General features: G+C 65.7%; 95 protein-coding genes, 1 tRNA gene and 1 pseudogene (1 of these 97 only partly in view). 53 read left to right on the top strand and 44 right to left on the bottom strand.

Annotated elements, in window-relative coordinates; all coding sequences use genetic code 11:
• Positions 1 to 263: the end of an electron transfer flavoprotein subunit beta gene (etfB, locus tag AC5W54_RS05315; RefSeq protein ID WP_495961035.1), read on the top strand. 532 nt of this gene lie to the left of the window's left edge; 263 of the gene's 795 nt are visible here — the last part of the coding sequence; its start codon lies off the left edge, out of view; the stop codon is at positions 261 to 263.
• A gap of 75 nt (positions 264 to 338) precedes the next feature.
• Here etfB and AC5W54_RS05310 read toward each other — a convergent pair whose 3' ends face one another.
• Together AC5W54_RS05310 and AC5W54_RS05305 are read right to left on the bottom strand one after the other, a co-directional pair.
• Positions 339 to 866, bottom strand: a complete 528-nt coding sequence (locus tag AC5W54_RS05310) for an invasion associated locus B family protein (RefSeq protein WP_495961034.1) — start codon at positions 864 to 866, stop codon at positions 339 to 341.
• 262 nt (positions 867 to 1,128) lie between these two features.
• On the bottom strand, positions 1,129 to 2,706 hold the full coding sequence (locus AC5W54_RS05305) for a BCCT family transporter (protein ID WP_495961033.1): 1,578 nt from the start codon (positions 2,704 to 2,706) through the stop codon (positions 1,129 to 1,131).
• 265 nt (positions 2,707 to 2,971) lie between these two features.
• Between AC5W54_RS05305 and fdhA the strand changes: the two genes are divergently transcribed.
• From fdhA to AC5W54_RS05285, 4 genes are all read left to right on the top strand, one after another.
• On the top strand, positions 2,972 to 4,165 hold the full coding sequence (gene fdhA, locus AC5W54_RS05300; RefSeq protein ID WP_495961032.1) for a formaldehyde dehydrogenase, glutathione-independent: 1,194 nt from the start codon (positions 2,972 to 2,974) through the stop codon (positions 4,163 to 4,165).
• 190 nt (positions 4,166 to 4,355) lie between these two features.
• Positions 4,356 to 6,074: an NADH-ubiquinone oxidoreductase-F iron-sulfur binding region domain-containing protein gene (locus tag AC5W54_RS05295; RefSeq protein ID WP_495961031.1), complete on the top strand. Its 1,719-nt coding sequence runs from the start codon at positions 4,356 to 4,358 to the stop codon at positions 6,072 to 6,074.
• 10 nt (positions 6,075 to 6,084) lie between these two features.
• The gene (fdhF, locus tag AC5W54_RS05290) at positions 6,085 to 8,916 is read left to right on the top strand and encodes a formate dehydrogenase subunit alpha (RefSeq protein ID WP_495961030.1); all 2,832 of its coding nucleotides are present in this window, start codon (positions 6,085 to 6,087) and stop codon (positions 8,914 to 8,916) included.
• Positions 8,917 to 8,972: 56 nt separating this feature from the next.
• Positions 8,973 to 9,212, top strand: a complete 240-nt coding sequence (locus AC5W54_RS05285) for a hypothetical protein (RefSeq protein WP_495961029.1) — start codon at positions 8,973 to 8,975, stop codon at positions 9,210 to 9,212.
• A gap of 141 nt (positions 9,213 to 9,353) precedes the next feature.
• On the opposite strand, the gene gbca is transcribed toward AC5W54_RS05285, so the two are convergent.
• Positions 9,354 to 10,640: a glycine betaine monooxygenase oxygenase subunit gene (gene gbca / locus AC5W54_RS05280; RefSeq protein ID WP_495961028.1), complete on the bottom strand. Its 1,287-nt coding sequence runs from the start codon at positions 10,638 to 10,640 to the stop codon at positions 9,354 to 9,356.
• 333 nt (positions 10,641 to 10,973) lie between these two features.
• Between gbca and gbcB the strand changes: the two genes are divergently transcribed.
• The 6 genes from gbcB (at position 10,974) to AC5W54_RS05250 (ending at position 19,007) form a co-directional block, all read left to right on the top strand.
• Positions 10,974 to 12,080 carry a glycine betaine monooxygenase reductase subunit gene (gene gbcB / locus AC5W54_RS05275; protein ID WP_495961027.1) on the top strand — a complete coding sequence of 369 codons (1,107 nt, stop codon included), beginning with the start codon at positions 10,974 to 10,976 and terminating at the stop codon, positions 12,078 to 12,080.
• 241 nt (positions 12,081 to 12,321) lie between these two features.
• Positions 12,322 to 13,650, top strand: a complete 1,329-nt coding sequence (gene glyA / locus AC5W54_RS05270; protein WP_495961026.1) for a serine hydroxymethyltransferase — start codon at positions 12,322 to 12,324, stop codon at positions 13,648 to 13,650.
• Positions 13,651 to 13,709: 59 nt separating this feature from the next.
• Positions 13,710 to 14,960 carry a sarcosine oxidase subunit beta family protein gene (locus AC5W54_RS05265; RefSeq protein WP_495961025.1) on the top strand — a complete coding sequence of 417 codons (1,251 nt, stop codon included), beginning with the start codon at positions 13,710 to 13,712 and terminating at the stop codon, positions 14,958 to 14,960.
• Positions 14,961 to 14,972: 12 nt separating this feature from the next.
• On the top strand, positions 14,973 to 15,341 hold the full coding sequence (locus tag AC5W54_RS05260; RefSeq protein ID WP_495961024.1) for a sarcosine oxidase subunit delta: 369 nt from the start codon (positions 14,973 to 14,975) through the stop codon (positions 15,339 to 15,341).
• The gene (locus AC5W54_RS05255; protein WP_495961023.1) at positions 15,338 to 18,376 is read left to right on the top strand and encodes a sarcosine oxidase subunit alpha family protein; all 3,039 of its coding nucleotides are present in this window, start codon (positions 15,338 to 15,340) and stop codon (positions 18,374 to 18,376) included. Before AC5W54_RS05260 ends, AC5W54_RS05255 begins: the two co-directional genes overlap by 4 nt.
• Positions 18,369 to 19,007: a sarcosine oxidase subunit gamma gene (locus AC5W54_RS05250; RefSeq protein WP_495961022.1), complete on the top strand. Its 639-nt coding sequence runs from the start codon at positions 18,369 to 18,371 to the stop codon at positions 19,005 to 19,007. Before AC5W54_RS05255 ends, AC5W54_RS05250 begins: the two co-directional genes overlap by 8 nt.
• 133 nt (positions 19,008 to 19,140) lie before the next feature.
• Here AC5W54_RS05250 and AC5W54_RS05245 read toward each other — a convergent pair whose 3' ends face one another.
• On the bottom strand, positions 19,141 to 20,070 hold the full coding sequence (locus AC5W54_RS05245) for a DMT family transporter (protein ID WP_495961021.1): 930 nt from the start codon (positions 20,068 to 20,070) through the stop codon (positions 19,141 to 19,143).
• Between the two features lie 330 nt (positions 20,071 to 20,400).
• Here AC5W54_RS05245 and AC5W54_RS05240 point away from each other — a divergent pair, with 330 nt between their 5' ends.
• The 3 genes from AC5W54_RS05240 to AC5W54_RS05230 all read left to right on the top strand — a co-directional run bounded on the left by AC5W54_RS05240 (position 20,401) and on the right by AC5W54_RS05230 (position 23,586).
• Positions 20,401 to 20,784, top strand: coding sequence for a DUF4168 domain-containing protein (locus tag AC5W54_RS05240; protein WP_495961020.1), 384 nt, complete (start codon positions 20,401 to 20,403; stop codon positions 20,782 to 20,784).
• 148 nt (positions 20,785 to 20,932) lie between these two features.
• The gene (locus AC5W54_RS05235; protein ID WP_495961019.1) at positions 20,933 to 22,858 is read left to right on the top strand and encodes a DUF294 nucleotidyltransferase-like domain-containing protein; all 1,926 of its coding nucleotides are present in this window, start codon (positions 20,933 to 20,935) and stop codon (positions 22,856 to 22,858) included.
• Positions 22,859 to 22,860: 2 nt separating this feature from the next.
• On the top strand, positions 22,861 to 23,586 hold the full coding sequence (locus AC5W54_RS05230; protein WP_495961018.1) for a 3'-5' exonuclease: 726 nt from the start codon (positions 22,861 to 22,863) through the stop codon (positions 23,584 to 23,586).
• A 68-nt stretch (positions 23,587 to 23,654) separates the two neighbouring features.
• Here AC5W54_RS05230 and AC5W54_RS05225 read toward each other — a convergent pair whose 3' ends face one another.
• A complete protein-coding gene (locus AC5W54_RS05225; protein WP_495961017.1) occupies positions 23,655 to 25,325 on the bottom strand; it encodes a BCCT family transporter in 1,671 nt (556 codons plus the stop codon).
• A 64-nt stretch (positions 25,326 to 25,389) separates the two neighbouring features.
• Entirely contained in the window at positions 25,390 to 25,815 is a 426-nt protein-coding gene (locus AC5W54_RS05220; RefSeq protein WP_495961016.1) for a universal stress protein, read from the bottom strand.
• 472 nt (positions 25,816 to 26,287) lie between these two features.
• Here AC5W54_RS05220 and AC5W54_RS05215 point away from each other — a divergent pair, with 472 nt between their 5' ends.
• The 6 genes from AC5W54_RS05215 to AC5W54_RS05190 all read left to right on the top strand — a co-directional run bounded on the left by AC5W54_RS05215 (position 26,288) and on the right by AC5W54_RS05190 (position 32,051).
• Positions 26,288 to 27,430, top strand: coding sequence for an ABC transporter ATP-binding protein (locus tag AC5W54_RS05215; RefSeq protein WP_495961015.1), 1,143 nt, complete (start codon positions 26,288 to 26,290; stop codon positions 27,428 to 27,430).
• Between the two features lie 149 nt (positions 27,431 to 27,579).
• Positions 27,580 to 28,698, top strand: a complete 1,119-nt coding sequence (locus tag AC5W54_RS05210) for an extracellular solute-binding protein (protein WP_495961014.1) — start codon at positions 27,580 to 27,582, stop codon at positions 28,696 to 28,698.
• Between the two features lie 82 nt (positions 28,699 to 28,780).
• The gene (locus AC5W54_RS05205; RefSeq protein WP_495961013.1) at positions 28,781 to 30,034 is read left to right on the top strand and encodes an ABC transporter permease; all 1,254 of its coding nucleotides are present in this window, start codon (positions 28,781 to 28,783) and stop codon (positions 30,032 to 30,034) included.
• Between the two features lie 4 nt (positions 30,035 to 30,038).
• The gene (locus tag AC5W54_RS05200) at positions 30,039 to 30,890 is read left to right on the top strand and encodes an ABC transporter permease (protein ID WP_495961012.1); all 852 of its coding nucleotides are present in this window, start codon (positions 30,039 to 30,041) and stop codon (positions 30,888 to 30,890) included.
• 289 nt (positions 30,891 to 31,179) lie between these two features.
• Positions 31,180 to 31,506 carry a hypothetical protein gene (locus AC5W54_RS05195; protein ID WP_495961011.1) on the top strand — a complete coding sequence of 109 codons (327 nt, stop codon included), beginning with the start codon at positions 31,180 to 31,182 and terminating at the stop codon, positions 31,504 to 31,506.
• Between the two features lie 95 nt (positions 31,507 to 31,601).
• The gene (locus tag AC5W54_RS05190; RefSeq protein ID WP_495961010.1) at positions 31,602 to 32,051 is read left to right on the top strand and encodes a hypothetical protein; all 450 of its coding nucleotides are present in this window, start codon (positions 31,602 to 31,604) and stop codon (positions 32,049 to 32,051) included.
• 232 nt (positions 32,052 to 32,283) lie between these two features.
• Here the strand turns inward: AC5W54_RS05190 and AC5W54_RS05185 are convergent, their stop codons facing one another.
• The 4 genes from AC5W54_RS05185 to AC5W54_RS05170 all read right to left on the bottom strand — a co-directional run bounded on the left by AC5W54_RS05185 (position 32,284) and on the right by AC5W54_RS05170 (position 37,311).
• The gene (locus tag AC5W54_RS05185) at positions 32,284 to 33,678 is read right to left on the bottom strand and encodes a sigma-54-dependent transcriptional regulator (RefSeq protein ID WP_495961009.1); all 1,395 of its coding nucleotides are present in this window, start codon (positions 33,676 to 33,678) and stop codon (positions 32,284 to 32,286) included.
• Complete coding sequence (locus AC5W54_RS05180; protein WP_495961008.1) at positions 33,675 to 35,147, bottom strand: sensor histidine kinase; 1,473 nt, start codon at positions 35,145 to 35,147, stop codon at positions 33,675 to 33,677. The genes AC5W54_RS05185 and AC5W54_RS05180 overlap by 4 nt, the downstream gene beginning before the upstream one ends.
• Positions 35,148 to 35,173: 26 nt before the next feature.
• Positions 35,174 to 36,319 (bottom strand): PQQ-dependent sugar dehydrogenase, encoded by a 1,146-nt coding sequence (locus AC5W54_RS05175; protein ID WP_495961007.1) that lies wholly within the window; start codon positions 36,317 to 36,319, stop codon positions 35,174 to 35,176.
• 116 nt (positions 36,320 to 36,435) lie between these two features.
• Positions 36,436 to 37,311: an AEC family transporter gene (locus tag AC5W54_RS05170; protein ID WP_495961006.1), complete on the bottom strand. Its 876-nt coding sequence runs from the start codon at positions 37,309 to 37,311 to the stop codon at positions 36,436 to 36,438.
• Positions 37,312 to 37,495: 184 nt separating this feature from the next.
• On the opposite strand from AC5W54_RS05170, the gene AC5W54_RS05165 reads away from it, so the two are divergent.
• Complete coding sequence (locus tag AC5W54_RS05165; protein WP_495961005.1) at positions 37,496 to 39,301, top strand: ABC transporter ATP-binding protein; 1,806 nt, start codon at positions 37,496 to 37,498, stop codon at positions 39,299 to 39,301.
• Positions 39,302 to 39,389: 88 nt separating this feature from the next.
• Here AC5W54_RS05165 and AC5W54_RS05160 read toward each other — a convergent pair whose 3' ends face one another.
• The gene (locus AC5W54_RS05160) at positions 39,390 to 39,983 is read right to left on the bottom strand and encodes a hypothetical protein (protein ID WP_495961004.1); all 594 of its coding nucleotides are present in this window, start codon (positions 39,981 to 39,983) and stop codon (positions 39,390 to 39,392) included.
• Positions 39,984 to 40,142: 159 nt separating this feature from the next.
• Between AC5W54_RS05160 and AC5W54_RS05155 the strand changes: the two genes are divergently transcribed.
• From AC5W54_RS05155 to AC5W54_RS05145, 3 genes are all read left to right on the top strand, one after another.
• Positions 40,143 to 40,219: transfer RNA gene (locus AC5W54_RS05155), tRNA-Ile, on the top strand.
• Positions 40,220 to 40,478: 259 nt separating this feature from the next.
• On the top strand, positions 40,479 to 41,306 hold the full coding sequence (locus AC5W54_RS05150; RefSeq protein ID WP_495961003.1) for a type IV toxin-antitoxin system AbiEi family antitoxin domain-containing protein: 828 nt from the start codon (positions 40,479 to 40,481) through the stop codon (positions 41,304 to 41,306).
• On the top strand, positions 41,296 to 42,216 hold the full coding sequence (locus AC5W54_RS05145) for a nucleotidyl transferase AbiEii/AbiGii toxin family protein (RefSeq protein WP_495961002.1): 921 nt from the start codon (positions 41,296 to 41,298) through the stop codon (positions 42,214 to 42,216). Before AC5W54_RS05150 ends, AC5W54_RS05145 begins: the two co-directional genes overlap by 11 nt.
• 360 nt (positions 42,217 to 42,576) lie before the next feature.
• Here the strand turns inward: AC5W54_RS05145 and AC5W54_RS05140 are convergent, their stop codons facing one another.
• The 11 genes from AC5W54_RS05140 to AC5W54_RS05090 form a co-directional block, all read right to left on the bottom strand.
• Positions 42,577 to 42,963, bottom strand: a complete 387-nt coding sequence (locus AC5W54_RS05140; protein WP_495961001.1) for a type II toxin-antitoxin system VapC family toxin — start codon at positions 42,961 to 42,963, stop codon at positions 42,577 to 42,579.
• Positions 42,960 to 43,211 (bottom strand): type II toxin-antitoxin system Phd/YefM family antitoxin, encoded by a 252-nt coding sequence (locus AC5W54_RS05135; protein ID WP_495961000.1) that lies wholly within the window; start codon positions 43,209 to 43,211, stop codon positions 42,960 to 42,962. Before AC5W54_RS05135 ends, AC5W54_RS05140 begins: the two co-directional genes overlap by 4 nt.
• A gap of 111 nt (positions 43,212 to 43,322) precedes the next feature.
• Positions 43,323 to 43,673 (bottom strand): AzlD domain-containing protein, encoded by a 351-nt coding sequence (locus AC5W54_RS05130; protein WP_495960999.1) that lies wholly within the window; start codon positions 43,671 to 43,673, stop codon positions 43,323 to 43,325.
• Positions 43,666 to 44,397 (bottom strand): AzlC family ABC transporter permease, encoded by a 732-nt coding sequence (locus AC5W54_RS05125; protein WP_495960998.1) that lies wholly within the window; start codon positions 44,395 to 44,397, stop codon positions 43,666 to 43,668. The genes AC5W54_RS05130 and AC5W54_RS05125 overlap by 8 nt, the downstream gene beginning before the upstream one ends.
• Positions 44,394 to 44,924: a helix-turn-helix domain-containing protein gene (locus AC5W54_RS05120; protein ID WP_495960997.1), complete on the bottom strand. Its 531-nt coding sequence runs from the start codon at positions 44,922 to 44,924 to the stop codon at positions 44,394 to 44,396. Before AC5W54_RS05120 ends, AC5W54_RS05125 begins: the two co-directional genes overlap by 4 nt.
• Before the next feature lie 209 nt (positions 44,925 to 45,133).
• Entirely contained in the window at positions 45,134 to 46,357 is a 1,224-nt protein-coding gene (gene sstT, locus AC5W54_RS05115) for a serine/threonine transporter SstT (RefSeq protein WP_495960996.1), read from the bottom strand.
• A 302-nt stretch (positions 46,358 to 46,659) separates the two neighbouring features.
• The gene (locus AC5W54_RS05110) at positions 46,660 to 48,417 is read right to left on the bottom strand and encodes an isocitrate/isopropylmalate family dehydrogenase (RefSeq protein ID WP_495960995.1); all 1,758 of its coding nucleotides are present in this window, start codon (positions 48,415 to 48,417) and stop codon (positions 46,660 to 46,662) included.
• Between the two features lie 132 nt (positions 48,418 to 48,549).
• Positions 48,550 to 49,077, bottom strand: a complete 528-nt coding sequence (locus AC5W54_RS05105; RefSeq protein WP_495960994.1) for an HPP family protein — start codon at positions 49,075 to 49,077, stop codon at positions 48,550 to 48,552.
• 241 nt (positions 49,078 to 49,318) lie between these two features.
• On the bottom strand, positions 49,319 to 49,543 hold the full coding sequence (locus tag AC5W54_RS05100; RefSeq protein ID WP_495960993.1) for a hypothetical protein: 225 nt from the start codon (positions 49,541 to 49,543) through the stop codon (positions 49,319 to 49,321).
• 109 nt (positions 49,544 to 49,652) lie between these two features.
• Complete coding sequence (locus tag AC5W54_RS05095; RefSeq protein WP_495960992.1) at positions 49,653 to 50,435, bottom strand: TSUP family transporter; 783 nt, start codon at positions 50,433 to 50,435, stop codon at positions 49,653 to 49,655.
• Positions 50,436 to 50,546: 111 nt separating this feature from the next.
• Entirely contained in the window at positions 50,547 to 51,137 is a 591-nt protein-coding gene (locus AC5W54_RS05090) for a gamma-glutamylcyclotransferase (RefSeq protein WP_495960991.1), read from the bottom strand.
• Positions 51,138 to 51,283: 146 nt separating this feature from the next.
• On the opposite strand from AC5W54_RS05090, the pseudogene AC5W54_RS05085 reads away from it, so the two are divergent.
• Positions 51,284 to 51,679, top strand: a pseudogene (locus tag AC5W54_RS05085) (DUF533 domain-containing protein); the annotation flags it as partial.
• A gap of 344 nt (positions 51,680 to 52,023) precedes the next feature.
• On the top strand, positions 52,024 to 53,334 hold the full coding sequence (locus tag AC5W54_RS05080; protein WP_495960990.1) for a hypothetical protein: 1,311 nt from the start codon (positions 52,024 to 52,026) through the stop codon (positions 53,332 to 53,334).
• A gap of 77 nt (positions 53,335 to 53,411) precedes the next feature.
• Here AC5W54_RS05080 and AC5W54_RS05075 read toward each other — a convergent pair whose 3' ends face one another.
• The 3 genes from AC5W54_RS05075 to AC5W54_RS05065 all read right to left on the bottom strand — a co-directional run bounded on the left by AC5W54_RS05075 (position 53,412) and on the right by AC5W54_RS05065 (position 56,983).
• A complete protein-coding gene (locus AC5W54_RS05075; RefSeq protein WP_495960989.1) occupies positions 53,412 to 54,806 on the bottom strand; it encodes an amidase in 1,395 nt (464 codons plus the stop codon).
• A gap of 50 nt (positions 54,807 to 54,856) precedes the next feature.
• Entirely contained in the window at positions 54,857 to 56,182 is a 1,326-nt protein-coding gene (locus AC5W54_RS05070; RefSeq protein WP_495960988.1) for a short-chain fatty acid transporter, read from the bottom strand.
• Between the two features lie 81 nt (positions 56,183 to 56,263).
• Positions 56,264 to 56,983 (bottom strand): sulfite exporter TauE/SafE family protein, encoded by a 720-nt coding sequence (locus AC5W54_RS05065; RefSeq protein ID WP_495960987.1) that lies wholly within the window; start codon positions 56,981 to 56,983, stop codon positions 56,264 to 56,266.
• 655 nt (positions 56,984 to 57,638) lie between these two features.
• Here AC5W54_RS05065 and AC5W54_RS05060 point away from each other — a divergent pair.
• Positions 57,639 to 58,205 (top strand): NnrU family protein, encoded by a 567-nt coding sequence (locus AC5W54_RS05060; protein WP_495960986.1) that lies wholly within the window; start codon positions 57,639 to 57,641, stop codon positions 58,203 to 58,205.
• Between the two features lie 70 nt (positions 58,206 to 58,275).
• Here the strand turns inward: AC5W54_RS05060 and AC5W54_RS05055 are convergent, their stop codons facing one another.
• The gene (locus tag AC5W54_RS05055) at positions 58,276 to 58,719 is read right to left on the bottom strand and encodes a YybH family protein (protein WP_495960985.1); all 444 of its coding nucleotides are present in this window, start codon (positions 58,717 to 58,719) and stop codon (positions 58,276 to 58,278) included.
• Positions 58,720 to 58,992: 273 nt separating this feature from the next.
• On the opposite strand from AC5W54_RS05055, the gene AC5W54_RS05050 reads away from it, so the two are divergent.
• The 5 genes from AC5W54_RS05050 (at position 58,993) to AC5W54_RS05030 (ending at position 64,275) form a co-directional block, all read left to right on the top strand.
• Positions 58,993 to 60,072 carry an NAD(P)-dependent alcohol dehydrogenase gene (locus AC5W54_RS05050; RefSeq protein WP_495960984.1) on the top strand — a complete coding sequence of 360 codons (1,080 nt, stop codon included), beginning with the start codon at positions 58,993 to 58,995 and terminating at the stop codon, positions 60,070 to 60,072.
• Between the two features lie 180 nt (positions 60,073 to 60,252).
• A complete protein-coding gene (locus tag AC5W54_RS05045; protein ID WP_495960983.1) occupies positions 60,253 to 61,368 on the top strand; it encodes an extracellular solute-binding protein in 1,116 nt (371 codons plus the stop codon).
• A gap of 25 nt (positions 61,369 to 61,393) precedes the next feature.
• Positions 61,394 to 62,584 carry an ABC transporter ATP-binding protein gene (locus tag AC5W54_RS05040; RefSeq protein ID WP_495960982.1) on the top strand — a complete coding sequence of 397 codons (1,191 nt, stop codon included), beginning with the start codon at positions 61,394 to 61,396 and terminating at the stop codon, positions 62,582 to 62,584.
• A complete protein-coding gene (locus AC5W54_RS05035; protein ID WP_495960981.1) occupies positions 62,568 to 63,455 on the top strand; it encodes an ABC transporter permease in 888 nt (295 codons plus the stop codon). Before AC5W54_RS05040 ends, AC5W54_RS05035 begins: the two co-directional genes overlap by 17 nt.
• 13 nt (positions 63,456 to 63,468) lie before the next feature.
• Positions 63,469 to 64,275, top strand: a complete 807-nt coding sequence (locus tag AC5W54_RS05030) for an ABC transporter permease (RefSeq protein WP_495960980.1) — start codon at positions 63,469 to 63,471, stop codon at positions 64,273 to 64,275.
• Between the two features lie 5 nt (positions 64,276 to 64,280).
• Here AC5W54_RS05030 and AC5W54_RS05025 read toward each other — a convergent pair whose 3' ends face one another.
• Positions 64,281 to 65,183: a LysR family transcriptional regulator gene (locus tag AC5W54_RS05025; protein ID WP_495960979.1), complete on the bottom strand. Its 903-nt coding sequence runs from the start codon at positions 65,181 to 65,183 to the stop codon at positions 64,281 to 64,283.
• Positions 65,184 to 65,364: 181 nt separating this feature from the next.
• On the opposite strand from AC5W54_RS05025, the gene AC5W54_RS05020 reads away from it, so the two are divergent.
• Entirely contained in the window at positions 65,365 to 66,876 is a 1,512-nt protein-coding gene (locus tag AC5W54_RS05020; RefSeq protein WP_495960978.1) for a CoA-acylating methylmalonate-semialdehyde dehydrogenase, read from the top strand.
• A 254-nt stretch (positions 66,877 to 67,130) separates the two neighbouring features.
• The gene (locus AC5W54_RS05015; protein WP_495960977.1) at positions 67,131 to 68,783 is read left to right on the top strand and encodes a GMC family oxidoreductase; all 1,653 of its coding nucleotides are present in this window, start codon (positions 67,131 to 67,133) and stop codon (positions 68,781 to 68,783) included.
• Between the two features lie 78 nt (positions 68,784 to 68,861).
• On the opposite strand, the gene AC5W54_RS05010 is transcribed toward AC5W54_RS05015, so the two are convergent.
• Together AC5W54_RS05010 and AC5W54_RS05005 are read right to left on the bottom strand one after the other, a co-directional pair.
• A complete protein-coding gene (locus tag AC5W54_RS05010; protein WP_495960976.1) occupies positions 68,862 to 68,993 on the bottom strand; it encodes a putative transporter small subunit in 132 nt (43 codons plus the stop codon).
• A gap of 63 nt (positions 68,994 to 69,056) precedes the next feature.
• Positions 69,057 to 70,751, bottom strand: coding sequence for a sodium:solute symporter family protein (locus tag AC5W54_RS05005; RefSeq protein WP_495960975.1), 1,695 nt, complete (start codon positions 70,749 to 70,751; stop codon positions 69,057 to 69,059).
• A gap of 679 nt (positions 70,752 to 71,430) precedes the next feature.
• Between AC5W54_RS05005 and AC5W54_RS05000 the strand changes: the two genes are divergently transcribed.
• The 8 genes from AC5W54_RS05000 to AC5W54_RS04965 all read left to right on the top strand — a co-directional run bounded on the left by AC5W54_RS05000 (position 71,431) and on the right by AC5W54_RS04965 (position 80,038).
• Positions 71,431 to 71,637, top strand: a complete 207-nt coding sequence (locus tag AC5W54_RS05000; protein WP_040185674.1) for a cold-shock protein — start codon at positions 71,431 to 71,433, stop codon at positions 71,635 to 71,637.
• A 237-nt stretch (positions 71,638 to 71,874) separates the two neighbouring features.
• Positions 71,875 to 72,543 (top strand): alpha/beta hydrolase, encoded by a 669-nt coding sequence (locus AC5W54_RS04995; protein ID WP_495960974.1) that lies wholly within the window; start codon positions 71,875 to 71,877, stop codon positions 72,541 to 72,543.
• Between the two features lie 218 nt (positions 72,544 to 72,761).
• Entirely contained in the window at positions 72,762 to 74,228 is a 1,467-nt protein-coding gene (locus AC5W54_RS04990) for a sensor domain-containing diguanylate cyclase (protein WP_495960973.1), read from the top strand.
• 47 nt (positions 74,229 to 74,275) lie between these two features.
• Positions 74,276 to 74,554: a hypothetical protein gene (locus AC5W54_RS04985; protein ID WP_495960972.1), complete on the top strand. Its 279-nt coding sequence runs from the start codon at positions 74,276 to 74,278 to the stop codon at positions 74,552 to 74,554.
• Positions 74,555 to 74,563: 9 nt separating this feature from the next.
• Positions 74,564 to 75,244, top strand: a complete 681-nt coding sequence (locus tag AC5W54_RS04980; RefSeq protein WP_495960971.1) for a hypothetical protein — start codon at positions 74,564 to 74,566, stop codon at positions 75,242 to 75,244.
• Entirely contained in the window at positions 75,241 to 76,734 is a 1,494-nt protein-coding gene (locus tag AC5W54_RS04975) for a complex I subunit 5 family protein (RefSeq protein ID WP_495960970.1), read from the top strand. Before AC5W54_RS04980 ends, AC5W54_RS04975 begins: the two co-directional genes overlap by 4 nt.
• Positions 76,731 to 78,236 carry a complex I subunit 5 family protein gene (locus tag AC5W54_RS04970; RefSeq protein WP_495960969.1) on the top strand — a complete coding sequence of 502 codons (1,506 nt, stop codon included), beginning with the start codon at positions 76,731 to 76,733 and terminating at the stop codon, positions 78,234 to 78,236. Before AC5W54_RS04975 ends, AC5W54_RS04970 begins: the two co-directional genes overlap by 4 nt.
• Positions 78,233 to 80,038, top strand: coding sequence for a proton-conducting transporter transmembrane domain-containing protein (locus AC5W54_RS04965; protein WP_495960968.1), 1,806 nt, complete (start codon positions 78,233 to 78,235; stop codon positions 80,036 to 80,038). The genes AC5W54_RS04970 and AC5W54_RS04965 overlap by 4 nt, the downstream gene beginning before the upstream one ends.
• Before the next feature lie 51 nt (positions 80,039 to 80,089).
• Here AC5W54_RS04965 and AC5W54_RS04960 read toward each other — a convergent pair whose 3' ends face one another.
• Complete coding sequence (locus AC5W54_RS04960) at positions 80,090 to 81,502, bottom strand: PhoH family protein (RefSeq protein WP_495960967.1); 1,413 nt, start codon at positions 81,500 to 81,502, stop codon at positions 80,090 to 80,092.
• Positions 81,503 to 81,923: 421 nt separating this feature from the next.
• Here AC5W54_RS04960 and AC5W54_RS04955 point away from each other — a divergent pair, with 421 nt between their 5' ends.
• Positions 81,924 to 82,301 (top strand): CidA/LrgA family protein, encoded by a 378-nt coding sequence (locus tag AC5W54_RS04955; protein ID WP_495960966.1) that lies wholly within the window; start codon positions 81,924 to 81,926, stop codon positions 82,299 to 82,301.
• Positions 82,298 to 83,014: an LrgB family protein gene (locus tag AC5W54_RS04950; protein WP_495960965.1), complete on the top strand. Its 717-nt coding sequence runs from the start codon at positions 82,298 to 82,300 to the stop codon at positions 83,012 to 83,014. Before AC5W54_RS04955 ends, AC5W54_RS04950 begins: the two co-directional genes overlap by 4 nt.
• Positions 83,015 to 83,057: 43 nt before the next feature.
• Here the strand turns inward: AC5W54_RS04950 and nirD are convergent, their stop codons facing one another.
• From nirD to AC5W54_RS04925, 5 genes are all read right to left on the bottom strand, one after another.
• On the bottom strand, positions 83,058 to 83,483 hold the full coding sequence (gene nirD, locus AC5W54_RS04945) for a nitrite reductase small subunit NirD (protein WP_495960964.1): 426 nt from the start codon (positions 83,481 to 83,483) through the stop codon (positions 83,058 to 83,060).
• 115 nt (positions 83,484 to 83,598) lie between these two features.
• Positions 83,599 to 86,100, bottom strand: a complete 2,502-nt coding sequence (nirB, locus tag AC5W54_RS04940) for a nitrite reductase large subunit NirB (RefSeq protein ID WP_495960963.1) — start codon at positions 86,098 to 86,100, stop codon at positions 83,599 to 83,601.
• Positions 86,097 to 87,380, bottom strand: a complete 1,284-nt coding sequence (locus AC5W54_RS04935; RefSeq protein WP_495960962.1) for an NAD(P)/FAD-dependent oxidoreductase — start codon at positions 87,378 to 87,380, stop codon at positions 86,097 to 86,099. The genes nirB and AC5W54_RS04935 overlap by 4 nt, the downstream gene beginning before the upstream one ends.
• Positions 87,381 to 87,629: 249 nt before the next feature.
• Positions 87,630 to 88,667 (bottom strand): CmpA/NrtA family ABC transporter substrate-binding protein, encoded by a 1,038-nt coding sequence (locus AC5W54_RS04930; RefSeq protein WP_495960961.1) that lies wholly within the window; start codon positions 88,665 to 88,667, stop codon positions 87,630 to 87,632.
• Between the two features lie 11 nt (positions 88,668 to 88,678).
• Positions 88,679 to 89,320 (bottom strand): ANTAR domain-containing response regulator, encoded by a 642-nt coding sequence (locus AC5W54_RS04925; RefSeq protein ID WP_495960960.1) that lies wholly within the window; start codon positions 89,318 to 89,320, stop codon positions 88,679 to 88,681.
• Between the two features lie 405 nt (positions 89,321 to 89,725).
• On the opposite strand from AC5W54_RS04925, the gene AC5W54_RS04920 reads away from it, so the two are divergent.
• From AC5W54_RS04920 to AC5W54_RS04895, 6 genes are all read left to right on the top strand, one after another.
• On the top strand, positions 89,726 to 92,491 hold the full coding sequence (locus tag AC5W54_RS04920) for a nitrate reductase (protein WP_495960959.1): 2,766 nt from the start codon (positions 89,726 to 89,728) through the stop codon (positions 92,489 to 92,491).
• The gene (gene cobA, locus AC5W54_RS04915) at positions 92,448 to 93,377 is read left to right on the top strand and encodes a uroporphyrinogen-III C-methyltransferase (protein WP_495960958.1); all 930 of its coding nucleotides are present in this window, start codon (positions 92,448 to 92,450) and stop codon (positions 93,375 to 93,377) included. Before AC5W54_RS04920 ends, cobA begins: the two co-directional genes overlap by 44 nt.
• Positions 93,378 to 93,878: 501 nt before the next feature.
• The gene (locus AC5W54_RS04910) at positions 93,879 to 95,039 is read left to right on the top strand and encodes a hypothetical protein (RefSeq protein ID WP_495960957.1); all 1,161 of its coding nucleotides are present in this window, start codon (positions 93,879 to 93,881) and stop codon (positions 95,037 to 95,039) included.
• Between the two features lie 108 nt (positions 95,040 to 95,147).
• Positions 95,148 to 95,570 (top strand): hypothetical protein, encoded by a 423-nt coding sequence (locus tag AC5W54_RS04905; protein ID WP_495960956.1) that lies wholly within the window; start codon positions 95,148 to 95,150, stop codon positions 95,568 to 95,570.
• 90 nt (positions 95,571 to 95,660) lie between these two features.
• Positions 95,661 to 96,326, top strand: a complete 666-nt coding sequence (locus AC5W54_RS04900; protein WP_495960955.1) for a C39 family peptidase — start codon at positions 95,661 to 95,663, stop codon at positions 96,324 to 96,326.
• A 31-nt stretch (positions 96,327 to 96,357) separates the two neighbouring features.
• The gene (locus AC5W54_RS04895) at positions 96,358 to 96,999 is read left to right on the top strand and encodes a hypothetical protein (RefSeq protein WP_495960954.1); all 642 of its coding nucleotides are present in this window, start codon (positions 96,358 to 96,360) and stop codon (positions 96,997 to 96,999) included.
• A gap of 91 nt (positions 97,000 to 97,090) precedes the next feature.
• Here the strand turns inward: AC5W54_RS04895 and AC5W54_RS04890 are convergent, their stop codons facing one another.
• The 6 genes from AC5W54_RS04890 to AC5W54_RS04865 form a co-directional block, all read right to left on the bottom strand.
• The gene (locus tag AC5W54_RS04890; RefSeq protein WP_495960953.1) at positions 97,091 to 98,179 is read right to left on the bottom strand and encodes a transporter; all 1,089 of its coding nucleotides are present in this window, start codon (positions 98,177 to 98,179) and stop codon (positions 97,091 to 97,093) included.
• A gap of 56 nt (positions 98,180 to 98,235) precedes the next feature.
• Positions 98,236 to 99,654, bottom strand: a complete 1,419-nt coding sequence (locus AC5W54_RS04885) for a sigma-54 dependent transcriptional regulator (protein ID WP_495960952.1) — start codon at positions 99,652 to 99,654, stop codon at positions 98,236 to 98,238.
• Positions 99,655 to 100,321: 667 nt separating this feature from the next.
• Complete coding sequence (locus tag AC5W54_RS04880; RefSeq protein WP_495960951.1) at positions 100,322 to 100,747, bottom strand: GFA family protein; 426 nt, start codon at positions 100,745 to 100,747, stop codon at positions 100,322 to 100,324.
• A 110-nt stretch (positions 100,748 to 100,857) separates the two neighbouring features.
• Positions 100,858 to 102,141, bottom strand: a complete 1,284-nt coding sequence (locus AC5W54_RS04875) for a nitrate- and nitrite sensing domain-containing protein (RefSeq protein WP_495960950.1) — start codon at positions 102,139 to 102,141, stop codon at positions 100,858 to 100,860.
• A 138-nt stretch (positions 102,142 to 102,279) separates the two neighbouring features.
• The gene (locus AC5W54_RS04870; RefSeq protein ID WP_495960949.1) at positions 102,280 to 103,632 is read right to left on the bottom strand and encodes a NarK family nitrate/nitrite MFS transporter; all 1,353 of its coding nucleotides are present in this window, start codon (positions 103,630 to 103,632) and stop codon (positions 102,280 to 102,282) included.
• 282 nt (positions 103,633 to 103,914) lie between these two features.
• Complete coding sequence (locus tag AC5W54_RS04865) at positions 103,915 to 104,619, bottom strand: murein L,D-transpeptidase catalytic domain family protein (protein ID WP_495961168.1); 705 nt, start codon at positions 104,617 to 104,619, stop codon at positions 103,915 to 103,917.
• A 132-nt stretch (positions 104,620 to 104,751) separates the two neighbouring features.
• Here AC5W54_RS04865 and AC5W54_RS04860 point away from each other — a divergent pair, with 132 nt between their 5' ends.
• A complete protein-coding gene (locus AC5W54_RS04860) occupies positions 104,752 to 106,353 on the top strand; it encodes a L,D-transpeptidase family protein (protein WP_495960948.1) in 1,602 nt (533 codons plus the stop codon).
• 30 nt (positions 106,354 to 106,383) lie between these two features.
• On the opposite strand, the gene AC5W54_RS04855 is transcribed toward AC5W54_RS04860, so the two are convergent.
• From AC5W54_RS04855 to AC5W54_RS04845, 3 genes are all read right to left on the bottom strand, one after another.
• Positions 106,384 to 108,240 (bottom strand): ABC transporter ATP-binding protein, encoded by a 1,857-nt coding sequence (locus AC5W54_RS04855; RefSeq protein ID WP_495961167.1) that lies wholly within the window; start codon positions 108,238 to 108,240, stop codon positions 106,384 to 106,386.
• Between the two features lie 171 nt (positions 108,241 to 108,411).
• Positions 108,412 to 110,136 (bottom strand): peptidoglycan DD-metalloendopeptidase family protein, encoded by a 1,725-nt coding sequence (locus AC5W54_RS04850; protein WP_495960947.1) that lies wholly within the window; start codon positions 110,134 to 110,136, stop codon positions 108,412 to 108,414.
• 211 nt (positions 110,137 to 110,347) lie between these two features.
• On the bottom strand, positions 110,348 to 111,199 hold the full coding sequence (locus AC5W54_RS04845) for a pirin family protein (RefSeq protein ID WP_495960946.1): 852 nt from the start codon (positions 111,197 to 111,199) through the stop codon (positions 110,348 to 110,350).
• 98 nt (positions 111,200 to 111,297) lie between these two features.
• Here AC5W54_RS04845 and AC5W54_RS04840 point away from each other — a divergent pair, with 98 nt between their 5' ends.
• Together AC5W54_RS04840 and AC5W54_RS04835 are read left to right on the top strand one after the other, a co-directional pair.
• The gene (locus AC5W54_RS04840; RefSeq protein ID WP_495960945.1) at positions 111,298 to 112,212 is read left to right on the top strand and encodes a LysR family transcriptional regulator; all 915 of its coding nucleotides are present in this window, start codon (positions 111,298 to 111,300) and stop codon (positions 112,210 to 112,212) included.
• 83 nt (positions 112,213 to 112,295) lie between these two features.
• Complete coding sequence (locus AC5W54_RS04835) at positions 112,296 to 113,297, top strand: glutathione S-transferase family protein (protein ID WP_495960944.1); 1,002 nt, start codon at positions 112,296 to 112,298, stop codon at positions 113,295 to 113,297.
• The last annotated feature ends 265 nt before the right edge of the window (positions 113,298 to 113,562 follow it).

The following is a 113,562-nucleotide window of genomic DNA, read 5'->3' as shown; positions in this document are numbered from 1 at the left end:
TCGGCCCGGCACGCCGTGCGCGGCTGGAGCCCGGCGCCGAGGAGGCGGTGATGGACGAGGCCCTGGCCGAGTGGACGCTCTCGCCGGCACGCAAGCGCCCCAAGCGTCTCAAGATCGTCAAGGCCGCCTCGGCCCGCGAGCGCTTCAAGGCCGCCGCCGCCAAGGCCGAGGGCGGTTCCGGTCAGGTGCTCACCGAGGTGACGCCCGAGCAGGGCGCCGAGGCGATCCTCAAGCTGCTCGAGGAGGAGGGCGTGCTGCGGTAGCGGCCGGAGGCGTCACCCGCGACCCATGATGAGCCCCGGCCACAGTGCCGGGGCTTGCGCATGAGGGGCCCGCCTTCAGGGGGCGATCCGGCCATGGGCGTCGGTGAAGCCCATCAGCGAGATATCCAGGTCGATGCGGTTGCCACGGGGATCGATCAGGCTCAGGGTGGCCGTGCTGCCGGCGCGCAGTGCCTGGAGCAGGGACGACTCGACGGGCAGGTCGGCACGGCAACCCTGCTGCAGGCAGGCCTGGTAGGGGAACTGGGCCGGGGCTTCGTCACCCACGCTGAGCTGCAGGCCCGAGGCGAGATGCACGCCGAGCGGCAGCAGGAAGGTCATCGCCGGACCGTCGAGCTGCGGCGGATACGCCACGATCACCTGCATCAGGGGGTGGTCGCCCTCCGGGTGGTTGACCACCTGGTACATCGTGCAGTTGCCCCCGCCCGCGCTCGGACAGACGACCTCCCAGTCACGGAATTGCTCGGTGGTGACATCGGCCTCGGCGCCCCCCGGCGAGGTCTGCTGGGCGAAGGCAGGGGGGGCCAGGGCCAGCAGAGACAACAGGCCGGCCAGGCCCAGGCATCGGGTGAACGGGGTCGACATCGGTGCTACCTCCTCGACTTGGGTGACCATGAGCTCTCGTCGCGCCGTGCTCCCACGACGGGTAGGGGCGCACTCGCCGCCTCGACGAAGGGCCAGGGTGGAAAGCACTACCATGCCCGTTCGCTCCCCCGAGGTCGAGCCCTCTCGAGCGCCCCGATGCCGAGTCGTGGCGCGAGGTCCATAACGCAACGACCCCGGCGTTGCCGGGGTCGTTGCGTTTCAGGGGTCGCGCCCCGGCTCCGGAGGGCCGGGGCCGCACGGTTCAGCCGGTTGCCTTGGCCAGCACCAGCCTTCTCTGCTCTTCCCGCAGCCCCTTGACCAGGCTGTAAGCCATCACCAGCAGGATCAGGGTGAAGGGCAGGCCGGTGGCCACGGCCCCCGCCTGCAGGGCGCCGAGCGCGGTGCTGCCGCCGCCATAGAGCAGGATGCCGGCGATCACCCCTTCCAGGGTGGCCCAGAAGACCCGCTGGCCGCGGGGCGCATCGGTCTTGCCGCCGGCGGTGATGTTGTCGATCACCAGCGAACCGGAGTCCGAGGAGGTGATGAAGAAGATCAGCACCAGCAGGATCGCCAGGCTGGAGGTCAGGGTGGTCAGCGGCAGGTGCTCGAGCATCTGGAACATCGCCAGGGAGACGTCGCTGATACCATTGGCAAGTTCGCCGACGCCGGCCGCCGACTGGGTCAGGGCGGTGCCGCCGAAGGCGCTCATCCAGACGATGGTGACCAGGGTCGGTACCACCAGCACGGCGGTCAGGAACTCGCGCACCGTACGGCCGCGCGAGACCCGGGCGATGAACATGCCGACGAAGGGCGACCAGGAGATCCACCAGGCCCAGTAGAACACCGTCCAGCCGTGGTACCAGGTGGTGTCGTCGCGGCCGATCCAGTTGGAGAGCGGCACGATGTGGCTGACATAGGCGAGGGTGGTGTTCCACAGCCCGTTGAGGAACAGCAGGGTGGAACCGGTGATGACCACGAAGACGAGCAGCGCGAGGGCGATCACCATGTTGATATTGGAGAACAGCTTGACCCCACCGTCGATGCCCCGCCACACCGAGAACAGCGCGACCACCGTGACGCCGATGATGATGGCGAGCTGGGTGCCGATGGTGTTGGGGATATCGAACAGGTAGTTGAGGCCACCCGCCGCCTGGGAGGCGCCGAAGCCCAGCGAGGTGGCCAGGCCGAAGATGGTCGCCAGCACCGCGACGATGTCGATGACATGGCCGAACCAGCCGCGTACCCGGTCGCCGAGGATCGGCGTGAAGGCCGAGCGCAGGGTCAGCGGCAGGCCGCGGTTGTAGGCGAAGAAGGCCAGCGACAGCCCCACCACGCCGTAGATCGCCCAGGGGTGCAGGCCCCAGTGGAACATGGTGGCGCCCATGGCCGCGCTGGCCCCGGCCGGGGTATGGGCGGCGGCGTTGAGCGGGGTGCCGTACCAGTCGGTGTAGTAGGCCACCGGCTCGGCCACGCTCCAGAACATCAGGCCGATGCCCATGCCCGCCGCGAACAGCATGGCGAACCAGGAGGTGGTCGAGTACTCCGGCCGGGCCTCGTCGCCGCCGAGGCGGATCCGCCCCATCGGTAGCACGATCAGCACGATACACAGCAGCACGAAGAGGTTGCCGGCGATCATGAACAGCCAATCGAAGTGCTCGATGGACCAGCCACGGGCCGAGGTCAGGTGGGTATTGGCGGCATCGGGATAGATCAGCGCATAGAGAATGAAGGCCAGGATGGCCAGCGCCGAGAGAGGAAAGACGGGGTGGTGGAAATCCAGCCCCAAGATCTGGGTATTGTCCTGTCCGGGCGACAGGATCGGGTCGTCGTCGGTCTTCATCGGGGTTCCTTGGGTGTTGTTGTTGGTCCCCGGGGATGCTCCGGCATCTCGGGGCCCGTGCATTGTTGGGCCTGCCGGGCCAGGGGGGTGTCGTGAAAGCGACCTCCGGCTATCCACCCGCACACACGATCAATCAGGATGAAGGGCATGTCGCGATCACGCATGGCGATGACTCATTCGGGAACAATCCCGGTGAGCGGTACCGGTAAAGTCTCGGGGTGGCGCTTGCGCCGCTCCCTACAACAAGACATGAAGGAAGCCAGCCATGAGTGCAGCCAATCGCGGAGTCGTCTACAAGGGCCCGGGTAAGGTCGACGTCGAATCCATTCCCTATCCGGAACTCGCCCTCGGCAATCGCAAATGCGACCACGGCGTGATCCTGAAAGTCGTCACCACCAACATCTGTGGCAGCGATCAGCACATGGTGCGCGGCCGTACCACCGCGCCGTCCGGCCTGGTGCTGGGCCACGAGATCACCGGCCTCGTCGTCGAGTGCGGGCGCGATGTGGAATTCATCCAGCCGGGCGATCTGGTCTCGGTGCCGTTCAACATCGCCTGCGGCCGCTGCCGCAACTGCAAGGAGGGTCGGACCGGCATCTGCCTCAACGTCAACCCGGCGCGTCCCGGCGCGGCCTACGGCTACGTGGACATGGGTGGCTGGGTCGGCGGCCAGACCGAGTACGTCATGGTGCCCTACGCCGACTTCAACCTTCTGAAGTTCCCGGACGCCGACCAGGCCATGGAGAAGATCCGCGACCTGACCCTGCTCTCGGACATCTTCCCCACCGGCTTCCACGGCTGCGTCACCGCCGGCGTCGGGCCCGGCAGTACCGTCTATATCGCCGGTGCCGGCCCGGTGGGTCTGGCGGCGGCGGTCTCCGCCCAGCTGCTGGGGGCGGCCTGCGTGATCGTCGGCGACATGATCGAGGAGCGCCTGGCCCAGGCCCGCAGCTTCGGCTGCGAGACCATCGACCTGACCCAGGACGGCGACATCGCCGACAAGCTCGAGGTGATCCTCGGCGAGCGCGAGGTCGACTGCTTCGTCGACTGCGTCGGCTTCGAGGCCCATGCCTGTGGCTGCAACCACGGCAAGGAAGCGCCGGCCACCGTGCTGAACTCGGCCATGTCGCTGACCCGTGCCGGTGGCCAGATCGGCATCCCGGGCCTCTACGTGACCGAAGATCCCGGTGCGGCCGACGAAGCCGCCAAGCAGGGCGCGCTGAGCATGCGCTTCGGCCTCGGCTGGGCCAAGTCGCATAGCTTCCATACGGGGCAGTGTCCGGTGATGAAGTACCATCGCCCGCTGATGCAGGCGATCCTGTTCGGCAAGGTCAAGATCGCCGATGCGGTCAATGTCCAGATGATCACCCTGGACGAGGCCCCGCAGGGCTACGCCGACTTCGACGGCGGCGCCGCGAAGAAATTCGTCATCGACCCCCACGGCAGCGTCGCTGCCTGAGCCCGCACGGCCCGGGGACGGATCTCCCCGGGCCTGCCGACCACGATCCCCGGCGACACGCCGGGGTCTGCCCCGGAACGACTCCTGCATGTCTCAGGGCTATCCAGCGGCCTGTCGGGCATTGCCCCTGCCCGGAGCCGGTGCGAACATGCAAGTCAGGCAAGGCCCACCGATAACAACGAGTTCGCCCATGACCGTCGAGACCGTCAACCCCAAACGCCGTTTCCGCGGCAGGCCCCGTGGCCGCGATCTGCCCCCCGTGGCCCTGGCGGCGTTGCGTCAGCTGCTCGGCGACGAGCGAAAGGACGCCGAGCTGCGCCGCCGTGACCTGCTGATCGAGCACCTGCACGCCATCCAGGACGCCCATGGTTACCTGTCGCTGGTGAACCTCCGGGCACTGGCTGCGTACATGAACCTGCCCATGGCCGCGGTCTACGAGACCGCCACCTTCTATGCCCACTTCGACGTGGTGCACGACGACCAGACGCCGCCGCCGGAGACGACGATCCGCGTCTGCGACTCGCTCTCCTGCCAGCTCGCCGGTGCCGCCACCCTCGAGGCCGAGCTCAAGGCGGGCGTCAATCCGGCCCGGGTGCGGGTGGTGCGCGCGCCTTGCATGGGGCGCTGCGAGACCGCGCCGGTGGTCGAGGTGGGGCATCACCACGTGCTGTTCGCTACCCGCGAGGGCGTCGAGTCGGTGGTCGACACCGGCCACTTCCACCCCGAGGCGATCCTCTGGCAGCGCCTCGACGACTACCGTGAGCGGGGCGGCTACCGGCTGCTCGCCGACTGCCGCGCCGACAGGGTGACGGTGGAGGCCCTGATGCAGGCGCTGGAGACCGCCAATCTGCGCGGCCTGGGCGGTGCGGGCTTCCCCACCTTCAAGAAGTGGTACTTCGTGCGCCAGGAACCCGGGCCGCGTTACTGCGCGATCAACGCCGACGAGGGCGAGCCCGGCACCTTCAAGGATCGCTATTACCTGGAGCGCTCCCCGCACCGCTTCCTCGAGGGGGCGCTGGTCAGCGCCTGGGCGGTGGAGGCCGAGGCACTCTACATCTACCTGCGCGACGAATACCCCGGCCTGCACCGGGTGCTTCACGAAGCGATCGCCGAGCTCGAGGCCGCGGCCCTGGTGCCGCCGGGCTACATCGTGCTGCGCCGCGGCGCCGGCGCCTACATCTGCGGCGAGGAGTCGGCGATGATCGAGTCGCTGGAGGGCAAGCCCGGCAAGCCGCGCCACCGTCCACCCTTCGTCGCTCAGAAGGGGCTCTTCGACCGCCCGACCCTGGTCAACAACGTCGAAACCGTCTACTGGATCCCGCTGATCTGGGAGAAGGGGGCCGACTGGTTCGCCGGCCACGGCCGTCACGGCCGCTCGGGGCTCAGGAGCTTCTCGGTCTCCGGTCGGGTCAAGCGCCCCGGCGTTCATCTGGCCCCCGCCGGCATCACCCTCAACGAGCTGATCGAGGAGTACTGCGGCGGCATGGCCGACGGCCACCGGCTCGCCGGCTACCTGCCCGGCGGCGCCTCCGGGGGGATACTCCCGGCGAGCAAGGCCGATATCCCGCTGGATTTCGACACCCTGCAGGAAGCGGGCTGCTTCATCGGCTCGGCGGCGATCATCGTGCTGTCCGACCGGGACGACCTGCGGGCGGTGGCCACCAACCTGCTGGCCTTCTTCGCCGACGAGTCCTGCGGTCAGTGCACGCCGTGCCGGGTCGGCACCGAGAAGATGCTGACCCTGCTCGAGCGCGACGAGTGGCGGGTCGACGAGCTCGAGCGCTTGTCGCAGGTGATGATGGACGCCTCCATCTGCGGTCTGGGCCAGGCGGCCCCCAATCCGGTGCTGGGGCTGCTGCGGGATTTCCGCAGTGAACTCGCCAGCCAGAACGTGATCGTGAAGGGGTAGGAGGCAGACCATGGCACAAGAGACCTTTACCCTGACGCTGGATGGCGCCGAAGTGAGCGCTTACCGGGGCGAGACCCTGTGGCAGGTGGCCAAGCGCGCCGGCGAGACCATCCCCCATCTGTGCTTCAAGGAGGCCCCCGGCTACCGCGCCGATGGCAACTGCCGCGCCTGCATGGTGGAGATCGAGGGCGAGCGGGTGCTGGCGGCGAGCTGCCTGCGCGAGGCGGCCCCCGGCATGGTGGTCAAGAGCGCCACCTCCGAGCGCGCCCGCGTGTCCCGCGAAGGCGTGATGGAGCTGTTGATCGCCGACCAGCCCGAGCGCGACGCCAGCCCCGACCGCTCGAGCCACTTCTGGGATATGGCCGAGGCGCTCGCCATCGACGCCACCGCGGTGCGCGAACGGCTGCCATCCCACCGGGAGGGCAGCGTCCACCACGTGGCCCCCCGGGAGGGGTCACTCACCCGGGACACCACGCATTCGGCGATGAACGTCAATCTCGATGCCTGCATCGAGTGCAACCTCTGTGTGCGCGCCTGCCGCGAGGTGCAGGGCAACGACGTCATCGGCCTGGCCCATCGCGGGGCGGCCTCGAAGATCGTCTTCGATTTCGACGACCCCATGGGCGAGAGCACCTGCGTGGCCTGCGGCGAGTGTGTCCAGGCCTGCCCCACCGGGGCGCTGATGCCGGCCACCCTGATCGACGCCGCCGGGCGCGGCGACTCCAAGGCCGCCGATCGCACCGTCGACTCGGTCTGCCCCTACTGCGGGGTGGGCTGCCAGCTCACCTACCACATCAAGGACGAGAAGATCCTGTTCGTCGAGGGGCGTGACGGGCCGTCCAACGAGAACCGCCTGTGCGTCAAGGGGCGCTTCGGCTTCGACTACCCCAACCACCCCACGCGGCTCACCCGGCCGCTGATCCGTCGGGCCGGCATCCCCAAGGGACTCGATCCCGACTTCGACCCGGGGGATCCGCTGACCCACTTCCGCGAGGCGAGCTGGGAGGAGGCGCTGGATGTCGCCGCCGACGGCCTGAAGGCGATCAAGTCGGCCCACGGGCCCGACGGCCTGGCCGGCTTCGGCAGCGCCAAGTGCTCCAACGAGGAGGCCTGGCTGTTCCAGAAGCTGGTGCGCACCGGCTTCGGCAGCAACCACGTCGACCACTGCACCCGGCTGTGTCACGCCAGCTCGGTGGCGGCGCTGATGGAGTGCATCGGCTCGGGGGCGGTGACGGCGTCGTTCATGCAGGCGCTGCAGGCCGACGTGGTGATCCTCACCGGCTGCAACCCGGCGATCAACCACCCGGTGGCGGCCACCTACTTCAAGCAGGCGGCCAGAAACGGCACCAAGCTGATCATCCTCGACCCGCGGGGCCAGGCGCTGGACGCCTACGCCCACCTGAGCGTGCGCTTCACCCCCGGCGGCGACGTCTCGCTCTACAACGCCATGCTCAACGTGATCGTCAGCGAGGGGCTCTACGACCAGGCCTATATCGACGGCCACACCGAAGGCTTCGAGGCGCTCAAGGCCCATGTGCGCGACCTGACCCCCGAGGCCATGTCGCCCGCCTGCGGCGTCGCGCCGTCGCTGATCCGCGAGATGGCCCGGCTCTATGCGACCGCCGACAAGGCGATGATCTTCTGGGGCATGGGCATCTCCCAGCACGTGCACGGCACCGACAACGCGCGCTGCCTGATCTCGCTGGCGCTGGCCTGCGGCCAGACCGGGCGCCCCGGCACCGGCCTGCACCCGCTGCGTGGCCAGAACAACGTCCAGGGGGCCTCGGACGCCGGCCTGATCCCCATGGTGCTGCCCGACTACCAGCCGGTCACCGACGCCCAGGTGCGCAGCGCCTTCGAGGAGCTGTGGAACACCCCGCTTGACGAAACACCGGGGCTCACCGTGGTGGAGATCATGGATGCCATCGCGGCGGGGACCATCAAGGGGATGTACATCCAGGGCGAGAACCCGGCGATGTCCGATCCGGACCTCGACCATGCCCGCGCGGCGCTGGCCAAGCTCGAGCACCTGGTGGTGCAGGACCTGTTCGTCACCGAGACCGCCCAGTTCGCCGACGTGATCCTGCCGGCCTCGGCCTGGCCGGAGAAGGACGGCAGCGTTACCAACACCAATCGCCAGGTGCAGCTGGGGCGTACCGCCGTGCCGCTGCCCGGCGAGGCGAAGCCCGACTGGTGGATCATCCAGGAGATCGCCAACCGCTTCGGCCTGGGCTGGCACTACGCCCATCCCCGCGAGGTGTTCGCCGAGATGAAGCAGGGCATGCCGTCGCTCGACCATATCACCTGGGAGCGCCTGGAGCGCGAGAGCTCGGTGACCTATCCCTGTCCGGCCGACGACGCCCCCGGGGCGGACGTGGTGTTCTCCGACACCTTCCCCACCGAGAGCGGGCGGGCGAAGTTCGCCCCGACCCGGCCGCTGCCGCCGGACGAGCCCATCGATGGCGACTACCCCACGGTGCTGACCACCGGGCGCCAGCTGGAGCACTGGCACACCGGCTCCATGACCCGCCGCGCCCGGGTGCTCGACGACCTCGAGCCCGAGGCGGTGGCGAGCCTCGCGCCGGCGGAGCTGGTGCGCCTGCGCATGGCGCCGGGCGAGCCGATCACCATCACCACCCGGCGCGGGGCCATCACCCTGAAGACCCGGGTCGACCCGCTGATGCCGGAGGGCCTGGTGTTCGTGCCCTTCTGCTACGTGGAGGCGGCGGCCAATATCCTGACCAACCCGGCGCTCGACCCGTTCGGCAAGATCCCGGAGTTCAAGTATGCCGCCTGCCGCTTGAGCCGCGCGAAAGCGCCGGTGCCGGTAGAGAGCGAATGAGGCGGTCGTGCCATGTCACGCAGACGGCCACGACGGAGCCGTAGGAGGGTAGACCCATGATGATCGTCGACCTGATCGACGGCGATGATTTCCGTGATCGCCTGGTGGCGCTCGGCATCCGCATCCCCGAGGGAGCCAGCCCGGAGACCTGCGCCCGCATGGCACTGCTCAAGCACGGCGAGGTGGGCGTGCCCGGGCTCCAGGAGCTGGTGCAGGAGCTCGGCGGCCAGACCGATATCATGCTGCCCTCGGTGCGGGCCGCGCTGGAGCGTTTCCTGCTGCCCGCCTTGAGATGACGAGCTTCCGGCCCTTGCCGTGAGGCGCCCCCGGTTCGAGCGAACCGGGGGCGCTTTTTCCTGTGCGCCCCAGGGGGCGCGCACTGAAACGACGGGGCCCGCACGATGGCGGGCCCCGTCGGGTTGGTTATTGTGGCGGGATCAGCCCCGTACTACCTGCAGATGCGGTGCCGTGTGACCCAGGTTCTCCTGCATCTGCTCGCTGTACCAGTCGATGAAGTCGATCACGCCGAACTCGTAGGTCTCGGAGTAGGGGCCGGGCTCGTAGGCCTTGGAGTTGATGCCGCGCTGGTTCTCCTCGGCCAGCCGCTTGTCCTGGGCATTGGTGGCGTCCCATACCCGGCGCATCGTCTCGGGATGGTAGTCGACCCCCTCCTCGGCATCCTTGTGTACCAGCCACTTGGTGGTCACCAGGGTCTCCTGCGGGCCCAGCGGCAGCACGCGGAAGACGATGGCGTGGTCGCCCATGAAGTGGTTCCAGGAGTTGGGCAGGTGCAGGATGCGCAGCGAGCCCATGTCGGGGCTTTCGAGTCGGCCCATCAGCTTGTTGCACGCCGGCTGGCCATCCATGGTCATGGAGACGATGCCGTCGAGCAGCGGCGTGCGGGTCAGGCGGTTGCGCTTGCCGAAGCGCTTGAGCTGCCAGGGCACCTGCTGGTCGTCCCAGTCGCTCTGCTTCTTCGCCACCAGCGCCTTGTAGGCGGGCGTGGCGCGGGGGTCGTCGGTATCGTCGAACTCCTGCAGCGAGTTGAGCAGCTCCGGATGGGCGCCGTTGCAGTGGTAGCACTCGCGGTTGTTCTCGATGACCAGCTTCCAGTTGGCCTGCTCGACGATGGAGGACTCCACCGCGACCTTGACGTTGGCCATGTCGTAGGGCTCGAGGTAGTGCTCCAGCGTCACCAGGAAGTCGTCGATGGCCGGCGGCTGCTCGGCCAGGCTGACGAAGATGAAACCGCCTGCCGTGCGCACGTGCACCGGCTTCAGCCCGTACTGGCCGAGGTCGAAGTCCCTGCCCATGTCGCTGCCGGCGAACAGCAGCCGGCCGTCGAGCTCGTAGGTCCACTGGTGGTAGGGGCAGACCAGCTTGGCCACCTTGCCCTTGTCGCTGACGCACAGCCGCGAGCCGCGGTGACGGCAGACGTTGTGGAAGCCGTGTACCGCGCCGTCGTTGCCGCGCACCAGGATCACCGGGTTGTCGCCGATCTCCAGGGTGATGTAATTGCCCTTGGCGGGGATCTCGCAGGTCATGCCGGCGAACAGCCACTCCTTGCCGAAGATCTCCTGCATGTCCAGGGCGAACAACCGGGCGTCGTTGTAGAACGGCTGGGGCAGCGAGAAGTTTCGCGCGCGGCCGGCAAGCATGGCGCTGGCGGCCTCGCGTGCCGGGGCCAGGTCATCGTCCAGATGGAGGTGGGAAATCGGATCCATGGAAACACTTCCTCTTGCAGGCCGCGCGTGCGGCATCGGGCGGATTGTTGATGTTGTGGGAGGCATGCCGTCGCGCACACGGCAGGCGCGACGTCGGGTGAAGACAGGGCGAGTTTGAATCAGCCGCCGGATGTAGAATTGCCTGCCGGCGACAAGCTTCGATGCAGGTGCGACGCCCGGTTCGAGAAAAAGCGAGGAGGGTGGAAATCATGGATATGGCCGTGTCGCTGACAGACAAGTAGAGACGCCGTCGACTGGCGCAGAATTCCGCCCAACGACAGGCGCTGGCGCCGAGGTCGGAGCCTCCCATGGTGCATCCCAGGCGACACGAAAATGACAATGAACTTTCTCAACCCCGTCACGACCCAGACCTGGACCAACGGCCGCCACCTGGTGCGCTGCGTCAAGGTGATCCAGGAGACCTGGGACGTACGCACCTTCTGCTTCATGGCCGAGCAGCCGGTGCTGTTCTTCTTCAAGCCCGGTCAGTTCGTGACCCTGGAGCTGGAGATCGACGGCGAGCCGATCATGCGCTCCTACACCATCTCCAGCTCGCCCTCGGTGCCCTACAGCTTCTCGATCACCGTCAAGCGGGTGCCCGGGGGCAAGGTTTCCAACTGGCTCCACGACAATCTCAAGTCGGGTGACGAGCTGGCGGTGCATGGTCCGGTGGGCAACTTCAATGCCATCGACTACCCGGCGGAGAAGATCCTGATGCTCTCCGGCGGCGTGGGTATCACCCCCTTGATGTCCATGGCGCGCTGGTTCTTCGATACCAATTCTGCCGTGGATATCGAGTTCGTGCACAGCGCGCGCACCCCCAAGGACATCATTTACCACCGCGAGCTGGAGCACATCTTCTCGCGCATTCCCGAATTCAGGCTGCATATCGTCTGCGAGCACAGCGACGCGCTGGGCGAGGCCTGGGCCGGCTTCCGTGGCTACCTCAGCCAGCAGATGCTGGAGCTGATGGCGCCGGATTTCCTGGAGCGGGAGATCTTCTGCTGTGGCCCCACGCCCTACATGAACGCCGTCAAGAACCTGCTCAAGAACAACGGCTTCGACATGAGCCACTACCACGAGGAGTCCTTCGGTGCCACCCCGGCCGATGTGCAGGAGGAGGCGCTCGAGCATGCCGAGCTGGCCGAGGCGCAGGCCGAGGAGCTGGACGTCGCCGAGATGCTCAGCGTCGACTTCACCGCCACCGGCAAGAGCGTGCGTATCCAGCCGGGCGAGACGGTGCATGCCGCCGCCGCCAAGCTCGGGCTGCATATCCCCAAGGCCTGCGGCATGGGCATCTGCGGTACCTGCCGGGTCCCGCTCACCTCCGGCCAGGTCGAGATGGAGCATAACGGCGGCATCACCGACGAGGACGTCGCCGAGGGCTATATCCTCTCCTGCTGCAGCAAGCCGCTGGGTGACGTGGTGGTGGAGTATTGAGCGGGTCGGGCGTCCCGGTCCTGGACGCCGCTCGCCCGAACCCTTTCGGCGTGCCCCGGTGATAGCCGGGGCACGCTTTTTCCTGCGTTGACGCCGCATGTCGGAAAGACGACAGCGATGTCGCAAACGCATCGAGTCGTGACGCTTGCAAGCAGCATGGTATCTCGACCGCGGGGATACCATCGCGGCAGGTGAACGCACCCATTGAATCTCGCCAACGACAACAAGCCGGAGCCCCGAGATGACCGACCGTGAAGGATACCGCCCCCAGGCCTCCCTGGCCGCCTATGACCCTGCCCTGGCTGCTGCCATCGCCGATGAAGCGGTGCGTCAGGAGGCCCACATCGAACTGATCGCCTCCGAGAACTATGCCAGCCGGCACGTGATGGTGGCCCAGGGCTCCCAACTGACCAACAAGTATGCCGAGGGCTATCCCGGTAAGCGCTACTACGGCGGCTGTGAGTTCGTCGACAAGGTCGAGAAACTCGCCATCGAGCGCGCCTGCGACCTGTTCGGTGCCGACTACGCCAACGTCCAGCCCCACTCCGGGGCCCAGGCCAACGCCGCGGCCTTCATGGCCCTGGTCAGCCCGGGCGATACCGTGCTGGGCATGAGCCTGGCCCACGGCGGCCACCTGACCCACGGCGCCGCCCCCAACTTCTCCGGCAAGCACTACCACGCCGTGCAGTACGGCCTGAACCCGGCGACCGGCGAGATCGACTACGCCGAGGTCGAGCGCCTGGCCCGGGAGCACCGGCCCAAGCTGATCATCGCCGGCTTCTCCGCCTACTCGCGGGTGGTCGACTGGCGCCGTTTCCGCACCATCGCCGACGAGGTCGGGGCCTGGCTGCTGGTGGACATGGCCCATGTGGCCGGCCTGGTCGCCGCGGGTCTCTATCCGAGCCCGCTGCCCCACGCCCACGTGGTCACCACCACCACCCACAAGACCCTGCGTGGTCCGCGTGGTGGCCTGATCCTTTCGGCTCATGGCGACGAGGCGCTCTACAAGAAGCTCAACGGCGCGGTCTTCCCCGGCCAGCAGGGCGGCCCGCTGATGCACGTCATCGCCGCCAAGGCGGTGGCCTTCAAGGAGGCCATGAGCCAGGACTTCGTGCGCTATCAGCAGCGGGTGATCGACAACGCCCGGGCCATGGCCACCGTGTTCCTCGATCGCGGTTATGACGTCGTCTCCGGCGGTACCGACGATCACCTCTTCCTGGTGTCGCTGATCAAGCAGGGCGTGACCGGCAAGGACGCCGATGCGGCGCTCGGTCGGGCCCATATCACCGTCAACAAGAACGCGGTGCCGGACGATCCCCAGAGCCCCTTCGTCACATCCGGCCTGCGTATCGGCACCCCGGCGGTGACCACCCGCGGCTTCGATGTCGAGGACTGCACCGCCCTGGCCGGCTGGATCTGCGACCTGCTCGATGTGCTGGCCGAGCAGGGCAACAGCGAGGCCGTGGAAGCCGAGGTCCGCGAGAAGGTCGAGGCGCTCTGTGCCCGCTATCCGGTCTACGGTGACGCCGCCTCCCTGGCGGCCGATGCCCGCGAGACAACCATCGCCTGAACCCGTTCGTCGGGGTGGCCCCTGGCCAGCCGGTCGAGGGCCGATCGAGGAGAGAGAGCATGCAACGTTATTCAGGCTTCGGGCTGGTCAAGCACGCACTGAGCCACCACGAGAACTGGCAGCGTCAGTGGCGCAATCCCGCACCGAAGAAGCAGTACGACGTGATCATCGTCGGCGGCGGCGGCCATGGCCTGGCCACCGCCTACTACCTGGCCAAGGAGCACGGTGTGAAGAACATCGCCGTGCTCGAGAAGGGCTGGCTGGGCGGCGGCAACACCGCCCGCAACACCACCATCGTGCGCTCCAACTATCTATGGGATGAGGCCGCGGCGCTCTACGAGCACGCCATGAAGCTGTGGGAGGGGCTGTCGCAGGACATCAACTACAACGTGATGTTCTCCCAGCGCGGCGTACTCAACCTCGGCCATACCCTGCAGGACATGCGCGACATCCAGCGTCGGGTCAACGCCAACCGCCTCAACGGCATCGACGGCGAGGTGCTCGATGCCAAGGGGGTTCAGGAGATCGTGCCGATCCTCGACTGCTCCACGCGCGCCCGCTACCCGGTGCTCGGCGCCTCCTGGCAGCCCCGCGCCGGCGTGGCCCGCCACGACGCCGTGGCCTGGGGCTATGCCCGCGCCGCCGACGCCCTGGGCGTGGACCTGCTGCAGAACACCGAGGTCACCGGCTTCAAGATTCGCGACGGTCGGGTCTTCGGGGTACACACCAATCGCGGCGACATCGAGGCGAAGACCATCGGCTGCGTCGCCGCTGGCAACTCCGGCGTGCTGGCGAAGATGGCCGGCTTCCGGTTGCCGCTGGAGTCGCATCCGCTGCAGGCGCTGGTCTCCGAGCCGCTCAAGCCGATCCTCGACACCGTGGTGATGTCGAACCACGTCCACGGCTACATCAGCCAGTCGGACAAGGGCGACCTGGTGATCGGTGCCGGGATCGACGGCTACAACGGCTATGGCCAGCGCGGCAGCTATCCCACCGTGGAGCACACCCTGCAGGCGATCGTCGAGATGTTCCCGATCTTCTCCCGGGTGCGCATGAACCGCCAGTGGGGCGGCATCGTCGACACCTGTCCGGATGCCTGTCCGATCCTGTCGAAGACGCCGGTGAAGGGGCTCTTCTTCAACTGCGGGTGGGGTACCGGTGGCTTCAAGGCCACGCCGGGCTCGGGGCATGTGTTTGCCGCCAGCCTGGCCAAGGGCGAGATGCACCCGATTGCCGCCCCGTTTTCCATCGACCGCTTCCACAGCGGTGCCCTCATCGACGAACACGGCGCGGCAGGGGTCGCACACTAAGGAGGCCATCCCATGTTCCAGATCTACTGCCCCTACTGCGAGGAGCTCCGCGAGGAAGAGGAGTTCCACCCCAAGGGCCAGGCGCATATCGCTCGCCCGGTGGACCCCGAGGCCTGCTCCGACGAGGAGTGGGGCGATTACCTGTTCTTCCGCGACAACCCCCGGGGCGTGCACCACGAGCTGTGGGTGCATGCCGTCGGCTGTCGCAAGTTCTTCAATATCACCCGGCACACGGTGAGCTACGAGATCCTCGAGACCTACCGCATGGGCGAGCAGCCGACCGTTACCGCCGAGAGCGTTTCCCGTGCCGCCGAGCTCGAGCACGACGCCGCTCGTGCCGCCGGTGCAGAGACCACCCGCCAGGAAGGAGTCCGCGCATGAGCCAGCCGAATCGTCTCGTCCGGGGTGGGCGCATCGACCGCACCCGCACCCTGAGCTTCACCTTCAACGGACAGGCCTACCAGGGCCATGCCGGCGATACCCTGGCCTCGGCGTTGCTGGCCAACGGCGTGGATCTCGTCAACCGCAGCTTCAAGTACTCGCGGCCGCGCGGCATCGTCGCCGCCGGGGCCGAGGAGCCCAATGCGGTCGTCCAACTGGGGGCCACCGAGGCCGGCCAGGTGCCCAACGTGCGGGCTACCCAGCAGGCGCTGTTCGACGGCCTGGTCGCCCGCAGCACCAACGGTTGGCCCAACGTCCAGCGCGACCTGATGGGGCTGGTCGGCAAGCTGGGCGGCCAGTTCATGCCGCCGGGCTTCTACTACAAGACCTTCATGGCTCCGGCCTCGATGTGGATGACCTACGAGAAGTACATCCGCAAGAGCGCCGGCCTGGGCCGTAGTCCGGCGGAAGCCGATCCGGACATCTACGATCACCTGCACCGGCATTGCGACGTGCTGGTGATCGGTGCCGGGCCAGCGGGGCTGGCGGCGGCGCTGTCCGCCGCCCGCAGTGGCGCCCGGGTGATCCTGTGCGACGAGCAGGAGGAACTGGGCGGTTCGCTGCTCGACTCCCGCGAACTGCTCGACGACGAGCCGGCCGCCGAGTGGCGGGACACAGTGGTCGCCGAGCTCGCCGGGTACGACAACGTCACCCTGCTGCCGCGCACCACCGCCAACGGCTACCACGACCACAACTTCGTCACCCTGCACGAGCGACGCACCGAGCACCTGGCCGAGACCGCGCCGCTCGCCAAGGGGCATCGCCAGGCACGGTCTCGCCTGCACCGGGTGCGGGCCGGCCGGGTGATCCTGGCCACCGGTACCCACGAGCGGCCGCTGGTCTATGCGGGCAACGACGTGCCGGGCAATCTGCTGGCCGGCGCCGTCTCCACCTATATCCGCCGCTACGGGGTGGTGCCGGGCAATCGCCTGGTGCTCTCCACCAGCAACGACCACGCCTACCGTGCCGCCCTGGACTGGCAGGAGGCGGGACGCGAGGTGGTCGCCATCGTCGACGCGCGCGAGGCGCCAGACGGTGAGCTGGTCGAGCAGGCCCGCGCCCGGGGCATCCGGGTGGTCACCGGCAGCGCGGTGATCGAGGCCCGGGGCGAGAAGCGCGTCACCGCCGCCCGCGTCGCCCGGGTCGACCTCGACGCCTTCCGGGTCGCCGGCAAGGTGGAGGACCTCGGCTGCGATACCATCGCCAGCTCCGGCGGCTACAGCCCGGTGATTCACCTGGCCTCGCACACCGGTGCCCGGCCGACCTGGAACGAGGAGGTCCTCGGCTTCGTTCCCAGCCTGGTGAAGGGGGTCTCCGCCAGCGGCGGTGCCCGCGGCGTCTACACGCTTCCCGAGGTGCTGGCCGATGGCGTCGAGGTGGGCAGCCAGGCCGCCGCGGCTTGCGGCTATGCCGCCGCGAGTGTCGAATTGCCGCAGGTCGATGCCATCCGCGAAGGCCGGGCCTGCGCCCTCTACCAGGTGCCCCACGAGAAGCCGACCCTGCGTGCGCCCAAGCAGTTCGTCGACCTGCAGAACGACGTCACCGCGGCGGGCATCGAACTCGCCACCCGCGAGGGCTTCGAGTCCATCGAGCACGTCAAGCGCTATACCGCCATGGGCTTCGGCACCGACCAGGGCAAGCTCGGCAACATCAACGGCATGGCCATCGCCGCGCGCTGCCTGAGTCGCACGATCCCCGAGGTCGGCACCACGGTGTTCCGCCCCAACTACACCCCGGTGACCTTCGGGGCCATCGTCGGGCGCCACTGCGGCGAGCTGTTCGACCCCGAGCGCTACACCGCGCTGCACCAGTGGCACGTGGAGCACGGCGCCGAGTTCGAGGACGTCGGCCAGTGGAAACGCCCCTGGTACTATCCCCAGCGTGTCGCCGGCAAGCTCGAGACGATGCACGAGGCGGTGGCCAGGGAGTGCCGGGCGGTGCGCGAGGCCGTCGGCATCCTCGATGCCTCGACGCTCGGCAAGATCGACATCCAGGGCCCGGACGCCCGGGAGTTTCTCGGCCGCATCTACACCAACAAGTGGGAGAAGCTCGCCGTCGGCAAGTGCCGCTACGGCCTGATGTGCAAGGACGACGGCATGGTCACCGACGATGGCGTGACCAGCTGCCTGGCCGACAACCACTTCGTGATGACCACCACCACCGGCGGCGCCGCGGCGATCCTCGAGTGGCTGGAGCTGTGGCATCAGACCGAGTGGCCGGAGCTGGACGTGACGTTCACCTCGGTGACCGATCACTGGGCGACCATGACCATCACCGGACCCGAGTCGCGCAAGCTGCTCGCGGAGATCTCGGACATCGACCTGGACAAGGAGAGCTTCAAGTTCATGGACTGGCGCGAGGGCAAGGTCGCCGGCGTGCCGGCGCGGGTCTTCCGCATCTCCTTCACCGGCGAGCTGACCTTCGAGATCAACGTCCAGGCCCACTATGCCATGCACGTCTGGAAGACCCTGTTCGCCCACGGCGAGAAGTACGGCCTGACGCCTTACGGCACGGAGACGATGCATGTCTTGAGGGCGGAAAAGGGCTTTATCATCGTCGGTCAGGACACCGACGGCTCGGTGACCCCCGAGGACCTGGGAATGCAGTGGTGCGTGGGCTACGACAAGCCGTTCTCGTGGATCGGCAAGCGCGCCCTGAGCCGTAGCGACACGGCCCGGGAGAACCGCAAGCAGCTGGTGGGCCTGAAGCCGAAGGACCCCAAGGTCGTGCTGGAGGAGGGCGCCCAGATCGTCCTCGACCCCAAGCATCCGGTGCCCGTGCCGATGGTCGGCCACGTGACCTCGAGCTACTACAGCCCGACCCTGGACAGCGGCTTCGCCCTGGCGGTGGTCAAGGGCGGCCACCACAAGCTCGGTGAGACCGTCTACCTGCCGATGGCCGACGGCACCACCCACGAAGCCGAGATCGTCAGCCCGATCTTCGTTGATCCCAAGGGAGAGCGTCAGCATGTCTAACGTAAACCTGTACGATTCCCGAGCCGATGCGGTCATTCCGGCCGAATCGCCCCTGGCCTTCTCCTTCCAGCGCAGCGGGGCGCCGGCGGCCAGCGCGGCCAGCCGGGTGGTGATGCGCGAAAGGCCTTTCCTCGGGCACCTGATCCTGCGCGGTGGCGCCATCGTGCTCGACGAGGCGGTACGTGACGAGCTCGGCATGAACCTGCCCGGTCGCCCGCAGGGACTGGTGCTGGATGCCGCCGGGGAACGCTCGATCCAGTGGCTGTCGCCCGACGAGTGGTTGCTGATCGTGCCCGGTGGCGAGGAGTTCGCGCTCGAGGGACGCCTGCGCGAGCGCCTCGGAGACGCCAGCTTCGCCATCGTCAACGTCGGTGGCGGCCAGACCCTGCTCGAGCTGGAGGGAGACGCCGTGCCCGAGCTGCTGATGAAATCGGTGATCTACGACGTACACCCGGACCACTTCCCGGCAGGCAAGGGGGTGACCACGGTGTTCGCCAAGACCACCGCGATCCTGCGACGTCCCGACGAGACGCGCTGGGAGCTGGTGATCCGGCGCAGCTTCGCCGACTACTGCTATCGCTGGCTGCTGGATGCCGGTGAGGAGTACGACATCGGCGTCGTGCGGGAGTGACGCAAGAGGTACTCGCCTGATCGGGCCGGGGCAAATACCCCGGCCCGATGTGGTATCGGCAGGTACGGTCGGTGGGCCAGCATCTCGAGCGGCGGGGCCTCCTGCATGCCAACCGTACAGTCGTCTTCTCTCGCTAGTCTTTCCCCGGCGTCACGGGTGCCCGGCCCTTGACCACCAGCACTACCCCAGCGATGGCAATGGCCATGCCCGCCAGTGCCGGGAGCGGCAGCCGCTCGTCGAACAGCCACCATGCCTCCAGTGCCGTCACCGGCGGTACCAGGTAGAAGAGGCTGGCCACCCGCGAGGCCTCACCGCGCTTGATCAATGCCATCAGCAGCAGGATGGCGGCGATCGATAGCACCAGCACCAGCCAGCCCAGGGTCAGGGCGAAGGTCGGCGTCCAGTCGATGCGGCGCTCCTCGAACAGCAGGGCTCCCAGCCCCAGCACGACGCCTGCGCCCAGGTACTGCACCACGGTGCCCGAGAGCAGCGGCATCCCGACGCAGTGACGCTTCTGGTAGAGGGTGCCCAGCGAGATGCCGGCCAGCGCCACCAGTACGCTGGCGAGCGCCCCCATACCGAAGCCCTGGAAGAGGCCGTCACCCGGATCCAGCTTGCCGCCGAGTACCAGGGTGATGCCGGCGAGCCCCAGTATCAGGCCGAGCCATTGGCGTGGCGCCAGCCGCTCGTTCAGCAGCGGCCCGGCGAGCACAGCGGTCAGCAGCGGCTGCAGCCCCACCAGCAGCGAGGCGAGCCCCGCCGGCATGCCCTGGTAGATGCCGTAGAAGACCCCCCCCAGATAGGCACCGTGAACCAGCAGGCCGGAGACGGCGATATGGCCCCACAACCGGGCACCGCGCGGCCATTCGCCGGAGAGCCAGTGGGCCAGCGGCACCAGCAGCGCCAGGGTCAATACGAAGCGCACGAACAGGAAGGTGAAGGGCTCGGCGTAGGGCAGGCCGAACTTGGCGCCGATGAAGCCGGTGCTCCAGAGCGCCACGAAGAGAACGGGCATGGCGGCCAGCCAGGCCGAGGAGAGGGGAGAAGAGGGCGATGGGGTCATTTCGGGCAAGACATCCGAGTCAAGGGGGGGCCAGGTACACGAGAAGCGGGGGGTTCGAACATACTGCGTCATCGCCGTTCAGGAAAGTGTGATACCGACAGCATGAAGATTTTTACTGATAGTGCGTCGCATTTGTATTTAAAGGTGGCAGCAGAGGATGCGTTCATGCCGCTGGCCTGGGACGAGCGATGACTTACCCTGTCTCCATAAAGGAACGACTGTTAAGGTAGAAATACCTAATATTTCATTTTGTTACATCAAAATTCTGAACGGCCTTCACCCGCTGTCGTCTCAGAGGGGCATACACACCGCAACACCCTGGAGGTATTCATGAAAAGGATGACTGCACTGTTCTCGGCCGCCCTGCTTTCCGTGGGCCTGATGAGCGCCACGGCTCACGCCCAACAGGACCCGGCCACGGCACCCGAGCAGCCGCAGGCGGCACCGGCCCAGGACTTCTCCGACCAGCAGCTGCAGCAGTTCGCCGATGCTTCCCAGGAGATCGCCGTGATTTCCCAGGAATATACCGAGCGCCTCCAGGCTGCCGAGGATGAAGCCTCACAGCAGGAAGTGCGCATGGAAGCCAACGACAGGATGGTCGAGGTGGTCGAGGACAGTGGTCTCGATGTGGATACCTTCAACGCCATCGGTCAAGCCATTCAGCAGGACCCTGAGCTGATGCAGCGTGTGCAGCAGATGGCCGAACCCCTCTGAGGGCGTTTGTCGACATCGCGGCCACGGGCTGACGATCTGGAAGGCCACCCCGTCACGGGGTGGCCTTCGTCGTTGGGGGCAGCGGCTTTACAGGCGGTAAGCGAGATTCCAGACTGGCAGGATCGACATGGCGGCCGGAGACTGACGCATGGACGTTGAATTGCTGGACGTTCGCCAGCACATGGGGCGCTTCCCACCCTTCGACGCCATTTCCGACGAGCTGCTCGACGAGTTGGCCGGTCGCGTGGAGGTGGCCTACTTCAAGGCCGGTAGCGATATTCTGGTCCTCGATCAGGAACTCCATGAGCTCTGCTACATCCGCAGCGGCGCGGTGGAGGTCTACCGCCGCAAAGGCGAGCTCTACAACCGCCTGGGCGAGGGCGATATCTTCGGTCACTTCAGCCTGCTGCGGAACCGGCGGGTGCGCTTTCCCGCCAAGGCCATGGAAGACACCCTGATCTACTTCATCCCCGAGGCCTTCTTCCATCACCTGTGCGAGGCCGACGAGCACTTCGCCGACTTCGTCGAGCTCGAGCGCCCGCGAATGGAGACGGCGGTCGAGCAGCAGCGAAAGAACAATGACATGATGATCACCCGGGTGCGCAAGCTGGTGACGCGCTACCCGGTGATGGTGGAAGCCTCCACCACGGTGCAGCAGGCGGCCCGACAGCTCAGCGACTTCCAGGCCTCCGCCGTGCTGGTGCTCGGCGAGCCGGGTGACAAGCCGCGCTACACTTTCCGCGACAGCGAGGAGCGTGCCTGGCAGGTGCGCGGCATCCTCACCGACAGCGACTTCCGCAAGCGCGTGGTGGCCGAGGGCCTTCCGCCGGAGACACCGGTGGGGGAGGTGATCAGCGACAAGCTGATTGCCATCCAGTCCGACGAATCGGTACACGAGGCGATGTTGTGCATGTTGCGCAACAACATCCATCACCTGCCGGTGATGCATCGCCGCCACCCCGTGGGCATCGTCCACCTCTCCGATATCATTCGCTACGAGACGCACTCGAGCCTCTACCTGGTCAGCAATATCTTCAACCAGTCCAGTGCGGAGGGACTGGCGAAGCTGGCGCCGGACGTCCAGGCGGCCTTCGTGCGCATGGTGCACGATGGTGCCGACTCGCGCATGGTGGGCAGTGCCCTCTCGACCATCGGGCGCAGCTTCACCCGGCGCTTGCTGGAGCTGGCCGAAGAGGAACTGGGGCCGCCGCCGGTGCCGTACTGCTTCATGGCCCTGGGGTCCATGGCGCGCAATGAGCAGGCCATCGTCACCGATCAGGACAACGCCCTGGTACTCGACGACGACTTCGATCCCGAGCGGCACGACGGCTACTTCCTGGAATTGGCCAGGCGCGTCAGCGATGGCCTGGACGCCTGCGGCTACCCTTACTGCAAGGGCGACATCATGGCCACCAACCCGCGCTGGCGACAGCCTCTCGCGGTGTGGAAGGGCTACTTCCGCGACTGGATCCAGGATCCCACCCCGGAACGGCTGCTGCACAGCTCGATCTTCTTCGATCTGGACAGCGTCCACGGCGAAAATGCCCTCGTCGAGCAGCTTCAGGACCTGGTGGCCGAGCAGGCGGCGAAGAGCCCGCTGTTCCTGGCCGCCATGGCGCGCAATGCGCTGAACCGTACGCCGCCGCTGGGCTTCTTCCGCACTTTCGTGATGGAGAAGGATGGCAAGCACAACAACTCCATCAACCTCAAGCGACGTGGCACGGCGCCGATGGTCGACCTGATCCGGGTGCATGCCCTGGCTTGCGGCTCCCGGGCCCAGAACAGCTTTTCCCGTCTCGACGACATCGATCGCACCCAACTGCTGGCGCCCGGGGTGAGCGAGAAGCTGCGTTATGCCTTCGAGTTGCTCTCCATGGCGCGCATTCGCCACCAGGTGATCGACCTCGAGCATGAGCGCGCTCCCGACAACAACATCGAGCCGGAGAATGTCGCCGACCACGAGCGACACAACCTGAAGGATGCCTTCCAGGTGCTGAGCAATGCCCAGAAGTTTCTCAAGTTCCGCTATCCGCTGCCGGCCCGCCCCCGGTCGAGCCAGAGTCGGGCGAAATAGCCATGCGTGCCCTTCGACGCGCCTCCTCCGGTCGGACACCCGCCTGGGACGAGTACCTGGCCAATCGGGCGGCGCGGGCCCAGGATCCCGGGCTGGCGGCCTTCTTCGCGGCGAGTTGTCCGGATCCCGCGACCCCCATCGCCGAGGCTCCCCTGGTGGCGCTGGACATGGAGACCACTGGCCTGGACCCGCGCCGCCATGCCATTGTCAGCATCGGCCTGGTGCCCTTCACCCTGTCGCGCATTCGCCTCGCCGAACGGCACTACTGGGTCGTGCGTCCACCGCGTCCCCTGAGCCGCGAATCGGTGACCTATCATCACATCACCCATTCCGAGGTGGCCGAGGCGCCTGATCTGGAGGCGATACTTCCCGACCTGCTCGAGGCGCTGGCCGGACGCCTGGTGGTGGTCCACTACCGCCACATCGAGCGGCCCTTCCTGAACGAGGCCGTACGGGCACGGCTTGGCGAGGGACTGCGCTTCCCGGTGATCGACACCATGTCCCTGGAGGCGCGGATTCATCGCCAGCCTCTGTGGGCGCGTTTCCGTCGCTGGTTGGGTCGTCCACCGGTGTCGATCCGGCTGCAGAACAGTCGGGCCCGCTATGGCCTGCCCGCCTACCAGGGGCACCACGCCCTGACTGATGCCCTGGCCACCGCCGAGTTGCTGCAGGCGCAGGTCGCCGCGCACTATACGCCCGCGACGCCGGTAGGGCAGCTCTGGAGCTAGTTCGTCGCGCGGTGAAAACGGAGAGGGCGGCCCGTGGGCCGCCCTCGTCGTCGGCGTGGCGCCGTGTCTCAGGACGCCCTGGGTTCGCTCATCAGCCCCTTGACGATGGCGTAGCAGGCCGCCAGCAGCACCAGGGTGAAGGGCAGGCCGGTGGTGATCACCGCGGTCTGCAGGGCCGTGAGGCCGCCCCCCAGCAGCAGGGCGATGGCGATGGCACCCTCGATGATGGCCCAGAACACGCGCTGCGGCTTGGGGGCATCCACCTTGCCGCCGGCGGTGATGGAATCGATCACCAGTGACCCGGAGTCCGAGGAGGTGATGAAGAACACCATCACCAGCACGATGGCCACGAAGGAGGTGATGGCACTGAGCGGCAACTGGCCGAGCATCTCGAACAGCTGCAACTCGAGAGCGGCCTCCCGGACGCCTTCGAAGCCCTGGTTGATGGCCTGGTCGATGGCGGTGCCGCCGAAGGAGGTCATCCACAGCACCGAGACCACTGAGGGCACCAGCAGCACGGCGATCAGGAACTCGCGCACGGTGCGCCCGCGGCTGACCCGGGCGATGAACATGCCGACGAAGGGCGACCAGGCGATCCACCAGGCCCAGTAGAAGGCCGTCCAGCCCTGGGTGAAGTTGGCGTCCTCGCGGCCGAAGGGGTTGGAGAGTGCCGGCAGGTTCACGGCATAGGAGAGCAGGTTCTCGAAGAACCCGGTGACGATCATCAGGGTGGGCCCGACGAGGATCACGAACAGCAGCAGCAGGGCGGCGAGCACCATGTTGAGCTTCGACAGCCGCTGCACGCCCTTGTCGACGCCGAGCACCACCGAGACCAGCGCCACGGCGGTGATCCCCATGATCAGGAGCACCATGGTGGTGTTGGTGGCCGGCACGCCGAACAGGTAGCCGAGCCCGGCCGTGGCCTGGGTGGCGCCCAGGCCCAGGGAGGTGGCCAGCCCGAACAGGGTGGCGAAGACGGCGAGGATGTCGATGACATGCCCCGGCCAGCCCCAGACGCGCTCGCCCAGGATCGGGTAGAAGATCGAGCGCATGGTCAGCGGCAGCCCCTTGTTATAGGAGAACAGCGCCAGCGCCAGGGCCACCACGGCATAGATCCCCCAGGGGTGCAGGCCCCAGTGGAAGATGGTGGCGGCCATGCCCAGCGAAATCGCGCCTTCCTGATCGCCCAGGGCGGCACCCAGCGGGGCCCAGTCGGTGCGGGCACCATTCTCCGCGGCAACGCCGCCGAGGGCGGTGTCGAAGTGCGTGATCGGCTCGGAGACCCCGTAGAACATGAGCCCGATGCCCATGCCGGCGGCGAAGAGCATGGAGAACCAGCCCAGGTAGCTGAAGTCCGGCTTGGCATGCATGCCGCCGATCCGAACCTTGGCCAGGGGGGTGAAGATCAGCACGATGGAGAGGACCACGAAGATGTTGGCCGCCAGCAGGAAGAACCACGCCAGGTTCCCGGTCAGAAAACTGAACATGGCATTGAAGATGGGTTCGACCTGGTCCTGCAGGGCCAGCGTGATGATCACGAAGAACAGGATCACGAGGGAAGAAAAGGTGAAGACCTTGCCGTGCAGGTCGACGTTGATCCCCAGGGGGCTGGCGGTGATGTTGTCCTGACCGATCACGTAGTCGGTATCGATGAGGTTCGCCGGCCCTTCCGGGGCGGGTATGCCTTCCGAAGGCTGTTCCGCAGCCGCGGCGCCTTCGTCACGAGAATGCTTTTCCATGGAGGGTTCTCCCTTCAGTTCGTCAGGTTGTCGTGTCGGCGAGTGGCTTCCACCAGGGCGGTGCTCACCGCTTGGCGGGCCGGACCAGGAACACCGACACGTCGGTATGAGTGGCAACCTTGCCGCCATGGGACGGGATCAGCACGTCCAGGTGCTTCGGCGGGTGGGTGGGCATGACCACCAGGTCCGCGTCCACCGCGTCGATGGCCTCGATCAGCTGGTCATCGAGATCGGCGATCGGGTCGGGACTGGTAATGAGGTGAGTGCTGACGGGCTGGCCATGCACCTGGGCGCGTTCCTGGGCGAAGGCCTCCAACTTCTGCCGATACTCCTCGGGCGTTCGAGCCACGCTGCCCGGTGTCGTGGCCGTGACCCCGACGTAGCAGACCTCGGCGTCATAGTGGCGAGCGAGATCGGCCACCGTTGCCAGGGAGGGCTCGATCACATCGAGGTGTGCCAGGTCCACCGGCACCATGATCTTGTGGTACATGCTGATTCTCCTTGCTCCCCGGGGGGGCTCGTGCTGGGTGGTTGTCGATGTGGTCTCCGTGTTCTCGGGGTGGTGTACCCGGGAGGGAGCGCCATGTTCTCTGGTTCGTCTCTCCGGCTCTTCGTCATGTGGACCATGGCCATTGGCCGACATCCACTATGATGAGGGTATGCCATGATGCCGACCGTGCCGAATTTCAATGCATTCGGACGATCTCTCTTCCTCCCCGCACCTGGATGCCCGGGCGCTTCGCATGCGTAGCCGACTTTGCGGCTCGCGGTCGGGTTGGTATTCAACGCTGATTCTTCCCGGCGGGGATTGCCGTGCACACCATGCAGCCCTTATTGTCGTTGTTACACATTAGGTTACAAGAATAAGGTTACAAGAAAAAATCGCTCAGGTCTTGTGGTGCGGTCGTGGGCCGGGTCGCATCGCTCACCTTGCCGCAACGGGACGTTACCGGGGAGTTTGCATGAACGAGACCCTTGCAGAAGCCGGGGAGGAAACGGTTGCGACGACACAAGCGTCGTCGTGTTTTGCCCGCTTCGTCAATGTCCAGAAGAGTTATGACGGTGTCGAACTGGTCGTCAAGGGGTTCAACCTGGACATTCACCGGGGTGAATTCGTCACCCTGCTGGGCCCTTCGGGCTCGGGAAAGACCACCTGCCTGATGATGATGGCGGGTTTCGAAACCCCGACCCATGGCGAGATCCTGCTCAAGAACGAACCGATCAGCGGCCTGCCACCTCACAAGCGGGGCATTGGCATGGTCTTCCAGAACTACGCCCTCTTTCCGCATATGACCGTGGCCGAGAACCTCGCCTTCCCGCTGGAAGTGCGTCACCTATCGAAGGAGGAGATCAAGCACAAGGTGGCGCGCGCGCTGGCGATGGTGCGCCTCGAGGAGTTCGGTGACCGCCGCCCGGCCCAGCTCTCCGGAGGCCAGCAGCAGCGGGTCGCCCTGGCCCGGGCCCTGGTCTTCGAGCCCGAACTGGTGCTGATGGACGAGCCCCTGGGGGCGCTCGACAAGAACCTGCGCGAGGAGATGCAGTACGAGATCAAGCGGATTCACGCCAGCCTCGGTGTGACCATGATCTATGTCACCCACGACCAGACCGAGGCGCTGACCATGTCGGACCGCATCGCTGTCTTCAATGACGGCGTCGTGCAGCAGCTGGCTTCCCCCGAGACCCTTTACGAGGCACCGGAGAACGCCTTCGTTGCCTACTTCATCGGCGAGAACAATCGCCTGCTCGGCGAGGTGGTCGAGAACGACGGCGAGCGCTGCCGGGTGCGCCTCGACAACGGCGAGATGGTGCTGGCGAGGGCCGTCGCCTCGGGAGAACCGGGAACGCGGACGACCCTCTCGCTGCGCCCGGAGCGGGTCGAGATCCCCGGTGGTGGTGGCGAGGACGCGGACCATGACAACCGTTTCAGTGGCGAGGTGCTGGAGGTGATCTATCTCGGCGATCACCTGCGCACTCGGCTGCGAGTCTGCGGCAACGACGAGTTCATCATCAAGACGCCCAATGCCAAGGGACACCCGGCACTGATACCGGGGCAGACCATCGAAGTCGGCTGGTCCTGGGGCGACTGTCGTGCCCTGGATGCCTGACCTCGGGTGTCATGGCGAGATTGCGTAGCGAAACCGAGCAGGAAGAAGGCCGGGCCACGGCCCGATGCCGGCAGGTGTGCCGGTGGATCGATGTCAGACGTACGAACAACGATGTCACACAAACGAACAACAAGGCGTGGAGAAGCAGCATGAAAGAGCAAGGCATCAAGAGTCGCAAGGGACGCCTGGGCATCGCCATCGCGATGGCGGGCATGACCAGTCTTGGCCTGTCGGCCACGGTCCAGGCCCAGGAGACGCTCAACATCGTCTCCTGGGGTGGGGCCTACAGCATGAGCCAGCAGAAGGCCTATCACGAGCCCTGGATGGAGATGAACGGCCACGAGATCGTCAACATCGATCGCAGCGGCAACGCCCTGGCAGGGCTACGTGCCCAGTTCCAGGCCGGCAACATCACCTGGGACCTGGTCGACATGCTGCCGGCGGACGCCATGATCGCCTGTGCCGAAGGGCTGCTCGAGCCGCTGGACCATGATGCCCTGCTGGCCGATGCTCCCGATGGCACCCCGCCCAGCGAGGATTTCGTCGACGGCGCCCTGGGCGAGTGCTTCGTGGCCTCGATCGTCTACTCCAACGTCGTCGCCTTCAACACCGAGATGTTCCCCGAGGACAACCAGCCGAGCACCATCGCCGACGTCTTCGACCTGGAGAATTTCCCGGGCAAGCGGACCCTGCTGCGCAAGCCGATCAACAACCTGGAGTGGGCCCTGGTGGCCGACGGCGTGGCCCCCGAGGACGTCTACGACGTGCTCGAGTCCGAGGCGGGCATCCAGCGTGCCTTCGCCAAGCTCGACACCATCAAGGACGAGGTGATCTGGTGGGAGGAGGGCGCCCAGCCGCCACAACTGCTCGCCGACAAGGAAGTGGCCTTCGGCTCGGCCTATAACGGCCGCATCTTCAACGCCATGGTTACCGAGAATCAGCCTTTCGAGATTATCTGGGACGCCCAGGTATTCGAGCTCGACGGCTGGGTGGTGCCCGTCGGCAAGCTCGACAAGGTCAAGGACTACCTCTACTTCGCCACCGATACCCAGCGCCTCGCCGACCAGGCGAAGTACATCTCCTACGGCCCGGCGCGCAAGTCCTCGGCGGAGTTCGTCTCGACCCACGCCGAGACCGGCATCGACATGGAACCTCACATGCCGACCTACGGCCCCAACTTCGCCACCGCCATTCCCAAGAACGACGAGTTCTGGGCCGACTACAACGACGAGCTGACCCAGCGCTTCGACGCCTGGCTGGCCCAGTGAGACCGCGCCGCCGCCCGCTTGTCGGGTGGCGGCCCCCGCCGATGCATCCCGATCGCGTTCTTCGCCCGATGGAGAGGCCTGCGTGTCCGAATCACCTTCCGTTCCCCTGACCACCGCCGATGGTGTGCCGCTCAAGGTCAGCCTGCGCCGCGCCGTGCGCCGCTCGAAGGTCAAGGCCTTCCTGCTGGTGTCGCCGCTGTTGCTGTTCCTGGTGATCGCCTTCGTCATGCCGATCTTCGACATGCTGTGGCGTAGCGTCGACAACCCCGAAGTTTCCACCCACCTGTCGCGTACCGTCGAGGCCCTGGAGGCGTGGGACGGCCAGTCGCTACCCGGCGAGCCGGTCTTCGCCGCCCTGGTGGAGGATCTGCGCGAGGGCCAGGCGGCCCGCAACCTGGGGCTGCTGTCGAGTCGGCTGAACTACGAGAAGTCGGGCATGCGCTCGACGATCACCCGTACGGCACGATCGGTTCGCACCGTCGAGCCGCCCTATCGCGAGGCGCTGATCGAGCTCAACGATACCTGGGGAGAGCTCGATACCTGGAAGTTGATCCGGCGTGAAGCCACGCCCTACACGCCTGCCTACTACCTGGCGGCGGTGGACCGCCAGCTCACGCCGGACGGTGAGCTCGTCAAGGTGCCGCCTCATCTCGAGATCCATGTGTCACTGTTCTGGCGTACCTTCTGGATGAGTGCCGTGATCACCGGTTTGACGCTGTTGCTCGGCTACCCGGTGGCTTTCCTGCTCGCCAACCTGCCGCTGCGCCACTCCAACCTGTTGATGATCCTGGTGCTGCTGCCGTTCTGGACCTCGCTGCTGGTGCGCACCACCACCTGGATCGCCATCCTGCAGTCCCAGGGAGTCCTCAACGACATGATGGTGGCCATCGGGGTGATCGCCGACGAGGCGCGCTGGCAGATGATCCACAACAAGACCGGCACCATCATCGCCATGACGCATATCCTGCTGCCGTTCATGATCCTGCCGCTCTACTCGGTGATGAAGACCATTCCGCCGAGCTACATGCGTGCGGCTCGCTCGCTGGGCGGCAAGCCCTTCCTCAGCTTCCGCCGGGTCTACTTCCCGCTGACGATACCCGGCATCGCCGCCGGCGGCATCCTGGTGTTCATCCTGTCGATCGGCTACTACATCACTCCGGCGCTGGTGGGCGGTCAGTCCGGGCGCTTCATCACCAACTACATCGCCTACCACATGCAGACCTCGCTGAACTGGGGGCTCGCCGCGGCGATCGCCTCGATCCTGCTGTTCGTGGTGGTGGTCTTCTATCTGGTCTTCAATCGCCTGATCGGTGTCGACAAGGTCAAGCTGGGGTAATCCAATGGCCATTCCTTCCTACGCCACTCGTGGCGAACGCCTCTGGCACTATGTCTTTCTGGGACTGTGCAGCCTGGTCTTCCTGTTCCTGATCGGGCCGCTGCTGGTCATCATCCCGTTGTCGTTCAACGCCCAGCCCTACTTCACCTTCAGCCAGGAGATGCTCTCCTTCGACCCGGCGGGCTACTCGCTGCGCTGGTACGAGGACTTCTTCACGTCCCGGGCCTGGCTTCATGCCATCAAGAACAGCTTCATCATCGGTATCGCCTCGACGATACTCGCGACGGTACTCGGCACCATTGCGGCGCTGGGGCTCTCCAACCGCCACATGCCGGCGCGGGGGGCGATCATGGCGCTGCTCATCTCGCCGATGATCGTGCCGCTGATCATCTCCGCCGCGGCGATGTTCTTCTTCTTCTCCAAGGTCAACCTGGCCCAGACCTACCCGGGGGTGATCCTTGCTCACACCGCGCTCGGCATTCCCTTCGTGGTGATCACGGTCACGGCGACCCTGTCTAGCTTCGACACCACCCTGATCCGTGCCGCCCACAGCCTGGGCGCCAACCCCACGCGGACCTTCTTCAAGGTGGTGCTGCCGCTGGTGACGCCGGGGGTGGTCTCCGGCGCCCTGTTCGCCTTCATCACCTCCTTCGACGAGGTGGTGGTGGTGCTGTTCATCGCCGGCCCCGAACAGCGCACCATGCCGATCCAGATGTGGTCGGGCATTCGTGAGCAGATCAGCCCGACGATCCTGGCCGTGGCGACCCTGCTGGTGCTCCTCTCCATGCTGCTGCTCACCACCCTCGAGCTGCTGCGCCGCCGCGGCGAGCGGCTGCGGGGACTCTCGCCCGGCTGATCCGGCTTCGACCCGCAGTGCGACGGGGAGGCGTCCAGTGGATGCCTCCCCGTCGCATTTCTGGCATCCGCGATGGCGAGACAAGTCACTCACTGTCCCCCGAGATGAGGCACTCCTGACCCATGTGTCAGTTTGTACCATCACGTCAGCCCTCTACTGAGGGGTGGAAGGGCAGGAGGTCGGTTCTTCATGTGACTGATTTTAAAATATCTTTCCTGGATATGGTGTGTCTGGCATGCCCTGTGCTCCTTCCAGGGTGAACATGGAACGATAGAGGGAGACCTTCCGCATGACACATGACAAGCAGACTCGCTTCCCCGCCATCGGGCGACGCTTGGCGGCGGCCGCCTCCATCGTGGCCCTGTCGATTGGCACATTAGCCCTGGCCGGTTGTGGTAACGATGACGAGATGCCACCGATGGAGCAGGACGCTCCCATGGAGGAGCCGGCGCAGGATCCCGGCATGGGGCAGGATGACGCCATGGAGGGTGGCGTAAGCGAAGAGCCCATGGCGAGTGAAGAGCCGGTTCAGGAACCGGTAGAGGATGAACCCATGGGGAGCGACGAACCGACATTGGGTGATGACCAGGAAGACGAGGAGGAGCCAGGCTCCTGATCGAGGCTCACCCCACCAGCATCTGCCGGTCGTCGAGGCGGCCGGTAGCGATGCTCTTTTCTCCAGCGAATGGATGTGAATGGAGGCGTAATATCATGATGTCCAAGGAGTTTATCAAGAAGCTGGGTATTCTCGGCGTATCTTTCGGCCTGCTGGCCAGTCCGCTGGCCTTCGCCGATTTTCATGAGGAGGACCCGGGAGCGCCGGCCGATCCGACCATGGATCCGACCGCTCCGGCCGACCCTGCAACCCCGGCCGATCCGGGCGATCCGGGAGTACCGGCCGACCCGGCCACACCGGCCGACCCGGCCACACCGGCCGATCCGACCGATCCGACCGATCCGGGTATGGACCCGGCCGATCCGGCCGCACCGGGGGAGGCCGCTCCGTCCGATGAGTCCGGCTTCGGTGATGGCGGCGAGCCCATGCCGAGCCCGAGCGATGCCGAACAGAGCGACCCGATCAACGATCCCACGATCGAGGGAGAGAACGAGGAGGAAGAGTGGGAAAACCCCGTGGACGATGACGAGGACAGCAGCTGGTAACGCGTTTCAGGAGGATTGTCCCGGTGAGCGCCACCGGGGGCTCCAGGGATGGAGATTTCTTTAGTGAGTCTTTCTTGACCAACCTCTTGGCGTCGCATGGCGCGGTCGGCGGCCCCGCCGCAACCCCCTCAGCCAGCCGTCGACCGAGATGACGCCCCTGACGACCCTTGCTCCCCGCGAGGGTCTTTTTTTCGCAACTCGCCCGAGTCTGCAACTCTCGGGCGAGGCCGCCTCACTCTTCCTCTTCCAGGCGCCGGTAGAGGGTCCGCCGGGCGATGCCGAGAATATCGGCAGTGCGCCGCTTGTTGCCACCGGTGGCCTCGAGCACCTTGCGGATATAGCGTTTCTCGACGTCTTCCAGGCTCGGCCAGCCCTGCTGCGTGGCGGTCGGCTCCAGGCCGCCGGCCGGTGTTTCGCTGTAACTACGGCGCTGGTCGGTGCCGTGGTCGCGGATGCGTTCGGGCAGGTCGGCGTGGCTGAGCTGCCCCCCCTCGGCCAGGGTGACGGCGCGCATGATGGCGTTCTCCAGCTCCCGCACGTTGCCCGGGTAGGGGTAGGAGAGCAGCGCCTGGAGCGCGGCGGGTTCGACCTTGTGGATGGTCTTGTCCTGGGCCTCGGCGTGCTTGTCGATCAGTGCCGCGGCCAGGCGCTCGACGTCGCCGTTGCGCTCTCGCAGCGGCGGGATGCGCAGCGAGAAGGTTTCCAGGCGATAGAAGAGATCACTACGGAAGTTGCCGTCCACGATCTCCCGCTCGAGATCGCGGTGGGTGGCGGCGATGATGCGTACGTCCACCGGCTCTTCCCGTTCGGCCCCCACCGGGCGCACCGTCTTCTCCTGCAGGGCGCGCAGCAGCTTGGCCTGCAGGCCGGGCGACATCTCGCCGATCTCGTCGAGGAACAGGCTGCCGCCATGGGCGGCCTGGAACAGCCCCTGACGGGAGTCGCCGGCGCCGGTGAAGGCACCCTTCACGTGGCCGAAGAACTCGCTCTCCATCAGCTCCGAGGGGATGCTGGCACAGTTCACGCCGATGAAGGGGCCCTCGGCGCGGGGGCTCTCGGCATGGATGGCCCGGGCCAGCAGTTCCTTGCCGGTGCCGCTCTCGCCCAGCACCAGGATGGGGGCATCGCTTCTGGCCAGGCGGGCGGCGTCGTGAAACAGCGTCTGCATCGCTTCGCTGTCGCCGATGAGGCCATGGAAGTGGCCAGGCGGCTCGTCCTGACGAAAGCGAGCGGCCAGCCGATGGTGCTCGAGGACCCGATAGACCGCCTCGCGCACCCCCTCCAGGTCGAGCGGCTTGGTCAGGAAATCGTCGGCGCCGATCTTCAGCGCCTCCACTGCCTGGTCGATGGTGCCGAAGGCGGTGATCACGATAAAGCCGAGGGTGCTGCCCTCGCCGCGCAACTGCTCCAGCAGCTGCATGCCGCTCATGCCGGGCAGGCGCACGTCACTGATCACCAGCGCGACCTCGCTGTGGCTGAGGGTGGCGATGGCCTCTTCGGCACTGCCTGCGCCGAGGGTTGGATGGCCGGCATCCTGCAGTTCTTCCTCGAGGAGTTCGAGGATCGCCGGGTCGTCCTCGACGATCAGGATGGGAGCCGGGGTGGGGGAGGGATCCTTCCTCGTCACGTCACGCTTCCTCGTTCGCTGATGTCGCTATGCATGGTGTCATCCAATGGTAGGCCGATCTCGAAGCCGGCACCGCCCAGGTCGCTGTCGAAGACGCCGATGGTACCGCCATGGTCGTTGATGATGCGGTGGACCATGGAGAGCCCGAGCCCGCTGCCCTGGCCCACCGGTTTGGTGGTGAAGAAGGGATCGAACACCTTGGACTTGTCGACCTCGAGGATGCCGGGGCCATCGTCCTCCAGCCACAGGCGCAGCTCGTCGCCCTCCACCCGGACGCGCAGTCGCACCCGTTGCACCTCGCCGGCCTGGCTGGCGTTGCGCAGCAGGTTGGTCAGCACCTGGATCAGTTGCTGGCCGTTGACCAGCAACTCAGGGGCCGGGGTGGGCAGGTCCACCTCCAGGCGGATATCCCGTCGTTCCAGGTCCTCCTCGACCAGTTCCCGTGCCGATTCGACCAGGGCATCCAGCGGCAGGCGCTCCTTCTCGACGTTATGGCGACGCCCCAGTTCCATCAGCTGGCGCACGATCTCGACGATGCGGTCCACCTCGCTACGGATGCGTCCGAGCCGGGCTCGCTCGTCGTCGCCGATCGTCCCTTGCCGGGCCAGGCGCTGAGCCTGGCCGTTGATCACGGTGAGCGGCGCACCGATCTCGTGGGCCACGCCGGCGGCCAGCACCCCGAGTTCGGCGAGCTTGCGGGACTTGCGCAGCCGTTTCTCCAACTCGATCTCCTTGAGCCTGCGCGCCTCGATGTCGGCGTCCTTCTCGGCCATGGCATCGAGCATGCCATTGAGGGCCCCGGCCAGGCGGCGGTACTCCTGGGGCCCGCCGATCACCGCCCGTTGGCTGCGGTCCCCCTCCTCGACCCGCGCCATCACGGCCAGCAGACGGTTGAGCGGCTGTTCGATATGGCGACGGAACCCCCACCAGATGCTGAACACGATGCCGGCGGCGCCGATGGCGAAGACCAGCACCGCCAACAGGCTGATGAAGCCAGTGTAGTTCTCGATGCCGGTGTTGAGCCGATTGACCTGCAGCACTCCGCGGATCTCGCCATTGGGCGTGGTCAACGGCAGCAGGGCCGAGTAGTAGGTCCAGCCATCGTGCTGGCGGTAGTGGCCGGACAGCTCGCCCGCATCGACGACGGCACGGATGTCCTCGGCGTCGAACAGGGCCCTGCCCAGGCCCAGACCGTAGATCTCCTCGCCCTCGGTGTCGAAGACGTAGGCGCCGTAGATACGGTGGAAGGAGAAGGCCGAGTGCAGCGACTCCTGGAGCGATTCCGGGGTGTCGCGCTCCAGGGCATAGCCCAGTGAGGTGCCGATGGCGTGGGTGATGATCTGGACCTCGGTCTGCAGCTTGGAGCGCACGTTGTCTTCCAGGGACTTGATCGCAACCAGGCTGAAGACCACCAGGATGAAGAACAGTGGCACGATGACCGTGAGGATGATGATGTTGCGCAGGCGCATGGCGTATCCGGTCGGGGGGCGGAGGATCAGTCGGCCGGCATCAGCCGGTAGAGACCGCCCTGCGGGTCGTCGTCGAGCAGGTAGAGATAGCCGTCGCGACCCTGGCGCACGTCGCGGATGCGGCCGATATGACCGTCGAGGATTACCTCGCTGCCGACCGAGCCGTCCGCCGCCGGGGTCAGGCGCTTGAGCCGTTCGCTGCGCAGGCCCCCGGCCAGCAGGTCGCCCCGCCACTCCGGGAAGGCGTCGCCGGTCACTTCGGCCAGGCCGGAGGGAGCGAAACGCCCTTCGAAGACGTGCTCGGCGTCGCGCATGCCGGGCAGGGAGTCCTCGCCGATGGGGGCGCCGGTGCCGTAGTCGCGCCCCAGGCTGACCTCGGGCCAGCCGTAGTTCTCGCCGGGCTCGATCCGGTTGAGTTCGTCGCCACCCAGGGGGCCGTGCTCGGTCGCCCAGAGGCGGCCGTCGGCGGCCACGGTCATGCCCTGGATATTGCGGTTGCCGAGGCTGTAGATCTCATCGAGGGCGTCGCCATCGCCGACGAAGGGGTTGTCCTCGGGCACGCCGCCGGTCTCGGTCAGGCGCAGCACGCTGCCGGCATGGTCGCCCTTGTCCTGGGCCCGGCGCGGTTCCTGGCCCCGGTCGCCGATGCTCATCGCCAGGGTGCCGTCGGGTAGCCAGGCGAGCCGCGAGCCGTAGTGGCGCCCCGGGCCGGAATAGCGGTCCTGGACGAACAGCTCCTCGAACTCGACCAGCGCCTCGCCGTCGAGCCGCGCGCGGCCCAGGGCGGTGGCGGTGCCGCCGTCGCCGGGCCGGCTCCAGGTGAGGTAGATCCAGTCATGGTCGCCGTCCCCGTACTGTGGGTGCAACACCACATCGAGCAGGCCACCCTGGCCACGGGCATTGACCTCGGGCACCCCGTCCAGGTGGAGGGTGTCGCCGTCCTCGTCGATCAGTGCCAGGCGGCCGGGGCGCTCGCTGACCAGGTAGCGGCCGTCGGGCAGCATGGCCACGGCCCAGGGGTGCTCGAGGCCGGAGGCGATGCGCTCCAGGCGCAGGTCATGGTGCTCGGTGGCGATGCGCTCCTCGATCACCTCCACGGCCTGGGCCTGGGTGGCGGCCACGGCGCCGACCAGTAGCAGAGCGGTGGGTAGCAGCTTGAATGACAGGTGCATGCCGTTCTCCCCCTTGGTGATTGTCGGTCACGACTTGGCTTCCCTGTACCAGCATAGCGACTCTCATACGGACCCTCGCCCGGTCGCGGTGTTCCCGGTACCCGGAATGGCGAGGGCTACATCAGGATCGCCAGCAGGATCGGCAGGTAGAGCAGCGACAGCAGGGTCGAGCAGAACACCAGGCTGGCCGTGTAGGCGGGTTCCCGCCCGGCACGCTGGGCGAAGAGGTAGTTGAAGACCGCCACCGGCATGCTCATCTGCAGGATCAGGATGCTCTGGGCCAGGGGCGGCAGGGCGAGCAGGTGGCCGATGCCCCAGGCCACCAGTGCCGCCACCGGGATGCGCAGCAGACTGAAGCCGATACCCGAGCGGAGACTCCTGACCTGGATGCTGGCCAGCGAGACGCCGAGGGTGATCAGCATCAAGGGCACGGTGAAGCCCGAGATCAGATCGACGCTGTTGTGCAGCCACAACGGCAGCTCGGTGTCGGTGAGCAGCAACGCCAGCGAGATCAGGATGGCGTAGACGGTGGGGGTCTTGACCAGCGTCCTGAGCGGATTGCCGCGGCTGGCGAGCATGCTGCCGACGGTGAACTGGAACAGCGAGACGGTCACCATCACGGTGATGCCGAAGGCGAAGCCCGCGTTGCCGAAGGCGTAGAGCACCACCGGTAGCCCCATGTTGCCGGTGTTGGGGTACATGGTGGGCGCCAGCAGCACCCGCCAGTCGCGCCGCAGCAATCGGGCGAGCACGAAGGTCAGGCCCGCCATGCCGATCAGCACCAGGGCCGTGGCCAGCATGGTGCGGCCGAAGCTGCCGGCATCGATCTCGGCACCGGCGAGCGAGGCGAGGACCAGCGCCGGGGTGCCGATGTTGAAGACCAGTCGGGTGACGAACTCCACCGGGTAGGGGTGGCCGAGGCGGATCCAGGTGAAACCCAGGCCGGCGCCCGCCAGTACGGGCGCCATGACGGCGAAGAGTTCGGCAAGCATGGCACGTCCTTGGCAGGCGGTGGAAAGCCCATCATTGTCGTGCATCGTCGTGACGATGCAAATGCCGCCGCTCGGGAGATACTCGAGCGGGACGGCTGGGACTGAGTAACCCATTCGCGAGTTGGTGGGGGCCGGGCGTTCTCCGCTATGCTGGGCCTCCTTTGCCTGTCAGCCGGAAACCTTCATGCCCTCCACCGCTTCCGCCAACAGCTTCCAGGCGCTGGTGCGCCTGCTGCGCTACGCCCGCGGCTACCGGCGTCGCATCGTCGCGGCGACGACCTGTTCGATCATCAACAAGCTCTTCGACATCGCCCCCGAGATCCTCATCGGGGTGGCCATCGACGTGGTGGTCAACCAGGAGCGCAGCTTCGTCGCCCGGCTTGGCTTCGAGTCGGCGCAAGAGCAGATTCTCATTCTGGCGGTTCTGACCTTCTTCATCTGGGCCGGCGAATCGCTCTTCGAATACCTCTACAAGATCCTGTGGCGCAACCTGGCCCAGCGGCTGCAGGCCGACATGCGCCTGGACACCTACGAGCACGCCCAACGGCTCGACATGGCCTTCTTCGAGTCGCGTAGCTCGGGCCAGCTCGTCGCCACCATGAACGACGACGTCAACCAGCTCGAGCGCTTCCTCGACGGCGGCGCCAACTCGCTGATCCAGGTGGGGGTCACCGTGGTGGCGGTGGGCGCGGTGTTCTTCGTCATCTCGCCGCTGATCGCGCTGCTCGCCTTCACGCCGATCCCGCTGATCATCTGGGGCGCCTTCTTCTTCCAGCGCAAGGCGGGGCCGCTCTACGCCGACGTGCGCGAGAAGGTCGGCGACCTCGCCAGCCGGCTCTCCAACAACCTGGCCGGCATCGCCACCATCAAGAGCTTCACCAGCGAGACGCGCGAGGCCGAGCGGCTGCGCGCCACCAGCGAGGCCTACGTGGAGGCCAACCGCCGGGCGATCCGCGTCAGCTCGGCCTTTATCCCGGTGATCCGCATGGCGATCCTCGCCGGCTTCCTCGCCACCTTCACCGTGGGCGGCATGCTGGCGCTACGCGGCGACCTCAACGTCGGCGCCTACGGCGTGCTGGTGTTCCTCACCCAGCGCCTGCTCTGGCCGCTCACCGGCCTCGCCGAGGTGATCGACCTGTTCGAACGCGCCATGGCCAGCACCCGGCGCATCCTCGACCTGCTGGCGGTGCCGATCACCGTGCGCGACAACCACGGCCGGCCGCTGGCGGGGCCGGTGCGCGGCGAGGTGAGCTTCGAGGCGGTAAGCTTCCGCTATGCGGCAAGCGAGGTGGGGGTCGAGGAGGTCAGCCTGCGGGTACCCGCGGGCCATACCCTGGCGCTGGTGGGCGCCACCGGCTCCGGCAAGTCGACGCTGATCAAGCTGCTGCTGCGCTTCTACGACCCGAGCGCGGGGCGGGTCTGCATCGACGGCCAGCCGATCGATGGGGTGAGCCTGGCCTCGCTGCGCGGGGCCATCGGCCTGGTCAGCCAGGACGTCTACCTGTTCGAGGGCTCGATCCGCGACAATATCGCCTATGGCAAGCCGGATGCATCGGAGGCGGAAGTGATCGAGGCGGCCAGGACCGCCGAGGCGTGGGCGTTTATCCAGGTGTTGCCCCAGGGGCTCGACACCCCGGTGGGCGAGCGCGGCGTGCGCCTCTCCGGCGGCCAGCGCCAGCGGCTGTCGCTGGCCCGCGCGCTGCTCAAGGACCCGCCCATCCTGGTGCTCGACGAGGCCACCAGCGCCGTGGACAACGAGACCGAGGCGGCGATCCAGCGCTCGCTGGCCAAGATCGGCCACGGCCGCACCGTGATCATGATCGCCCACCGCCTCTCGACCATCGTCCACGCCGACGAGATCGTGGTGATCGACGGCGGGCGGGTGGTGGAGCAGGGCACTCACGCCGACCTGCTCGCCCGGCATGGCCGCTACGCCGCCCAGTGGCGGGTACAGACCGGTGCGCTGGAGGTGGGGGAGGCGGCCCTTTGAGGCCCTCAGGGGCGAGCCTCGGCGCCTTTTCCGGCTAACGTGCCGCCATCATCGAGATATTCGTGGTAAGGCCGCAGGCTCGAGGAAGCTACTGCCGAATCAGCATGGCATCCAGGCTGACCGGCACCTCGTCGCCGATCCGTTCGTAGCCGAGCAGCAGCAGTACCGAGCGCAGGGTAGGGTCGGCCATCAACTCCTGGCCGTCCAGCACCACCCGTTCGGCGTTGGTCACCCGGATCCGATCGGCAGACTCCCGGGTGAAGCGTACCGCCAGCGGTTCCGTGCGCGTGGCATGGCCCGACTGCACCGAGAGCGTCAGCGTTTCCACCAGCGACTCGCCGACGGCCAGTTGCTCGAGCCGCTCGGGTGGAAAGCGGGTGGTCAGGGTGGCCATGGGGCGTTCGGTGAGACCCGAGAGCCAGGGCGGCAGCGGCCCCAGCTTCTCGATCACGTCGCTCTGGTTCAGCCGCAGCGGCAGCTCCAGGGCGCCGCTGGCATCGGCGCTGCCGGCCAGCCGGCGCACCTCGTGATGGCGGGGGATCGGTCCGTCGGGGCCGATCTGTACCACCGTCGCCGCCACCCGCGACTGCGCCGGGTCCAGCTCCCACGCCGCCACGGCCGGCAGCGCCAGCAGCAATACCGCACCGAGCCCCATGCCGAGGCCAAGAAGTCGTTTCGTCACCGGGAAATCTCCACAGGGGGCCATGTCCTGGCATGAAGACACGCGAACGGGCCGGAAGTGCCCGACGGGGGCGAGAAGGGCGGGCCACGGGGCCCAGCCTCTGGCCTCGCGCATCGGCATTCGCTATCATACGGCAGCGCTGTTCGGCGCTTTCCGGAAGGGCCTATAGCTCAGTTGGTTAGAGCAGAGGACTCATAATCCTTTGGTCGCTGGTTCGAGTCCAGCTGGGCCCACCATCAATCAGTACATTACGCTTGCTTTCTGCCTTCCTCGCCCGGTTCTTGGGGCGAACTTGGCCACTTCATCCGTCGTCAGTGTGCCGGCCAGTCACCGGGCAGGTGGCTCGTGGGCCTTGTACCGGCGTGGTGTTGTTAAGGTGGCGGTTGCGCGCCACACTCTTGGTTTAATAATTATCCTTTTTGTTTAGCATAGCTATGCTTTTGGTTCCTAGTTTAAACTATCTCTTTTGTTTGAAAAGATTCTATTTTGTATAGCATGAGCGAACTGAAAGGTGGAAAGCTAAACCAGTTGGAGCGCCTGTTGCCGGAAGGGCTGCTGGTCGATGCGGCGTGGCTGGAGGCGCATGGCTATTCGCGGGCACTGCGGAGCCAGTATGTCTCCAGCGGCTGGTTGGAGAGTCCCGTACGTGGGGTGTACTGGCGGCCGCGCGGCGTACTGCGCTGGGAACAGGTCATCATCTCCTTGCAGGTATTGCTGGGCTACCCCGTCTCGGTGGGTGGGCGGACCGCCCTGGAGATGCAGGGCTACTCTCACTATCTCTATCGGGCGCAGCAGGCTGTCCACCTCTATACCGACCGCAAGCTGCCCTCCTGGCTCGCGAAGCTGCCGGCCATGCCGGAAATTACCATTCACAACCGGTCCCGCTTCCTGCCGGCGCTGCCCGGCTACAGCGATAAGCTCTCTCTGGACCCGGCCGGGGCGTCGCCCCGGCTGCCGGGTGCGCTGGCTATCGATGAGTGGGGGCCGTGGGGTTGGCCGCTGGTGCGCTCTGCCCCAGAACGGGCGATTCTCGAGCTGATGGACGAGCTTCCGAACAACACCTCGTTCGACATGGTGGACAAGTTCATGGAAGGGCTCGTGACGCTGCGTCCGCGCAAGCTGCAGGCCTTGCTCGAGGAGGCGCAGAGCGTCAAGGTGAAGCGGCTGTTCTTCTTTTTCGCCGATCGGTACCGGCATCAGTGGCTGGATATGATCGAGCGCGGCAACATCGATCTGGGCAAGGGAAAGCGGATGATCGCCCGGGGCGGCAGGCTGGACAAGACATATCAAATCACCGTCCCGGAGGACATGGATGCCCTTTGATCCGACATTCAGGCAGCAGGTGCAGCTTCTCGTTTCGGTGCTCCCCCTGGTCGCCAAAGAAAGCTGCTTTGCCCTGAAGGGCGGGACGGCGATCAATCTCTTTGTCCGTGATCTGCCGCGCCTCTCCGTGGATATCGACCTGACGTATCTGCCGGTGGCGGATCGCGCGGAATCACTGGAAGCGATCGACAGCGCCCTGAAGCGGATCGGTGATCGCATCACCGGCGCCTTTCCGGACATGACCGTGCAGGGCTCGGCCCCCGGCGGCAAGGGGGCGATCAACAAGCTCGTGGTTCGCACCAAGCATCGTCTGCAGATCAAGGTCGAAGTGACGCCGGTCTTGCGGGGTTGCGTCTACGAGCCGGTCGCGATGCCCGTATCGGAGACGACCGAGGATGAGTTCGGGTTTGCGAGGATACAGGTCCTGTCATTTGCCGATCTGTATGCCGGCAAGATCCTGGCGGCGCTGGACCGGCAGCATCCCCGCGACCTGTTCGACGTCCATCTGCTCCTGGAGGAAGATGGCTTCAGCGATGAGTTGCGAACGGCCCTCATCGTCTATCTGATCAGCCATGATCATTCGCCCCATTCCCTGTTAGCGCCGCCGGCCAAGGATATCCGCTCTATCTTCGAGACCGACTTTGCCGGCATGACGGAGCGGCCCGTATCGCTTGGAACGCTGCTGGAGGCCAGGGACCGTCTGGTCAGCACGGTCCTGTCCGGCATGCCGGAAGAGCACAAGGCGTTTCTGATCTCTTTCTATGAAGGGAACCCGGCCTGGGAGGCGCTGGGCATAGCAGGCCTCGACCGGCTGCCGGCGGTGCGGTGGCGTGAGCTCAATCTGGACAGGGCGGGTCCCGGCACGCGGGAGGCGATTATCAAGGCGCTGGAGCAAGTCTTGTCACGATGACGCCGCCAGGCCGACCACCAGCCCCCGGCGGCCAGGTGCCGAACTGATGCTGCGCTAGGCTGAGGAGGGAGTCCCCCTCGGCCTTGGCGGCTTCGCCGCTTCCCGCTCGCTGTGTATGATGGGCCGCATTCCTACTATCAGCACCAAGAACGCGGGGAAGCATCGTGAACACGGAGAGTCACTCTCAATTAGCGGCCTTCATCTGGTCCGTGGCGGACTTGCTGCGCGGCGATTTCCCCCAGTGTCAGGATGAGTGTCGTGCGAAGGTGGTGAGGCGACGTGCCTGGCCGTCTCACAGTGGGGCGTGCGGGGTAGCGTCAACGCATTGATGGTGAGTGACAGCGTGAGATTCGTGAACCGCTACACCCGCATGATCGGGCCGGGGTAGCGCGCCACTGTCGCGTCGGCGGTCAGCAGCAGCATGCCCTCGCTCTCGGCCTGGGCGACGAGCAGGCGGTCGAACGGATCGCGGTGGATGGGGGGCAAGTGGTGGACGGCGAGAGCGTGACCGCTGGTGATGGGCAGTTCCGTGTAGCCGTTATCGACCAGGCCGCGGCGCAGCAGGTAAGGGTCTACTCGGAAGTCGGGACGCCCCAGGCTGGCCTTGATGGTCACCTCCCAGAGGCTGGCGGCGCTGAACCAGGGCTCGTTGTTCTCATCCAGCAGCTTCTCTCGGGCCGCAGCCGAGAGGCGGTCCGGCTGCGAGGCGGCCCAGAGCAGCAGGTGCGTATCCAGCAGCAGCATCATGGCGATTCGCCGCCTTCGAACATCTCGGTAATCGCATCGCTGCCCATGGTGTCGAAATCGTCGGGGATCTCGAACACGCCCTCCAGGAATCCGAGGCGGCGCGTCTTGCCAGCCGGCGGGGCGTCGATGGGGGTGAGCTTGGCGATGGGCCGGCCCGCCTTGGCGATCACCACGGTCTCGCCCTTCGCCGCACGCGCCAGAAGCCGGGACAGATGCGTCTTGGCTTCGTGGATATTGACGATGTCCATGGTAAGCGTCTCGATCAAGTAGACTAGACTAGACTAGCCTAGTCTACTTGAATGCCATCGCCTTCGCCAGCTGGGCTCGCCCAACGGCCGGGCTACCCGCACGAACCCCGCCTACGCTGTCGCCAGCCCTGCCAGGATCACCACCACCCCATAGGCCGCCACCCCCGCGGCCACCGGCCAGCCCAGCGAGCGCAGCCGGTACCAGACGGCCAGGGTCGCGGCCACGCCGATCGCCGTGGCGAGCCAGGAGATGGCGTCGGTGGTCGTCGGGACCAGCGAGACGCCGAGCACCGCGGCGATCATCAAGGGGCCGAGGATGCCGAGCCACTGGGGCATGGCCTCGAGGCCGTCTTCACTGGCGGACTTCTGGAGACGGCGCTGCATCCACAGCAGCGGCAGCAGGCGCATCAGCAGGGTGCCCACGGCCGTGGCCAGCACGGCCAACCAAAGTGCGCTACTCATTGCCTTTTCCTCGCGTTGTGGCGTCGAACTTCACCAGGTAGAAGCACAGGGCCCCGCAGGCGGCGGCGAGGGGGATCGCGGCGTTGGTCAGCCCGTTCACGGTGAGCAGCGCCGCGATGGCGATGGCACTGCCCAGCGCCAGGGACCAGCGCCGGGAGGTGAAGCGCGGTGCCACCAGCACCAGAAACAAGGCCGGCAGGGCGAAGGGCATGACCTCGCCGAGCAGCGGCCAGCGTGTGGTCAGCTCGTCGCCGGCCACGGCGCCCAGCGCGGTGCCGCCGATCCAGCTGGCCCAGGCCAGCAGCGCGGCGCCGGTGAACCAGCCGAGGCGTTGTTTCTCCGGCAACTGCGGCAGGCGGCTGTGGGCCAGGGCGAAGACCTGATCGGTCAGGCCGTGCATCAGCCAGGGCCACCAGCGGCTGGTGGTCAGCCAGGGCGCCAGGTTGGGGGCGTAGACCACATGGCGTGCGTTGATCAGCAGCGTCATGACGACCACCAGCCACAGCGGCGCACCGGCGGCGACCATGCCGACGAACAGGAACTGCGAGGCCCCGGCGTAGACGAGCGTCGAGATGATCACCGCCTCCCAGGTGCTGAAGTCGGCCTGGGTGGCGATCAGCCCGAAGGAGATGGCGACCGGCACATAGCCGCCCAGCAGCGGAATGGCCTCGCGCAGGCCCACGAACCAGGGGCGGGAGAGGGCATGCGTGGCTTGCAGGCTCATGGGGTATCTCCTTGGCCGGTGTAGACGATGGTGAGGAGCAGCGTGGCCCAGGCGTCCAGGGTGCGATAGAGGTGCGGGCGGTCGGCGGCGAAGGTGAGGGTATCGCCGGCCGAGAGCATGGTGGTGGCGCCTTCCGGGCCGGCCTCCAGCCGCCCGCTGATGAGGGTGAGCGACTCGCGAGCCCCCGGCGTATGCGCCTCGGCATGGCGCGTGGTATGGGGCGCGCAGCGCATCCAGTAGGCGTCGACCTGGGGCGTGTCCTTTCCCTGGTCGAGCAGGCGCACCTCCACCCCCTCCTCGCCCAGCGGCACGCGGATCGGCGCCACCAGGGTGCCGAAGGGCACGTTGAGTTGCACCGCCAGTCGCCAGATGGTGTCCAGGGTGGGGTTGCCGTTGCCCTGCTCGAGACGCGACAGGTTCGACTTGGCGATGCCGGCGGCGGCGGCCAGCTGCGACAGCGACCACCCCTGGGCGAGCCGCAGGGTCTGCAGGTGCTGGCCGAGGGTGCCGAGCGAGAGCTTGTCCATGGGAAGCCTTTTTGTCGTTCCTTTTAACGAACGTTCTATTAAAGGAACATCCGGCTGTCAATCGTTTCCCGTCGGCTTTGCCCTGAGCGCGCGCCCGGTGCGAAAACGCCCCTCTCGCCGGGCGGCGGGAGGGGCGCTGGTAAGGCGGGGAGCGTCAGGCCTGGGGCCAAACGCGCCGGCCCCCTGGCTGCGGGGGCGGCGGCGTCACGTCACGCCTGCCGGTTCTCCTCGGCTTGGCAGGCGGCGGCGGTGAACAGCACGTCGGTGGAGGAGTTCAGTGCCGTTTCGGCGGAGTCCTGCACCACGCTGATCACGAAGCCGATCGCCACCACCTGCATGGCCACGTCGGTGGAGATGCCGAACAGGTTGCTGGCCATGGGGATCAGCAGCAGCGAACCACCGGCCACCCCGGAGACGCCGCAGGCGGCTAGAGCGGAGACGATGCACAGCAGCAGGGCGGTGGGGAAGTCGACGGCGATGCCCAGGGTATGGGCGGCGGCGAGGGTGATCACGCTGATGGTGATGGCGGCCCCACTCATGTTGATGGTCGCGCCCAGCGGGATGGAGATCGCGTAGGTGTCGGCGTGGAGTTTCAGGCGCTTGCACAGCTCCAGGTTGACCGGGATGTTGGCCGCCGAGCTGCGCGTGAAGAAGGCGGTGATGGCGCTGCCGCGCAGGCAGGTGAGTACCAGCGGGTAGGGGTTGCGGCGGGTCTGCCAGTAGACGATCAGCGGGTTGGTGACGAGTGCCACGAACAGCATGCAGCCGACGATCACCATCAGCAGGTGGCCATAGTCGAGCAGCGCCCCCATGCCGGATTCCGCCAGGGTGGCGGCGACCAGCCCGAAGATGCCCAGCGGGGCGAAGCGGATCACGATCCGGACGATGTTCGATATGGCGTCGGAGAGATCGGTCAGCATCGTCCGGGTGCTCTCCTCGGCCTGGCGCAGCATGATGCCGAGGCCAATGGCCCACACCAGGATCGCGATGAAGTTGCCCTCCATCAGGGCACTGACCGGATTGGCGACGGCGTTCAGCAGCAGGTTCCTGAGGATCTCGATGATGCCGCCCGGCGGGTTGCCGCTGACCTCGGGCACGTCCAGGGCCAGGGTGGTGGGAAACACGAAGCTCGCGACGACGGCCACCAGGGCGGCGGTCAGGGTGCCGATCACATAGAGGGCCAGGACCGAGCGGATATGGGTGGGTTGGCCCTGTCGGTGGCTGGCGATGGCCGCCGCGACGAGGACGAACACCAGGATCGGGGCGACCGCCTTCAGGGCGGAGATGAACAGTTGGCCGAGTAGCGATACCGACTGGGCCGCCTCCGGCGAGACGGAGGCGAGCAGGATGCCGCAGACGATGCCGATGGCGATCTGGGGGATCAGCCCCAGGCGTAGCAGCGGGCGGCTGAGATTCTGGACGGTGGCGATCATGAAGCGTCTCTCGAGAGTTGTAATGAGCGGGCAGGCGCCACGCTGCCGGGAGCTCGGGCGGTCGAGCCGCCAGCACGGGTAAGCGCATGGGCGAGCCGACCGAGCCGCTCCAGGCGGGTGGCCCAGAGCAGGGGCGCCTGCAAGACGCGCGGGATTCTAGCAGTATTCCCGAGATCGGTGGGTAGTATCTCTGCAGGTTAGACGAAAGATAGAGATTCTTTCTGCCATGATCGCATTGTTGGGTGTGATCGATGGGGAAGCGCTCGGCCTCCCCGTCAGTCAGTCGCTGAGGTGTTGTGCGATCACCCCTGGCCGTCGAGGCTGACCGTGAGGCGTGCCTCCACGGCATCGAGGAAGCCCTGCATGTCCACGACCTGCTCCGTGTCCGGGGTGGTGGTCTTGCCCCTGAGGTCGCCGGTGATGATGCCGTCGGCGACGGTGTCGATCAGCGCGGCCTTGAGACGCTGCGAGTAGTCGATCAGGGGGGCGTTGCGCTCGCGCTCGCCGAGGGTCTCGAGGGCGTTGGCCACGGCGTAGACGAGTGCCGAGGAGTTGAAGTGCGCCTCCTTGCCATCGCTCTCGAGGTACGTCAGGTAGAGGTCATGGGCGGTGCCGTGGGGGGCTTCGAAGAGCATGGTGCCGCTTTGGCTCTCGATGATCGAACTGGCGGTGGCCAGGCTGCCGCCGAGCGCCGCGGAGATGTCCGAGAAGATGTCGCCGTCGAGGTTCTGCGCCGGGTAGAGGGCATTGCGCGGCGGGTCGGTGATCATCTTGATGAGCTGGCTGGAGGGCCGCATGATCATGAAAGAGGGCGGCGGGGTGTCGGCCCGGGCCAGTTCGAGGCGTACCTCGGTGATGACCGTGCTGAAGACCTCGTCGTACTCCATGTACTCGCGCTTGAGGCCGAAGTAGACCTCCTTCTCCTTGCGCGAGGCATCGCGGAACACCTGGCCGACCCAGTCCTTGATCGCCTGGCGGTCGTTGGACATCAGCAGGATGGGATCGCCCTTCTTGACGCGCCGGGCGTGCTTCTCGTCGCCATCGACGACGACCTTGAGGATGCCGTCCTCTGCGGCGGGCATGTTGTAGCTGCCGTACTGGTCGCCACCGCCGGCGCTCATCCGTGACAGCGAGACATGGGCCTTGCGGCTGGGGATGCCGTGCCGCTTGAGCTGGTTGACGAGCTTGTAGAGCTTGCGGCCGGTGGTGTTGTCCGGCACGCCCCACAGCGCGCGTTCCGGCGGGTTGGCGACGAGGCGCGCGGCCTGGGCATCGATCAGTTCGTAGTGGTACTCGAGCCCCAGAGCCTCGAACTGCCGGCGGTAGTCGGCTTCGAAGATGCGCTCGATGGCGGCCCGCATCACCCCGTCGTAGCCGGCGATCACGGTATCCTTCAGGCCCAGGTAGGCGTCGCGCTGCTCGTCGAGGGCGCGCTGGAAGAAGTGGTGGGCCCAGGCCTTGACGTCATCCAGGTCGTTGGTGGCGAGCAGCCAGGGGTCACCCTTGTTTACCTCGCGGCGGTGCAGCTCCACCGGGTCGCCACTGGCGCCGACGAACATCAGCTTGATCACCCCGGTGGCGGTGGAGAGCGCGTTGAAACTGTCCTTGATGCCGCCCCGCTCCATGGTGACGACCTCTATGTTGCGTCCGACCCAGTCGGGCGTCTTGACCTGGAGGTTGCGGAACTGGATGTCCTCCCGGGTGATATTGCCGCCGATGCCCTTGCGGATGGCGCCGTTGGGCGACTTGGTGGCGAGCGGATGCAGGCGGGTGCCGTCGAGCTCCGGGTGCTTGGCGAGCAGCTCCCCCAACTGCGCGCGGTTGACTGTCATGCCGGCATTCTTCACGCCTACCCCGTGCCGCTTGAGGGCCTCGATGGCGTCGATCACCGCCTGCCCGTTGGTGAGCAGCCGGTGCTCCGCGGAGAGGTCGATCTCGACGAGCCCGATATCCAGGGGTGAGCTCACGAACTTCTCGAGGATCTTCTCGAAGGCCACCTGGGCCATCTCGTCGCCGTGCAGGATGACCAGTGGTGCGGTCACCTTGATCCTGTTGCTCATCGCATGCCTCTTCTTCACGAGGTGGTATCGGGGCTGCCGCTCATTCCGTTCAGAGTAAGTCCTCGATGTCCCCCCCGGCAAACGATCCCCCACACGTCCGGCCGGGTGCTGAGGCGGCGACCGCTTACACCACTACCAGAAACGCGGATAGCGGCGATGCCGCGCCAGGTTGTTCACCAGGATGGCGACCACCAGCATGACCGTGCAGCCGATGCCGATCGGCATCAGCGGGTACCACCAGCCCAGGGCGGTGATCTGGGGGCCGCCGATCACCGCGACCAGGGCTGCGGCGGCGCCCGGCGGGTGCACGGTGTGGGTGAGCTGCATGAACAGGACGGAAAGCGACACCGCGAGCGATACGGCCAGCGCTGTGGCGCCGAACAGCTGAAAGCAGGCCACGCCGGTCAGGGCCGAGATCACGCTGCCCACCAGCACGTTGCGCGGCTGGGCGAAGGGGCTCTCGGGGGCGGCATAGATCAGCACCGACGTGGCGCCGAAGGAGGCCACGATCAGCAGGTGCTGTGACAGCCAGTGGGTGCTGAGCCAGCAGATGGCGCCCATGCCGGCGAAGGCACCGAGCCATGACCAGAGGGCATCCTGCCAGTCGGCGCTGCCTGGCCGTGCGCGTTCGCCGCGCATCTTGTCCAGATATGTCTTCATTGTCAGGGGATTGCACAAAATGAGTGCACGAGTCTCGCAGACTGCACCATGAATGTGAAGACAGGATTCTGCATGTCGTCATGAAGGAAATTTGATCCACACGGCTTGAGGGCCGCGTTATCCGCGGGTCAAGCGCCGTTCCATGAACTGGGTCAATGCAGATCTTTTCCAGCCGTGCGGGTTGCGCGTGGCGGTCAGGCTGGCGGTGTGCGCGCTCTCACGAACTCTCCACACGGACTCTTCATACGAACTCTGGGTCGTCCGTCCTGACCGTCACGCCGACCTCGTCGCCCGGCACCGTGACCGAGAACTCGCCGCCGCCCAGGTAGGTCACGTCATGGCCCTCGCGGGTTCGGAAGGAGGGCAGCCCGCGATGGGTGGCGCCGGTGTGTTGCAGGTCGCTGATGTCGCGAACGCTGACGAAGACGTCGATGATGTATTCGCGGCCCTGGTCGTCGAAGGCCATGATGGTCCTTTCATGCTGAGGCACTGGGTTCACCCTCTGTTGGGGATGCCTGATTCACCCTTAGCAGCAGGGAGCCGGTTTGGCGAGCCCCGGATTCCATGGGGTGGCCTCACCCCGCCGGGTTGAGCAGCCCCATCACGCTGACCAGGATCAGCACCACGCCCAGCACCCGGAAGTAGAGGCTCGTCTTGCCGGCCAGCATGTAGCGGTGTGCGCGTTCGCCGAGCAGGTGCCCGACCAGGGCGCAGGGCAGAAGCCAGAGATGGTGGATGAGCTGCAGGTCGACGCCGGCGATCACGAACGACACCATCTTGATCACCACCAGGATGAACCAGAGCACGAACAGGGTGTCGCGCAGCTGATGCGCGGCCACATGCGAGGCGAATACCGCAACGATCAGCGGGGCGCCGATCAACGAGGTGCCGCTGACATAGCCGCCCATCGCCAGCATGGCGTAGTCCACGTAGCGGTGGTTGCTGCGAAACGGCCTGTCCAGCACATAGCCGACTGCATAGACCAGCACGATCAAGAAGATGATGCTGGTCATGATGTTGCCGGGCAGCGTCAGCAGCCCCACGACCCCTACCAGCTTGGGGACGATCATGATCTTCATCGCCTTGCGCAGGTAGGCCCAGTCGATGTTGCTGGAGGCTGGTCGGCCATTCTCGCTCTCGCGTACCAGTTGCCGATGGCCGCGCCAGGCGATCCAGCTCGAGAAGATCATCAGGTGCACGGCGATGATCGGCAGGAACACCAGCGGCTCGTTCAGCACCAGCAGCAGGAACGGCAGGGACAGGACCGCCCCGCCGAAGCCCAGGCTGGTCCTGACGAAGCCGCTCCAGACGAAGACCAGGCCGATGATGGCGAGCTGGTACCACTCCAGGCCCGCCATCAGCGCACGTCTCCCGTGTGGCGCTGGCTAAGGTGTAGCGAGGGGTGTTGCTGCGATGTGCTGTCCATGTGCGTTCCTTGCGCCTGTCTGGGGCCTCTCCGTGGTGGTGGTTCAGGGGCCGGGGGCATCCGATGGGTGCGGTAGCCGTCGTGCCAGGGCGAAGACGTGGGGGTCGTCCACGCCGAGTTCGTGAAGGGCGCTCGCCAGGTTCAGCAGGTAGTCGCGATTCGGTCCGCTCGGGCCGTGGGCCATGGCGATCTGCTCGGCGATGGCGTCGAGCGGGGCGTCGCCGAGGAAGGCGGCGTTGTCCTCGGTGGCGAGATAGACCAGCCCCTCGGCGCTCTCCCCCTCGCCCTTGCCGTCATCGAAATGGAGCCGGATGACCTCGCGCAGGTAGCCGTTCTTCTCGCGGACATCCAAGGGCGCGAGGACCTCGGGGGTGATGCGGTAGGCCATGCCGTGGCAGACGGCGCCCGGCTCGCGGACCAGGGTGACGACCCGTCCCGGTGCCTCGGGGGTCCCGCGGTGGTCGTGGGAGCCCTGCCAGAAGCGCCGCACCCAGCCGTGGATATGCGCCGGGCGCCGCTCCAGGAAGGGGAAGTCCGCCTTCCAGATCAGCGAGCCGTAGCCGAACAGCCAGACTTCGTCGTGGCCGTCGAAATGGGTCATGTGCCGGTTGAGCAGGGTGGTGTCGAGGGTCATGGATAGCATCGGCAGGTGTTGGCGTTACCCGCCATGATGCGATGGACGACGGTGAATGTCGAAACTCGCCAGACTGTGGCGGGTCAACGTGATGCTTGTCGAGGCATCCTCGACCTTTACCCGATCAAGACGCCAAGGAGAGCAGGATGAACGCCAGCAGGATCCTCGAGCAACTGATGCAGCAGGCCGGCGGCAAGCAGGCGGCCGGCGGGGTGGACGTGAAGGGCATGCTGGAGGGGCTTTCGCGCCAGTTCGGCGGCGGCCAGCAGGGAGGGCAGGCGAGTGGCGGTATCGACATGAAGAGTCTGCTCGGCGGTGGCGCCCTGGGGCTGCTGGTAGGCTCGAAGCGCGGCCGCAAGCTGGGCGGCAAGGCGCTCAAGTACGGCGCCATCGCCGGGGTGGGCATGTTGGCCTGGAAGGCCTGGCAGAACTCCCGCGGCGATGCGCCGGCGGAGGGCGAGCTGGTCGAGCAACTGGGTGGCCAGGCGCGTGAGCAGCGCAGCCTCGAGCTGCTGCAGGCGGTGATCCTGGCGGCGCGGGCGCGTCTCGCCCATCGGCTCGCGTAGCAGAGAAGCCCACGTCGAAGCTACGGGCATCGAGCTGGCGGACCTCGCGCGGCCGTCCCTGGTCGTCGAAATCGACCAGGCCGATGTCGCTGTACCGGACCTTGACCCATGAGCCTCCAGCCTGTCGGTGCTGGCAGGAAGTGGCCAGTTGAACGGCTGCCCCCGTCCAGTTTTCACTCTGTAATGCGATCGGGCTCATTGGCACTGTGGCGGGCGATGGAATGATTGCCGAGCATGTCCGATTTGTTTTATATATAACACTGACCAAACGAAGCATAGCCTATGTTCAGCACACAGGATCAAACGACGAGGTGTCGTGTATGAATAATGTTAAAATATTATGCCTCGTCACGCCAGATATCGTCAGTAGTGTAAGGCGAGTGGCAAGCTCTTTTGATAATGTTGTCGTGGAGATCAAGATATATCAAGCTCCGGGGGACGTAGTCGGGCTTGTTGCTTCGGGTGACTTCGATGTCATTTTGTTTGGAGGGCCGCTGGCATATAATATAATAAAAGAGAATGTCAGGAGGAGATGGCTCAACCTGGAGGTGCCAGTTCTTTATATTGACTATACGGAGGTGTCAATTTATAAGGCGCTTTTTAATAGCATTGACTTGGCCTCTATTGCGAAGGGGCTTCGGTTCAGTATCGACCACCCAGCAGAAGCAGATATAAAGGAATGCCTGGAGGAACTGGAAATTCGGTCGGAGCAAATATTTTCCTGGGAGTGTAGTTATACAGACACGCTCGATGATATTGCAAGGTTTCATTATGGTTTGTGGAAAAGAGGGCAAGTCGACTTTTCAATGACAAGTGTTTATCTTATTTATGAAAAGTTGAAGGGTATGGGGGCTCCAGTAGTAAGAATCGCACCTGCAAAGTCATCGATTAGAAGTGGTATGCAGCGAGCCATACTGATGTGCCAGGCCAAGGCTGCAAGCAAGGAAGAGATGGCCGTTTTGAAGGCGAGGGTTGTTGACTTTCCTTCAGGGGGAGAAAGAGAGGGAAGGAACACCGTTGAAGAGGATATGAAGCAACTAGTCCGGGAGTTTTCAGAAAAGGTCAAGGGGGAGGTGCGCTGGGAGAAGAATCAGAGTGGAGTCGAAATAATCTGTAGAAAGCAGGATGTTGACAGGGCGACCAATATTCTTGATGAGTTTGATGTCGGCTACAGGATTTATAATAAATGTGGGGTTGGGTCGTTTTGGGGCGTGGGGTATGGCGCCTCAGTCAGTCAGGCGGCCTGCCAAGCGAATGTGGCACTCAAGGCATCCATCAGGCATGGAAAGTATTCCTGTCATATCGCCGATGCCGAAGGGCATTTGCTTGGCCCCGTTGGCCAGTGGGAGAAAAATACTTTTGCATATAGGACGGATAATGATTATATTCTGGAGTTGTCCAGGAAGACAGGCTTGGGTGTGGGGAGTATCCACAAGATTATCTCGCTTTCTCCCCGGGGAAATGAGCTTAAAGTTACAGCAAATGATGTCGCCAAGAGGTTCAATATAAGCTCGCGCAGTGCGCGGCGGATAATAGCGTCATTGGAGAAAGCCGGCTATGCGACTGTGATCGGGGAAGAGCAGCTCATGGGGAAAGGTAGGCCGCGACGATTATATTTATTAAGAATGTAAATAAAAAGACGGCAGACAATCGGCGGTGATTGGCCATTCTGGCAACCATAGGGCCGCCAGAATAGCCAGTGCGAGGTTCAAGGTTGCCGCTGGTTTTCCAATTCGATCGATTCGGAAAACTGCAACAATCTGGTGTCGTCCAACCGCTTTCCTATGACTTGCATTCCGACAGGTAAGCCAGAGGGGCAAAAGCCTACAGGCAGGGAGATGGCTGGATTTCCGGTCAAGTTGAAAGGGTAGGTAAGGAACCAGCCAATCAGTGAGTTTATCTCGACCCCGTTGATTTTCCTGGGTGATTCTTTGTCGATATCAAAAGCAGGTACTGAGGTGGTTGGGCATACGAGAAAGTCATAATTGGAAAATAGACTGGAGACAATGTCCCAAACCCTTTCTCGGATCTTGATGGCTCGACCATATTCAATGGGGGTGATCTTGTTTCCTTCACTGATTAGCTGCTGTACGGTAGGTTCAAGTAGATGGAGTTCGTCTTTCTTGAGTCCGCCATATGTGCTTGAAAGTTTGAAGCGCCATAGTGTCATGAAGCACTCTTCGACATCCAGTCCCAAGCCAAGATCAACTTCTTCAACTTGACAGCCAAGATTAGAGAGTCTGGAAATGGTCGCGTCAAGACAATTCGCCACATCGGTTGATACTTGAAAGTAGTCCAGCTTTCTGCTGTAGGCGATTTTTAATCTATTGAGTGGAGGGAGCGGCGTGGCGGGCCGGCTGCTGTTCATTGGAATTGAAAAGGGATCCCGATGATCCTCTCCTGCCATAGTGCGGTAGAAAATGGAACTGTCGTGCACACTTCGAGAGATCGGACCATTGTGAAAGAAGGGTGTTGTGCTCGAAAAGGGGCCGGCGACATCTGGAATTCTACCGAAACTTGGTTTAAATCCTACAACGCCACACAGAGCGGCCGGAATCCTGATCGACCCAGCCCCATCACTACCCTCGGCAATCGGTACCATATGAGCTGCAACAGCCGCGGCGGATCCACCGCTGGACCCTCCTGCCACCTTGGTCAGGTTCCAGGGGTTTCTTGTTTTCCCAAATATCAGATTGTCCGTTACACCCTTGTGGCCGAACTCCGGTGTGTTTGTCTTCCCGACAATAATGGCACCTTTTTTACGCAGGCGTTCGACCAATATGGCGTCACGCTCTGGCATGTTAGTCTTGAAGAGTTTAGAGCCAAACGTCGTTGTGGACCCTGAGGTCGGGGTTAGATCCTTCAGGCCGATGGGGATTCCATGTAGTGGGCTACTATAGTGACCCCGGGAGATGGCGGCGTCGGCGAGCCTGGCATCACGTACGGCACTTTCATGAAAGATGTCGCAAAACGCATTGATCTGAGGGTTCAGGTCGTCGATACGCCGCAAAAAGCTATCAGTGACCTCAGTACAAGAAATGTTTTTGTTCTGGATCAGATTGCTGAGTTCAAGAACACTGAGGTCAGTAATGTTGTGTTCCATAGACGGTCTCCGCGAGGGGAGTCCTGAGGCGGACCCCCTTATGGATTAGATCAGATAAACAGTAGCCCGGCACCGATAATAAACCCACTAACGATTAGCACGACCGCGGTATAGCCCATGATGTCTCTAATACCAAGGCCAGCAATGGCAAGTAAGGGTAGGGTCCAGAAAGGCTGCAGCATGTTGGTCCAGGCATCCCCCCATGCGACTCCCATCGCCACGCGGGATAGATCGGCATTCAGATGAGAAGCTGCCTCTACCATAATGGGACCTTGAACAGCCCATTGGCCACCACCGGATGGTACAAACATGTTCACAATGCCCGCACTGATGAAGCCCCAGAACGGTAGCGTGTTTTCATTTGCGATGGCAACGAACATTGAGGCAATGTCGGCGGCCAGGCCGGTGTGTATCATGACACCCATGATGCCGGCATAGAAGGGGAACTGCATGATTATCCCATAAGCTGATTTTGCTCCACCGGTAAAATAGGTGATGTATTCTTTAGTGCTGTGAGTGAAGAGCAGGCCAAGTGCAAAGAAGGTCATGATGACGATATTGAGATTGACCGCTCCGCCGGTAATGAAATATTGAGCCAGCCAGATGATGCCAACAATACCCAAGAGGAGCGGTACGTACCTGGAGGCTTCAATTCTTTCGGCCGGCGTCAGGTTTTTTTTGTCAATGTAAGGAGACGGGGGATGTGTTTCGAAATCGATTTCACTTTCGGGAATGCTTCTTCTCTCTTCATTCGCACGTGGCCGCATCATGACCATTGTCAATGGAATGATGATAGCCAAGGCAAACAGTATGATCAGAGTGTTAAATGAAAATATCGTTTGTGAAACGGGAATGACACCCATCGTAGATTCGAGGAAATGTCCTTCGGTCGCAATCAGGGTGGGTATTGCACCTCCATACCCCGCATGCCACACGATAAAGCCAGCGTAAGAGGCAGCCACTACTAGCGGGTAGTGAATCTTTCCTCGATGTACAACACCCATCTCTCGTGCCACGATGGCTCCTGCAATCAGGCCAAACCCCCATGAAAACCAGCTGCAAACCATCATGACTAAGGTGGTTAGGGCAATTACCTGCACCTCATTTTTAGGGATCTTGGCAAAAGCGACCAGCATCTTGTTGATGATGGGGGTGTGCGCCAATGCAAATCCCGTGACCAGCATCAAGGTTGCCTGTGCTGTGAACGTCAATATATCGAAGAATCCTTCTCCCCAGAAGTCCAAGACTTGGCTGGGCTGGTATCCCTTCGTTAGTCCAAGCAGTAAAACAATGAAGGTCAGGAAGAAGACAAATATAAAAGCGTCAGGCAAGTACCTTTCGGCCACTTTGGTAAAGATATTGGCTATTGCTCTCATTGTACTACCTCATTGGTTTGAGCAGTTATCTTGTGTGGAGTGATTTTGTGTTGTTGGCTCCTGAGTTTTCCTCCCTCGGATTTATCTCAATGATGTGACAATAAGGGACGCACCTGTTGCCACCAAGATAAAGATGTTTACTGTCCTGAATGTTCTTTGGCTGATCATGGTGAATGCCTTGCGCCCGGCGAATATCCCGGCAAACGCGACTGGGGTCAGTGCCGTCGCGATTGCCCATGTACTCCAGTTGCTGCCAATGGTTGAGATATTTACAATAAGTCCTAAAAAATAAACGAAAAGAAAGTATGTCAGTGTTGTGCTTCTCAAGACATGTTTGTTCAGGTTTGTGCTGGAAAAGTAGAGAAGCAGCGGTGGTCCTGGCATGCCCAAGCTGCTGGTCAGGGCACCGGAAGACATGCCGGAAACAATGTCTCTCGAGTTCTTTTGTCTGACCTTCAGTTTCAAAAGTATTGCCATGGTTAGTGATAGAATGACAATTCCGGCGTATATTTTCAGCATTTCCTCGCTGAGAGCGTAAATTAGAAGTGCGCCGATGGGTATGCCAGCGACTGCGCCTTTCAGCAGGTTTTTCAGCAAGCTTTTGTCAATTGATTTTTTCAGCTCAGGGTATAGTGTCAGAGATATTATGATTGATATTATTATATTTATCTGTATGGCCTGTTGAGGTGCGAAAATAAGGAACAGGAGTGGTGTGGCTAATACGGAAAATCCAAACCCCGTTGCTGCTTGCAATGTGGATGCAAAGAAAATTATCAGACAGGCCACTACGATTTCTATCATTGTGGTTCCATTGAAAAGTGGTTTCGGCGAACAATAAATTCTTCCTGTTGGCTTAACAATGTCCCTATGTGGTCCGTAAATGGAGGGGTTGCTGGGAATCTGGCATTTTTTATCTGGATGGGTGAAGAGTCTTCTTGTTTCAGCTTGTCATGTTCTTGATTTGCTATCGACTATCCATCGTTGAGAATTCGTCGAGATATCGATGGTGCTTTATCAAGGAATGGTTCTGAGGTTGTATAGGTCTGAAAGTGTCTGATGAATATGTTTACTGTGTGCGGTGACGGTTTTCATCAGACATATTCCTGAACCTACTGGGAGACACGGAGTGTGGCCGTAACCTGGGTGTCGGGTCCCGTATGATTGACTGCCCGCATTTCAAGTAGGCGGCCACGGCCGAAATGGGCAAGCTGGGTTGGCAGCGTTTTCGCGACGGTGCAGGAGGCTATGCCTGCTTGAAGCACGCGGCTGAGCGCATGCGAGCGCTCACCACCCCGGCCCGGCAAGCACATCGGGAAGCGTGGAGGTGTCGTGTGTCATGGGCCATCCGGTGCCGAAACGTCGCCGCCCTGGCGGACGATGCTGGTCGGGATCAGATCAAGTGACTAGGCTGGCTACGGTTCGTTCCCCTAATCGCTGATGGATGGAGTCCTTGCCCATGACCGTGATGATTCTCGGCCTGTTGATCTTCCTGGGAGTGCACTCGGTGCGCATCGTTGCCGACGATTGGCGCACCGCGCAGATCCAGCGCCTGGGGGAGATGCCCTGGAAGGGCGCCTATTCGGTGATCGCGATCGTCGGCCTGGCGCTGGCGATCTGGGGCTACGGCCGGATGCGCCTCGACCCGACCTGGGTGTGGTTTCCCCCGGTCGGGCTGCGCCACGCCGTCGCCCTGCTGATGATCCCGGCCTTCATCCTGCTGGTGGCCACCTATGTGCCGGACAATCACATCAAGGCGAAGCTCGGCCACCCGATGATCCTGGCGGTGAAGCTGTGGGCCTTCGCCCACCTGCTGGCCAACGGCCGGCTGGGCGATATCGTCTTCTTCGGCGCCTTCCTGCTGTGGGCAGTGGTCGACTTCCGTGCCGCCCGTCGTCGTCCGCGTCCAGCCATTGCGGCACCGACCATGAGGGGTACTGTCATCACGGTGGTGATCGGCCTGGTGGTTTACTATCTCTTCGCCTTCCACCTGCACGTGTGGATCACCGGCGTGCCGGTGATGTAAGGCCGGGCATCGAAGCGTGACGGGCCGGGGCCTGTCTCCTGGCCGCACTCACCCGCGCCCGGCACGAGCCTCAAGGCTCCAGGTCGAGCAGCGCCTTGCCGCTCTCCATCGCGAAGGGCACGGAGAAGTGCTCGTGCACCACCTTCCACTGGCCCTCGATGCGCCGGTAGCCGCTGGTCATGCGCAGCCAGCCCACCTCGGTCTCGCCCTTGTCGTTGGTGTTGCCGCAGCGGTGCAGGGCGTGGCAGAAGGCGACCTCGCCATCGGCGTGGATCGCGACCTCGTGGAGCTCGAAGACCATCGGCCCCGGGCACATCTCCATGCACGCCAACCAGTGATCACGGTAGGCCGCCACGCCCTTGAACTGCAGCTTCGTCACCGCGTCGAAGGCGACGATATCCGGCGCATAGTGGGCGACGATGGCGTCGATGTCCTGGGCGTGTACCGCGGCCACCCAGCTCTCCAGCTGTTCCAGCACCGCGGCCTCGGCGGACAGGCCGATATGGGTCGTCATGGGTCACCTCCTCGGGTTGTTTCGTCTGGGGTCTGTCGTCAGTCTGGCACCTTCCTGTCGTTCGGGCGGTGATGAAATCGACCCCCGGCTGCGCGGTGGCGGCAAGCCGCCTACCTCGAGGGGGAGCGTCGTACGATCGGTCACCGCATGCCGGTTGTCCGGGCTATCTTGACCTGCGTCAAGGTGCCGTCTGCCGTCCTTGATGGATAGTGTAGTGGTGGCCATCGGATTCACCTTCGCCAACGACCAGCCGACCACAGGGGAGCCACGACCATGCCTGCCATGATGAAAGCCGCGATCTTCGTCGAACCGGGGCGCATCGAGATCGATGACAAGCCGATCCCCGAGATCGGCCCCGACGAGGCCCTGATCCGGGTGACCACCACCACTATCTGCGGCACCGATGTGCATATCCTCAAGGGCGAGTACCCGGTGGAGAGGGGGCTCACCATCGGCCATGAGCCGGTGGGGGTGATCGAGAAACTAGGGGGCAATGTGCGGGGCTATGCCGAGGGGCAGCGGGTGATCGCCGGGGCGATCTGCCCGAGCTTCACCTCCTACGCCTGCCAGGACGGCTGCAGCGCCCAGGATGGCGGCCACCATGCCCACGGCTACAAGCCCATGGGCGGCTGGCGCTTAGGCAACACCATCGACGGTGCCCAGGCGGAATACCTGCGGGTGCCCGACGCCCAGGCCAACCTCTCGCCGGTGCCGGATGGCCTCACCGACGAGCAGGTCTTGATGTGTCCCGACATCATGTCCACCGGCTTCGCCGGGGCCGAGTCCGCCGGCATCCGGATCGGTGACACGGTGGCGGTGTTCGCCCAGGGACCGATCGGACTGTGCGCCACCGCCGGGGCGCGGCTGCGCGGCGCGGGGCGGATCATCGCCGTCGACGGCGTCGACGAGCGCCTCGCGATGGCCAGGCAGCTGGGCGCCGATATCACTCTCGACTTCCGCAAGGTCGACGTGGTGTCGGAGATCCTCAGGCTCACCGGTGGCCGCGGCGTGGATGCCTCCATCGAGGCGCTGGGGCTCCAGTCCACCTTCGAGGCGGCGCTGCGGGTGCTCAAGCCCGGCGGCACCCTGTCGAGCCTCGGCGTCTATTCCGGCGACCTGACCATCCCGCTGGATGCCTTCTGTGCCGGGCTGGGCGACCACAGGATCGTCACCTCGCTCTGCCCGGGTGGCAAGGAGCGCATGCGCCGGCTGATGCAGGTGATCGAGACGGGCCGCCTCGACCTGGGGCCCTTGGTCACCCATCGTTACCCGCTCGAGCGAATCGTCGACGCCTACGAGCTCTTCTCGCACCAGCGCGACGGCGTGCTGAAGGTGGCCATCTCGGCAAGCTGAGCAACGTTGAAACGGCGACTGGGGCTTTCGCCACGGGGTGCTACTCTAGATTTCAACGGCATTGAACGGCCATTCAATGTTCATCCCGCCGTCATGAAATCGCGAGATAAGGGTCGGGTGGCATCAGCCTGTGCATCCGATCCGATGCCCCTGTGCCTGACCCATCATGGAGAGCTCGTCATGTCGTTCACACGTCGCCGTTTTCTGCAGGGCACCCTGGCCGCCGGCGCTGCCGCCACCGTGCCATCCTTCTATATCAACAAGGTCCTGGCCCAGGAGCAGACCCTGCGCATCTATGCCTGGGCGGGGTACTTCACCGACGCCATGCTGGCCGACTTCACCGAGAAGACCGGCATTCGCGCCACCTTCACCCCCTATGGCACCAACGACGAGCTGATGAACTCGCTGCGCGCCGCCGACGGCAGCGGCTTCGACGTCATCATGCCCACCGTGGACCGGGTGCCGGGCTATCTCGACTATGAACTCGTGCAGCCGCTCGACGAGTCGCGGATCAACTGGAGCGGTGCCCTGGACAGCGCTATCGAGGGCTCCGAGGTCGGCGGAGTGGTGGAGGGGCGGCGCTACTTCGCCCCCAGCGACTGGGGGACCGAGGCGATCACCTGGCACCGTCGCCATGCCAAGGTCGACCGTGCTGACCTCAGCTATGCCGACCTGTGGAATCCCGAGCACGGCCAAGGTGTGACGGTACGCGGCCACTCGGCGCTGGTGGGCATCGGCCTGTGGCTGGAGCGTGAAGGTAGGCTGCCGTTCCCGCTGCTCGACTCCTACAAGAGCGAGGAGGCGATGCGCGCCAACTTCGATGTCATCCTCGAGGAGGCGGTCAAGCACAAGTCGATGCTGGTGCAGTTCTGGGACACCGAGAACGAGGCCCAGGCGGCCTTCCGCACCAATGGGGCGATCATCGGCCAGACCTGGGACTCCACCGCCTTCCGCCTGCAGCAGGAGGGCGAGGACATCGGCTACGGGGCACCGAAGGAGGGGGCCCTGGCGTGGATGGAGGGCTTCGTGATTCCCAAGAATGCGCAGAACCCCGACGCCGTCTACGAGCTGATCAACTGGTACTACACCCCCGAGGCGGGGGCCATGTTCGTCGAGGCGACCGGCTACAACTCGACCGCCAAGGGGGCCACCGAGCGCTTGCCCGAGGCGACGCGTCAGTTCTTTACCGACTCCTACACCGAGGAGGATCTGGCCAACCTCTGGTGGTGGCCGATCCAGGAGCCCTGGTACGTGGCGCTGCGCAACGAGTACCAGGACCGCTATCTCTCCGCCTGATGCGGGAATCGACAGCGAGGTGACCATGGACGGAAGCGTCCGGCTGGAGGAGGTGGTGATGCGCTTCGGCGACTTCACCGCCATCGAGAGGACGTCGCTCGAGATCGGGTCGGGGGAGTTCTTCAGCTTCCTTGGCCCGTCGGGCTGCGGAAAGACCACGCTGCTCAATATCGTCAGCGGCTTTCTGGTGCCCAGCGAGGGGCAGGTGTTCATCGGCGGCGAGCCGGTGGCCGGGGTGCCGGTGAATCGCCGGCCCACGGCGATGATCTTCCAGAACCTGGCGCTCTTCCCGTTGATGACGGTGTTCGAGAACATCGAGTTCGGCCTGGAGGTGCGCGGGGTCGCCAGGCAGCCGCGTCGCGAGGTGTCCGAGCGGCTGCTCTCGCTGGTGGCGCTGGAGGGCAGTGGGCCGAAGCGGGTCACCGAGCTCTCCGGCGGCCAGAAGCAGCGGGTGGCCATCGCCCGGGCGCTGGCGGTGGAGCCGCGGGTGCTGCTGCTCGACGAACCGCTCTCGGCGCTGGACCTCAAGCTGCGCCAGCACATGCGTGCCGAGCTCAAGGCGATCCAGCGCAAGACCGGCATCACCTTCATCTATATCACCCACGACCAGGGCGAGGCGCTGACCATGTCCGACCGGGTGGCGGTGATGTCGGCGGGGCGCATCCAGCAGGTGGCCGATCCCATGACCCTCTATCGCTCGCCGGCGACCGCCTTCGTCGCGGCCTTCGTCGGCGAGAACAATCGCCTCGAGGCCAGGGTGATCGATGTCGAGGGACAGCGTCAGCGGGTGCGCCTCGACGGAGGGGCGCTGGGCGAACTGAGCGGGTATGCCGGGGAGGGCGCTCGGCTGGGCAATGGCGAGCGAGTCGCGCTCTACGTGCGGCCCGAGCACCTGCGGCCGGTGGCCGACGACGCATCGGGGGCCAGGCTCGAGGCCGAGATCGAGGCGGTGCACTTCGAGGGCGCCTGGGTGATGCTGGAGACACGACTGCTCGCCTCCGGCGAGAAGCTGCGGGTACAGCTCGGCCATGAGGTCTCGCGGCGGTCGGCCGATTCGCTCGTCGTCGGCCGGCGGCTGACCTTCGGCTATGACCCGGCCGATGCGGTGGTGCTGCCCGATGACGGCAGCCCGCTGGTCGACGAGGCCACCGGCGAGGTGAGGGAGACCGACCGGCGCGCAGCGCCGACGGGAGGGGCCCATGTTCCGTCAGCTTAGGGCGCGTTTCGGCGGGCCGCTGGCGGCGGCGATTCTCGCCCTGCTCGGTATCTGGCTGATCGTGATGGTCACCCTGCCGCAGCTGCAGATGATCGATTACTCGCTGCGACCCAACCTGTTGCCGGCCCAGATCGGCGGACCGGAGGATGGCTGGACGCTGGCCAACTACGTTACCCTGTTCAACAACGACATCCATCGGGCGATCTTCTTCAAGACCCTGTGGTCGAGCGTGCTGGTCACCCTGCTGACGCTGGCGGTGAGCTACCCGCTGGCCTGGTACCTGGCCAAGATCGCCACCCCACGCCAGGCCGCGCTGTGCATTCTGCTGCTGATCATCCCCTTCTGGATCAACGAGATCCTGCGCACCTACTCCTGGTTCATCATCCTGGCGTTTCGCGGGCCGCTCAACGAGGTGCTGATGATGCTGGGGCTGATCGACCGGCCGATCCGCTTCCTCAGCGGCAACGGCGGGGTGATGGTGGGCATGGTCTATGCCTACATCCTGTTCATGGTCTTCCCGGTCTACAACGCCATCGAGAGCCTCGACGACAACCAGGTACGGGCCGCCCGGGACCTCGGTGCGGGCACCGTGCGCACCCATCGGCGCATCGTCATCCCCCATGCCAAGCCGGGCATCGCCACCGGCTGCATCATGACCTTCATGCTGGCGGCGGGCAGTTACGCGGTGCCGGCGCTGCTCGGCTCGCCGGGCAGCCGCTGGTTCACCCAGATCATCTACAACTGGTTCTTCGAGGGCGGCAACTGGAACCAGGGGGCGGCCTACGCCTTCCTGCTGCTGGTGCTGTGCATCGGTTTCATGTCGCTGGTGATGCGGGTCTTCAAGGTGGGGCTGGGAGACATTGCCAAATGAGGAACCGGGCCAAATGAGTTCTCAGCGCTTGATGGCCTTCGGCCTGCGCTTCTATGTGGTGGTGTTCTTCGCCTATCTCTTCCTGCCGCTGCTGGTGATGGGGGCGGCCACCTTCAACGACAGCCGCTTTCCCACCGTGACCCCCTGGGACGGCACCACCCTGCGCTGGTTCGGCGAGCTCGCCGCCGACGGCGGCATGTGGCAGGCGCTCGCCAACAGCCTGATCATCGCCACCGGCGTGCTCTGCGTGGCGGTGCCCATCGGCATCGCCACGGCGCTGTTCCTCAACACGGTGTCGAGCCGCGCCAAGCCCTTCCTCTATGCCCTGATCCTCTCGCCACTGCTCACCCCGGGGGTGATCATCGGCATCTCGACGCTGATCTTCTGGCGCCAGTTTGGGGTCGCCGGCGGAATCTTTCTCACCGTGCTGGGCCAGGCTACCTTCATCGCCGCCTATGTGATGCTGATGGTCACCGCCCGGCTGCAGCGCTTCGACCGCACCATGGAGCGCGCCGCACTGGACCTCGGTGCCAGCCAGTGGCAGATGTTCCGCCGCATCCTGCTGCCCTACCTCAAGCCGGCGATCTATTCGGCGGCGGTGATCGCTTTCCTGCAGTCGTTCGAGAACTACAACACCACGCTGTTCGTGGTCGGCTACGACACCACCCTGACCGTCTACATCGCCTCCAAGGTGCGTACCGGCCTGACCCCGGCGGTCAACGCCCTGGGGCTGATCCTGATCCTCGTCACCGTGCTGCTGGCGGTGGCCTACGAGGTGAAGCGGCGGCACGAGGTGGCCAGGAGCGTCAAGGGCGTGTAGGCGCTTCAGTGCGGCGTCCAGGCGTTCTCCAGCACCTCCAGCGCCACGGCGATGGGGGGCTCCTCGCCGCGTTCGCGCTGCCACACGAAGCACAGCGCGCAGGGCAGGCGCACGCCCTCGGCCACCACCAGGCCGCGCTCCTGGCGTTCGGCCATGGCCAGGGCGTCTCGGGCCAGGCTGAGCCCGACCCCGGCACGCACCAGATCGAGCATGCACGCCTCCTGATCCACCTGGGCCACGCCGTTGGGCGTCACGCCCAACGGGTCGAGTACGCCGTGCAGCAGGCGATGATGCGCCGACGGCGACGGCGTGACGATCCAGGGCAGCGCGGCGAGCGTGACCCAGTCGGCCCCGGCCAGACGGTTACCCCAGCCCGGCGGTGCGACCACGTGGTAGTGGAAGTGGGTCAGTTCCCGGTAGGCGATCCCGGGGGCGTCCGGCCCTGGCCCCTCGTCGGGCGGCGCCAGGAAGAAGCCGACATCGAGCTCACCACGTTGCACCCACTCCAGCACGCTGCCGCTCATGCCGTGATGCAGTTCGGTCTCGAGTTGCGGGGCGCGTTCCACCAGGCGGAGCAGGAAGGCCCCCAGCCGGATGAATTCGGGGTCGACGATGGTGCCGATCTTCAGCCGGCCACGTAGCGTGCTGTGCAGGGCCCGGGCACTCTGCTCGAAGGCGGTCATGGCCGCCAGCACCTTCTCGGCGGCGGACAGCAACGCACGACCATCCCCGGTGAGCTCCAGCCCCTGGGGGCGGCGGCGAAACAGCGTCAGCCCCAGACCCTCCTGCAGATGCTTGAGCTTGAGGCTGACAGCAGGCTGGGTCAGGTGCAGTCGCTCGGCGGCGCGGGAGACGCTGCCTTCCCGGGCCACGGTGACGAAGGCGCGTAGGGTCTGAAGGTCCTGCATGGTGAGGGGTCATCGTGGTGGGTGATATATGCTCAACTTATATCCCGCTTTTGGATTTCTCAATTGATCCTGGCGTTCGCCGCGGTAGTCTGGACAGACACAGCCATGCGCCTGCCCGCTCCCTGAGCGACGAACGGTGCGCCTTGACACCGCAGGCAGCCAACGACACGACGAGAACGCCATGACCACCAACGCGATCGAGCATTATATCAATGGGCAAATGACGGGAGGCGAATCGAGCCGTTCCCAGGAGGTCTACAATCCCGCCACCGGCCAGGTCTCGGGTCGAGTGGCGCTGGCCTCGCGGGCCGACGTCGCCAGCGCGGTGGCCGCCGCCAATGCGGCCTTTCCGGCCTGGGCCGATACCCCGCCGATCCGCCGCGCCCGGGTGCTGTTCAAGTTCCTCGAATTGCTCAATGCCCACAAGGACGAGCTGGCCGAGGCGATCACCCGCGAGCACGGCAAGGTGTTCACCGACGCCCAGGGCGAGGTGGCGCGCGGCATCGACATCGTCGAGTTCGCCTGTGGCATTCCGCAACTGCTCAAGGGCGACTACACCGAGCAGGTGAGCACCGGCATCGACAACTGGACCATGCGCCAGCCGCTGGGCGTGGTGGCCGGCATCACCCCCTTCAACTTCCCGGCCATGGTGCCGATGTGGATGTTTCCCATTGCCATCGCTACGGGTAACAGCTTCATCCTCAAGCCCAGCCCGCTCGACCCCAGCGCCTCGCTGCTGATCGCCGACCTGCTCGAGCAGGCGGGGCTGCCGGATGGCGTGTTCAACGTAGTGCAGGGCGACAAGGATTCCGTCGAGGCACTGATCGAGCACCCCGGCGTCAAGGCGCTCTCCTTCGTCGGCTCCACCCCCATCGCCAACCTGATCTACGAGCGCGGCGCCCATCACGGCAAGCGCGTCCAGGCCCTGGGTGGCGCCAAGAACCACATGGTGGTGATGCCCGACGCCGACCTGGACAAGGCCGTCGATGCCCTGATCGGCGCCGCCTACGGCTCCGCCGGCGAGCGCTGCATGGCGATCAGCGTGGCGGTGCTGGTGGGTGACGTGGCCGACAAGTTCGTGCCGCGGCTGGCCGAGCGCGCCCGCGCGCTCAAGGTCAAGAACGGCCTGGAGCTCGACGCCGAGATGGGGCCGATCGTCACGGCACAGGCCCATCAGCGCATCACCGGCTACATCGACAAGGGCGTTAGCGAGGGGGCCGAGCTGGTCGTCGACGGCCGCGACTTCGACGCCAGCACCACCGGCGAAGGCTGCGCCGAGGGCTTCTGGATGGGCGGCACGCTGTTCGACCACGTCACCCCGGAGATGACCATCTACCGGGAGGAGATCTTCGGCCCGGTGCTGGCCTGCGTGCGGGTGCCGGATATCGCCACCGCCATCCAGCTGATCAACGACCACGAGTTCGGCAACGGCGTGAGCTGCTTCACCGAGAGCGGCAGCGTGGCCCGCGAGTTCGGGCGTCGCATCCAGGTCGGCATGGTGGGCATCAATGTCCCGATCCCGGTACCGATGGCCTGGCACGGCTTCGGTGGCTGGAAGCGCTCGCTGTTCGGCGACACCCACGCCTACGGCGAGGAGGGCGTGCGCTTCTATACCAAGCAGAAGTCGATCATGCAGCGCTGGTCGGATTCGATCAATGCGGGCGCCGAGTTCGCCATGCCGACGCACAAATAAGATTTTTCGCAGGCTAACGTGAAACTGCCCTTGTCTGGTCACTTCCAACATACAAGCTCGGGTTCCCCCCGAGCGAATGGCGCCGAAGGCGCCCTGGCGGTGTTGGTGAGGTTGGCATCTTCCGCCAGGAGTCCTTCGGCCTTCATTCGCCGGCAAAGCCCAGCTCCCACAATCAGTGCTCAGCCTCAACCAAGACTCATGCCAGTTTGTGAAGAAGCAGGACGAGTCACCATTTGCCTCAGCGAGAACACGCCATGGCCGACCAGGAATTCGACTATATCGTGGTGGGCGCCGGTACCGCCGGCTGCCTGCTGGCCAACCGCCTGAGCGCCGATCCGGCCAACCGGGTGCTGCTGATCGAAGCGGGTGGCCGCGACAACTACCACTGGATCCATATCCCGGTGGGCTACCTCTACTGCATCGACAATCCGCGCACCGACTGGCGTTTCCGTACCGAGCCCGACCCCGGGCTCAACGGCCGCTCGCTGATCTACCCGCGCGGCAAGACGCTGGGTGGCTGCTCGAGCATCAACGGCATGCTCTATATCCGCGGCCAGGCACGCGACTACGATCACTGGGCCGAGCTCACCGGCGAGTCGGCCTGGCGCTGGGAGAATTGCCTGCCCGACTTCATGAAGCACGAGGATCATCATCGCCTGGATGCGGGCGGCGATGCCGATGCCGCCCACCGTGACTTCCACGGCCACGGCGGCGAGTGGCGGGTGGAGAAGCAGCGCCTCAAGTGGCAGGTGCTCGACGACTTCGCCACCGCCGCCGTCGAGGCAGGCATTCCGCGTACCCGCGACTTCAACCGCGGCGACAACGAGGGCGTCGACTACTTCGAGGTCAACCAGCGCGCGGGCTGGCGCTGGAACACGGCCAAGGCCTTCCTGCGCGGCGCCGAGAAGCGCGAGAACCTCACCCTGTGGCACTCCACCCAGGTACAGAAGCTGCTGTTCGAACCGGGGTCGGGCGCTGAGCCGCGCTGCACAGGGGTATTGGTCGAGTGTTCCGGCCAGGGCGAGATCAGCGCCCGCGCCGGGCGCGAGGTGATCCTCGCCGCCGGGTCGATCGGCTCGCCGCAGCTGCTGCAGCTCTCCGGCATCGGCCCGGCCGACCTGCTGGCCGAGCACGAGATCCCGGTGGTGGTGGAGCTGCCCGGGGTCGGCGAGAACCTGCAGGACCACCTGCAGATCCGCTCGGTCTACCGGGTGGAGGGGGCCTCTACCCTCAATACCCTGACCAGCTCCTGGTTCGGCAAGGCCCGCATCGGCCTGGAATACCTGATCTCGCGCTCCGGCCCCATGAGCATGGCGCCCTCCCAGCTCTGTGCCTTCACCCGCAGCAGCGACGAGTACCAGCATCCCAACATCGAGTACCACGTTCAGCCGCTGAGTCTCGAGGCCTTCGGCCAGCCATTGCACGACTTCCCGGCGATCACCGCCAGCGTATGCAACCTCAACCCCACCAGTCGCGGCACGGTGCGCATCAAGAGCCGCGACCCGAGCCAGGCTCCGGCCATTTCGCCCAACTACTTGAGCACCGAAGAGGATCGTCGGGTGGCTGCCGACTCCCTGCGGGTCACGCGTCGCATCGCCGAGCAGCCTGCCTTCGCGAAATATTCGCCGGAGGAGGTCAAGCCCGGCACCCAGTACCAGAGCGACGAGGAGCTGGCCCGGCTTGCCGGCGACATCGGCACCACCATCTTCCACCCGGTGGGCACCACGAAGATGGGGCGCGACAACGACTCCATGGCGGTGGTGGATCCGCACCTCAAGGTGCGCGGCGTGGCCGGGTTGCGTGTGGTGGATGCCGGCATCATGCCGACCATCACCAGCGGCAACACCAACTCGCCGACCCTGATGATCGCCGAGAAGGCGGCGGCCTGGATCCTGGGCGGGGAGTAGCGGTCCCTTCTCCTGCCCAGATCCGACAGCGGCAGGCCTTGGCCTGCCGTTGTCGGGTTAGGGAGATGAGTTCCAGGCCTAGACCAGGTCGCGCTCATCCGCGTCGGCGGCGCGCCTGTCGCGCCACACGGCCCGGCAGATCAGGGCCAGCACCCCGAGGGTCAGGGTGGGCCAGATGAGGATGTAACTACCGTAGATCAGTGTCTGCATGAAAGCAGGCTCCTGTGTCGTTGTCGGGGCCGGCAGAGGCGGCCGGCCCGGTCATGTGTGGGATCAGTACTGCTCGGCGAAGGCGGGGGCGGCGCCACCTCGGGCCGAGCGTTCGTCCTTGGCCTGGGGATCATCGTAGTCACCGACCCGCTGGCGGATGGTGTCGAAGTCGAAGCGCTGCGGGCTGGCGAGGCTCATCAGGGTGCAGACCAGGGTGCTGGCGCCGTAGGCGGTCAGGGAGGCCAGCAGTACGGTGTAGTCGCGCAGGAAGCCGGTGGCGAAGACCAGCATGGCCAGGCCGGCCAGCACGCCGGCGATGGCGCCCAGGCGCCTGCCGCAGAAGCCGAATACCATCAGGGCGATGATGATCCCGCCCCCGATGCTGGCGAGCACCTCGAAGAACAGCCCGGCTGCGCCGGCCAGCGGTACCAGCTCGAAGCGGGCGACACAGAACAGCCCCATGGCGACCAGCACCGAGGTGGTGAAGGCGGCATTGGTCACGCGATCCCAGAAGCAGCTGGCGATCACCGGGAAGACGATGGCGCCCCATAGCGCGCCGACGAAGACCAGCATCACCAGGATGTCCAGGGAGAAGCTGGCAAAGACGATCCCCACCATGGTGGCGACCACCATGGTCAGCCGGCCGATCAGCAGCATGCGTTTGGGGTCTGCCTTGCCGCGGGCGAGGTTCTTGCCGTAGACGTCGGCCATGATGATCGCGGAGAGCGCCGAGAGGTCCGAGTCGGCGGTGGAGGAGAGCGAGCCGATCACCAGGATGAAGAAGAGCCCGATGAACACCGGAGGCAGATAACTCGAGACCATCTGCGGGATCAGGTTGTTCATGTCACCGTTCATCGGCTCCATGCCGAGGGTCAGCGCCATCAGGCCGATCATGCCCAGGCCGATGACGATGGCGCCGTAGCCCACGGTGGCGGTGATGAAGGTGGGCTTGATGTGATTCTCGTTCACCGCGAACAGGCGCTGGGAGATGGTCTGGTTGCCGATGGCATAGGCCAGTACGGCCACGAAGAAGGGAGCACCCTGTTCCAGGATGGCGGTCATCGAGAAGAGGTCGGATTGTTCAGCCGTGAGGTTGTCGAGACCGGCCACCATGGCGCCGGGCCCGCCCATGGCGAACAGCACCGCCGGGATGATCACGATGGCGATGGCCATCAGCGCCACCAATTGGGCGAAGTCGGTGAGCACCGAGGCTCGAAAGCCCGACCACAGGGTGTAACCGAGCACCCCGACCCCGGCGATGATCACCCCGGCCTGGAAGGAGAGCGGCGAGAGCACGGCCACCAGGGCGCCGGCGGCCGTGAAGTTGACCATCAGGCTGATCACGCTGCCCAGTACGTTGGAGAGAGCCAGGATCAGCTGGCTCGAGGCGCCATGGCGCGCATGGATCAGCTCGCCCAGGGTGTGCGCATTGGGCGCCAGCTTGCGGAACCGCCGGCCGAAGGGATAGATGAACAGGATCATCAGGGCGCCCCACAGGCCGTAGTGCAACGGGCCGGAGACGCCATAGGTGTAGCCGGAGGTGGCGGCAGCGTAGAAGGAGGCCGCCCAGATCCAGGTGGCGGTCATGCTGGCCGCCCCCATGCCGAAGCCGATGCGATGGTTGGAGACCATGTAGGCGTCGGTATCTTCCTGAGGCTTGCGGATCGTCAGGGTCAGTAGGTAGGTCCCGCCGTAGAAGGCGGCGAGCAGCAGCAGTACCGTCAGGGTGGAGAATTGATAGAAGTCGGGGTCGTTCACGGATGTCCTCGCAGTGATTCAGTGCGCCGACGGTGTTGCGGTCGGCACAGAGTGGTGTCTGACCATCGCGGACGATGGCCGGCAGGGGAGCGCCGCCCGGCAGGGGGTGCGGAACGCACACCGACCCCGGGCCGATGCTGTCAGGCACTCAGCCGGGGTGACGGGCTGGCAGTCCGGCCGCAGGGCGGCCGGGGAGTGGCCTCAGGGATCGCCCTTGTCGCGCAGGGCGGCCGCTATGCTGGGCCGGGGAAACGGGCGGGAGGCAGTGCCCTCGAGGGCAAGTGTTGCCGACAAGGACTCCCTTGCTGTCGATGGCGTCATGAGCATGAGCAGTCGAACGTATCAGTGATCCGGCCAGCTTGATCGGGCGTGGCCAGGGGGACTAGGGGAAGATATTTGTATACAAGGCGGTCTTGATTGTTAGCTACCTTACGATTTCCCTTCCGGCATGTCCAGGCGCCCCGTCCGTGGGTAGCAACAATCCTGTCATTCTGTGCAAATAGTGTTTGACGTGCGCCCGCCAAGGGGGCATGCTGCGTGCAGTTGGTTAGCAAGTGGAACATCGCAGGCGGTCATCGAAATGCTCATGGCGTCGATTTCCCGGTGAAAGTTTCTTGTTCTACCCACTGCAACTCGGGTATTTCCCGGCAAAATCAAACGCTATTCGAGGAATTCGATAATGGCTACCGGTACTGTCAAGTGGTTCAACGACACCAAAGGCTTCGGCTTCATCTCTCCGGACGACAACGGTGACGACCTGTTCGCTCACTTCTCCGAGATCAAGGCCGAAGGCTTCAAGTCCCTGCAAGACGGTCAGAAGGTCTCCTTCGACGTCACCCAGGGCAAGAAAGGCCTCCAGGCTTCCAACATCCAGGTCATCGGCTAAGCGCCACGTGATCTCGATGTGACTCTCTCGAGAGTCTGAAAGGGCCCGCCTCGGCGGGCCTTTTTCGTGCGCGCCAGGCATGGCGCTGGTCCCGAAGGTGGTGCCTCGGGATGGCCTGCTGATACCGATGGCCTGGCCATTCTTGTCCGGCGCCATGTGGCCTCGCCGTCGCCCGGCGATTGCGGTAGGGTGTCGGGTTTCCACCGATCCCTTATCACTGGCCCCGGAACCGATGCCATGAGCAACCCTGGTGAACTGATCATCGAGCCGCGCAGCGGCACGCCCGCCGACGCCTGTGTCTTCATCCTGCACGGCCTGGGTGCCGACGGCAGTGACTTCGAGCCGCTGGTGCCGGCACTCCCGCTGCCCACCGACGATGCCGTGCGCTTCATCCTGCCCCATGCGCCGCGGCTGCCGGTGACCATCAATGGTGGCATGGTGATGCCGGCCTGGTACGACATCCTCGAGATGAACCTCGACCGTCGCGTCGACGAGCGTCAGCTGCTGGCCTCGGCCGAGCGCATCCAGGGGCTGATCCGGGCGCAGATCGAGGCGGGCATCGACAGTCGGCGCATCATCCTTGCCGGCTTCTCCCAGGGCGGCGCCGTAGCCTACCAGGCGGCGCTCTCCTTCGAGGCACCGCTGGGGGGACTGCTGGCCATGTCCACCTACTTCGCCACCGCCGACAGCATCACCCTCGCCGAGGCCAATCGTGGCCTGCCCATCGAGGTGCATCACGGCAGCTTCGACCCGGTGGTGCCCGAGGCCCTGGGCAAGGCTGGCTATGAGCGCGTGCTGTCGCTGGGGTATCCGGCCCATTACCGCCGCTATCCCATGGCTCATGCGGTCTGTCCGCAGCAGGTCGGCGACATTGGCCAGTGGCTCGGCGAGCGACTCGATCACTGATCGGCCGCGGCGACAAGGAGGCTGCCCCCTGGCTCCCGAGCCGGGACTCTGGGTCGCCGGGAGCCTGGCCGGGATGCCTCGCCGGTGAAGTTGGGGTAGTGTAGTCCGGGACGGCCCGCCAGAGGCCGGTCATTATCGTATGCAGGAAGGCCCCGGGGTACATACGGCGCATGGAAAGAGCCAGGGCAGGGCGTAGGGAAAAGCGGTGGGATCAGCGGGTGCGGCGCCTGTGGGCGTTCGGTGCCACGGCATTGTTCGCCCTGACATTGATGGTCGGAGGCGCCGGCGTCCTGTTCGGCCTCTGGCCGGCGTTGGGCCTCGTGGGGCTGGCACTGGCCATTACCCTGGTGGTGATCCAGCGGCTCGAGGCCCACGCCCGCGACCGGCGCCGTAGTGACGAGGAACGTCTCGCCGACCGGCTGCTCGCCGGCTTCCCCGGGGCGGTGATAGTGGTCGACGAAGCGGGGGTGGTGGAGCAGCTCAACCCCGATATCGAGCACCACACGGGCTACTCTCCCGCGCAATTGCTCGGCAGGCGGGTCACCGTGCTGGACGTCAAGCCGCTGCACGGTGACCTGCATCATGCGTTGAGCTTCGCCGCCTCGCGTGGCCAGCCGTGGCAGGGCGTACTGGCCTGCCGTCGCGCCGACGGCGAGCGACGCTTTCAGGATACCCTCGTCTTGCCGCTGCTCGAGGAGGCCGACGGCCGCCACCGCCTGCTGCTCGTTCAGCGTGATGTGACCCAGATGCGCCAGCGCTACCTGCACGATCAGATGCTGCTCGAGCGGTTGCAGGGCGCGATGTCCCGATTGCCCGCGGTGATCTTCCAGGCCCGCCAAGATACCGGGGGGCGGATCAGCTTTCTCTATCTCAGCGAGGGCCTGCAGCGGCTCTGCGGGCTGAGTCCGGAGAGCGTGGTGGCCGATGCCGAGCGGCTGCTCGAGCGGGTCCATCCCGAGGATCGCGACCGGCTCACCGCCTCGATCGCCCAGTCGGCCGTCAGCCTGGAGCCCTGGTGGCAGGAGTATCGCCTGAGCGTGCCGGGCGGCGTGTGCTGGCTGGAGGTCAGGGCGGTACCTCGGCGGCTGAGCGACGGCCAGACTCACTGGGATGGCCTGCTGATCGACATCAGTGCCCGCAAGCAGACCGAGCAGCGGGTCCAGCGCCTGGTCGGGACCGACATGCTCACCGGAGCGCTCAACCGACGGGCCTTCTTCGACCAGGGAGAAGCCGTGCGTGCGCTTGCCGAGCGTCATGGTCGCCGGGTACCCCTGGCAATGCTCGACCTGGATCACTTCAAGCATCTCAATGACACCCATGGTCACGCGGCCGGCGATCTGGCCCTGCAGTCCTTCGCCATGGCCTGCCGCGACAGCCTGCGGCCCTATGACCTCTTTGCCCGCATCGGCGGTGAGGAGTTCGCGGTGATCCTGGTCGACAGCGAGCCCGCCCAGGCCTGGGACATTCTCGAGCGCCTGCGCCAGGCGGTGGAGGCCATCGAGCTGGAGGTGGATGGAGCGACGATCCGCTTCACCGTGAGCCTCGGGCTCACCGTCCTCGAACCCGGCGGTAGCCTGGACAGCGCGCTCTCCCGGGCCGACCGGGCGCTCTACCGCGCCAAGCGGGAGGGGCGCAACCGCATCAGTGGACCGGGTGTATCCGTCGCGTCCCGCGGCGGCTCGTGACGCGTCCGGGGTGGCAGTCTCGCCTTGAAGGGCTCAGGATAATCCCCATGACTGAACGAGAAGTCCGCCTTTCCCGCCGTCACATGGAGGAAGTGAGGATGTCCGATCTTTCCGTCGATTTCCGGTTGCCGGTGGCCTGTCCCAGCTGTGGTAGCCATCGCATGCGGGTCTCCCGGGTGAAGAATCCCGACGACAAGGTGTTCTGTGCCTCCTGCAAGCGCTATATCTGCCTCTACCACGAGGCCGAGACGGTGCTGCAGCAGGGGCCGGGCAGTGAAAGCGAAGCGTTGATCGAGAAGGCCGCCAACACCTCCTCTTCCGATTGATCCGACGCCATGTCGGCGCTCGTCGCTCTCGCTCAGGCCGGCCTGCTGGTGGCCCTGGCGATGGCCTGTCTGGTCGATCGTCGGTTGGCCCGGGCCTGCCTCGCCTTCATCGGCTTCGCGCTGACGATGGCGCTGGCGTGGTGGCATCTCGGGGCTCCCTGGCTGGGGCTGGCCGAGGCCCTGCTCGGCGGCCTGTGCACCGGCGCCGCCTTGCTCCATGCCCTGGGCGCCTTCTCTCGAGCGCCGCGGCTGCCTCCCCGTGATGCGTTCCGGCGGCCTCGTCGCCAGGTGCTGGTTCGGCTGCTGGCGCCGCTGGCCTGGACGGCACTGGTCGCCATGGCGACGGGGCTGTCGCTCGGTGCCGGAGAGCCGCTCGGAACCTTGGCCGAGGTGGCTCGGCGGCCGCTGCTGCCGGCCGGGCTCGTCATCATGACACTGGGGCTCTGGGCGTTCGCCGCCCATGCCCACCTGCTGCGACGACTGCTCGCCTTCAATGTGCTCGGTTCGGGCATCTTCCTGCTGTTGGCGGGACTTGCCGGCCCCCGGGGCGAGGTCCAGGCGCTGATCCTGGTGGGGCTGGTGGTGGCGCTGCTCGGCACCTGGCTGGGAGCGGTGCTGATCCGCCGCCTGCTGGCCCTGGAGAATCGCGTGACCCTGATCGCCGAGGAGGCGTCGGGGGACAGCGGATGATCGCGCGGTTTGGCCTCGATACGCCACCGGAAGCCTTTCCGACCGTGATGGCGGCGGCCCTGTGGCTGGTCCTGCTCGCCCCGCCGTTGCTGGGAGTGGTGGGCATGTACTTTCCCGCCCGTCGTGCTTGGCCGGTGGTGATGGCCGCGTTGCCGTTGGCGGCGACCTCCCTGTGGCTGCTGACGGCCGCGGCGGCGCACGGCGGCTATCATGCGAGCGTGCCGCTCGGTGCACTGGAGCTGCGGTTGCGCCTCGATGCCCTCTCGGGGTTGCTGCTGTCGCTGACCCATCTGCTGATGCTCGCCAGCGCCGTCTATGCCGTCGGCCACCGCCAGGCGGCGAGCATCCCGCCGCGAGCGGCGGCCTGGCTGTGGCCGTTGCTCGGGGGACTGGCTAGCTCGCTGGGACTGATCTGGCTCGCCGCCGACCTGCTCACCCTCTATGCGGCACTGGAGCTGATGGGGCTGTGTACCGTGGCCATGATGCTGTTACCGGGCAAGGCCGATGCCCTCGTGGCCGGCATGCGCTACCTGCTCTATGCCCTGGTGGGGTCGCTGGCCTGGCTGCTCGGGGTGGCGCTGCTGCTGGGCGCCTGGGAACGGCTCGACCTGGCTGGGCTCTCGGCGGTGGTGGAGCCCGGCCCGGTGACCTGGATCGCCGTGGCGCTGCTCAGCACCGGGCTGCTGCTCAAGGCGGCGGCCTTTCCGCTGCATGCCTGGCTCGCCCCGGTGCACGGCAGCGCCTGGACCCCAGTGAGCGCGATCCACGCCGCCCTGGTGATCAAGGCCTCCTTCTTCATCCTGCTGCAGCTCTGGTTGCTGCTGATGCCTGGGGCGGTGGCCGGTGCCTGGTTGCTCGGGGGGCTGGGCAGCATGGCGGTGCTGTGGGGTGGTCTGCTGGCCTGGCGGGCCAGGGGGCTCAAGCAGGTGGTAGCCTACTCCACGGTGGGACAGCTGGGCTACCTGCTGCTGGCCTTCCCGCTGCTGATCGGTACCGGCGAGGCGGTGGCGGCACTCGCCTGGCAGGGGACCTGGCTACAGCTCGCCGGCCATGCCCTGGCCAAGGCGGCGATGTTCATGGCCGCCGGCAATCTGCTGCTGGCCACCGGGCACGGCGGGCTGGCGGAACTGGCCGGGACCAGCCGGCGGCTGCCGCTGGCGCTGATGACCTTCGGCATCGCCGCCGTGACCCTGATGGGCCTGCCGCCCAGTGCCGGCTTCACCGCCAAGTGGCTGCTCCTCCAGGCGGCGTTGCTCGCGGGCCAGTGGCCCTGGGTGCTGGTGTTGGCGCTGGGCACCCTGTTCACCGCCGCCTACGTGTTCCGGGTATTCCGCTACACCCTCACCGAGGCGGCACCGCACCGCGAGTTCCGGCCGCTGCCGGCCGGCATGGACCTGATCGCGCTGCTGCTGGCGCTCTCGGCCATGGGATTGGGGCTGGCCGCCGACTGGCCCCTGGGCCTGCTGCGCTCGGGCGGGGGTGCGCCATGAACGGCGCCTGGTTCCCGCTGGCCACCCTGGCCAGTTCGCTGCTCGCCGCGGCGGTGATCTTCATGCTGCCCGAAGGGGCCTGGCGGGTGCGGACCCTGCTCAACCTCGGGGCCGCGGGGGTCAAGATCGCCCTGGTGGCCTGGATGGTCTGGGGGTTGCGCCAGGGCAGGGAGTACGCCGTCGAGTTCCCGGTCATGGAGGAGGTGAACTTCGTGCTGCGGGCCGATCCTTTGGGCATCATGTTCGCCGGACTCTCCTCGCTGCTGTGGCTGTTCACCACCCTCTATGCCATCGGCTACCTGGAGGATTCTCCCAACCGCAAGCGCTTCTTCGGTTTCTTCAGCCTCTGCGTGGCCAGCACCCTGGGCATCAGCCTGGCCGGCAACCTCTTCACCTTCCTGGTCTTCTACGAGCTGCTTACCCTCTCCACCTATCCGCTGGTGGTGCATCGGGGCACCCGCCAGGTGCTGGCGGCCGGTGCGGTCTACCTGCGCTTCACCCTGAGTGCCGGACTGGTGCTGATGATCGGCATGGTGTCGCTGCACGTGCTGGCCGGGGACATCCGCTTCGGCGAGCGCGAGATCCTCGCCGAGCTGGGATCCGAACAGCGTCCCCTACTGATCGTGATCTTTACCGTGTTGATCCTGGGGTTCGGGGTCAAGGCGGCCCTGGTACCGCTTCATGGCTGGCTGCCGCGGGCCATGGTGGCGCCGGCGCCGGTCAGCGCACTGCTCCACGCCGTGGCGGTGGTCAAGGCCGGGGCCTTCGGTATCGTGCGCCTGGTCTACGATGTCTATGGCATCGAGTTGAGCCACCGCCTGGGCCTGCTCCATGGGCTCGTGGCCATCGCCACGGTCACCATCCTCTATGGCTCGCTGCGTGCCCTGGCCCAGCAGGAACTCAAGCCGCGGCTGGCATTCTCCACGGTGAGCCAGGTCTCCTACATCGTGCTCGGCATCGGCCTGTTCGGGCCCCTGGGCACCATCGCCGCCTTGTCGCACCTGCTGCACCAGGGGCTGATGAAGATCACCCTGTTCTTCTGCGCCGGCAACTATGCCGAGGAGCTGGGCATCCACCGCATCGACGGTCTCGACGGTGTCGGCCGGCGCATGCCGTTGACCAGCCTGGCCTTCACGGTGGGGGCCCTGGGCATGATCGGCCTTCCGCCGGTGGTCGGCTTCTTCAGCAAGTGGTACCTGGGCACCGGGGCGGTGCAGGCCGGCATGCCCTGGGTGGTCGCCGTACTGGTCGGCAGCAGCCTGCTCAACGCCGCCTACTTCCTGCCGATCCTGCATCGGCTCTGGTTCCGCCCCGGCCCCGCCCACGGGCGAGGAGAATGGCCCGCCGAGCGTCACCTGGGCCGGCTCGAAACCAGTGGCTGGCTGCTCTGGCCGGCGCTGGCCACGGCGGCCTTCAGCCTGCTGGCCGGGGTGCTGGCGGGGATGCCCTTCAGTCCGCTGGAGTGGGCCTCCCGGGTGGCCTACGAGGAGTACCTGCCATGACCTCGCTGTCGTTCGCGGCCGGTCTCGTGCTGGCCCTGCTGTGGCCCCTGGCACTGCTGCTGCGGGTGCCGGTGCATGCCGTTCTGGCCTGGCCGGGACGCCCGCGGCGGTGGCTCGACGGTCTCTGGTGCACGGCGCCGCTGCCGGCGCTCGGTCTGGCGCTGCTGGCACCGCCGGGACAACTGGCACTGGAGTGGTGGATGCTCGGGGGGCGCTGGGAGCTCGATGGCCTGCGCCGCCCGCTGCTGGCCTTCACGGCGCTGCTGTGGGGGCTGGCCGGGCTCTATGCCCGGGGGTACCTGGCGGCGGAGCAGGCGCGCTTCGACAGCGGCGACGGCCGCGCCGGCCGCCGGTTGCGGCGTTTCGCCCTCTTCTGGCTGCTCACCCTGGCCGGCAACCTGCTGTTGATCGTGGCCGAGGACATCGCCAGCTTCTACCTGGGGTTCGCGCTGATGACCTTCGCTGCCTACGGCCTGGTGGTGCATGCCGGAACTCGGGACGCACGCATCGGTGGCGTGGCCTACCTGACCATGGCGGTGCTGGGCGAGGGGCTGCTCCTCGCCGGCCTGCTGTGGGCGGCCGGCAGTGCCGGGACCCTGACGCTGAGCGGGCTGCGCGAGGCCATCGCCGCGGCGGAGTCGGGGGCATGGATGGCGCTGCTGCTGTGGCTCGGCTTCGGGGTCAAGGCGGGGGTGGTGGGGCTGCACCTGTGGCTCCCGCTGGCCCATCCGGTGGCACCGACGCCGGCCAGTGCGGTGCTCAGCGGTGCCATGATCAAGGCCGGCCTGCTGGGCTGGCTGGTTACCCTGCCGCTGGGTGACCCGGGCCTGGACGGGAGCTTCCGCCTGCTCGGCCAGGCGATGCTGGCAACTGGGCTGCTGGCGGCGTTCGGGGCGGCCCTCTACGGCATCTGCCAGCGACACCCCAAGGCGGTGCTGGCCTACTCGAGCGTCAGCCAGATGGGCATGATCACCAGCCTGGTCGCCATGGGACTGGTCGCGCCCGGGGCCTGGCCGGCCCTCTCGACGGCGGTAGTGCTGTTCGCCGCCCACCACGGGTTGACCAAGGGGGCCCTGTTCCTCGGCGTGGGCATCGGTGAGCACCCGCCGCGCCTGCCGGCCTGGCTGCTGGGGGCGCTGCTGGCGCTCCCGGCGCTGTCGCTGGCCGGTGCCCTGGGCTCGGGGCTGGTCACCAAGTGGGCCTTCAAATCGCCACTCTATGGCGATAACCATCAGGCGCTGGTGCTGTGGCTGAGCCTGGCCGCGGTGGGGACCACGGGGCTGATGGCCCGCACCCTCTGGCGCCAGTGGCAGGGCGAGCGCCAGGCGCGTGAGGATGGCCTGACACCGCTCGCCGCGCCCATGCCGCTGGCCTGGCTGGGAACGCTGCTCGCCGCCGCCGGCCTGCCCTGGTGGCTGCCGGTGGAGCGCCCCGGGTGGCCACCCCTGGAGGAGCTGCCCGGCCTGTTGTGGCCGGTGGTACTGGGGGCAGTGCTGGCCGGGGGCGCGCTGGTGATGTCGCGTCGCCGGGCGTGGCACGTCGCCTGGCAGTTGCCACCCGGGGATCTCTGGTGGCCGCTGTCCGCCGCCTGGCGGTACTGGCTGGCCCGGGGGGCAGGACCGGTGACATGGCTCGGTGAGGCGAGGAGAGCGATTGTCGAGCGTCTGGCGGGAAGGGAGCGCCGGCTGGTCGAGCGACTGGCGACGGTAGCCCGGGCCGAAGGATGGCTGCGCCGCCATGCGGCGGTGCTGATGATGGCCACCGCCGTGGTGCTGGCGATGGCCCTGTGGAGCCAGGCCTGACAACCGGGTCGCTGGCGTTGCGGTGTCAGGCCGGCCCGGGGGCACTCGCGACTACAGCATCTCCTCGCCGGCCAGTGCCAGACGCGAACGCTCGACGCTCTTGAGGGTGACGTGGCCGGCGTGGGGCCAGTCGCGGAAGCGCTGGACCACGGCCGCCATGCCACAAGTGTTGGCGGTCAGGTAGGGGGTGTCGATCTGGCCGACGTTGCCGAGGCAGACGATCTTGGTGTTGCGGCCGGCCCGGGTGACCAGCGACTTGAGCTGCTTGGGCGTGAAGTTCTGCGCCTCGTCGATGATCAGGAAGGTGTCGTTCAGGGTACGGCCGCGCATGAAGCCGGGGGCGCGGATCTGTACCCGGGAGCCGAGCAACTGACGGGTGGCACCGTTCCCCCAGCTGCTCTCGCCATCCTCGTCGCGCAGCAGGTTGTCCATGTTGTCGTGGAAGGCGCCCATCCAGGGTGACATCTTCTCCTCCTCGGTGCCGGGCAGGAAACCGATGTCCTCGCTCATGGAGATCGGCGCCCGGGTGAAGACGATGCGCTCGAACCGCTTGGTGTCCAGGGTCTGCTGGAAGGCGGCGGCCAGCGTCATGAAGGTCTTGCCGGTGCCGGCGCTGCCAGCGATGGTGACCAGGTCGATGTCGTCGTCCATCAGCAGGTTGAGGGTGAAGTTCTGGCGGCTGTCGTGAGCATGCACGCCCCATACGCTGGCGCCATGACGGTAGTTGGTCAGCAGTTCGAGGCTGGCCTGTTGCGAGCTCACCTCGCGCACGATGGCCTCGAAGCTGGCGCCGTTGTCGCTGTCGGAGACCAGCATGCCGAGGTGCCACTCGGCGGGGATGTCGCCGGCGAGTTGGTAGATGACCTTGTCATCGTGGCGCTCGACGCGTACGTCGACCCGCAGGCTGCCCCACAGGCCACTGCCGTCATGGCCGGCATCGGGGTAGATCCGGGCGCCATCGATCATGGCGTCGGAGTCGTCGAAGACGCGGTCGTTGAGGTAGTCCTCTACGGGGACACCGAGTGCCGTGGCCTTGACCCGCAGGTTGATGTCCTTGGTCACGAGTATCACCGAGGCATCGGTACGCTCCGCTTGCAGCCGGCAGGTCTCGGCGAGAATGCGGTTGTCGGGGCTGCCATCGGCGAGGGGATCGAGGGGCTTGAGGTCGTTGTAGCACAGCAGGCGCAGGCGGCCCTCGGGGCCCACGAGGCGGGTGATGGGGATGCCATCGCGAATCAGGTCGACGCTGACGTTGGCGGTAAGGTCCGAGAGGGTGCGGCTGACCTGGCGGGCGGTACGGGCGATCTCGCGGATACCGTTCTTGTGCTTGTCGAGCTCCTCGAGCACGGTCATCGGGATGACCACTTCGTGCTCGTCGAACTGGTAGAGGGCGGCGGGGTCGTGGATCAGGACATTGGTGTCCAGCACATACAGCCTGGTGGCCTTCTTGTCGATGCGTACCATCGGCGCAGCTCTCCTTGTCGTCATGGTGTCGACACACTCGGCGCACGATGCCAACCGTGTGACAGGGCGCGGGTCGTGCCGTCCTACTTAGCGCTTTCGCTCACCTCCTGATTCTGCTTGGACACTGGATCTTTCCATACGCTCAGCATGGACATGAATGGCTAATGCTGCAGCACAGCGTGATCAACGCTCTCTCAGCGGGAGGACCTCCGTGGCCGCGTAGACACTCGCCATGTCCAGAGTGCCATCGGCGCCGACCCAGTGGAAGAGGGTATCGCGATGGCGGCCGAGGCCCACGTCGGCCCACTCACGCCATAATGATAGCGTGTTAACATTATGTCCGGACCATTCATCATGACTTCGCTGCCTTTCGTCTCTCGGCAGCGAGCGGATTTCACCAGGGGTTCGTTGTGGAGATGGCATGAAGCTGTTGCGTGGGTTCCTGTGGCTGCTCGGTTTCCAACTGCTCGGCCATGTTGCCGTTGCGCTGCTGTCGCTCCCGGTTTCTCACGCCATGGCCGGGCTGCTGTTGCTGCTGGTGTGGCTGCTGGTGAAGCGGCGGCTGAACGAAAGCGTGGCCACGGCGAGCCAGACGCTGATACCGCTGCTCGCCATGCTGATCATGCCCGGGGTGGTGGGGGTGTTCTTCGTGATCGACGAGTTCGCCGGCCACTGGACGGCGGTCATGATCGCCCTGGCCGTGGGTACCTTGCTCAGCGTGTTGACCACGCTGTGGCTGATGCGGCGCTTCATGCCCAGGGAAGCCGCGAACATGGACGAACGGAATCGCCAGCCATGAACGAGCTCCACGCCTCGCTGCTGAACACCCCGGTACTCGCCGTCGCGCTGACCCTGGCGGCCTATCTCGGCGGCATCCACCTGTTCGAGCGGCTCGGCCGGCCGAGCTGGTGCCCGGCGGTGCTGATCGGTGCCGTGCTGACGGCGGCGAGCCTGTGGTTACTGCGCTTCGATTACGCCGACTACCAGCGCAATGTCGCCGGGCTGACCCTGCTGCTGGGTCCCGCTACCGTGGCGCTGGCGGTACCGCTCTACCAGCAGCGCCAGCACATCTTCGTGCTGTGGAAGCCCATCCTGTACTGCCTGCCGCTGGCCGCCGTGATGGCCGCGCTCTACGCCGTGCTGATCGCCTGGCTGCTGGGGGCACCGCCTGTCGTACTGGCCTCACTGGCGCCGAAGTCGGTGACCGCGCCCCTGGCCATCGGGATCCACGAGCAGATCGGCGGCTCGCTGTCGCTGATGCTCGGAGGCCTGCTGATCACCGGCGTGTTGACCACCATCTTCGTCTCATTGTTCGCCCGCCTGCTCAGGGTGACCGACCAGCGCATCCTCGGTTTCGCGCTCGGCGTGAACGGCCACGCCATCGGCATCGTGCGCGCCTTCGAGCTTGGCCCCACGGCCGGCGCCTTCGCCTCGCTCGGCATGAGCCTGACGGGGGTGTTCACCGCACTGATTCTTCCGCTGGTGTGGCGGCTGCTGCCGATCTCGACATGACGCCACGAGAGCGAGGCAGCCGATGCAATGCCGCCCTCACCCTTCACGCCTCGATCCACACCTCGTCGCCCTTGAAGCTCACCGGCCAGGTACGCAGCTTGACGCTGTCGTCTTCCAGGCACTGACCGTCTTCGAGGCGGAAGTGCTGCTTGTAGATCGGCGAGGCGACCACAACATCACCCTTGAGGTCGCCGACGATGCCGCGGGCGATGACGTTGGCGCCGGAGAAGGGGTCGTGGTGGTCCAGGGCGTAGAGTTCCTGTTCGTGGCCGGGCAGCGCCGGTGTGTTCGGGCCGGCTGGCTGCGGCGTGTTCGGGCCGCATGGAATGTAGAAGATCGCGACCTGGGCCGGGCCTTGCGGGGTTTCCACCCAGGCGGCTACGCCGGAGAAGGGCACCAGGTCGGCGCGGGTGCAGAGGGGTTGCCAGGTCTGGGTCATGGTCTTGGCTGCGGCGGTTGCGGTGGTCATGGAAACTCCTTGTTCGGTTGGCGAGTGCCGGCGCTGCGAGGCCCTCCGGGGTCTGACCCCTGAGGGGCGGCCTCGGCGCCTCTATCGGCTGACCAGGGGCGTTGGGTCCGGCTCATCACGCCGGCCGTAGCTGGCCGCGCTCGGTGGTAGTGATAATGTCCGGATCCGGGCGGCTGTCATTGACGAAGCTGCGGAAGCGCTTGAGCTTCTCCGGGTCGCTGATGGCGCCCGCCCATTCGCACTCGTAGGCGTCGATGACGGTCTGCATCTGCCGGTCGAGCTCTTCGCCGATGCCGAGGCTGTCCTCGAGGATCACTTGCTTGAGGTAGTCCAGGCCGCCTTCGAGGTTCTCGCGCCACACCGAGGTGCGCTGCAGGCAGTCGGCGGTGCGGATGTAGAACATCAGGAAGCGGTCGATGATGCGGTAGAGCTGCGCGTCGTCGAGGTCGGTGGCGAAGAGTTCGGCGTGGCGCGGGCGCATGCCACCGTTGCCGCACACGTACAGGTTCCAGCCGTTCTCGGTGGCGATCACGCCGATGTCCTTGCTCTGGGCCTCGGCGCACTCGCGGGTGCAGCCGGAAACGCCGAACTTGATCTTGTGCGGGGCGCGCAGGCCCTTGTAGCGGTGCTCCAGCTGGATCGCCATGCCCACGCTGTCCTGCACGCCGTAGCGGCACCAGGTGCTGCCCACGCAGGACTTCACCGTACGCAGCGATTTGCCGTAGGCGTGGCCGGTCTCGAAGCCGGCTTCGATCAACTCGCCCCAGATCGCCGGCAGGTCTTCCAGGCGGGCGCCGAACAGGTCGATGCGCTGGCCGCCGGTCACCTTGGTGTAGAGCGCGTACTTCTGCGCCACCTGGCCCAGCACCACCAGCTTGTCGGGGGTGATCTCGCCGCCCGGCACGCGGGGAACGACGGAGTAGGTGCCGTTCTTCTGCATGTTGGCCAGGAAGGTGTCGTTGGTGTCCTGCAGCGGGATGTGGGCGGCATCGGTGATCGGCTCGTTGAAGCAGGACGCCAGAATCGAGGCCACCGCCGGCTTGCAGATATCGCAGCCAAGGCCTTGGCCGTGTTTATTCACCAGCTCGCCGAAGGTCTTGATGCCCTCCACCCGCACGATGTCGTAGAGCTCCTGGCGGGTGTAGGCGAAGTGTTCGCAGATCGACTTGTCGACCTCCACGCCGCGGCTCTCGAGTTCGTGGTCCACCAGGGTCTTGAGCAGGGCGGCGCAGCCGCCGCAGCCGGTACTCGCCTTGGTGTCGCCCTTCACCGCGCCGAGATCGACGGCGCCGGCGTCGATGGAGGCGCAGACATCGCCCTTGGTGACGTTGTGGCACGAGCAGATGGTGGCGGTTTCCGGCAGGGCGTCGGGGCCCAGCGCCGGGGCGGCTTCGCCGCCGGCGGGCAGGATCAGCGCGGCCGGGTCCTCGGGCAGGTCGATGCGGTTGGCGTAGTACTGCAGCAGGGTGTCGTAGACACTGTTGTCGCCGACCAGCATGGCGCCAACCAGGCGCCGCCCGTCGCTGGAGACCACCAGCTTGCGGTACTGCTGCTTGAGCGGGTCGAGGAAGCGGAACATGCGCGCGCCGGGGGTGCGGTCGCCGTGAGCGTCGCCGATGGAGCCCACGTCGACGCCCATCAGCTTGAGCTTGGTGCTCATGTCGGCGCCGCTGAAGGTCACACCGCCTTCCAGCAGCGTGGCAGCGGCGGCCTTGGCCATCTGGTAACCGGGGGCGACCAGGCCGAAGATGCTGTTGTTCCACAGCGCCACCTCGCCGATCGCCAGTATCGCCGGGTCGCTGGTCAGGCAGTGGTCGTCGATCACCACGCCGCCGCGCTCGCCCATCTCCAGGCCGCAGTCGCGGGCCAGCTCGTCGCGGGGGCGAATGCCGGCGGAGAAGACGATGAGGTCGGTCTCCAGCACCTTGTCGTCCTGGAACACCATGCGGTGGCGGCTGGCCTCGCCGTCGACGATCTCCTGGGTGGCGCGGCCGGTGAGCACCTGCACGCCGAGCGCCTCGATCTTCTCGCGCAGCAGTTCGCCGCCTTCGCTGTCGACCTGCATCGGCATCAGGCGCGGGGCGAACTCGACCACGGCGGTGTCGAGGTTCAACCCGCGCAGGGCGTTGGCCGCTTCCAGCCCGAGCAGGCCACCGCCCACCACCACGCCGGTGGTGGCGGTCTCGGCCGCTTCGCGGATGGCGTCGAGGTCCTCCAGGGTGCGGTAGACCAGGCAGCCCTCGCGGTCGTTGCCGGGAATCGGCGGCACGAAGGGGTAGGAGCCGGTGGCCAGCACCAGCCGGTCGTAGGGGTAGCGGCCCTGGGGGGTGACCACCTCATTCTTGTCGCGGTCGATGGCGGTGACCGCCTCGCCGAGGCGCAGCTCGATGCCGTGCTCGGCATAGTAGTCGGCGGTGGAGAGCGCCAGCGAGGCGGCATCGCGGCCGCTGAAGTATTCGGAGAGGTGGACCCGGTCGTAGGCCAGGTGGCGTTCCTCGCCGAACACGGTGATGGCGTAGCGCTCGGTGGCGCCCTGTTCGGCCAGCTGCTCGACCAGGTGGTGGCCGACCATGCCGTTGCCGATGACGAGCAGTTGCGGTTTATCGGGCGTGTTCATGCGGCCTCCTTCAGGGGGCTGTGCTGGGGTTCTGGGGAGTCGAGGAGCAGCTGGGCATCGGCGGCGCCGAGCAGCAGTGCCTGGCGACAGGAGCCGAGGTCGGTGCCGGCCAGGGAGCGTTCGAAGTACCAGGGGCCCATGGCGGTGTCGCCGTAGAGCACGGCACCCTCGATGCATCCGTCGCGCAGCAGCAGGCGGCGATAGTCGCCCTGCTGGGGGTCGTGATAGGTGAGCACCTCGTGATCGGGGTCGGGCTCGGTGGGGCCGAAGGCGTAGAGCGATACGCCGCTCACCTTGAGCTTGGTGGCGCAGGCCGTTTCCACGTAGCCGTCGACCGGCTCGCCGGCCAGGTGTGCCGCGAGCACCTCCACCTGACGCCAGATCGGTTCGACCAGGCCGTAGAGGGTGCCCTGGAACTCGCAGCATTCGCCGAGGGCGTGGATCGCCGGGTCGGAGCTGGTAAGGGTCTCGTCGACGATCACCGCGCGGTTGACCTCGAGCCCGGCGGTACGCCCCAGCTCGGCGTTGGGCACGATGCCGATCGCTACCACCACGCAGTCGGCGGGCAGCCGGGTGCCATCCTCGAGATGCACCTCGGCGACGTGTCCCCGGCCATCGTCGACCAGTTTGGCGATGTTGGCCTCGGTGTAGATGGTCAGGCCGCGGTCGCGCAGCTCGTTCTCGAGCAGGCGCGCGGCGGTGATATCGAGCTGACGGTTCATCAGGCGGTCGTCGCGCTGCAGCAGGCTCACCTGCATGCCGCGCTTGCGCAGCCCTTCTGCCGCCTCCAGGCCCAGCAGGCCACCGCCGATCACCACGGCGCGGCCGCCGGCCTCGGCGGCCCGGGTCAGGGCGTCAGCGTCCTCCAGGTCGCGGAAGGCCTGTACCCCTTCGAGATCCAGGCCGGGAATCGGCGGCATGGCCGGGTGGGAGCCAGTGGCCAGCACCAGGCGATCGTAATCGAGGGTGCGGCCGGCGTCGGTGGTCAGGCGCCGTGCCCGGCGATCGACGTCCGTGACGCGCTCGCCGAGCACCAGGGTGATGTCGTGTTCGGCGTACCAGTCCGCCCCATGCAGGGTCAGGGCGTCGTGGGGCATCTCGCCGGCGAGCAGCGGCGAGAGCAGGATACGGTTATAGGCCGGTACCCGCTCGCCACCGATCACGGTGATGCGTGGCGGGCGCTCCGGCTGCTGGATCAGGGCCTCGACCAGCCGATGGCCGGCCATGCCGTTGCCGACGATCACCAGATGCTCGGTCGGGGGCAAAGGTTGTCGGTGCATGGGTCAGGCACCTCCGCAGAGAGTGATAAAGCGGCCAAAAAGAAGACGCCTCGGCGCAGCTTCCCCTCGGGGAATGCGCGGAGACGTCTTCGTCGTGATATGTCGGGCGATCGCCATTGATCGCTGAGTGCCATATCCAATCAAGAATCCGGCCAGGATGCCGAGTGGGTAGGATTTTGTTTTCTATATCAATTGGTTGTAGGTGTCAGGGGAGGCCGGTCGGAGACCCCGTCCGGACGGTGATGCACATCAGTGGTGCGTGGCCACATCGAAATGCACAGGGCTGTAGCACTCTTCCAGGGTGTGCCGGTCCAGGGGGCGGCCGTGGGCGCGCAGATGCTGGGCGATGTGCTCGGCGAAGCGACCCGCCGCCGCAGGGCTGGGGCGCAGTACCCCCTCGCCGTGGAGGCGCTGGTGGATCGGTGCGCGGTCCAGCGCCAGGTCGTCGAGGTGGTCGATGGCGCGGTCGAGATAGGGCGGCAGGGCGAGCCAGTCCCGCGCCCGGCGGCAATGCTCGGGGGAGGCGGCGAGCCAGGCGCTGGCATGCGCCAGGGCGCGGATCAATGCCCCCAGGGTGGCCGGGTAGCGCCGGGCCCAGGAGCCGGTCACGCCGAGCACCTTCTCCGGGTCGTCCGGCCATAGCTGGGCGCCGGTGGCGACCAGCCGCCCCGCGCCGCGCTGGCGGGCCAGGGTGCCCCAGGGCTCGCCGGCGCAGAAGCCGTCGATGTGTCCTGCCTGCAGCGCCTCCACCATCCGGGGCGGCGGCAGGGCGATGAGCTCCACGTCATGCTCGGCGTCCAGGCCGCCCAGGGAGAGCCACTCGCGCAGCAGGTAGTGCTGGCAGGAGAAGGGATAGACCATGGCCAGGCGAGGGCGGCGTTCGCCCGCTTGCCGGCGTAGCCAGTCGCCCAGTGCCCGGGCGGGTGCCGCCGGGTCCTCGCCGAGTGCCGCGCCGCTCTCGCGACAGAGTGCTTCGGAGAGGGTGAAGGTATTACCGTTGCGGCTCAGGACGATCGGCGCCAGCGTCTCGCAGGGCGCCCGACCCAGCCCCAGGCTCATGGCCAGTGGCAGGGGTGCCAGCATCTGGGCGCCATCGAGCAGGCCGGCGGCGACCTTGTCACGCAGGGTCGACCAGGCGTTCTCCCGCGACAGCGAGACGTCCAGGCCCTCCTCGGCGAAGAAGCCCCGCTCCCGGGCGATGATCGGCAGGGCGGCATCCAGCAGGGGAATGAAGCCGAGGGTCAGGCGTTCCAGTTCGGGGGATGGCGGTATGGCCGTCATGCTCATGGCTGCCTCTTTCATGACAAAGGGCCCTGCTCGGAAGATCGAGAGTCGGAGGATCGAGGGGTCAGGCGTTCGAGGATGTCGATGACGCTGTCGGCGACCTCGGCCAGGGGCTGGCCGCGGTCCATGGCCAGCTTGCGCAGCATGCGGTAGGCCTGCTCCTCGTCGCAGTCCTGATGCTTCATCAGCAGGCCCTTGGCGCGTTCGATGCGCTTGCGCTCGGCCAACTGGTTGCGGGTGCGGTCGAGTTCCTGGCGCATCGAGTGGAAGGCATCGAAGCGGGCGATCGCGACCTCGATGATGGCCTTGACCCGGCCGGGCACGAGGCCGTCGACCACGTAGGCGCTGACCCCCGACTTGAGCGCCGCCTGCATGGTGTCGGGGTCGTGCTGGTCGGCGAAGAACACCACCGGGCGCGGGTTCTCGCGATTGAGCAGGGCCATGCTCTCCAGGGTGTCGCGGTCGGGGGATTCCATGTCGATGATCACCACGTCGGGCTGGTGACGGGCGACCATCTCGTTGAGGCTCGCCGGGCTCGAGAGGCGGCAGACGACCTCGTGCCCCTCGCTGGCGAGGGCTTCCTCGACCATGGCGGCGCGGACGACCTCGTCGTCGACCAGCAGCACCTTGAGGGATGGGGACAGGGGTGGTGGCATGGCAGTGTCGCTCGTCGTGTTGCGTGCGTTTACTCCAGTGCAAGATGCATTCCAGATACCACCGACACCAGGGGAGGCGCCGTCTCCGGCGGATGGAGGAGGCTGAGGCTGGCGTGTCGCGGGGCCAATGGGCACCAGGGTGGTGCAGGAAAGGGATGCCCACGATAGCCATTGGTGCGACGGACGGGCTCGGGAGTTCCCGCCGGGCCGGACGGGATGGCCGCAGGGCCGTGGATTCCCGCAAGAAATGGAAGCATGGCATGTGTCTTGCTTGATTGATGGTCAAAGGGTGAGGAGCGCCATGCCGGCTCTCCGACCCAGGCAACGACGCCCGCCAACGGTCCACCATCACGGTGGCCGCTGGCGGGCGTCGTCGTTTCAGACCGACTGCGACAGGAGAGCGTCATGCATCAGGCCCGAACCACCTGCCCCTACTGCGGCGTCGGCTGTGGCGTACTGGCCTGCGTGGAGAACGACCGAATCGTCGGGGTGGAAGGCGATGCCGACCACCCGGCCAACTTCGGGCGGCTGTGCGTCAAGGGGTCGGCGCTGCACGAGACCCTGGGCGACCACGGCCGGCTGACCCGTCCGCGAGTCGACGGCACCGAGGTGGACTGGGAGACGGCGCTCACTGCCGTGGCCGATCGACTGCAGGCCACTCGCCGCGACCACGGCAAGGGAGCGGTGGCGGCCTATCTCTCGGGGCAACTGCTCACCGAGGATTACTATGTCGCCAACAAGCTGTTCAAGGGCTTCCTCGGCACCCCGCATCTGGATACCAACTCGCGGCTCTGCATGGCCTCGGCGGTGGCGGCCTACAAGCGCTCCCTGGGGGCCGATGCGGTGCCCTGCAACTACGAGGACATCGAGGAGGCCGAGCTGGTGGTGCTGGTGGGGTCGAACCTGGCCTGGAACCATCCGGTGCTCTACCAGCGCCTGCGCACCGCCAAGAGTCGCAACCCGCTGATGCGGGTGGTAGTGATCGATCCCCGGGTGACCGACACCTGCGAGATCGCCGATCTCTACCTGGGCCTGAAACCGGGCAGCGACGCCCGGCTGTTCAATGGCCTGTTGGCCTGGATGGCCGACAAGGGCAAGCTCGACCGGGTCTACCTGGAGAAGTACACCCAGGGGGTCGACGCGGCCCTGGCCGCTGCCCGTGAGGACGAGGCCTCGGTGGAGGCCATCGCCGCCGACTGCGATCTCGACCCGGAGCGGCTGGAGACCTTCTTCTACTGGTTCGCCACCCAGTTGCACGTGGTGACCCTCTACTCCCAGGGGGTCAACCAGTCCTCCAGCGGCACCGACAAGTGCAACGCCATCATCAACTGCCACCTGGCCGGCGGCAAGATCGGCCTGCCCGGTGCCGGCCCCTTCTCGATCACCGGCCAGCCCAACGCCATGGGCGGCCGCGAAGTCGGCGGCCTGGCCAACCAGCTGGCCGCCCACATGGACTACCACACCCCCGGGGCCATCGACCGCGTCACCCGCTTCTGGACGACCGAGTCGCTGACCCCGACCCTGCCCGAGGGGCCGGGGCACAAGGCGGTGGAGCTGTTCGAGGCCATCGAGCGCGGCGAGGTGCAAGCGGTATGGATCATGGCCACCAACCCGGCCGTCAGCCTGCCGCGGGCCGACAAGGTGCGGGCAGCACTCGAGAAATGCCCGCTGGTGATTGTCTCCGAGTGCGTGGCCGACACCGATCTGCTGCCCTACGCCGATATCGTGCTGCCGGCCTCGAGCTGGTCGGAGAAGGACGGCACCGTGACCAACTCCGAGCGGCGCATCTCCCGCCAGCGCGGCCTGCTGCCGCCGCCGGGCGAGGCCCGCCACGACTGGTGGATCCTGGCCGAGGTGGCCAGGCGCCTGGGCTTCGGTGAGGCCTTCGACTATGCCCACCCCAGCGAGATCTTCGACGAGCACGCCCGGCTGTCGGGGTTCGAGAACCGGGCCGGCACCGAGTCCGCGCGACTCTTCGATATCTCCGCGCTGGCCGGCCTCGATCGGGCGGCCTATGACGCCCTGAGCCCGATCCAGTGGCCGGTGACCGCCAAAGCTCCCCAGGGGACCGCCCGGCTGTTCGAGGATGGCCACTTCGCCACCCCGGATGGCCTGGCCAGGCTGATTCCGGTGCGACCGCGCGGGCCCGAGCAGGCGCTGAGCGAGGCCCGGCCGCTGCGCCTCAACACCGGCCGGGTGCGCGACCAGTGGCACACCATGACCCGCACCGGCCGGGCGCCACGATTGATGAACCACCGTGCCGAGCCCTTTATCGAGGTGGAGCCCGCCGACGCCGAGGCCTGGGGTGTCGACGACCAGCAGCTGGCGCGCTTGACCGGCGCCGGCGGCGACTACCTCGGCCGGGTGCGGCTCTCCAAGGGGCAGCGTCGTGGCGAGGTCTTCGTGCCCATGCACTGGACCGACCGCTTCAGCGGCAGTGCCCGGATGGGTAGCCTGCTGGAGGCGCATCTCGACCCGGTGTCGGGGCAGCCCGAGTCCAAGCACGGTGCGGTCTCGCTCGAGCCCCTGGCGGCCGGCTGGGAAGCGACCCTGCTGGTGGCCGCCGACCTGGCGGTCGATGCCGACTGGCGCGACGCGGCTCGCTACTGGGCGCGCATTCCGCTCCCCGGCTGTCAGCGCTGGCAACTGGCCGGCGGCCGACCGGGAGAGGAGCGCCCCGACTGGCTCGCCTGGCTGAACGCGCACCTGCCGGTGGCCCCGGCGCTGTGGCTCGACGACCCGGCCAGCGGACGCCTGCGGGCGGCGGGCATCGAGGCGGGTCGCCTGCGCTGGTGGTTGATGGTGGCGCCCCCCCGTGAACTCCCCGGCCTGGCCTGGCTCGACGAGCGCTTCGCCGAGGCCGCCCGGGGCGAACGGCTGGATGCCGCACGTCGCCGGCGCCTGCTGGCCGGTTGCGACGACGGCGCCGCCGACAGCGGCCCGGTGGTGTGCAGCTGCCACCAGGTCGGTAGAGCGACCATCGTCTCGGCGATCCATGGCGGCGACACCAGTGTCGAGGCGCTGGGGGCACGGCTCGCCTGCGGCACCCAGTGCGGCAGCTGCATCCCCGAACTGAAGTCCCTGATCGAAGAAAGTGCCGAAGAAAGTACCGAAGAGGAGAGGGCCCATGCGCGTGCTGAATCGAAGCCTGAAATCGTTGACGTCGTCTGACGCGATCGCCGCCGTGGGGGCCATCCTGTCGCGCCTCGGCACCGCGGCGGGCCGCCATCTGGCGGCGGTGAAGGGCTCCTCGAATGAGGCTGGCGTCACGCTGCCACTGCGCGGCGATTGCCGCCCGGGCCGCGTCTATCTGGTGGGCGCCGGCAGCGGCGATGTGGGGCTGTTGACCCTCACGGCGGCCCGGCTGCTCATGCAGGCCGATGCGGTGGTCTACGATCGCCTGGTCGGCGACGAGGTACTGGCCCTGATTCCCGCCGGGCGCGAGCGCTACTACGTGGGCAAGGCCCGTGGCCATCACAGCGTCCCCCAGGCCGAGATCGGCGAACTGCTGGTCAGGCTGGCCGGCGAGGGCAAGTCGGTGGTGCGCCTCAAGGGGGGCGATCCCGGGGTGTTCGGGCGCATGGGCGAGGAGCTCGCCGCCCTGGCCGGGGCCGAGGTGCCCGCCGAGATCGTGCCCGGGATCACCGCGGCCTCGGCAGCCTGCGCCGGCATGGGGATCCCGCTCACCGACCGCGGCCACGCCCAGCAGTTGCGCTTCGTCACCGCCCAGCTCTGCCGCGAGGACGGCACGCCGGACTGGGAAGCGCTGGCCCGCCGCGACGAGACCCTGGTGTTCTACATGGGGCTTTCCAAGGTGGAGGCGATCTGTGCCGGGTTGCGACGCGCCGGCCTCCCCGGCGACTGGCCGATGATGCTGGTGGCCAATGCCAGCCTGCCCGGGCAGCAGGCCCTCGTCGGCACCCTGGCCGACATGCCCGCCAGGCTCGCCGACCGGCCGCTGCCCTCGCCCTGCCTGATCGTGGTGGGCAGCGTGGTACGCATGGTCGAGACCAGTCCCCCCTGTGCCCGCCACGCGGCGCGGGTGGCATCGGCCTGAAGTCGATTCAGGCCTGACACGGCCAGGCGCTTGCCGGTTGTAATCCTGCAGGTGACCCCATCGCTCAGGCGCTCCGACAGGAGATCCTTTATTGTCGGGAAGCGTATTTCGGATATCTCTTTATTCGATTCTGGACTGTAACGCCACCATGTCACTCCGTAATATCTGGTAGTTGATTGATTCCCTTCGCAATGCCCTGCCATGGGCTCCTTCACGTCGCTTCTCTGTTTCATGGGCTGGACATTAATGGTCTCGCCTTGCCTGTCATTCGGCTCGATTCTCGCGGTCATTGAGCGGCACATGCATATAAGTCTCTCGAGTTTACAGTGGGTTACTGTAAGCCCGGAGGGGGGATGGCATGGATAGTGCTGTATGAGTCAGTGACTGCGAGCGGGAATCGACGTTCAAGGGTGCTGACTCACCTCGATGCAGTAACACCGGTTCGCAGTGATGCAGTCATGGAAATCGAAGGGTTGAGTCGTACTAAACGGAGAAATGATCATGAAAAAGTATCTGGTAGTCGCGGGTACGCCCTTGCTGGCATTGGTGATGGCGATCTCCACCGCCCATGCAAACCCGAGCGCCGGTGTGGCCGACAGCGTTGATCAGAATGTCACCTCGAACGCGACGGCCGTCGGTGGCAGCAGCAGTGGCGGGAATGGCGGCGCTGGCCTGGGCCTGGCTGTCGGCGGTGGCGGCGGCGGCGGTGATGCCAATGGTGGAGAGAATGATGGTGCTGGTGCTAGCGGCGGAACCGGTGGCGACGGTACCGGTGGCTATGCCGAAGCGGCGGGCAACGGCGGCAATGGTGGCTCCGTGGGCCGTGGCGGCGACGCCTGGGCAATGAGCGAGTCCTACAACACCTCCACCAGCGTTATCTCGCTGCAGGAGATGAACTCCGTGGTGGTGGGGGCCGGCTTCAGCATCAATGGCGGCTCAGGCGCCACGGCGGCGACGGGTGGTGCCGGTGGCTCCGCCGCCGCGATTAACGTGGGTGCCGGCATCGGCGGCGCCGGTGGTAATGGCAACGGCGGAGACGGGGGCACATCACTCGCCGTCGCGGGTGATGGTGCCGACGGTGGCGATGGCACCGGCACCGGGCTTGGCCTGGGCGCAGGCCTGGGTAACGGTGAAGGTGGCGATACCAGCTCCGGCTCTGGGGCAACCTCCGGCGCCCTGGGCGCCAACATCGCCGCCATCCTCGCCGGTAACGATGTCGACGATGACAACACCTCCGGCGGTTCTCAGAGCGCGGCGGCCGACTCTGCCGCCACCGCGAGCGCAACTTCGGGTGATGGTGGTGCCGGCACCGGTTCCGGTTCCGGGACTGGCTCGGGTGATGGTGCCGCCATGGCCGGGAACGGTGGCAACGGCGGCAATGCCGATGCCATGGCCGGTAATGGTGGCAATGGCAACGGCGGCGGCGGCGGCGGCGGCCAGGGCTCGACTGGCGACGCCGTGGCAACGGCCGGTAACGGTGGGGCCGGCGGCAATGGCGGCAACGGCGGCGCTGCCATCTTCTCGACCGGTTCGGCCAGCGTGGCCGTCGGTGGGGGCGTGTTCGGTGGCATCAACAACATGAACGTCTCTACCGGCCTCTACAACTCGCAACTGGCCGGTACCAGCGTTGCCGCTCACAGCAGTGTGCATATCGGCAACTGACACTGACAGCAACCAAACGGAAAGCACGTCGTGGAACCGGGGGCCGGTGGACCCACCATCGGCCCCCGATGAACCAGGCGTATGGATCGGATATCGGGAGTCCAGGCCATGAAGGCGAGATCATTCAACGCACTCGGATATCGTTATCGGCGTTACCCGATGCTCGTCGCGACGACGACCTTGCTGCTGACGACGCTTGGCGTCTCGGCGGCCGGCCTGGCTGATGGCACGGCGGAACAGCCAGAAGGCTTCGCCGCCCTGGAGAGCCTCGATCTCCAGGAACTGAGCGAGACGCGGGGACGGGACGGCACCATCATCCACCTCAACACGGTGCAAAGCGTCCAGAACATGAAAGCAACCGTCACCGATTCGTCGTTCAATATCGTCAACGGCAACATGGTCACCGGGAACATCAATTTTGATTCCAACGCCATGGGCAGCTACAGCGGCACGGGGATCTTCAGTGCGGTGACAGGGAATGGAAACTCGATCAACAACGCGGTCGGTATCAGTGTCTTTATTTCCAACTAGCGCAGCCGGTGCCGGAAACGTCACCGGTCGTCCGCTGCCTGTCGAAGGGGCGTGCGTATCATGAGGGTGCTCAGGGGAGTCACTGTCGTCATGGTGTCGTTGTCGCTGGGGGGCGCGGCCAATGCCGGGCCGGTCACCATCTCCAGCCACTTCGGTACCTTCCAGGTGGAGGCCAAGAGCCTGCAGGAGATGGGGTGGGACAGGGTCGTCCGGCAGCAGTACGACTACAGCTGTGGATCGGCCGCCGTGGCCACGCTGCTGACCTACCATTACGATCGCGGGACCACCGAAGCCGAGGTCTTCGAGTGGATGATACGTGCCGGCGATGCCGAGCAGATCCAGCGGCATGGCTTCTCGATGCTGGACATGAAGCGCTACCTCGACAGCCAGGGCCTGAACTCGGATGGCTTTCGCATCGGCCTGGACGATTTCATCCGGGTCGGTGTACCGGCGATCACCATGGTCGACACCGCCGGCTACAAGCACTTCGTGGTCGTCAAGGGTGTCGACGAGAACCATGTGCTGGTGGGGGATCCCGCCGCGGGAACCGTCGTGGTACCCAAGGAGCACTTCGAGGCCTTGTGGAACGGTACGGTACTCGGGGCTCGCGAGGAGCTGGAGATCGCCCAGCAGAATTTCAATCATGAACGAGACTGGGCCGTACGGCCCGACTCCCCGATCGAGCGTGGCGTGCAGCGCTCGAGCATCGGGGCCAGCTTGCTCACCCTGCCGGGCAGGAACGAACTGGGCAGATGACCTCAGCGAGTGAATTCAAGGAGTGACGGGCATGATAGCCGATAACCGGACCGAGGGCAGTACGCTCAGCAGGCGATGCTGCATCTTGTCAGCTCTTCTGCTGGCCGCTGCAAGCTCGTTGGTGCCGGCCACTGGAAACGATACGATGATGGCCACGTCCCCCTCCGACGACGTCTTCCATCGGGGAACGGTGATGAGCCTGAGCGAAATGGAGCAGTTGCGTGGCGGCTTCAACATCGCCGGCATGCAGCTGGATTTCGGTGCCGAGCTGAAAACCCTGATCGACAACCAGATTCAACTGGTGACGGTTCTGAACTTTTCCCAGGCGGGAGGAGCCCATATCGTCTCCCAGACCTTCAGCGATCGGACCGGCATGGCGACACGAGTCGGCCCCGCTTCCGGTGTCAAGGTCACCGAGGTCACCCCCGACAGCATCAACCTGGCCGGGCTGGCCAACTTCTCGGGCGTGACGGTGCAGGATAGCCAGGGCTTCACGGCGGCGCTTCACAACATCACCCAGAATGCCATTCTCAGTGGCGTGGTCAGCAATGCCTCCGGGAAGGACATCCGGCAGACGATCGACATCAGCGTGCATGTCAGCAATATGGGGGAACTGAGGGCAGCGAAGCAGCGAGCCGCGATCATCGACTCTTTCTCCGGCATCCTGCGCTGAGACCCGATATCCGGTTCTTCAACTAGCGAAGACGCAGAGGCTGCCCTCTTGGGCAGCCTCGTTGTGTCGATACCCGGAAGTGATAAGTGACCTAGAAGACGTCCATGCCGAAGGGCACGCGCAGGCTCAGCATGGTATCCGGGGCGTCATCGGTGATGCCAAACTCCAGACCCACATTGATGGAGACGTCCTGGTTGAGCTGGTAGGACCACCCCAGCAGCATGGAGCCGACATTCAGGGTATTGGAGCTCTGGGTCGTGGTGCGGCCCAGGCCGGGATCGAAATACTCGGTTTTCGTCTTGCCGATGAAGTCGTTCTTGTAGCCCAGGGTGAAGGAGGTCCTGGGATTGATCGAGTAGGCCATGCCGAAGCTCAGCCGCACGGCATCCCCGGGGTCGACATCTCCCACGAAGATATCACCCACGGGTTCGTTGACATTGTCCTTGAGGTTGAACACATACCCCAGGTTGGCGAAGTAGACGGCCGGGGCCGAGGGGAAGAGTGCCGTCAGGCTGGGCTCGATGGAGTGAAAGCCCGTACCGGTAGGCAACTCCTGAGGGGTGCCTTCACTGTTGCGGCGGATATCGAAGGGGCCGTCGCCGGTGGTCGTCTTGTAGCGCAGGTTGCCGATGAAGAAGGGCATGCCATTCTGCCCACGGTTCAGCTGATAGTGGGCGGCCAGTTCGATATCGCCCAGGCTATTGCCGGAGAGTTCGCGATCGAGAGTAAATGGGGGATCCACTTCGGCAACCGTGATGTTCTGGGTCTCTTCCCGATAGACATAGGGGATCTTCATCTCCAGCTCCAGCCGATCGGTAAAGCCCAGGCGGCCGGTGAGGGAGGCGGTGTAGCTGTCGCGGTCGAGGTCCTGGGCGGTGAAGACGCCGATCAGCAGGGTGCTGAGGATCTCGACCCCCTCGAAGGTCATGCGGTTGATGCTCTCGTGGGAATACTGGAACTCCGGCTCCAGTACCAGCCTGCCCCTGGGTGTCAGGACCCCTCCATACTCGGCGATGGCCTGGACTTTCGGTTGAATTTCCTGTTCGGGAGGCTGTTCCCCGACGGGCTGGATCGGAACGCCTTCTTGCCCTGGAGAGGCCGTCTGGGCCAGCACCGAGCCACAACCCAGCAGTGACACGAGACCGGTGGCGTAAACGACTTGCTTCGGATGGAGTGCCATGTCGCTGTTCCTTCTTTTTCTTGCCTTTACCCGCTGGAGGCAGGCTGTAGGGAGGTTCAGGTTGACGGTAGCTGTATGACTCTGGGTGGCAGGTCAGCATCGTTTCCGTCGACGGAGTCACTATGCCGATTGATGCGGTGCTTGTCGATGAGTCGGTAGAGCGTGACCCTGGAGACACCGAGTTCACGCGCCGCGTGGAGAATCTTGTAGTGGTTGCGTGCCAGCGCCGCCTTTATCGCTTCACACTCAGCGATGTCGCGGGCCTGTTCCAGGGTCACGACGTGACGGGAGGAACGATTTCGACGCTCGAGCCCCAGGTCCGATGGCGCGATCAGGCGCTGATCGCACATGACCATGGCACGTCTCACCCGGTTGATGAGTTCTCGGATATTGCCCGGCCAGCTGTACTGCCGCATCAGGATCATGCCCTCCCGGCTGAACCCTCTGACCTTCGTCGATTTCTCTCTCGAGAACTTCTTGAAGAAGAACTTTGCCAGGGGTTCGATATCTTCCGGGCGTTCTCTGAGTGCGGGCGTGTTAACCTGGAGGACATTGAGGCGATGGTACAGGTCTTCCCGAAAATTTCCTTCCTGAACGGCTTTTTCCAGATCGATATGTGTCGCTGCGAGTACCCGGACGTCTACGGGGATTTCCTTCAGTCCGCCCACGTGAAGCACCCGGTGGTTCTCCAGGAAACGGAGCAGGTTGACCTGCATGTCGAGAGGAAGGTCGCCAATCTCGTCGAGAAACAGGGTGCCATTCCCCGTTGACTCGATGATGCCGGCCTTGCGCTGATTGGCACCGGTGAAGGCCCCCTTCTCGTGGCCGAAGAGCTCCGATTGTATCAGGCCAGGGGGTAACGCCCCGCAGTTGATGGTGTTGAAGGGGCCTTGTCGACGGGATGAGTGCTCATGGATGGCGCGTGCGGTGAGTTCCTTGCCGGTGCCTGACTCCCCCGTGATAAGAACTGGAGCATCCACGGAAGCTATCTTGTCGATGGCTTGATAGAGTTTGCACATGATGGGGGAACTTCCCACCATGCTGTATTCATTTTCCTTGTAGAGTGACGCGGCGTTTCCAGCATTCTCGCTAGGGGATAATTTCGCCATGTCAAGAGCGAATTCCAGTAAGGTGTTGGTTCTTGATGCATCGAAGGGAAGCGCCTGATAGGCGTAAAAGGTCTGATGGATGAGATGACGGGTCGTATTGTCCTCGAAGGCGCTGCTATCGACGACGGCAACCCAAAACGTTCGTTCGGAGCAGACCAGCTCTTCCACCTCGTGGTTGTGAAAATTGCTGGCAGAATCCATCAGTATGATGCCAGCCGAGTAATCGCAGGTACTCAACAGTCGCGATGCCCCCTTCAGGGTAGCCGAATGCTGAATGGACCAGCGATATGGCATCATGACTTCCATGATTTCGCGTGAGCGTCGCTTGTCTCCAATAAGCAACAGTTTTCTTGATGTATCCGTCATCATTGTCTCTTCCATTCCTCTGGTACCGGTAAGCTCTAAGCCCCCGGGTGCTATGCTCCTCGTGTTTGTTCACTTCCTTCGGTTCCTGCTGTTATAATTCTTTATAATGTAGTGATTTTATTTTGACTTATCATGATGTTCAGGCTTGATGATACTTTTGATGTCGGCTGTGGGTGACAGTCAGCCGATGATGCATTTTCTTGATATTTGACACTGGGGTGACGATGCAGTGGGAAGACTTGTGAAGTGTTGTTCTTCTTTTCTGTTCTGTAAAGCGTTGTTACGTTTCTGAGGTGGGGAGGGATAAAGGTGTCGGATAGCTGATGCGAGGAAAAATCATTTTCTTTTCAAATGATTAGATAGTTGCCTGTGAGCTCGGTATGCGATTTTTCCCGTGGGTTAATGAGAAAAATAATGATGCGGAACGAGGTGTCATCAAGGGAGTCATGTCTTGAGATGTATTCTTTGCTGCGTCGAAGGATGACATGGGTGCAACGGGATGCTGGGCGAGATCGAGGCGGTAGACGTGCAGAGGGGAGGCTTCGGGGTTTGATATGCCATCGAGGTGAACGACGAACGGAGGACACGCAAGGTCGTCCGTTCGTTGGGGAAGGGCGTGTCGGGTTTTGTGGCCGAAGCGTCGAGCATGTCGGGGGCTGGAAGCTGACTATCCCTTGCCTTGAAAGGCGTCGAACACCTCCTGGCCGGTCAGGTTCTTCGTCGGGTTGGCGAAAGCGTAGAAGGCCGGCTTCTCGTCGATGAAGATCTGCGTATCGAAGGTCCAGGCTTCACCGCCGTCGACCAGCCCCACGGGAATCGCGTAGTGGTCGCCGCTCTTCAGCCGGTAGAACAGGTGGGTGCCGCAGTGGCGGCAGAAACCACGCTCGGCCCAGTCCGACGAGGCGTAGACGGTGACATTCTCCTCGCCTTCCATCTCGACTCTGGTGACCGTCTCCAGGGCCAGCAGGGGGCCACCGCCCCAGGTGCGACACATACGGCAGTGACAGGCCCCGATGTTCTGCCGGCCGGCCTGTACGGCCAGTTGCACCGCGCCGCACAGGCAGCTGCCGCGGGCCGTCATTCCATCCTTCATGTGCTCCTCCTGCTCGTTCCATGGGAAGGAAGTGGCGGCGGAAGCTCCGCCACCGGTGGTTCTCTGCAGTCTAGCGGGATTCTCCGCTTCGATCGCCCCAGGGCTGTGCTTCAGTCGTGCCGCTTCTGCAGGATATCGGAGAGGTCGAGGATGGACCGGGCCATCGTGGCCATGCTCTTGCTCTGGTCCATCGAGGCCTTGCGCAGGAAGCGGTAGGCCTCTTCCTCGGTCATCTGCTGATGGGCCATGATCAGTCCCTTGGCACGCTCGACAAGCTTGCGCTCGCGCAGCGCCTTGCGGGTCGTCTCCAACTCGTCACTGAGGCCCTGCAGTCGCGACGCCTGGGCCTGCATCAGTTCGATCAGCGAGCGATTGAGCTGGGAGTCGACGGCATTCGCGGTCAGCGTCCCCAGCTCGCGGCAGGGTTCGCCACCGAACAGGTCGGACAGTTGCTGACACATCGGGGGCGAGGCGTCGTTCGCTGCCAGGGTGGCGCGCAGGGTCTCGAGATCGGCCATCTCCCGGCGAGCGTCGTCGATCTTGTCGCGGCACATCGCCGAGAGCTCGTCGGCCAGGGCCTCCTCCACTCGCTTCATGGCGTCGATGCGCCGGGTCGTCAGTTCATACCAGGTCTCACCGAGGCTGCGGTCGCTATCGGGACGGCAGAGATCGCCGCCGGCCATTTCGCGCAGTTGCTGAATGCCGGCCTGGGTGCGTGGCGGTAGTCCCTCCTGCCAGCGGCGGCGAGCCTCCGGCGTGGCGAACTCGGCGAAGGTGTCGAAGCAGCGTTGCTGGGCGTCGACGAGATGGTGCAGCAGCTGGCGATGGGGGGTGTCGAAGTGGCCGGTGGTGAAACCGATGGCGCCACAGGCGCGCTCCTGGCCGGCCAGTTCCTTGCCCTGCATGAAGTGGAAGATGGCCACCAGGGCGTGGGTGATCTCCGGGTCGCCGGCGGTATCCGCGGCATCGAAGACCACCGAGAGCAGGCCACTGATCAGCCGGTTGAAGGTCAGGGTCGCCTCGTCGGCGGTGATGGCCTGGGTCTCGATGTCGTGGCGCAGTGCGCCGAGGCTGTCCAGGGCATGCCAGACTCGGGCGATGCGCCCGAGCAGCCGGGAGCCGGCCACCGGCCTGCTGCCGTCGCTGGCCAGGGCGTCGAGACGCTGGCGCATGGTCCGCTCGGTACGCAGGCACTCCTCGATGCGCTCCTGGCGATGGTGGGCGAAGCGCTCGCCACGGGAGGCCAGGTAGACGTTGGAGGCGCCGCGCTCCTTCTGCAAGGCGTGGATGAAGCGGCTGATGTCTCCGACGATCTCGCAGGTGGTGGCGAGATGCTCCAGGTTGTCGATCTCGCAGCGCTTGGCTGCCAGTAGCAGGTGTTCGGCGGGTTTCATGGGGTCATTGACCTCTTGCAGGTCCCTGGGGAAGTAGAAGAGTCCTGCATCGGTTGGGGAAGTCCCGTGCCAGTTCGGTCCGAACCAAGGCCGCCGCCCCGAGGGGCGGCGGCGCATACTGCGGACCGGTGGGCGTGGTCAGCGCAGCGAGAGGGCGCCGGCACCGGTGTCTTCGCCCACGGCGTCGCTGTAGGCCTTGGCTTCCTCGGCCTCGGTCGCGTCCGAGAAGCGGACCAGCAGCGCGCAGGAGGCCAGTACCAGTACGGCCAGGCCGAGGTAGAAGAGCCCCTGCTGGTAGGTGAGGGCCTCCGTGCGGAACAGGAAGGCGGCGGCCACGGCGCCCACGTTGCCACCGGCGCCGACGATGCCGGCCACGGCACCCAGCGCCTTCTTGTTGATGAAGGGGACCACGCCGTAAGTGGCGCCTTCGGCCATCTGCACGAAGAGGCTGAACACCAGCATGATACCGATGGCGTACGACAGCACGTGCATCTGCGAGAAGGCAACCAGGGCGATCCCCTCGCAGACCAGGGCGATGAACAACCAGCGCACCCGCCCCTTGAGGCCACCGTTCCTGGCGAAGAGGTCGGAGAAGATGCCGCCCATGGTGCGGGCGAAGACGTTCATCAGGCCGAACAGGCCGGCGATCATCCCGGCGGTGGCCAGCGTCAGGTCGAAGTGGTCGAAGAAGTAGATGGCGGCGATGTTGTTGATGGTCAGCTCGACGCCGAAGCAGATGGCATAGACCACGAACAGGGCCCAGACGCGAACATCCTTGGCGGCGGCCAGGAAGCTCTTGCCGGCGCCGTTCTCGCCACTGGCCGGCGGCAGCTCACCCCTGGCGCGCAGCTCATCGAAGTTGCCGTTGGGGGCATCCTGGGTGAACAGGTAATAGCAGATGCCGGTGATGAACAGCACCACGCCGGGTACCACCATGGCCAGCCTCCAGCCCAGGGCCTCGTTGACGCCGAGCATCAGGAGGCCGGAGAAGATCAGCGGCATCAGGATCTGGGTGGTACCGCCACCGAGGTTGCCCCAGCCGGCCGAGGTGGCGTTGGCGGTGCCGACCACGTTGGGGGCGAACATCATAGTGGTGTGGTACTGGGTAATCACGAAGGAGGCGCCGATGGCGCCGATGGCCAGGCGCGCCAGGAGGAAGGACTCGAAGCTGTTGGCGAAACCGATGCCCATCACCGGAATCGAGCCGAGAATCAGCAGGCCGGTATAGGCTTTGCGTGGGCCGATGCGGTCGCAGAGCACGCCGATCAACAGTCGTACGATCACGGTGATGGCCACCGAGGCGATGATGGTGTTGCCGATCTGGGTCTGGGTGAGGCTGAGATCCTCGCGGACCACCGCCATCAGCGGTGCGATGCCGAACCAGCCGAAGAAGCAGATATGGAAGGCGAACCACGAGAAGTGGAAGGCTCGCATCTGGGGAGTACTGAAGTTCAACAGGCGAATCCTGTTGGCCTTGTCGAGAATTTCCATGGGTCAGGCCTCGCGTTTGGATGGTAGCGAATCCGGGAACGTGTCCTTCACCGTTGAAGGTCAGGTTCGACGCACTCGTACTCCGGAGGAGCCTGGTCCACGCCTACCAGCTGTCTACGCTTGTCAAAGCAAAGCAGCTGCCAGTTTATCTATTTATCTTTATTTTCAGATGGTTATATTTAGATACGGTCGGCTGGTGGATGAGAGGCGGGCTCTGCTGCGCTGCAAGAAGGAGCAGGGCAGGGCCATCTTGCCCCGCCTTGGTGCTTGTTGGTCAAGCGGCTAGTACATGGCCAGCTGGCGCTGGTCACGATCGCAACTCAGGAAGGCGGAGCTCTCCAGCCACTCCGGGTCGGGGTAGTAGGCGAACAGATAGTGATCCTCCTTGATGCTGTCGATCAGCGGATAGGTCACTTCCTGGCGTACCGCCGGGCAGCCGTGGCTGCGACCCAGGCGGCCGGTCTTCTCGATGAAGGCCTCGCTGACGTAGTCGGCACCGTGAATCACGATGGCGCGCTGGTAGGCCAGATCGTTGATGCCCGGCTCCAGCCCCTCCAGGCGCAGCGAGTAGCCGTTGCGGCCGTAATAGCTGTTCAAGGTGCGGAACAGCCCCAGGCTCGACTGGTAGCTCTCGGGAGTGTTGGAGAACGCCGTGGCCACGGCGTTGCCGGAGCCCTGACCATGGGAGACCAGCTCCTCGAACATCAACTCACCGCGGTCGAGGTCGAAGACCCAGAGGCGTGGCTCGGTGGAAGGCAAGGAGTAGTCGATCACTGCCAGACGGCCGGCCTCCGGGGCGGCACAATCCAGGGCGCTGGCGGCAAGCTGCAGTACCCGGCGGTCGGCGTTCGGCGCCAGGCGGGTCAGGGTGTCGTGGGTCGAGTCGGGCAGGACCCGGGAGAGGAAGTCGCCGGCGGTGGCGATCGGAGAGGCCAGCAGCAGTGAGGCGGTCATCATCGGCAGGGTGGGCGGAAGCAGGGATCGCATCATGGAGGCACCTGTGGCGTTCGATCGGGCACGAGAATGGGGGCTGCTTCCCTGTGCCCCTCGGTCTGGCACTATTATGACCATGAGGGTCGGGATGACCAGGCGCCTCCATCAACGCAGGAGTTCAGGACGATGAACGCTCGCGCAATCAGGATCTTCCTCATCCCCATGCTGTTGGCTCTGCTCGTGTTGGCGGGCCCCGCCCCGGGGCAGGAAGAGGGGGAGCCAGCGTCCCCCCTCGAAGCCGCCATTAGCGCCTTGCTGGCCGAGGCGGGCGATGAATTGCAGGCCTTCTATGAGGTGCGCGGGCAACGCCCGGCGTGGACGGACTCCCGCACGGTGGCCGCCTTTGCCGCGGCGTTGCATACCCTGGATGGCGATGGGTTGATCCCCGGGGATTATCGGCCGGACGCCCTGGTGGCCGGCCATCGGCAGGCCCACAAGCACGAGGCGGACCTCGAGCGGCAGGCACGCTTCGACCTGCACGCCAGCCGGGTATTGCTGACCGCCTTGCGGCACCTGCAGCGCGGCAAGCTGGATCCCCATGACATCGACCCCGGCTGGGAAGTCCCGATCGATGCCCCGCCGCTGGACCTGGCGACGCTCTCCCGGGCGGTGGATGCCCAGCGTTTCGAGCAGGCCTTCGGCGAGGTGCGCCCCCCCTATGCCCCCTACGAGCGACTGCGCACCGGCCTGGCCCGCTATCGCAACATCGAGCGACTCGGGGGCTGGCCGAGCCTGCCGTCCCGGGAGCGTGCGCTGCGCCCGGGGGAGGTCGACGATGACGTGGTGACCTTGCGCGAGCGACTGGCGGTGATCGGCGAGCTGGAGACGATGGCCGGGGTGGGCACTCCCGATCCGCGCCGCTACGATGCCACGCTGGAGGCGGCGGTGAAGCGTTTCCAGCGACGCCACTTGCTGGAGGTGGACGGCGTCATCGGGGCCCGGACCCGGGAAGCGCTCAACGTGCCCGTGGAGGAGCGCATCGACCAGATCCGGCTGAACCTCGAGCGGGCTCGCTGGCTGCTGCATGGCCTGCCCGACTCCTTCGTGCTGGTGGACATCGCCGGCTACCAGCTCAGCTACTTCCGCCCCGACGGCGAGATCTGGCGCTCACGCATCGTGGTGGGCCGGCCCTACCGGCGCACCCCCTCGCTGCGCTCCGAGATCACCCACATGACCGTCAACCCGAGCTGGACGATTCCGCCGACCATCCGGCGCGAGGACGTGTTGCCCCGGGTGCGGCAGGACCTCGGCTACCTGTGGCGGGAAAGGATCCAGGTACTGAGCCCGTCGGGCACGCCCCTCGACCCCTGGGAGATCGACTGGGACAACCCCGGCAACATCGTGCTGCGTCAGGCGCCGGGGCCGCAGAATGCCCTGGGCCGGGTGGCGATCCGTTTCCCCAACGACCACCTGGTCTATCTCCATGACACCCCCGCCCAGGGGCTCTTCGCCCGCGAGCAGCGCGCCTTCAGCTCCGGTTGCATCCGGGTGCAGGGCGTGCTCGAGCTCGTCCAGCTGCTGTTCGACGATACCGACAGCGACCGCGACATCCAGGCACTGATCGACAGCGGCCAGACCCGCAACGTGCGACTGGCGGAGCGCGTGCCGGTGATCCTGCACTACTGGACGGTGCACGCCGCCGAGGACGGCGAGCTGGCCTTTCGTCCCGATATCTACCAGCGCGACGAGGCCCTGCTGACCGCGCTGGATCGGCCGCTGGAGCTCTAGAAAACCATCGGCGTAGCGTCTCGGGTTGGCCTACTCGTAGCCCTTGGCCTGCAGCCGGAACAGCCGCGCGTAGCGACCATCGGCCGCCATCAGGCTGGCGTGGTCGCCCTGCTCGAGGATGCGGCCGCCGTCGATCACCAGGATCTGGTTGGCGGCACGCACCGTCGAGAAGCGGTGGGAGATCAGGATGGTCATCTTGTCGCGGCTGTGCTCCCGGAAGTCGGCGAACACGGCGGCCTCGGCGGCGGCGTCCATGGCGGCGGTGGGTTCGTCGAGCACGAGGATGTCGGCGCTCTCGCGCATGTAGGCTCGCGACAGGGCGATCTTCTGCCACTGGCCGCCGGAGAGCTCCTGCCCCCCCTTGAACCAGCGCCCGAGCTGGGTATGGTAGCCGCCGGGCATGTCGGCGATGAAGTCTTCGGCCAGGCCGCGCCGAGCCGCTTCCTGCCAGCGTGCTTCATCCTCGAAGGCCGACACGTCGCCGGCGCCCAGGTTCTCGCCGACCTTGAGCTGGTAGCGCACGAAGTCCTGGAAGATCACGCCGATGCGGCGGCGCAGGGTCTGGATATCCCACTCGCGCAGGTCGCTGCCATCGAGCAGGATGCGGCCCTCGGTGGGTTCGTAGAGCCGGGTGAGCAGCTTGATCAGCGTGGTCTTGCCCGAGCCGTTGGCTCCCACCAGGGCCAGGCTCTCGCCGGGCGACAGATGCAGCGAGATACCCGACAGGGCCGGTGCTTCGGCACCGGGATAGGTGAAGCTCACGTTCTCGAAGCGGATGCCGTCGCCGGGGCGGATACCGGTGGTGCGGGTGCCGGACTCGGCGGCCACCGGCTGCTCCAGGTACTCGTAGAGGTTCGACAGGTAGAGATTGTCCTCGTACATGCCGCTGATGGAGGTGAGGCTCGCCGAGAGGGCCGCCTGGCCCTGCTTGAACACCATCAGGTACATGGTCATCTCGCCGAGCGTCAGCCGCCCGGTCACGGTCTCCACCACGACCCAGGCGTAGGCCCCGTAGAAGGCCAGGGTGCCCAGCAGGCCGAGCAGGAAGCCCCAGCTCTCGCGGCGGATGGTCAGGCGGCGATCCTCGCCGTAGAGGGTATCGAAGATCTGGCGGTAGCGGTCGAGCAGCAGCGGCTCGAGGCCGAACAGCTTGACCTCCTTGATGCTGTCCTCCCTGGCCAGCACCGTCTCCAGGTACATCTGCATGCGGGTCTGGGGCGAGCGCCAGCGGAACAACCGGAAGGCGTCGCCGGAGAACTTGGCCTCGGAGACGAACACCGGGAGGGCGCCGACCACCAGGATCAGGATCGCCCAGGGCGAGAACTGCACCAGCAGCACGCCGAAGCTGACCAAGGAGATGGCGTTCTGGGCAAGCGAGAAGGTCTTGTTGACCAGGCCCAGCGGGCGGGTCGAGGCTTCGCGACGGGCGCGGGTCAGCTTGTCGTAGAACTCCGAGTCCTCGAACTGGGCGAGCGTGAGGGTGCCGGCCTTCTCGAGGATCATCACGTTGACCTTCTGGCCGAGCAGGGCGCGCAGCAGCGACTGCTGGGCCGAGAGCCCCCGCTGGGCCAGGGCGATGGCGGCGATCACCCCGGCCTCGGCCACTACATAGCGCAGTACGGGCCAGGCGGTGGCGAAGGAGAGCGCCTCGCCCGTCTCCCGGTGGTATGCCATGGCCTCGACCACCGAGTCGACGATCAACTGGCCGATCCAGGCCGCCACCGCCGGCAGCACCCCGGCGACCAGGGTGCAGACGGCCAGGCCGAGGGTCAACGAGCGTGAGGTCTGCCAGACCAGCGCGAGCGCCCGGCGGCTGTAGCGGAAGACGCCGAAAAAGGCGCCCAGGCGGTTGCCGTTGGCGGGTGGCGCGGGGATGGCGCGGCGCATGTGGGGCGAGGACAAGCGGGGACCTCCAGGCCTTGAGAGGATGACCAGTGTACCCGGCCGGCGACGGAAAGTGTCGGGCGGCGAGGGCCGGGCCACAGGGGGCGGTCATGACACAACGGCAGCGCCCCGCACGATGGCGGGGCGCTGGGTGGTGGGCGGACGGGCGAAGGTTCAGCCTTCGTCGTCGCTCTCTTCGGGTTGGCGGGCCCGGGCGACCGCGGTGCCGGTCTCGCCGCTCTGCAGTGCGGCCAGCAGCGGCTCGGCATCGCGCTGGAAGGCCAGCAGGGCATCGCCGGAGAGGCTCTTGTTCTCGGGCAGGTCGACCTTCATGGCATCGACCTGGTTGTTGTTGACGATCACCTCGTAATGCAGGTGCGGCCCGGTGCTGCGGCCGGTGTTGCCGGACAGGGCGATACGCTCGCCCATGCTCACGCTGTCGCCGCGGTTGACCAGCGGACGCGACAGGTGCAGGTAGCGGGTGCGGTAGCCATTGTCGTGGCGTATCACCACGTAGCGTCCAGCGACCGGATGGTTGCCGACCTTCTCCACGCGGCCATCGGCCGGCGCCTTGATCGGGGTGCCGATGGGCATGGCGAAGTCGGTGCCACGATGCGGGCTGATGCGGCCGGTGACCGGATGCTTGCGCCGCGGGTTGAAGCTGGAGCTGAGGCGGTAGCTGCCTTCGAAGGGGTAGCGGTTGAAGGCCGGATCGAGACTTTCGCCTTCGGGAGTGTAGAAGTTGTTGTCGGCGCTGTTGCGAACCACGGTCAGGTCCATGCGAGCCCCTTCGTACTGCACCGCCAGGACCCGGGAGTCGAGGCTCTGGCCGTCGATGATATCGGACTCGACCAGCACCTGAAAACGGTCGCCGCGACGAGTGTCGCGGCGAAAATCCAGTTTCTTCTCCAGCAGGCGGGAGAGCTGGCTGACCTCCGTGCTGGAGAGGCCGGTCGCCTGGGCCGAACGAGCGAAGCTGCCGCTGACGGTGCCGGCGAACAGGCGCTGGGTGGCTTCCCCGGCGCGCTCGATGGTGGCGACCTCGAAGCCGTCGTCATCGCGCTCGATGAAGAAGCCGTTGCGGGCATTGCGCATCACCCGCAGGGCCAGCAGCTTGCCTTCCTCGTCGAGCTGGTATTCGAAACTGTTGCCGGCCCGCCAGCGGGTCAGTACATTCTGGTCGGGGAGGTCGTCGAGCAGGCGCAGCACTTCGCTGTAGCCGAGCCCCAGGTGGTTCTGGGCCATGACCGCAAAGGTATCGCCCTGCTGTACCGTATAGGTTTCCCACTCGGGAACGAAGGGTTCGCTGGCGGCGATCTCTTCCTCGAGGATAACCGGGCCCTCGTCGAACAGCATCAGCTCCTCTTCGGGAACCTCTTCATAGGAGGTGGCATCGGCCACCACGGCGCCGTCATGGTCGAGCATTCCGCTGGAGAGGGTGCCGATCACGACCGCCATGTGTAGTGCACCATCGTCGAGCATCCGCTTGCCTGACGGGGCGCTATCTGCCGGCTTCGCGCTGGGATGTTCGGCCCTGGCCAGCGTCGTTGGCACCGCCTGATTCTCGGCGGTGGCTTGGGCGGAAGTGATGAAATCGATCTCGACGACTTCGGAGGCGGTGAGGCTCGACAGCGGCACGTGCTCGCGGGTGGCGTCGAGCGCCAGTGAGGCCATCTCGATGGCGTCGGCGACCGAACTGCGTTCGAAGCTCAGTGAGGGTAGGGCGGGTTGCGTGTCGGGAGAGAGGGGGACGAGAACGGTGTCGAGCGGCTGATTCTCACGCTGGACATCCTGGAAGGTGGTGACGATTTTTTGTGCGCCCAGCACGGTGACCATGGTGGCAACGGGTAACAGTAACAACTTGTGCGTGCGGGGCAGCGAATGAAGGATTCGCAACATGGGTAAAGCCCAGTGTAATGATGAAAAGAATAAAAATAGGCATCAGAACCATACCCCATGATGTATGGTGTGCCTAGTCTGTATGTACATACAGGAGGGGGCCGATCCGGGTTCGTCACGGATCGGCTTGCGTAAAGCGAACGCTGTTTACTAATTGCCCATTGGAGCCGAAGCCGCGGGGAAAATCAACCCCTGCCTCGGCCGAACCGTCTCATGAACCGGTCAAGGTGCCGTCGCGGTAGTCGCGCAGGGCCTGCTCCAGTTCGGCGTGTTCGTTCATCACGAAAGGCCCGTAGTGAGCGATCGGCTCACGGTGCGGATGGCCGGCCAGCAGCAGGGCTTGGCCGCCCTCGGCGCTGCCCAGCGACAGCCGGTCGCCGCTGCCCAGCCGGGCCAGCTGGCCACGGGGCACGGCGCGCTCGTCGATGGCCAGGCTGCCGTCGAAGACATAGACCAGCAGGGTGGGGGCATCCGCCTCGAGTGACAGCGTGCCGCCCGTCTCCAGGCGGACATGGGCGACGGCCCCGTCGCCGGCCAGGGCGTTCAGCGGGCCATCGACGTGCTCGCCGGTGGCGGTCTGCCAGTGGCCGCCGAGGGCGATCAGTTCGGCGCCTTTGCCAGCGAGGCGGGGCATCTCGGTCGCACGCACATCCCGGTAGGTGGCCGGGCTCAGCTTGTCCCGGGCCGGCAGATTGAGCCACAGCTGGAAGCCGTGCAGCCCGTGGCTGTCGGTGAGCGGCATCTCGGAGTGGATGATGCCACGCCCGGTGTGCATCCACTGGGCATCGCCGGCATGGATGGTGCTCGAGTGGCCCAGGTGATCCTCGTGGGTCAGGCCGCCGTGGATCACATAGGTCAGGGTCTGGATGCCGCGATGGGGATGGGGCGGGAAGCCGCCGATATAGTCGTCGGGGCGATCCGACCCCAGCTCGTCGAGCATCAGAAAGGGGTCCAGACCACCGCCGAAGTCATGGATCCGCTGGATCCTGACCCCATCGCCGTCCTGGCTGGGGTGGCTGGGCTGCAGGTGTTCGACCCGGCGAAGCGTGTGCGTGGACGCCATGGGGAATCTCCGTTCATTCGAGGTTTGACTGGTATTTTAGGTCGGATTTTTCGAAAATTAAGCGCAATGTTTCGCTTTGAGTGTTCGAGGAATTCGAAATGTCCCGAGTCACCCTGACCCAATGGCAGATGCTGGCCGCGGTGGTCGACCATGGCGGCTTCGCGCGGGCCGCCGAGGCCATCCACAAGAGCCCGTCGACCCTGAATCATGCAGTGCACAAGCTGGAGGAGCAGCTCGGCGTGCGGGTACTCGAGCCGGTGGGGCGGCAGGTGCGCCTGACCGAGGCGGGCGAGATGCTGCTGCGCCGCGCGCGCCAGCTGATCGAGAGTGCCGCCTCGCTGGAAGACGTGGCAACGCGCCTGGCAGAGGGGCTGGAGGCCGAGGTGGTCCTGGCCATCGATCAGGTCTTCCCACCCGACGCCCTGGCTCGCGCTCTGGAGACCTTTTCGCGGGAGTTTCCCCATGTGCGGGTGCAGCTGCACGAGACGGTGCTCAACGGTGGCATCGAGATGCTCTATGACGGCAGCGCCGACCTGGTGGTCTCAGGGATCGCCGCCCAGGGCTTCCTGGGTGAGCCGTTGGTCACGGTGCGCTTCATCGCCGTGGCGCATCCGGATCATGCGCTGCATCGGCTGGCGCGACCGCTCGACCTGCGCGACCTGATCCAGTACCGGCAACTGGTGGTGCGTGACTCGGCGCTGCGGCAGTCGATGGACTCCGGCTGGTTGAAGGCCGAGCAGCGCTGGACCCTGAGTCACCTGCACACCTCCATCGACATGCTCGAGCGCGGCCTGGGCTTCGCCTGGGTACCGGAGACGCGTATCCTCGGCGCCCTGCACGAAGGGCGGCTGAAGCCGTTGCCACTCACCGCCGGTGGTATCCGCGAGATACCCGTCCAGCTCATCCATCGCGACCGCGACCGGGCGGGACCGGCGACCCACGCCATGGCCAATGCCCTCAAGCAGGGCGTGGAAGCCTGCTCGAACGTCGTACCATTCGAGATAACAGAATGAATCATGCCAAAACATGCGATTGATGTTCGACGAAATCGCTTTAATCTCTGTCTCAAATACTCTGTGACTGATGAGAGGGCACCATGGGCCTGTTGATCGACGGCATCTGGCATGACCAGTGGTACGACACCCGCAAGCACGGCGGCGAATTCGTGCGCGAATCCGCCCAGCTCCGCGACTGGATCACCGCCGACGGCGGCCCGGGCCCGGACGGCCAGCCGGGCCTGCCCGCCGAGGCCGGGTGCTACCACCTCTATGTCTCCCTGGCCTGCCCCTGGGCACACCGCACCCTGATCGTGCGCCGGCTCAAGGGGCTCGACGAGCTGATCGGCGTCTCCCACGTCAGTCCGCTGATGCTCGACCAGGGCTGGACCTATCAGGAGAGCGAAGGCTCCAGTGGTGACCCGGTCAATGGCGTCGACTATCATCGCCAGCTCTACACCCTGACCGACCCACACTACACCGGGCGGGTCACGGTGCCGGCGCTGTGGGACAAGCGCGAGGGACGTATCGTCAACAACGAGTCCGCCGACCTGCTGCGGATGTTCAACGCCGCCTTCGACGGCTTGACCGGTAACCGGCTCGACTTCTACCCGCGGGACCTGCGCGCGACCATCGATGCGGTCAACGCCGATGTCTACGACCACATCAACAACGGCGTCTACAAGTCCGGCTTCGCCACCGAGCAGGCCGTCTACGAGAAGCACGTGGTGGCGCTGTTCGAGGCGTTGGACCGGATGGAGGCGCGGCTGGCCGAGAGCCGTTACCTCGCCGGCGAGTGGCTGACCGAGGCCGACATCCGCCTGTTTACTACCCTGGTGCGCTTCGACGCGGTTTACCACGGTCACTTCAAGTGCAACCTGCGACGTATCGAGGACTACCCCAACCTGTCGAACTATGTGCGCGAGCTCTACCAGTGGCCGGGCATCAAGGAGACGGTGGACTTCGACCACATCAAGCGCCACTACTACTACAGCCACGACACCATCAACCCCACCCGTATCGTGCCCGTGGGGCCGCGGCTCGACCTCGAGCGGCCCCACGACCGCGAGCGGCTGCCGGGCCGGGGAATTTGGCAGGAGTAGGGGCATGGCACTCTGGTATGCCTGTTGTGGGAGCTGGGCTTTGCCCGGCGAATGGAGGCCGAAGGACTCCTTGGCGGTATGCGCCGAGCATCAATGACACCGCCAGGGCGCCTGCGGCGCCATTCGCCCGGGGAACCCGAGCTCCCAGTGCGCCCGTGAAGGCGTGCACACAGTGCGGTGAGAGTCCGCACCGGGGTAAGCCATGACCCCGTAGCCGAAGGTAACTGCGTCGCCGCGAGGCGGGGTGGGGAGCAACCGGAGGCGA

The organism is Halomonas sp. LMYGS-3, assembly GCF_059509875.1.
This window is presented reverse-complemented; position numbering and strand designations above follow the sequence as displayed.

What these genes read in the sequence shown, in the direction of transcription:
- AC5W54_RS05310 (WP_495961034.1), bottom strand. Translation starts at nt 866, where the DNA reads ATGTCGACCCCGTTCACCCGATGCCTGGGCCTGGCCGGCCTGTTGTCT.
- AC5W54_RS05305 (WP_495961033.1), bottom strand. Translation starts at nt 2,706, where the DNA reads ATGAAGACCGACGACGACCCGATCCTGTCGCCCGGACAGGACAATACC.
- fdhA (WP_495961032.1), top strand. Translation starts at nt 2,972, where the DNA reads ATGAGTGCAGCCAATCGCGGAGTCGTCTACAAGGGCCCGGGTAAGGTC.
- AC5W54_RS05295 (WP_495961031.1), top strand. Translation starts at nt 4,356, where the DNA reads ATGACCGTCGAGACCGTCAACCCCAAACGCCGTTTCCGCGGCAGGCCC.
- fdhF (WP_495961030.1), top strand. Translation starts at nt 6,085, where the DNA reads ATGGCACAAGAGACCTTTACCCTGACGCTGGATGGCGCCGAAGTGAGC.
- AC5W54_RS05285 (WP_495961029.1), top strand. Translation starts at nt 8,973, where the DNA reads ATGATGATCGTCGACCTGATCGACGGCGATGATTTCCGTGATCGCCTG.
- gbca (WP_495961028.1), bottom strand. Translation starts at nt 10,640, where the DNA reads ATGGATCCGATTTCCCACCTCCATCTGGACGATGACCTGGCCCCGGCA.
- gbcB (WP_495961027.1), top strand. Translation starts at nt 10,974, where the DNA reads ATGACAATGAACTTTCTCAACCCCGTCACGACCCAGACCTGGACCAAC.
- glyA (WP_495961026.1), top strand. Translation starts at nt 12,322, where the DNA reads ATGACCGACCGTGAAGGATACCGCCCCCAGGCCTCCCTGGCCGCCTAT.
- AC5W54_RS05265 (WP_495961025.1), top strand. Translation starts at nt 13,710, where the DNA reads ATGCAACGTTATTCAGGCTTCGGGCTGGTCAAGCACGCACTGAGCCAC.
- AC5W54_RS05260 (WP_495961024.1), top strand. Translation starts at nt 14,973, where the DNA reads ATGTTCCAGATCTACTGCCCCTACTGCGAGGAGCTCCGCGAGGAAGAG.
- AC5W54_RS05255 (WP_495961023.1), top strand. Translation starts at nt 15,338, where the DNA reads ATGAGCCAGCCGAATCGTCTCGTCCGGGGTGGGCGCATCGACCGCACC.
- AC5W54_RS05250 (WP_495961022.1), top strand. Translation starts at nt 18,369, where the DNA reads ATGTCTAACGTAAACCTGTACGATTCCCGAGCCGATGCGGTCATTCCG.
- AC5W54_RS05245 (WP_495961021.1), bottom strand. Translation starts at nt 20,070, where the DNA reads ATGACCCCATCGCCCTCTTCTCCCCTCTCCTCGGCCTGGCTGGCCGCC.
- AC5W54_RS05240 (WP_495961020.1), top strand. Translation starts at nt 20,401, where the DNA reads ATGAAAAGGATGACTGCACTGTTCTCGGCCGCCCTGCTTTCCGTGGGC.
- AC5W54_RS05235 (WP_495961019.1), top strand. Translation starts at nt 20,933, where the DNA reads ATGGACGTTGAATTGCTGGACGTTCGCCAGCACATGGGGCGCTTCCCA.
- AC5W54_RS05230 (WP_495961018.1), top strand. Translation starts at nt 22,861, where the DNA reads ATGCGTGCCCTTCGACGCGCCTCCTCCGGTCGGACACCCGCCTGGGAC.
- AC5W54_RS05225 (WP_495961017.1), bottom strand. Translation starts at nt 25,325, where the DNA reads ATGGAAAAGCATTCTCGTGACGAAGGCGCCGCGGCTGCGGAACAGCCT.
- AC5W54_RS05220 (WP_495961016.1), bottom strand. Translation starts at nt 25,815, where the DNA reads ATGTACCACAAGATCATGGTGCCGGTGGACCTGGCACACCTCGATGTG.
- AC5W54_RS05215 (WP_495961015.1), top strand. Translation starts at nt 26,288, where the DNA reads ATGAACGAGACCCTTGCAGAAGCCGGGGAGGAAACGGTTGCGACGACA.
- AC5W54_RS05210 (WP_495961014.1), top strand. Translation starts at nt 27,580, where the DNA reads ATGAAAGAGCAAGGCATCAAGAGTCGCAAGGGACGCCTGGGCATCGCC.
- AC5W54_RS05200 (WP_495961012.1), top strand. Translation starts at nt 30,039, where the DNA reads ATGGCCATTCCTTCCTACGCCACTCGTGGCGAACGCCTCTGGCACTAT.
- AC5W54_RS05195 (WP_495961011.1), top strand. Translation starts at nt 31,180, where the DNA reads ATGACACATGACAAGCAGACTCGCTTCCCCGCCATCGGGCGACGCTTG.
- AC5W54_RS05190 (WP_495961010.1), top strand. Translation starts at nt 31,602, where the DNA reads ATGATGTCCAAGGAGTTTATCAAGAAGCTGGGTATTCTCGGCGTATCT.
- AC5W54_RS05180 (WP_495961008.1), bottom strand. Translation starts at nt 35,147, where the DNA reads ATGCGCCTGCGCAACATCATCATCCTCACGGTCATCGTGCCACTGTTC.
- AC5W54_RS05175 (WP_495961007.1), bottom strand. Translation starts at nt 36,319, where the DNA reads ATGCACCTGTCATTCAAGCTGCTACCCACCGCTCTGCTACTGGTCGGC.
- AC5W54_RS05170 (WP_495961006.1), bottom strand. Translation starts at nt 37,311, where the DNA reads ATGCTTGCCGAACTCTTCGCCGTCATGGCGCCCGTACTGGCGGGCGCC.
- AC5W54_RS05165 (WP_495961005.1), top strand. Translation starts at nt 37,496, where the DNA reads ATGCCCTCCACCGCTTCCGCCAACAGCTTCCAGGCGCTGGTGCGCCTG.
- AC5W54_RS05150 (WP_495961003.1), top strand. Translation starts at nt 40,479, where the DNA reads ATGAGCGAACTGAAAGGTGGAAAGCTAAACCAGTTGGAGCGCCTGTTG.
- AC5W54_RS05145 (WP_495961002.1), top strand. Translation starts at nt 41,296, where the DNA reads ATGCCCTTTGATCCGACATTCAGGCAGCAGGTGCAGCTTCTCGTTTCG.
- AC5W54_RS05140 (WP_495961001.1), bottom strand. Translation starts at nt 42,963, where the DNA reads ATGATGCTGCTGCTGGATACGCACCTGCTGCTCTGGGCCGCCTCGCAG.
- AC5W54_RS05135 (WP_495961000.1), bottom strand. Translation starts at nt 43,211, where the DNA reads ATGGACATCGTCAATATCCACGAAGCCAAGACGCATCTGTCCCGGCTT.
- AC5W54_RS05130 (WP_495960999.1), bottom strand. Translation starts at nt 43,673, where the DNA reads ATGAGTAGCGCACTTTGGTTGGCCGTGCTGGCCACGGCCGTGGGCACC.
- AC5W54_RS05125 (WP_495960998.1), bottom strand. Translation starts at nt 44,397, where the DNA reads ATGAGCCTGCAAGCCACGCATGCCCTCTCCCGCCCCTGGTTCGTGGGC.
- AC5W54_RS05120 (WP_495960997.1), bottom strand. Translation starts at nt 44,924, where the DNA reads ATGGACAAGCTCTCGCTCGGCACCCTCGGCCAGCACCTGCAGACCCTG.
- sstT (WP_495960996.1), bottom strand. Translation starts at nt 46,357, where the DNA reads ATGATCGCCACCGTCCAGAATCTCAGCCGCCCGCTGCTACGCCTGGGG.
- AC5W54_RS05110 (WP_495960995.1), bottom strand. Translation starts at nt 48,417, where the DNA reads ATGAGCAACAGGATCAAGGTGACCGCACCACTGGTCATCCTGCACGGC.
- AC5W54_RS05105 (WP_495960994.1), bottom strand. Translation starts at nt 49,077, where the DNA reads ATGAAGACATATCTGGACAAGATGCGCGGCGAACGCGCACGGCCAGGC.
- AC5W54_RS05100 (WP_495960993.1), bottom strand. Translation starts at nt 49,543, where the DNA reads ATGGCCTTCGACGACCAGGGCCGCGAATACATCATCGACGTCTTCGTC.
- AC5W54_RS05095 (WP_495960992.1), bottom strand. Translation starts at nt 50,435, where the DNA reads ATGGCGGGCCTGGAGTGGTACCAGCTCGCCATCATCGGCCTGGTCTTC.
- AC5W54_RS05090 (WP_495960991.1), bottom strand. Translation starts at nt 51,137, where the DNA reads ATGACCCTCGACACCACCCTGCTCAACCGGCACATGACCCATTTCGAC.
- AC5W54_RS05080 (WP_495960990.1), top strand. Translation starts at nt 52,024, where the DNA reads ATGAATAATGTTAAAATATTATGCCTCGTCACGCCAGATATCGTCAGT.
- AC5W54_RS05075 (WP_495960989.1), bottom strand. Translation starts at nt 54,806, where the DNA reads ATGGAACACAACATTACTGACCTCAGTGTTCTTGAACTCAGCAATCTG.
- AC5W54_RS05070 (WP_495960988.1), bottom strand. Translation starts at nt 56,182, where the DNA reads ATGAGAGCAATAGCCAATATCTTTACCAAAGTGGCCGAAAGGTACTTG.
- AC5W54_RS05065 (WP_495960987.1), bottom strand. Translation starts at nt 56,983, where the DNA reads ATGATAGAAATCGTAGTGGCCTGTCTGATAATTTTCTTTGCATCCACA.
- AC5W54_RS05060 (WP_495960986.1), top strand. Translation starts at nt 57,639, where the DNA reads ATGACCGTGATGATTCTCGGCCTGTTGATCTTCCTGGGAGTGCACTCG.
- AC5W54_RS05055 (WP_495960985.1), bottom strand. Translation starts at nt 58,719, where the DNA reads ATGACGACCCATATCGGCCTGTCCGCCGAGGCCGCGGTGCTGGAACAG.
- AC5W54_RS05050 (WP_495960984.1), top strand. Translation starts at nt 58,993, where the DNA reads ATGCCTGCCATGATGAAAGCCGCGATCTTCGTCGAACCGGGGCGCATC.
- AC5W54_RS05045 (WP_495960983.1), top strand. Translation starts at nt 60,253, where the DNA reads ATGTCGTTCACACGTCGCCGTTTTCTGCAGGGCACCCTGGCCGCCGGC.
- AC5W54_RS05040 (WP_495960982.1), top strand. Translation starts at nt 61,394, where the DNA reads ATGGACGGAAGCGTCCGGCTGGAGGAGGTGGTGATGCGCTTCGGCGAC.
- AC5W54_RS05035 (WP_495960981.1), top strand. Translation starts at nt 62,568, where the DNA reads ATGTTCCGTCAGCTTAGGGCGCGTTTCGGCGGGCCGCTGGCGGCGGCG.
- AC5W54_RS05030 (WP_495960980.1), top strand. Translation starts at nt 63,469, where the DNA reads ATGAGTTCTCAGCGCTTGATGGCCTTCGGCCTGCGCTTCTATGTGGTG.
- AC5W54_RS05025 (WP_495960979.1), bottom strand. Translation starts at nt 65,183, where the DNA reads ATGCAGGACCTTCAGACCCTACGCGCCTTCGTCACCGTGGCCCGGGAA.
- AC5W54_RS05020 (WP_495960978.1), top strand. Translation starts at nt 65,365, where the DNA reads ATGACCACCAACGCGATCGAGCATTATATCAATGGGCAAATGACGGGA.
- AC5W54_RS05015 (WP_495960977.1), top strand. Translation starts at nt 67,131, where the DNA reads ATGGCCGACCAGGAATTCGACTATATCGTGGTGGGCGCCGGTACCGCC.
- AC5W54_RS05010 (WP_495960976.1), bottom strand. Translation starts at nt 68,993, where the DNA reads ATGCAGACACTGATCTACGGTAGTTACATCCTCATCTGGCCCACCCTG.
- AC5W54_RS05000 (WP_040185674.1), top strand. Translation starts at nt 71,431, where the DNA reads ATGGCTACCGGTACTGTCAAGTGGTTCAACGACACCAAAGGCTTCGGC.
- AC5W54_RS04995 (WP_495960974.1), top strand. Translation starts at nt 71,875, where the DNA reads ATGAGCAACCCTGGTGAACTGATCATCGAGCCGCGCAGCGGCACGCCC.
- AC5W54_RS04985 (WP_495960972.1), top strand. Translation starts at nt 74,276, where the DNA reads ATGACTGAACGAGAAGTCCGCCTTTCCCGCCGTCACATGGAGGAAGTG.
- AC5W54_RS04980 (WP_495960971.1), top strand. Translation starts at nt 74,564, where the DNA reads ATGTCGGCGCTCGTCGCTCTCGCTCAGGCCGGCCTGCTGGTGGCCCTG.
- AC5W54_RS04975 (WP_495960970.1), top strand. Translation starts at nt 75,241, where the DNA reads ATGATCGCGCGGTTTGGCCTCGATACGCCACCGGAAGCCTTTCCGACC.
- AC5W54_RS04970 (WP_495960969.1), top strand. Translation starts at nt 76,731, where the DNA reads ATGAACGGCGCCTGGTTCCCGCTGGCCACCCTGGCCAGTTCGCTGCTC.
- AC5W54_RS04965 (WP_495960968.1), top strand. Translation starts at nt 78,233, where the DNA reads ATGACCTCGCTGTCGTTCGCGGCCGGTCTCGTGCTGGCCCTGCTGTGG.
- AC5W54_RS04960 (WP_495960967.1), bottom strand. Translation starts at nt 81,502, where the DNA reads ATGGTACGCATCGACAAGAAGGCCACCAGGCTGTATGTGCTGGACACC.
- AC5W54_RS04955 (WP_495960966.1), top strand. Translation starts at nt 81,924, where the DNA reads ATGAAGCTGTTGCGTGGGTTCCTGTGGCTGCTCGGTTTCCAACTGCTC.
- AC5W54_RS04950 (WP_495960965.1), top strand. Translation starts at nt 82,298, where the DNA reads ATGAACGAGCTCCACGCCTCGCTGCTGAACACCCCGGTACTCGCCGTC.
- nirD (WP_495960964.1), bottom strand. Translation starts at nt 83,483, where the DNA reads ATGACCACCGCAACCGCCGCAGCCAAGACCATGACCCAGACCTGGCAA.
- nirB (WP_495960963.1), bottom strand. Translation starts at nt 86,100, where the DNA reads ATGAACACGCCCGATAAACCGCAACTGCTCGTCATCGGCAACGGCATG.
- AC5W54_RS04935 (WP_495960962.1), bottom strand. Translation starts at nt 87,380, where the DNA reads ATGCACCGACAACCTTTGCCCCCGACCGAGCATCTGGTGATCGTCGGC.
- AC5W54_RS04930 (WP_495960961.1), bottom strand. Translation starts at nt 88,667, where the DNA reads ATGAGCATGACGGCCATACCGCCATCCCCCGAACTGGAACGCCTGACC.
- AC5W54_RS04925 (WP_495960960.1), bottom strand. Translation starts at nt 89,320, where the DNA reads ATGCCACCACCCCTGTCCCCATCCCTCAAGGTGCTGCTGGTCGACGAC.
- AC5W54_RS04920 (WP_495960959.1), top strand. Translation starts at nt 89,726, where the DNA reads ATGCATCAGGCCCGAACCACCTGCCCCTACTGCGGCGTCGGCTGTGGC.
- cobA (WP_495960958.1), top strand. Translation starts at nt 92,448, where the DNA reads ATGCGCGTGCTGAATCGAAGCCTGAAATCGTTGACGTCGTCTGACGCG.
- AC5W54_RS04910 (WP_495960957.1), top strand. Translation starts at nt 93,879, where the DNA reads ATGAAAAAGTATCTGGTAGTCGCGGGTACGCCCTTGCTGGCATTGGTG.
- AC5W54_RS04905 (WP_495960956.1), top strand. Translation starts at nt 95,148, where the DNA reads ATGAAGGCGAGATCATTCAACGCACTCGGATATCGTTATCGGCGTTAC.
- AC5W54_RS04900 (WP_495960955.1), top strand. Translation starts at nt 95,661, where the DNA reads ATGGTGTCGTTGTCGCTGGGGGGCGCGGCCAATGCCGGGCCGGTCACC.
- AC5W54_RS04895 (WP_495960954.1), top strand. Translation starts at nt 96,358, where the DNA reads ATGATAGCCGATAACCGGACCGAGGGCAGTACGCTCAGCAGGCGATGC.
- AC5W54_RS04890 (WP_495960953.1), bottom strand. Translation starts at nt 98,179, where the DNA reads ATGGCACTCCATCCGAAGCAAGTCGTTTACGCCACCGGTCTCGTGTCA.
- AC5W54_RS04885 (WP_495960952.1), bottom strand. Translation starts at nt 99,654, where the DNA reads ATGACGGATACATCAAGAAAACTGTTGCTTATTGGAGACAAGCGACGC.
- AC5W54_RS04880 (WP_495960951.1), bottom strand. Translation starts at nt 100,747, where the DNA reads ATGAAGGATGGAATGACGGCCCGCGGCAGCTGCCTGTGCGGCGCGGTG.
- AC5W54_RS04875 (WP_495960950.1), bottom strand. Translation starts at nt 102,141, where the DNA reads ATGAAACCCGCCGAACACCTGCTACTGGCAGCCAAGCGCTGCGAGATC.
- AC5W54_RS04870 (WP_495960949.1), bottom strand. Translation starts at nt 103,632, where the DNA reads ATGGAAATTCTCGACAAGGCCAACAGGATTCGCCTGTTGAACTTCAGT.
- AC5W54_RS04865 (WP_495961168.1), bottom strand. Translation starts at nt 104,619, where the DNA reads ATGCGATCCCTGCTTCCGCCCACCCTGCCGATGATGACCGCCTCACTG.
- AC5W54_RS04860 (WP_495960948.1), top strand. Translation starts at nt 104,752, where the DNA reads ATGAACGCTCGCGCAATCAGGATCTTCCTCATCCCCATGCTGTTGGCT.
- AC5W54_RS04855 (WP_495961167.1), bottom strand. Translation starts at nt 108,240, where the DNA reads ATGCGCCGCGCCATCCCCGCGCCACCCGCCAACGGCAACCGCCTGGGC.
- AC5W54_RS04850 (WP_495960947.1), bottom strand. Translation starts at nt 110,136, where the DNA reads ATGTTGCGAATCCTTCATTCGCTGCCCCGCACGCACAAGTTGTTACTG.
- AC5W54_RS04845 (WP_495960946.1), bottom strand. Translation starts at nt 111,199, where the DNA reads ATGGCGTCCACGCACACGCTTCGCCGGGTCGAACACCTGCAGCCCAGC.
- AC5W54_RS04840 (WP_495960945.1), top strand. Translation starts at nt 111,298, where the DNA reads ATGTCCCGAGTCACCCTGACCCAATGGCAGATGCTGGCCGCGGTGGTC.
- AC5W54_RS04835 (WP_495960944.1), top strand. Translation starts at nt 112,296, where the DNA reads ATGGGCCTGTTGATCGACGGCATCTGGCATGACCAGTGGTACGACACC.